103 protein-coding genes (1 of these 103 cut by a window edge) are annotated in these 113893 nt (G+C 69.8%); 43 read left to right on the top strand and 60 right to left on the bottom strand.

What is annotated here, in order from left to right; genetic code table 11:
• The 3 genes from CMO28_RS05295 to CMO28_RS05285 all read right to left on the bottom strand — a co-directional run.
• Nucleotides 1–1961 carry the 5' portion of an AAA family ATPase gene (locus CMO28_RS05295; protein WP_296710730.1) on the bottom strand. Its footprint begins 1825 nt before the window's first position, so 1961 of the gene's 3786 nt are visible here — the first part of the coding sequence; it begins with the start codon at nt 1959–1961; its stop codon lies off the left edge, out of view.
• Nucleotides 1961–3208 (bottom strand): exonuclease SbcCD subunit D, encoded by a 1248-nt coding sequence (locus CMO28_RS05290; RefSeq protein ID WP_296710728.1) that lies wholly within the window; start codon nt 3206–3208, stop codon nt 1961–1963. The genes CMO28_RS05295 and CMO28_RS05290 overlap by 1 nt, the downstream gene beginning before the upstream one ends.
• 108 nt (nt 3209–3316) lie before the next feature.
• Nucleotides 3317–3910 carry a DedA family protein gene (locus tag CMO28_RS05285; protein ID WP_296710725.1) on the bottom strand — a complete coding sequence of 198 codons (594 nt, stop codon included), beginning with the start codon at nt 3908–3910 and terminating at the stop codon, nt 3317–3319.
• Nucleotides 3911–4170: 260 nt separating this feature from the next.
• Between CMO28_RS05285 and CMO28_RS05280 the strand changes: the two genes are divergently transcribed.
• From CMO28_RS05280 to CMO28_RS05250, 7 genes are all read left to right on the top strand, one after another.
• On the top strand, nt 4171–5388 hold the full coding sequence (locus CMO28_RS05280) for an ABC transporter substrate-binding protein (protein ID WP_197465177.1): 1218 nt from the start codon (nt 4171–4173) through the stop codon (nt 5386–5388).
• A gap of 110 nt (nt 5389–5498) precedes the next feature.
• Nucleotides 5499–7343, top strand: a complete 1845-nt coding sequence (locus CMO28_RS05275; protein WP_296710720.1) for an ABC transporter permease — start codon at nt 5499–5501, stop codon at nt 7341–7343.
• Complete coding sequence (locus CMO28_RS05270; protein ID WP_296710717.1) at nt 7340–8113, top strand: ABC transporter ATP-binding protein; 774 nt, start codon at nt 7340–7342, stop codon at nt 8111–8113. The genes CMO28_RS05275 and CMO28_RS05270 overlap by 4 nt, the downstream gene beginning before the upstream one ends.
• Entirely contained in the window at nt 8110–8832 is a 723-nt protein-coding gene (locus CMO28_RS05265) for an ABC transporter ATP-binding protein (protein WP_296710714.1), read from the top strand. The genes CMO28_RS05270 and CMO28_RS05265 overlap by 4 nt, the downstream gene beginning before the upstream one ends.
• A gap of 206 nt (nt 8833–9038) precedes the next feature.
• Nucleotides 9039–10223: an acetyl-CoA C-acyltransferase gene (locus CMO28_RS05260; protein WP_014748028.1), complete on the top strand. Its 1185-nt coding sequence runs from the start codon at nt 9039–9041 to the stop codon at nt 10221–10223.
• A 143-nt stretch (nt 10224–10366) separates the two neighbouring features.
• A complete protein-coding gene (locus CMO28_RS05255; RefSeq protein ID WP_231889381.1) occupies nt 10367–10942 on the top strand; it encodes a hypothetical protein in 576 nt (191 codons plus the stop codon).
• A gap of 71 nt (nt 10943–11013) precedes the next feature.
• The gene (locus CMO28_RS05250; RefSeq protein WP_296710707.1) at nt 11014–12726 is read left to right on the top strand and encodes a Na/Pi cotransporter family protein; all 1713 of its coding nucleotides are present in this window, start codon (nt 11014–11016) and stop codon (nt 12724–12726) included.
• Between the two features lie 9 nt (nt 12727–12735).
• Here the strand turns inward: CMO28_RS05250 and msrA are convergent, their stop codons facing one another.
• Nucleotides 12736–13374 carry a peptide-methionine (S)-S-oxide reductase MsrA gene (gene msrA, locus CMO28_RS05245; protein ID WP_296710704.1) on the bottom strand — a complete coding sequence of 213 codons (639 nt, stop codon included), beginning with the start codon at nt 13372–13374 and terminating at the stop codon, nt 12736–12738.
• 208 nt (nt 13375–13582) lie between these two features.
• On the opposite strand from msrA, the gene CMO28_RS05240 reads away from it, so the two are divergent.
• Complete coding sequence (locus CMO28_RS05240; RefSeq protein ID WP_296710701.1) at nt 13583–14434, top strand: tellurite resistance TerB family protein; 852 nt, start codon at nt 13583–13585, stop codon at nt 14432–14434.
• Here the strand turns inward: CMO28_RS05240 and CMO28_RS05235 are convergent.
• Nucleotides 14394–15347 (bottom strand): LysR family transcriptional regulator, encoded by a 954-nt coding sequence (locus CMO28_RS05235; protein WP_296710699.1) that lies wholly within the window; start codon nt 15345–15347, stop codon nt 14394–14396. The genes CMO28_RS05240 and CMO28_RS05235 overlap by 41 nt on opposite strands.
• Before the next feature lie 98 nt (nt 15348–15445).
• On the opposite strand from CMO28_RS05235, the gene CMO28_RS05230 reads away from it, so the two are divergent.
• Both CMO28_RS05230 and CMO28_RS05225 read left to right on the top strand, forming a co-directional pair.
• Nucleotides 15446–16111 (top strand): NAD(P)H-dependent oxidoreductase, encoded by a 666-nt coding sequence (locus tag CMO28_RS05230; protein ID WP_296710696.1) that lies wholly within the window; start codon nt 15446–15448, stop codon nt 16109–16111.
• Between the two features lie 45 nt (nt 16112–16156).
• Nucleotides 16157–16612, top strand: coding sequence for an EamA family transporter (locus tag CMO28_RS05225; RefSeq protein WP_296710694.1), 456 nt, complete (start codon nt 16157–16159; stop codon nt 16610–16612).
• A gap of 7 nt (nt 16613–16619) precedes the next feature.
• On the opposite strand, the gene CMO28_RS05220 is transcribed toward CMO28_RS05225, so the two are convergent.
• The gene (locus CMO28_RS05220) at nt 16620–18140 is read right to left on the bottom strand and encodes an MFS transporter (RefSeq protein ID WP_296710691.1); all 1521 of its coding nucleotides are present in this window, start codon (nt 18138–18140) and stop codon (nt 16620–16622) included.
• 132 nt (nt 18141–18272) lie between these two features.
• Here CMO28_RS05220 and CMO28_RS05215 point away from each other — a divergent pair, with 132 nt between their 5' ends.
• The gene (locus CMO28_RS05215) at nt 18273–19169 is read left to right on the top strand and encodes a LysR substrate-binding domain-containing protein (RefSeq protein WP_296710688.1); all 897 of its coding nucleotides are present in this window, start codon (nt 18273–18275) and stop codon (nt 19167–19169) included.
• Nucleotides 19170–19191: 22 nt separating this feature from the next.
• On the opposite strand, the gene CMO28_RS05210 is transcribed toward CMO28_RS05215, so the two are convergent.
• From CMO28_RS05210 to CMO28_RS05125, 18 genes are all read right to left on the bottom strand, one after another.
• A complete protein-coding gene (locus CMO28_RS05210) occupies nt 19192–20202 on the bottom strand; it encodes a class I SAM-dependent methyltransferase (protein WP_296710684.1) in 1011 nt (336 codons plus the stop codon).
• Entirely contained in the window at nt 20202–22322 is a 2121-nt protein-coding gene (locus CMO28_RS05205; protein WP_296710681.1) for a TonB-dependent receptor, read from the bottom strand. The genes CMO28_RS05210 and CMO28_RS05205 overlap by 1 nt, the downstream gene beginning before the upstream one ends.
• An 85-nt stretch (nt 22323–22407) precedes the next feature.
• Entirely contained in the window at nt 22408–23601 is a 1194-nt protein-coding gene (locus CMO28_RS05200) for an MFS transporter (RefSeq protein ID WP_296710678.1), read from the bottom strand.
• Between the two features lie 90 nt (nt 23602–23691).
• Nucleotides 23692–24699 carry a helix-turn-helix transcriptional regulator gene (locus tag CMO28_RS05195; protein ID WP_296710677.1) on the bottom strand — a complete coding sequence of 336 codons (1008 nt, stop codon included), beginning with the start codon at nt 24697–24699 and terminating at the stop codon, nt 23692–23694.
• A 98-nt stretch (nt 24700–24797) separates the two neighbouring features.
• Nucleotides 24798–25394, bottom strand: a complete 597-nt coding sequence (locus tag CMO28_RS05190) for a TetR/AcrR family transcriptional regulator (RefSeq protein ID WP_296710672.1) — start codon at nt 25392–25394, stop codon at nt 24798–24800.
• A gap of 27 nt (nt 25395–25421) precedes the next feature.
• On the bottom strand, nt 25422–26396 hold the full coding sequence (locus CMO28_RS05185; protein ID WP_322111295.1) for an aldo/keto reductase: 975 nt from the start codon (nt 26394–26396) through the stop codon (nt 25422–25424).
• 163 nt (nt 26397–26559) lie between these two features.
• Nucleotides 26560–27519, bottom strand: a complete 960-nt coding sequence (locus CMO28_RS05180) for an alpha/beta fold hydrolase (protein WP_296710667.1) — start codon at nt 27517–27519, stop codon at nt 26560–26562.
• On the bottom strand, nt 27516–28802 hold the full coding sequence (locus CMO28_RS05175; RefSeq protein ID WP_296710664.1) for a bifunctional alpha/beta hydrolase/OsmC family protein: 1287 nt from the start codon (nt 28800–28802) through the stop codon (nt 27516–27518). Before CMO28_RS05175 ends, CMO28_RS05180 begins: the two co-directional genes overlap by 4 nt.
• Nucleotides 28803–28941: 139 nt before the next feature.
• Nucleotides 28942–29292: a type II toxin-antitoxin system HicB family antitoxin gene (locus CMO28_RS05170; protein ID WP_296710661.1), complete on the bottom strand. Its 351-nt coding sequence runs from the start codon at nt 29290–29292 to the stop codon at nt 28942–28944.
• Complete coding sequence (locus tag CMO28_RS05165) at nt 29289–29543, bottom strand: type II toxin-antitoxin system HicA family toxin (protein ID WP_296710658.1); 255 nt, start codon at nt 29541–29543, stop codon at nt 29289–29291. Before CMO28_RS05165 ends, CMO28_RS05170 begins: the two co-directional genes overlap by 4 nt.
• A 224-nt stretch (nt 29544–29767) precedes the next feature.
• Complete coding sequence (locus CMO28_RS05160; RefSeq protein ID WP_296710654.1) at nt 29768–30085, bottom strand: hypothetical protein; 318 nt, start codon at nt 30083–30085, stop codon at nt 29768–29770.
• Nucleotides 30086–30167: 82 nt separating this feature from the next.
• Entirely contained in the window at nt 30168–31700 is a 1533-nt protein-coding gene (locus CMO28_RS05155) for an AMP nucleosidase (RefSeq protein ID WP_416370958.1), read from the bottom strand.
• Between the two features lie 68 nt (nt 31701–31768).
• Nucleotides 31769–32701 (bottom strand): ABC transporter permease, encoded by a 933-nt coding sequence (locus CMO28_RS05150; protein ID WP_296710644.1) that lies wholly within the window; start codon nt 32699–32701, stop codon nt 31769–31771.
• On the bottom strand, nt 32698–33828 hold the full coding sequence (locus tag CMO28_RS05145) for an ABC transporter permease (protein WP_296710642.1): 1131 nt from the start codon (nt 33826–33828) through the stop codon (nt 32698–32700). The genes CMO28_RS05150 and CMO28_RS05145 overlap by 4 nt, the downstream gene beginning before the upstream one ends.
• Nucleotides 33821–35362 (bottom strand): ATP-binding cassette domain-containing protein, encoded by a 1542-nt coding sequence (locus CMO28_RS05140; RefSeq protein ID WP_322111294.1) that lies wholly within the window; start codon nt 35360–35362, stop codon nt 33821–33823. Before CMO28_RS05140 ends, CMO28_RS05145 begins: the two co-directional genes overlap by 8 nt.
• A gap of 41 nt (nt 35363–35403) precedes the next feature.
• The gene (locus CMO28_RS05135; RefSeq protein ID WP_296710636.1) at nt 35404–36498 is read right to left on the bottom strand and encodes a BMP family ABC transporter substrate-binding protein; all 1095 of its coding nucleotides are present in this window, start codon (nt 36496–36498) and stop codon (nt 35404–35406) included.
• Between the two features lie 75 nt (nt 36499–36573).
• Nucleotides 36574–36963, bottom strand: coding sequence for a VOC family protein (locus tag CMO28_RS05130; RefSeq protein WP_014748002.1), 390 nt, complete (start codon nt 36961–36963; stop codon nt 36574–36576).
• Nucleotides 36964–37009: 46 nt separating this feature from the next.
• Entirely contained in the window at nt 37010–38020 is a 1011-nt protein-coding gene (locus CMO28_RS05125; RefSeq protein ID WP_296710629.1) for an isopenicillin N synthase family dioxygenase, read from the bottom strand.
• Between the two features lie 486 nt (nt 38021–38506).
• On the opposite strand from CMO28_RS05125, the gene CMO28_RS05120 reads away from it, so the two are divergent.
• Nucleotides 38507–40039, top strand: coding sequence for a hypothetical protein (locus CMO28_RS05120; RefSeq protein WP_296710626.1), 1533 nt, complete (start codon nt 38507–38509; stop codon nt 40037–40039).
• A 19-nt stretch (nt 40040–40058) separates the two neighbouring features.
• Here the strand turns inward: CMO28_RS05120 and CMO28_RS05115 are convergent, their stop codons facing one another.
• Nucleotides 40059–41021, bottom strand: a complete 963-nt coding sequence (locus CMO28_RS05115; protein ID WP_296710625.1) for a D-2-hydroxyacid dehydrogenase — start codon at nt 41019–41021, stop codon at nt 40059–40061.
• A gap of 253 nt (nt 41022–41274) precedes the next feature.
• Here CMO28_RS05115 and CMO28_RS05110 point away from each other — a divergent pair, with 253 nt between their 5' ends.
• Complete coding sequence (locus tag CMO28_RS05110) at nt 41275–41808, top strand: DUF962 domain-containing protein (protein WP_041607850.1); 534 nt, start codon at nt 41275–41277, stop codon at nt 41806–41808.
• A gap of 67 nt (nt 41809–41875) precedes the next feature.
• On the opposite strand, the gene CMO28_RS05105 is transcribed toward CMO28_RS05110, so the two are convergent.
• On the bottom strand, nt 41876–42433 hold the full coding sequence (locus CMO28_RS05105; RefSeq protein WP_296710621.1) for a winged helix-turn-helix transcriptional regulator: 558 nt from the start codon (nt 42431–42433) through the stop codon (nt 41876–41878).
• A 201-nt stretch (nt 42434–42634) separates the two neighbouring features.
• Here CMO28_RS05105 and CMO28_RS05100 point away from each other — a divergent pair, with 201 nt between their 5' ends.
• Nucleotides 42635–43615 carry an NAD(P)H-dependent flavin oxidoreductase gene (locus CMO28_RS05100; protein ID WP_062767950.1) on the top strand — a complete coding sequence of 327 codons (981 nt, stop codon included), beginning with the start codon at nt 42635–42637 and terminating at the stop codon, nt 43613–43615.
• 156 nt (nt 43616–43771) lie between these two features.
• Here the strand turns inward: CMO28_RS05100 and CMO28_RS05095 are convergent, their stop codons facing one another.
• Nucleotides 43772–44407 carry an FMN-binding negative transcriptional regulator gene (locus CMO28_RS05095; RefSeq protein ID WP_296710617.1) on the bottom strand — a complete coding sequence of 212 codons (636 nt, stop codon included), beginning with the start codon at nt 44405–44407 and terminating at the stop codon, nt 43772–43774.
• Between the two features lie 77 nt (nt 44408–44484).
• On the opposite strand from CMO28_RS05095, the gene CMO28_RS05090 reads away from it, so the two are divergent.
• Complete coding sequence (locus CMO28_RS05090; protein WP_296710615.1) at nt 44485–45897, top strand: PLP-dependent aminotransferase family protein; 1413 nt, start codon at nt 44485–44487, stop codon at nt 45895–45897.
• Nucleotides 45898–45906: 9 nt separating this feature from the next.
• Here the strand turns inward: CMO28_RS05090 and CMO28_RS05085 are convergent, their stop codons facing one another.
• The gene (locus CMO28_RS05085) at nt 45907–47082 is read right to left on the bottom strand and encodes a trans-sulfuration enzyme family protein (protein ID WP_296710613.1); all 1176 of its coding nucleotides are present in this window, start codon (nt 47080–47082) and stop codon (nt 45907–45909) included.
• Between the two features lie 64 nt (nt 47083–47146).
• Between CMO28_RS05085 and CMO28_RS05080 the strand changes: the two genes are divergently transcribed.
• The 3 genes from CMO28_RS05080 (at nt 47147) to CMO28_RS05070 (ending at nt 49637) form a co-directional block, all read left to right on the top strand.
• Nucleotides 47147–48031, top strand: coding sequence for an AraC family transcriptional regulator (locus CMO28_RS05080; RefSeq protein WP_296710612.1), 885 nt, complete (start codon nt 47147–47149; stop codon nt 48029–48031).
• A gap of 116 nt (nt 48032–48147) precedes the next feature.
• Nucleotides 48148–49077: a pirin family protein gene (locus CMO28_RS05075; protein WP_296710609.1), complete on the top strand. Its 930-nt coding sequence runs from the start codon at nt 48148–48150 to the stop codon at nt 49075–49077.
• 119 nt (nt 49078–49196) lie between these two features.
• Nucleotides 49197–49637 carry a DUF4149 domain-containing protein gene (locus CMO28_RS05070; RefSeq protein ID WP_296710607.1) on the top strand — a complete coding sequence of 147 codons (441 nt, stop codon included), beginning with the start codon at nt 49197–49199 and terminating at the stop codon, nt 49635–49637.
• Here CMO28_RS05070 and CMO28_RS05065 read toward each other — a convergent pair.
• Entirely contained in the window at nt 49603–50025 is a 423-nt protein-coding gene (locus CMO28_RS05065) for a thiol-disulfide oxidoreductase DCC family protein (protein WP_296710606.1), read from the bottom strand. The genes CMO28_RS05070 and CMO28_RS05065 overlap by 35 nt on opposite strands.
• Nucleotides 50022–51308, bottom strand: a complete 1287-nt coding sequence (locus CMO28_RS05060; protein WP_296710604.1) for an FAD-binding domain-containing protein — start codon at nt 51306–51308, stop codon at nt 50022–50024. The genes CMO28_RS05065 and CMO28_RS05060 overlap by 4 nt, the downstream gene beginning before the upstream one ends.
• 203 nt (nt 51309–51511) lie before the next feature.
• On the opposite strand from CMO28_RS05060, the gene CMO28_RS05055 reads away from it, so the two are divergent.
• The 7 genes from CMO28_RS05055 (at nt 51512) to cas2 (ending at nt 59744) form a co-directional block, all read left to right on the top strand.
• A complete protein-coding gene (locus tag CMO28_RS05055; RefSeq protein ID WP_296710601.1) occupies nt 51512–53923 on the top strand; it encodes a CRISPR-associated endonuclease Cas3'' in 2412 nt (803 codons plus the stop codon).
• Nucleotides 53924–54124: 201 nt separating this feature from the next.
• Nucleotides 54125–54790 (top strand): type I-C CRISPR-associated protein Cas5c, encoded by a 666-nt coding sequence (gene cas5c, locus CMO28_RS05050; RefSeq protein ID WP_296710909.1) that lies wholly within the window; start codon nt 54125–54127, stop codon nt 54788–54790.
• Nucleotides 54787–56694, top strand: coding sequence for a type I-C CRISPR-associated protein Cas8c/Csd1 (cas8c, locus tag CMO28_RS05045; protein WP_296710596.1), 1908 nt, complete (start codon nt 54787–54789; stop codon nt 56692–56694). The genes cas5c and cas8c overlap by 4 nt, the downstream gene beginning before the upstream one ends.
• 58 nt (nt 56695–56752) lie before the next feature.
• The gene (gene cas7c, locus CMO28_RS05040; protein WP_296710593.1) at nt 56753–57625 is read left to right on the top strand and encodes a type I-C CRISPR-associated protein Cas7/Csd2; all 873 of its coding nucleotides are present in this window, start codon (nt 56753–56755) and stop codon (nt 57623–57625) included.
• Nucleotides 57626–57657: 32 nt separating this feature from the next.
• Nucleotides 57658–58320, top strand: coding sequence for a CRISPR-associated protein Cas4 (gene cas4 / locus CMO28_RS05035; protein WP_296710590.1), 663 nt, complete (start codon nt 57658–57660; stop codon nt 58318–58320).
• Nucleotides 58317–59408, top strand: coding sequence for a type I-C CRISPR-associated endonuclease Cas1c (cas1c, locus tag CMO28_RS05030; RefSeq protein ID WP_296710587.1), 1092 nt, complete (start codon nt 58317–58319; stop codon nt 59406–59408). Before cas4 ends, cas1c begins: the two co-directional genes overlap by 4 nt.
• Before the next feature lie 45 nt (nt 59409–59453).
• A complete protein-coding gene (gene cas2, locus CMO28_RS05025) occupies nt 59454–59744 on the top strand; it encodes a CRISPR-associated endonuclease Cas2 (protein WP_014747982.1) in 291 nt (96 codons plus the stop codon).
• Here the strand turns inward: cas2 and CMO28_RS05020 are convergent.
• Nucleotides 59737–59874, bottom strand: coding sequence for a hypothetical protein (locus CMO28_RS05020; protein WP_296710583.1), 138 nt, complete (start codon nt 59872–59874; stop codon nt 59737–59739). The two genes, cas2 and CMO28_RS05020, sit on opposite strands and share 8 nt — an antisense overlap.
• A complete protein-coding gene (locus CMO28_RS05015) occupies nt 59871–60578 on the bottom strand; it encodes a TetR/AcrR family transcriptional regulator (RefSeq protein WP_296710580.1) in 708 nt (235 codons plus the stop codon). Before CMO28_RS05015 ends, CMO28_RS05020 begins: the two co-directional genes overlap by 4 nt.
• A gap of 727 nt (nt 60579–61305) precedes the next feature.
• On the opposite strand from CMO28_RS05015, the gene CMO28_RS05010 reads away from it, so the two are divergent.
• From CMO28_RS05010 to CMO28_RS04980, 7 genes are all read left to right on the top strand, one after another.
• Nucleotides 61306–62805, top strand: a complete 1500-nt coding sequence (locus CMO28_RS05010; RefSeq protein WP_296710577.1) for a CoA-acylating methylmalonate-semialdehyde dehydrogenase — start codon at nt 61306–61308, stop codon at nt 62803–62805.
• A gap of 99 nt (nt 62806–62904) precedes the next feature.
• Entirely contained in the window at nt 62905–64161 is a 1257-nt protein-coding gene (locus CMO28_RS05005) for a Zn-dependent hydrolase (RefSeq protein ID WP_296710575.1), read from the top strand.
• Nucleotides 64162–64327: 166 nt separating this feature from the next.
• Nucleotides 64328–65701 carry an NAD(P)-dependent oxidoreductase gene (locus tag CMO28_RS05000; protein ID WP_296710572.1) on the top strand — a complete coding sequence of 458 codons (1374 nt, stop codon included), beginning with the start codon at nt 64328–64330 and terminating at the stop codon, nt 65699–65701.
• 27 nt (nt 65702–65728) lie between these two features.
• Entirely contained in the window at nt 65729–67030 is a 1302-nt protein-coding gene (gene preA / locus CMO28_RS04995) for an NAD-dependent dihydropyrimidine dehydrogenase subunit PreA (RefSeq protein ID WP_296710568.1), read from the top strand.
• Nucleotides 67031–67230: 200 nt separating this feature from the next.
• A complete protein-coding gene (locus CMO28_RS04990; protein ID WP_296710567.1) occupies nt 67231–68760 on the top strand; it encodes an NCS1 family nucleobase:cation symporter-1 in 1530 nt (509 codons plus the stop codon).
• Between the two features lie 59 nt (nt 68761–68819).
• Nucleotides 68820–70280: a dihydropyrimidinase gene (gene hydA, locus CMO28_RS04985; RefSeq protein WP_014747974.1), complete on the top strand. Its 1461-nt coding sequence runs from the start codon at nt 68820–68822 to the stop codon at nt 70278–70280.
• Nucleotides 70281–70450: 170 nt separating this feature from the next.
• A complete protein-coding gene (locus CMO28_RS04980) occupies nt 70451–72775 on the top strand; it encodes a sensor histidine kinase (protein ID WP_296710561.1) in 2325 nt (774 codons plus the stop codon).
• A gap of 8 nt (nt 72776–72783) precedes the next feature.
• Here the strand turns inward: CMO28_RS04980 and CMO28_RS04975 are convergent, their stop codons facing one another.
• Both CMO28_RS04975 and CMO28_RS04970 read right to left on the bottom strand, forming a co-directional pair.
• Nucleotides 72784–73824, bottom strand: a complete 1041-nt coding sequence (locus CMO28_RS04975; RefSeq protein ID WP_296710558.1) for an alpha/beta hydrolase family protein — start codon at nt 73822–73824, stop codon at nt 72784–72786.
• A 99-nt stretch (nt 73825–73923) separates the two neighbouring features.
• Nucleotides 73924–74736 carry a dienelactone hydrolase family protein gene (locus CMO28_RS04970; RefSeq protein ID WP_296710556.1) on the bottom strand — a complete coding sequence of 271 codons (813 nt, stop codon included), beginning with the start codon at nt 74734–74736 and terminating at the stop codon, nt 73924–73926.
• A 100-nt stretch (nt 74737–74836) separates the two neighbouring features.
• Here CMO28_RS04970 and CMO28_RS04965 point away from each other — a divergent pair, with 100 nt between their 5' ends.
• Nucleotides 74837–75778, top strand: coding sequence for a GlxA family transcriptional regulator (locus CMO28_RS04965; protein ID WP_296710553.1), 942 nt, complete (start codon nt 74837–74839; stop codon nt 75776–75778).
• Nucleotides 75779–75916: 138 nt separating this feature from the next.
• On the top strand, nt 75917–77122 hold the full coding sequence (locus tag CMO28_RS04960; RefSeq protein ID WP_296710551.1) for a Cmx/CmrA family chloramphenicol efflux MFS transporter: 1206 nt from the start codon (nt 75917–75919) through the stop codon (nt 77120–77122).
• A gap of 29 nt (nt 77123–77151) precedes the next feature.
• Here the strand turns inward: CMO28_RS04960 and CMO28_RS04955 are convergent, their stop codons facing one another.
• A complete protein-coding gene (locus tag CMO28_RS04955) occupies nt 77152–77811 on the bottom strand; it encodes an ArsR/SmtB family transcription factor (protein WP_296710549.1) in 660 nt (219 codons plus the stop codon).
• A 96-nt stretch (nt 77812–77907) separates the two neighbouring features.
• Between CMO28_RS04955 and CMO28_RS04950 the strand changes: the two genes are divergently transcribed.
• Entirely contained in the window at nt 77908–78408 is a 501-nt protein-coding gene (locus CMO28_RS04950; RefSeq protein ID WP_296710545.1) for a DUF2938 domain-containing protein, read from the top strand.
• A 58-nt stretch (nt 78409–78466) separates the two neighbouring features.
• Here the strand turns inward: CMO28_RS04950 and CMO28_RS04945 are convergent, their stop codons facing one another.
• Both CMO28_RS04945 and CMO28_RS04940 read right to left on the bottom strand, forming a co-directional pair.
• A complete protein-coding gene (locus CMO28_RS04945; RefSeq protein ID WP_296710544.1) occupies nt 78467–79243 on the bottom strand; it encodes a class I SAM-dependent methyltransferase in 777 nt (258 codons plus the stop codon).
• A 21-nt stretch (nt 79244–79264) separates the two neighbouring features.
• Complete coding sequence (locus CMO28_RS04940; protein ID WP_296710539.1) at nt 79265–80023, bottom strand: SDR family oxidoreductase; 759 nt, start codon at nt 80021–80023, stop codon at nt 79265–79267.
• A gap of 119 nt (nt 80024–80142) precedes the next feature.
• Here CMO28_RS04940 and CMO28_RS04935 point away from each other — a divergent pair, with 119 nt between their 5' ends.
• A complete protein-coding gene (locus CMO28_RS04935; protein ID WP_296710537.1) occupies nt 80143–81852 on the top strand; it encodes a long-chain-fatty-acid--CoA ligase in 1710 nt (569 codons plus the stop codon).
• Here CMO28_RS04935 and CMO28_RS04930 read toward each other — a convergent pair.
• From CMO28_RS04930 to CMO28_RS04880, 11 genes are all read right to left on the bottom strand, one after another.
• Nucleotides 81833–82030, bottom strand: a complete 198-nt coding sequence (locus tag CMO28_RS04930; protein WP_296710535.1) for a type II toxin-antitoxin system MqsA family antitoxin — start codon at nt 82028–82030, stop codon at nt 81833–81835. The two genes, CMO28_RS04935 and CMO28_RS04930, sit on opposite strands and share 20 nt — an antisense overlap.
• A gap of 43 nt (nt 82031–82073) precedes the next feature.
• A complete protein-coding gene (locus CMO28_RS04925; RefSeq protein ID WP_296710533.1) occupies nt 82074–83366 on the bottom strand; it encodes an MFS transporter in 1293 nt (430 codons plus the stop codon).
• 388 nt (nt 83367–83754) lie between these two features.
• Nucleotides 83755–85368, bottom strand: coding sequence for a hydantoinase B/oxoprolinase family protein (locus tag CMO28_RS04920; protein ID WP_296710531.1), 1614 nt, complete (start codon nt 85366–85368; stop codon nt 83755–83757).
• Nucleotides 85369–85372: 4 nt separating this feature from the next.
• Entirely contained in the window at nt 85373–87409 is a 2037-nt protein-coding gene (locus CMO28_RS04915) for a hydantoinase/oxoprolinase family protein (RefSeq protein ID WP_296710529.1), read from the bottom strand.
• Nucleotides 87410–87423: 14 nt separating this feature from the next.
• Nucleotides 87424–88779, bottom strand: coding sequence for an aspartate aminotransferase family protein (locus CMO28_RS04910; protein WP_296710526.1), 1356 nt, complete (start codon nt 88777–88779; stop codon nt 87424–87426).
• 155 nt (nt 88780–88934) lie between these two features.
• Nucleotides 88935–89663 (bottom strand): GntR family transcriptional regulator, encoded by a 729-nt coding sequence (locus tag CMO28_RS04905; protein WP_296710524.1) that lies wholly within the window; start codon nt 89661–89663, stop codon nt 88935–88937.
• Nucleotides 89664–89731: 68 nt separating this feature from the next.
• Complete coding sequence (locus tag CMO28_RS04900) at nt 89732–91426, bottom strand: dipeptide ABC transporter ATP-binding protein (protein WP_296710520.1); 1695 nt, start codon at nt 91424–91426, stop codon at nt 89732–89734.
• Nucleotides 91427–91443: 17 nt separating this feature from the next.
• Complete coding sequence (locus CMO28_RS04895; RefSeq protein WP_062768049.1) at nt 91444–92292, bottom strand: ABC transporter permease; 849 nt, start codon at nt 92290–92292, stop codon at nt 91444–91446.
• Nucleotides 92289–93311, bottom strand: a complete 1023-nt coding sequence (locus tag CMO28_RS04890) for an ABC transporter permease (protein ID WP_296710515.1) — start codon at nt 93309–93311, stop codon at nt 92289–92291. The genes CMO28_RS04895 and CMO28_RS04890 overlap by 4 nt, the downstream gene beginning before the upstream one ends.
• A 76-nt stretch (nt 93312–93387) precedes the next feature.
• The gene (locus tag CMO28_RS04885) at nt 93388–95013 is read right to left on the bottom strand and encodes an ABC transporter substrate-binding protein (RefSeq protein ID WP_296710512.1); all 1626 of its coding nucleotides are present in this window, start codon (nt 95011–95013) and stop codon (nt 93388–93390) included.
• Nucleotides 95014–95181: 168 nt separating this feature from the next.
• Nucleotides 95182–96159 carry a 3-keto-5-aminohexanoate cleavage protein gene (locus tag CMO28_RS04880; protein WP_296710510.1) on the bottom strand — a complete coding sequence of 326 codons (978 nt, stop codon included), beginning with the start codon at nt 96157–96159 and terminating at the stop codon, nt 95182–95184.
• A gap of 343 nt (nt 96160–96502) precedes the next feature.
• Between CMO28_RS04880 and CMO28_RS04875 the strand changes: the two genes are divergently transcribed.
• Together CMO28_RS04875 and CMO28_RS04870 are read left to right on the top strand one after the other, a co-directional pair.
• A complete protein-coding gene (locus tag CMO28_RS04875; protein WP_296710509.1) occupies nt 96503–96925 on the top strand; it encodes a Zn-ribbon domain-containing OB-fold protein in 423 nt (140 codons plus the stop codon).
• Nucleotides 96922–98070 carry a thiolase C-terminal domain-containing protein gene (locus tag CMO28_RS04870; RefSeq protein ID WP_296710505.1) on the top strand — a complete coding sequence of 383 codons (1149 nt, stop codon included), beginning with the start codon at nt 96922–96924 and terminating at the stop codon, nt 98068–98070. Before CMO28_RS04875 ends, CMO28_RS04870 begins: the two co-directional genes overlap by 4 nt.
• An 88-nt stretch (nt 98071–98158) precedes the next feature.
• Here the strand turns inward: CMO28_RS04870 and CMO28_RS04865 are convergent, their stop codons facing one another.
• From CMO28_RS04865 to CMO28_RS04825, 9 genes are all read right to left on the bottom strand, one after another.
• A complete protein-coding gene (locus CMO28_RS04865) occupies nt 98159–98317 on the bottom strand; it encodes a type II toxin-antitoxin system PrlF family antitoxin (protein ID WP_296710502.1) in 159 nt (52 codons plus the stop codon).
• 32 nt (nt 98318–98349) lie between these two features.
• A complete protein-coding gene (locus CMO28_RS04860; protein WP_296710499.1) occupies nt 98350–99417 on the bottom strand; it encodes an AraC family transcriptional regulator in 1068 nt (355 codons plus the stop codon).
• Nucleotides 99417–100304, bottom strand: coding sequence for an alpha/beta hydrolase (locus CMO28_RS04855; protein WP_322111293.1), 888 nt, complete (start codon nt 100302–100304; stop codon nt 99417–99419). Before CMO28_RS04855 ends, CMO28_RS04860 begins: the two co-directional genes overlap by 1 nt.
• 42 nt (nt 100305–100346) lie before the next feature.
• The gene (gene ggt, locus CMO28_RS04850) at nt 100347–102170 is read right to left on the bottom strand and encodes a gamma-glutamyltransferase (protein WP_416370960.1); all 1824 of its coding nucleotides are present in this window, start codon (nt 102168–102170) and stop codon (nt 100347–100349) included.
• A 97-nt stretch (nt 102171–102267) separates the two neighbouring features.
• A complete protein-coding gene (gene arsH, locus CMO28_RS04845) occupies nt 102268–103032 on the bottom strand; it encodes an arsenical resistance protein ArsH (protein WP_296710492.1) in 765 nt (254 codons plus the stop codon).
• Nucleotides 103029–104090 carry an ACR3 family arsenite efflux transporter gene (arsB, locus tag CMO28_RS04840; protein WP_296710490.1) on the bottom strand — a complete coding sequence of 354 codons (1062 nt, stop codon included), beginning with the start codon at nt 104088–104090 and terminating at the stop codon, nt 103029–103031. Before arsB ends, arsH begins: the two co-directional genes overlap by 4 nt.
• Before the next feature lie 8 nt (nt 104091–104098).
• Nucleotides 104099–104437, bottom strand: a complete 339-nt coding sequence (locus tag CMO28_RS04835) for an ArsR/SmtB family transcription factor (RefSeq protein ID WP_296710489.1) — start codon at nt 104435–104437, stop codon at nt 104099–104101.
• Between the two features lie 74 nt (nt 104438–104511).
• Nucleotides 104512–106224, bottom strand: a complete 1713-nt coding sequence (locus tag CMO28_RS04830) for an L-lactate permease (RefSeq protein WP_296710487.1) — start codon at nt 106222–106224, stop codon at nt 104512–104514.
• A 133-nt stretch (nt 106225–106357) separates the two neighbouring features.
• Entirely contained in the window at nt 106358–107839 is a 1482-nt protein-coding gene (locus CMO28_RS04825; protein WP_296710486.1) for an aminotransferase class I/II-fold pyridoxal phosphate-dependent enzyme, read from the bottom strand.
• A 168-nt stretch (nt 107840–108007) separates the two neighbouring features.
• On the opposite strand from CMO28_RS04825, the gene CMO28_RS04820 reads away from it, so the two are divergent.
• Nucleotides 108008–108988 carry a threonine dehydratase gene (locus CMO28_RS04820; protein WP_296710484.1) on the top strand — a complete coding sequence of 327 codons (981 nt, stop codon included), beginning with the start codon at nt 108008–108010 and terminating at the stop codon, nt 108986–108988.
• Nucleotides 108989–109052: 64 nt separating this feature from the next.
• On the opposite strand, the gene cqsA is transcribed toward CMO28_RS04820, so the two are convergent.
• Nucleotides 109053–110333 carry an alpha-hydroxyketone-type quorum-sensing autoinducer synthase gene (gene cqsA, locus CMO28_RS04815; RefSeq protein WP_296710474.1) on the bottom strand — a complete coding sequence of 427 codons (1281 nt, stop codon included), beginning with the start codon at nt 110331–110333 and terminating at the stop codon, nt 109053–109055.
• 497 nt (nt 110334–110830) lie between these two features.
• On the opposite strand from cqsA, the gene CMO28_RS04810 reads away from it, so the two are divergent.
• From CMO28_RS04810 to CMO28_RS04795, 4 genes are read left to right on the top strand one after another with little or no spacing between them, the layout of a single operon-like run.
• Nucleotides 110831–111118, top strand: coding sequence for a DUF2282 domain-containing protein (locus CMO28_RS04810; protein ID WP_062763671.1), 288 nt, complete (start codon nt 110831–110833; stop codon nt 111116–111118).
• 46 nt (nt 111119–111164) lie between these two features.
• Nucleotides 111165–112025: a DUF692 domain-containing protein gene (locus CMO28_RS04805; protein ID WP_296710469.1), complete on the top strand. Its 861-nt coding sequence runs from the start codon at nt 111165–111167 to the stop codon at nt 112023–112025.
• Complete coding sequence (locus tag CMO28_RS04800; RefSeq protein WP_296710467.1) at nt 112022–112789, top strand: putative DNA-binding domain-containing protein; 768 nt, start codon at nt 112022–112024, stop codon at nt 112787–112789. The genes CMO28_RS04805 and CMO28_RS04800 overlap by 4 nt, the downstream gene beginning before the upstream one ends.
• 18 nt (nt 112790–112807) lie before the next feature.
• Nucleotides 112808–113284 carry a DoxX family protein gene (locus CMO28_RS04795; protein WP_062763668.1) on the top strand — a complete coding sequence of 159 codons (477 nt, stop codon included), beginning with the start codon at nt 112808–112810 and terminating at the stop codon, nt 113282–113284.
• Here CMO28_RS04795 and CMO28_RS04790 read toward each other — a convergent pair.
• Together CMO28_RS04790 and CMO28_RS04785 are read right to left on the bottom strand one after the other, a co-directional pair.
• Entirely contained in the window at nt 113274–113618 is a 345-nt protein-coding gene (locus tag CMO28_RS04790; RefSeq protein ID WP_296710462.1) for a cupin domain-containing protein, read from the bottom strand. The two genes, CMO28_RS04795 and CMO28_RS04790, sit on opposite strands and share 11 nt — an antisense overlap.
• Before the next feature lie 130 nt (nt 113619–113748).
• Nucleotides 113749–113893: DUF2312 domain-containing protein (locus CMO28_RS04785; RefSeq protein ID WP_296710906.1), on the bottom strand; the 145-nt coding region annotated here is incomplete at its 5' end.

Here is a 113893-nt window from a genome sequence, read left to right as displayed (position 1 = left end):
TCCGCCCGGGCGAGGGCGGTGGTGAGGGCGGCAAGCCCGGCCTTGAGATCGGCCAGCCGGGTGCGGTCGGCCTCAAGCCTTCGGGCGAGCAGATCGTCGACCGCCCGGGTCGGATGATCGGTCGACCCGCAGACCGGGCAGGGCGCGCCCGGGATCAGCAGGGCGCGCAGCCGGCCGGCATGTTCTTCCGCCGCCGCTGCCGACAGATCGGCGGCCCGGCCGGCCTCGTCGAGCCGGGCTTCGACCACAGGCAGGGCGGTGCGGTGGCGGCTGGCCTCGGCGGTTGCGGCCGCGGCGGCCTGGGTTGCGTCTTCGGCCGTGGCGGCATGGGCGTCGCGGGCGCGGGCGGCCTCGAACGCCGCGACCATCACCTCGGAGAGGTCGTCGAGGTCATGATCGATCTGAACCAGCCGGTCGCGGCGGCGGCGCAGCGCCCGTGCTGCGGCCTGATCGGCCTCGGCCTCGGCGGCGGTGATCGCCCGGGTGAGTTCGGCCATGCGGGCGGCGGCGGCATCGCGGATGGCGGCGAGGCGGCCGGTCTCTGCGGCATCGGCCCGGTCGCGGGCCTGAAGATCGTCGAGGCCGGCGGTCAGCCGGCGCAACTCGTCATCGAGGGGCGCACGCTCCAGGAGGGTTTCGGCCGCGGCTTCGGGATCGGAGACCGGCGGGGCTGTGGCCTCCAGCGCGGCCAGCCGGGTGCGGGCTGCGGTTTCGCGGGCCTGGGCCTCGGCGATGGCGGCGGCCAGCCGGTCGGAAGCCGACTGATGGCCGGCGGCGGTCTCGGCTGCCGCTTCGGCGTCGCGCCGGGCCTGGGCGAGGGCCTCGGCGGCGGCGCCGACCTGCTCGTCCAGCCGCCGCGCCTCGGCCAGATGCGGGGCGCGGGCGGCGTCTGCATCCCGGCAGCGGCCGACGGCCGCCTCGGCCCCGGTCCGGGCGGTGCGGGCGGTTTCATGATCTGCCTCGGCCCGGGCAAGGGCAGTGGTGGCCGCGCCAAGCCGCTCGCGGGCCCGGGCCAGGCCCAGGGTGGCGGCATCCGCCGCCGCCAGTTCGGCGCGGGCGGCCAGGGCGGCCCGGTTGCGGGCCAGCCGGTCGCGGTCGGGGGACGCGGCGTCATTGGCCAGGCGGGCGGCCTTAAGCGCCTCGGCCGCGGCGGTTCGGGCGGCCTCCAGCGCCAGGCGGCGATCGACCCGACGCAGGGTCTCGGCGGCGACCTCCTGCCGCGCACGGGCGGTGGCGAGGGCCTGACGCGCCGCCTCTGCGGTGGCCTCGGCCTCGGTCCGGGCGGTCTCGTCGAGCGGCTGATGCTCGCCCAGCTGAAGGCGGATGCGGTCGATCTCGGCCTGCGCAGCCTTGTTGCGCTCGAAGGCGGCGATGGAGATGCGGCTGTAGATATTCGTGCCGGTTATCTTTTCCAGAACGTCCGCGCGCTCTTTCCCCGTGGCACGCAGGAAGGCATCGAAGTCGCCCTGGGCGAGCAGCACGGACCGGCGAAACTGGTCGAAGTCGAGCCCGATCCGGGCCGCGATTTCGATGCCGACCTCGCGCTTGCTATTGGCCACGACCTGATCTGCATCCAGATCGGTCAGCACCCGCTTTGCCGCCTGCAGCGTGCCGGTGGCCTTGCCCCGGGCGCGACGCACGCTCCAGTTGGCCCGGTAGCGACGACCGTCGCGGCCGATGAAGTCAATCTCGGCCTCGGCCTCGCCGGCGCCGTGGCTCAATACCCGCCGGCCGTCATGGAGGCCCACTTCCATCGGTTGATCCTTGCTCGCGGCAGGGCTCCTGGGCAGGGCATCGTAGAGCGCCAGGCAGACGGCATCGAGCAGGGTCGACTTGCCGGCGCCGGTCGGGCCGGTGATCGCGAGGATGCCGGCATGGGCGAGCGGCGGGGCCTCGAAATCGATCGTGAAATCGTCCTGAAGGCTGGCGAGGTTGCGGCCGCGGATCCGGAGCAGGCGCATCAGGCGGTCTCCTCCGCATCGGTATCGGGGCCGGCATGGGCATGGGCCAGGAGTTCGGCGAAGGCGCGGGCCAGCGCATCGGGCGGGTCGGTATCGAAACGCTGGCGGTGCAGCCGGGCGAAAACATCGGCCGGGCCGATCTCGTCCAGGGCGGGCGGCAGGCTGGCGCCGTCGGCGAGGCTGCCGCCGCTGCCGCGGCTGAGCGCCCGCACCCGGGCAAGGCGCAGCGGCGCATCGCCCAGCGCCTCGGCCACCCGGTGGCGGAGATCGGGAACGGGGGCGTCGATCGCGACCACGACCTCCAGATAGGGGCGGTGATCGGGGCTCTCGGGCGGGGCGACCTCAAGGCCGGCGACCGCGGCGAGGGCGGCCTCGGGGTCGAGCGCACCGGTCTCGGGCACGCGCAGGAAGGCGACCGGGCGCGGCACCGGGATCAAGCGATGGGCTGCGGGACCCTGGCCGTCGGTCTCGACCAGCACCACCGAATGGCGATAGCTGCGCTCCGCCATCGACATCGGAAAGGGCGCGCCGGCATAGCGCAGCGGCATGGCGGCTTTCAGCCCCTGGGCGCGGTGCAGATGGCCGAGGGCGACATAGGCATAGCCCTCGGGGAAGATGCCGGGCGACAGCGCCTCCTCGCCGCCGATCATCACCGGGCGCTCGCTTTCGGCCGAGACGTCGCCGCCGGTGACGTGGAGATGGCCGGTCGCGATCACCGGCAGGCCGGGGAAGCGGTCGCGGGCGGCGGTGAGGGCCTGGGCGTAGATGTCGGCAAGCGCCGCGGCGCCGCCGCCATCGACCGGCAGATCCCCCGGGCGGGGATAGGCGATGGCGGCGACCACCGCGGCGGTGCGGCCGGCGTCATCGGTAAGCGGCACCAGCGTGCGGGCGGGATCGGGCCGGCCGTCGCTGCGGGGCAGGGCGCCGAAGATCGAGATCCGCGACCGGTCGAGCAGCGGGGCCGGCAGTTCCAGCCGGCTGGGCCCGTCGTGATTGCCGCCGACGATCACGATGTCGAGCCCGGGCCGGCGGGCCAGCGCCGTGTTCAGGAAGCGGTAGAGCCGCTGCTGGGCGGCGACCGGCGGGTTGACCGTGTCGTAGACATCCCCCGCCACGACCAGCGCATCGACCGCCTCGTCATCCAGCGTGTCGAGCAGCCAGGCGAGAAAACGGTCGTGCTCAGCGCCGCGGTCGAAACCGTGCAGCTCCTGGCCCAGATGCCAGTCGGCGGTGTGAAGGATGCGCATGTCCGTTCCGGTCTGCGCCGGGGCGGTTTCGCCCGCGGCGGGAAGTGGAAGAGCGGACGATACACGCGGCGGACGGGGAAGCGGAAGAGGCTGCGGTCCGGATAAGGATCAGCCGGGGCGTCGCATCAGCCGCCAGACCAGGAAGGCGGTGACCTCCCCCGCCAGCACGGCGGCGGCGAACCACATCATCACCTGGGTGGTGTCCATCCGGCTTTCGGCCAGCACGTCGCCCAGCACCACCAGCGGCGTGTTCCAGAGCGCGGTGCCGACGATGGTGGCGGCCAGATAGGGCCGGAAGGGCAGGCGCATCACCCCCGCCGGCAGCCCGATGAAGATCCGGACCGTGGGAATGGTCTGGGCGATCAGCGTCACCAGAAAGGGCCGGCTGCCATAGGCTTCGCGCATCCGGCCATAAAGCTGGGGGGTGAGCAGGATATAGCGGCCGCGGCGGGCGACGAAACGCTCGGTGCGTTCCGACAGCACCCGGCCGACCCAGTACCAGCCGACGGCCCCCACCACCGATCCGATCGTGGCCGCCACGACGGTCGCGACGATGCCGCCTTCCATCCGATCGCCCAGCGCCCCGAAGGCGGCGAGCATCACATAGGAGGGGATGATCGGCACGTATTTCTCGGCGAAGGCCAGAAAGGCCACCCCCGCGAGCCCGGCGGACATCAGCAGATCGACGATGGATTGCGGCATGGATCGAGGGCGCGCGGCCCCTCCGGACGGTGGTTCACTGCCCGTTCATATCATGCCCTGCGGCCGGAGGGCAGTGACCAGATCGCGGCGGTTCTGGAATGCGGGGATTGGCCGCGGACGGCGGCATGCCGGCGGGACCGTGAGAGCAGGGTGGACTTTTGCTCCGGATAAGCATTACCTGTGCGGGACAGGATGGTCCGGCGCCCGTGGCGGGGGCTGCGGGGCCGTCGCGGAGAGCCCGTTGCGGAGAGAGTTTGCTCATGACCAGGATCCAGCTTTCCCGCGCCGTGCTGGCGGCGCTTGGTATCGTGGCCGGGATGGCGGCGGCGGGGGCGCCCGTGCGGGCCGCCGAGTCGATCCGGGTGGGCGAGGTCAACAGCTATTCGGCGCTGCCGGCCTTTACCGAGCCCTATCGCAAGGGCTGGCAGCTGGCGCTGGACGAGGTGAATGCGGCCGGCGGGGTGCTGGGGCGGCCGCTGGAATTCGTCTCGCGCGACGATGCCGGCAAGCCGGCCGATGCGCTGAACGCGGTGAACGAGCTGGTGACCCGCGAAGAGGTGGCGCTGGTCGCCGGTACCTTCTTCTCTCATGTGGGGCTGGCGGTCGCCGATTATGCCGCGCGGCGCGAGGTGTTCTTCCTGGCCGCCGAGCCGCTGACCGATGCGCTGGTCTGGTCGAAGGGCAATGACGTCACCTTCCGCCTGCGGCCCAGCAATCACATGCAGGCGGCGATGCTGGCCGAAGAGGCGGCGAAGCTGCCGGCGAAGCGCTGGGCGACCATCGCGCCCAATTACGAATACGGCCAGTCGGCCGTGGCCGAGTTTCGAAAGCTGCTGTCGGAAAAGCGGCCCGATATCGAATGGGTGGCGGAGCAGTGGCCGCCGCAGGGCAAGATCGATGCGGGCCCGGTGGTGCAGGCGATCGCGGCGGCCGGGCCCGAGGCGATCCTGAACGTCACCTTCGGCCCCGATCTGGTGAAGCTGGTCCGCGAGGGCACGACCCGCGGCCTGTTCAAGGACCGGTCGGTGGTCAGCTTCCTGACCGGCGAGCCGGAATATCTGGACCCGCTGGGCGCCGAGGCGCCGGAAGGCTGGATCGTGACCGGCTATCCCTGGTATGCGATCGACACGCCCGAGCACAAGGCGTTCCTGGAGGCCTATCAGGCGCGCTGGAACGATCATCCGCGGCTGGGATCGATCGTGGGCTATGTGACGGTGAAATCGATCGCGGCGATCATCGCCAGGGCGAAGTCGACCGACACCGCGGCGCTGGTCGAGGCGGCGAAGGGGGTGACGGTGGACACGCCCTTCGGCCCCATCACCTATCGCGCCGCCGATCATCAGTCGACGCTGGGCGCCTTCGTCGGCCGCACGGCGGTGGTCGACGGCAAGGGGCGGATGGTCGATGCGGTCTATCGCAACGGCGCCGATTATCTGCCGGCCGAGGCCGAGGCGGCGAAGCTCCGGCCGGGCGGATAACCGGCCCGTCGCCATGCTCGCACATGCGCGGGCATCCGGTGTAGACTGGTGCACCTGATCGCCCGCATACCCTGTCTGCTGCCCGGCCCCAGCTTCATCGGATCTTCTGCTTGGACCTGATCCTCGCCCAGTTCCTCACCGGCCTTGCCAGCGCGTCCTCGCTGTTTCTGGCGGCGTCGGGGCTGTCGATCATCTTCGGCGTGACCCGGATCGTGAACTTCGCCCATGGCGCCTTCTACATGCTGGGCGCCTATCTGGCCTGGACCTTCGCCGGGCTCTGGGCGGGCGGGCCGGGCTGGTGGGCGGCGATCCTGGCCGCGGCCGCGGTGACCGCGGTGCTGGGCGCCATCACCGAAATCGTTCTGCTGCGCCGGCTCTATCGCGTGCCGGAACTGTTCCAGCTGCTGGCGACCTTCGGGCTGACGCTGGCGGTGCAGGACGTCGTGGTGCTGATCTGGGGGCCCGAGGATCTGGTGGGCCCGCGCGCCCCCGGGCTCGACGGGGCGGTCATGATCCTGGGCCAGGCGCTGCCGACCTACGATCTGGTGCTGATCGCCGCCGGGCCGATCGTGCTGGCGGGGCTGTTCCTGATCTTCCGCCGCACCCGGTTCGGCATTCTGGTCCGCGCGGCGACCCAGGACCGCGACATGGTGGCGGCGCTGGGCGTGGACCAGCGGCTGCTGTTCACCGGCGTGTTCGCGCTGGGCGTGTTCCTGGCCGGGCTCGGCGGCGCGCTGCAACTGCCGCGGGCAGCCGTTTCTCACACCATGGATCTTGGGATCATCGTCGAGATCTTCGTGGTGGTGGTGATCGGCGGGCTGGGCAGCATCACCGGCGCCTTCCTGGCCGCGGTGATCGTGTCGGAGCTGAACGCCTTCGGCATTCTGGTCCTGCCCGAAATCTCTCTGGTGATCGCCTTCCTGGTGATGGCGGTGGTGCTGGTGGTGCGGCCGCAGGGCCTGCTGGGGCGGGCCGAGGCGCCGGCGCGCGGGGCCGCGGCCGGTTTCGTGCGCAAGCCCTGGGCCCCCTGGCCGGCGCCGCTGAAGGCCGCGGTGATCGCGGGGCTGGCGGTGCTGGTGGCGGGCCTGCCCGTCGTGACCGGCGGCTATGTGCTGGGGGTGGCGGCCGAGATCGCGATCTTCGCGCTCTTCGCCCAGAGCCTGCAATTCCTGATGAGCACGGCGGGCGTGGTGTCGTTCGGCCATGCCGCCTATTTCGGCCTGGGCGCCTATGGCACGGCGCTGGCCGCGACCGGTTTCGGCCTGGCGATGGGGCCGGCCGCGGCGGCGGGCGTGGCGCTGGCCGGCGCCGGGGCGGTGGTGTTCGGCTGGTTCTGCGTCAGGCTTTCGGGCGTCTATCTGGCCATGCTGACGCTCGCCTTCGCCCAGATCGCCTGGTCGATCGCCTTTCAATGGGTGTCGGTCACCGGCGGCGACAACGGCATTCTGGGGGTCTGGCCGCCCCGGGCCGTTTCCGACCCCGCCGCATTCTTCCGGCTGGCGGCGGTGGTGGCGATCGCGGGCGTGGCGCTGCTGCGCATGATCACCTTCGCGCCCTTCGGCCAGGCGCTGCGCGCCCTGGCCGATGCGCCGCGCCGGGCCGAGGCGATCGGGCTGGACCGGCGGCGGATGCAATGGGCGGCCTTCGTGGTCGCGGGCGTGATGGCGGGGCTTGCCGGCGTGCTCCACGCCTATCTGAAGGGCAGCGTGTTTCCGGACGTGCTGGCCATTCCGCTGTCGGTCGATGCGCTGGCGATGGTGCTGCTGGGCGGTGTGGAGACGGTATCGGGCGCCGTGCTGGGGGCGGGCGTGTTCCGCGGCCTGTCGATCTGGCTGACCGCCAGCACCGATCTTTCCAAACTGGTGCTGGGCCTGCTGATCGTGGTGGTGGCCGCCCTGGTGCCGCGCGGGCTGGGCGGTCTGCCCGCCCTGCTGCCGCGGAGGCATCGCCGGTGACGCCGGTGCTGGAGGCGGAGGGGCTGGTCAAGGCCTGGGGCGGGGTGCGCGCCGTCGACCAGGTGTCGATCCGGGTCGAGCCCGGGCGGATGCTGGCGCTGATCGGCCCCAACGGCGCCGGCAAATCGACCTGCTTCAACCTGCTGAACGGCGAGCTTGCCCCCGATGCCGGACGGGTGGTGATGCTGGGCACCGAGGTGACCGGCTGGCCGCCGCGGCGGATCCGGCGGCTGGGGGTGGGGCGCACCTTCCAGATCACCGAGGTTTTCGGCTCCATGACCGTGCGCGAGAACGTGCAGGCGGCGCTGATTGCGGCCCGGCGAGAGAGTTTCCGCTTGTTCGGCCGCGCCGACCGGCGGCATATGGACGATGCAAATGCCTTGCTGGATCGGATCGGCCTGGGGGAGCAGGCCGGGCGGGCGGCGGGCGAGCTGGCCTATGGCGACGTCAAGCGGCTGGAACTGGCGATCGCCATCGCCAACCGGCCGAAACTGCTGCTGATGGACGAGCCCACCGCCGGCATGGCGCCTGCGGAACGGGCCGGGCTGATGCAGCTGGTGTCGGCACTGGTGCGCGAGACCGGCATGGGCGTGCTGTTCACCGAGCACGACATGGATGCCGTTTTCGGCCATGCCGACCGGCTGATGGTGCTGCATCGCGGCCGGGTGCTGGCCGAGGGCCGGCCCGACGAGGTGAGGGCCGACCCGCGGGTGCGCGAGGTCTATCTTGGTGGCGCCACGCTGCCGGACGGGAGGGATAAGACGAGATGACCGACGGGCCCGCCGCTCTTCTGGCTGTGGAGGAGCTGAGCGCCTTCTATGGTTCGGCGCTGATTCTGGACGGGCTGTCGCTTTCGGTCGCACCGGGAGAGGTGGTGGCGCTGCTGGGCCGCAACGGCGCCGGCAAGTCGACCGTGCTGAAGGCGGTGCTGGGGCTGGTGCCCCGCCGGCTGGGCCGGGTGACCTTTGAAGGTGTCGACATCTCGCGGCTGCCGACCCATGAAATCGTCCGCCGCGGCATCGGCTGGGTGCCCGAGGACCGGCGGATCTTCACCGAACTGACCACGCTGGAGAATCTGGAGGTCGGCCGGCGCGACGCCCGCCCCGGCGCCCCGCACTGGACGGTGGAGGCGCTGATCCGGCTGTTCCCCAACCTGGCCGAACTGGCCGACCGGCCGGCGGGACGGATGAGCGGCGGCGAACAGCAGATGCTGACCATCGCCCGCACGCTGATGGGCAACCCGTCGCTGGTGCTGCTGGACGAGCCGTCCGAGGGGCTGGCGCCCCGGATCGTGGAAGAGATGACCCGGATGCTGGCGACGCTGAAGCGCGAGGGGCTGGCGCTGCTGCTGTCGGAACAGAACCTGGCGGTCGCCCGCGCACTGGCCGACCGGGTCTATGTGATGGAGAAGGGCCGCGTGCGCTTTACCGGCACGATGGCCGAGCTGGACGCGCGGCCGGATGTGAGGGATGCCTATCTCGCGGTCTAGGCCGCGGCGGGTGATCATCCCCACGGTTGAGGCCGATACCGCCCTGCGGAATGTTCGCCCGGGCCTGTTGACACAAACGTTCGTATGAAAGAGCCTTGTTTCCGAGAGAAGGTGCCGCGGCCGGGAGGGGGTCGCCGGCGCCCGCCTGCGTGCAGATCAGCCCCGCATGCCCGTGAACCGGGATGCCCGTCCGAGGAAGCGCTCCTATGACCGAAGCCGTCATCGTCTCCACCGCCCGCACGCCGATCGGCAAAGCCTATCGTGGTGCCTTCAACGACACCAGCGGCCAGCAGCTTGCCGCCCATGCCATCCGCCATGCGGTCGCCCGTGCCGGCATCGACCCGGCCGAGGTCGAGGACGTGGTGCTGGGCTCGGCGCTGCAGCAGGGTTCGACCGGCGGCAATGTGGCGCGTCAGGCGGCGATCCTGGCCGGCCTGCCGGTGACCACCTCGGGCACCACCATCGACCGTCAGTGCAGCTCGGGCCTGCAGTCGATGGCGCTGGCCGCCCGCGCGATCATGTACGACAAGGTGCCGGTCGCGGTGGCCGGTGGCGTCGAGTCGATCAGCCTGGTGCAGAACGACAAGATGAACACCTACCGCGCGGCGGATGAAGAGATCCTGCGCATGAAGCCGGAACTCTATCTGCCGATGATCGACACCGCCGAGGTGGTGGCCGCCCGCTACGGCATCAGCCGCGAGGCGCAGGACGAGTACGGGCTGGAAAGCCAGCGCCGCACCTTCGCCGCCTTCGAGGCCGGCCGCTTCAAGGACGAGATCGTGCCGATGACCACCACGATGCTGGTGGCCGACAAGCAGACCGGCGAGATTTCGAAGCGCGAAGTGACGCTGGACCGTGACGAGGGCATGCGCGGCGAGACCACGCTGGAAGGCCTGTCGTCGCTGAAGCCCGTGCGCGGCGAGGGTAAGACCGTCACCGCCGGCAATGCCAGCCAGCTGTCGGACGGCGCCTCGGCCCATGTGCTGATGAATGCGAAGCTGGCCGAGCAGAAGGGCCTGCAGCCGCTGGGCATCTTCCGCGGTTTCCAGGTCGCCGGCTGCGAGCCCGACGAGATGGGCATCGGCCCGGTCTTCGCGATCCCGCGCCTGCTGGAGCGCAACGGGCTGAAGATCGACGATATCGGCCTGTGGGAGCTGAACGAGGCCTTCGCGGTGCAGGTGCTGTATTGCCGCGACAAGCTGGGCATCGACCCCGCGAAGCTGAATGTCGACGGCGGCGCGATCTCGGTCGGCCACCCCTATGGCATGTCGGGCGCGCGCCTGGCCGGCCATGCGATGATCGAAGGCAAGCGCCGCGGCGTGAAGTATGTGGTCGTGACCATGTGCATCGGCGGCGGCATGGGCGGTGCCGGCCTGTTCGAGATCGTCTGATCCGGCAGACCCCGTCTTTGTCTGATGCGACCGCCCGGCGGATTTTCCGCCGGGCGGTCGTCGTTTTGATCTGAAGCATTGTGCATGGCCGGGCTTCGTGGAACTCTGCACGGGCACCCATCGCAACGGAGTTGCCGAAGCCCATGGAAGGCAGTCCACGTATGCTGCTGCCCTGCCCCCTGACCCCGCTGGCGGTCGAGGTGTGGGAGCTGCGTGACGATCTGCCGGACAATCCTTTCGATCAGTACGAAGTGCGCCAGCTGATCGCCCCCGACGAGCAGGAGGCGGAAGAGGTGGCGCTGGGCCTGCTGACCGTCTTCGCCGATATGAGCATCGACGAGGTGGAAAGCCTGCAGCTGGACTGGCTGGCATCGGGCATGTCGGGCATGGTGCCGACCGCCGGCGGTTTTCTGGGGCTGCGCGCGGTGATCTATGCCATGCAGGTGGCGGGGATCGGCCGCGAGGATCTGGCACCGGTGCGCGACTATATCCGCGCCTTCAACGAACTCTGCCTGCGTCGCTGGCGGGCGGACGGGCGCGAGGCCGATGCCACGACCCTGGCGGCCTGGCTGGAGCAGTTCGACCAGCATTGGGCGGTTTTCCTGGAGGCCTGGCAGGCCGCGCATGCGCCGGACGCCGCGGATGCCGAGGATGCCCCGGATCAGGCGGCAGCCGATGCGGACGGCATGGGGGAACCGGGAGACGACCCTGCCGGTTGATCCCTCGGGCCGCATACCGCGGCCTTCAGATCAGCCCCCGGAAGCCCTTTCCCCTGGAAGCCCGTCCCGTCATGACCGCCACCCTCATCGATTTCGCCGGTTTCGTCGCCCTGCTGCTGTGGGGGACGCATATGGTGCAGACGGGGGTGCAGCGGGCGGCGGGCGCCCGGCTGAAGCTGTGGCTGGGCCATGCGCTCCGCGGCCGGTTGAGCGCCTTTGCCGCCGGGATCGGCGTGACCGCCCTGCTGCAGAGCAGCACCGCCACCGGGCTGATGGTGACCGGTTTCGCGGCGACCGGCCTGCTGGCCCTGGTGCCGGCGCTGGCGGTGATGCTGGGCGCGAATGTCGGCACCACGCTGATCGTGCAGCTTCTGGCCTTCGATGTGCAGCTGGCGGCACCGCTGCTGGTGCTGATCGGGGTGGTGGTGTTCCGGCGGCTGGAACGTGGCCGGCTGCACGATCTGGGGCGGGTGGCGATCGGGCTGGGGCTGATGCTGCTGGCGCTGGACCATCTGAGCGGCAGCCTGGCGCCGCTGGCCGACAGCCAGACGGTGCGGACCCTGATCGGCCTGCTGCAGGCGGCACCGGTGGCGGCGGTGATGCTGGCCGCCGCACTGACCTGGATGGCGCATTCCAGCGTGGCGGTGGTGCTGCTGGTGATGTCGATGGCGGGCCAGGGCCTGGTGGCGGGGCCGATGGCGATCGCCCTGGTGCTGGGCGCCAATCTGGGCACCGCGATCAATCCGGTGCTGGAGGGGGCGGGCGGCGGCGACCCGCAGGCGCGGCGGCTGCCGCTCGGCAATCTGATCAACCGGGTCATCGGCGTGGTGGCGGCACTGATCCTGATCGAGCCGGTGGCGGGCGCCATGGGGCGGCTGGTCGACGACCCGGTGCGGATGGTCGCGGTCTTCCACACCCTGTTCAACCTGACGGTGGCGGCGGTGTTCCTGCCGGTGCTGCGCCATTATGCCGGGCTGCTCGCCCGGCTGCTGCCGGTGCGGGCGGTGCCGGCCGATCCGGCCCGCACGCTCTATCTGGACGAAGAGGCGCGGGAGACGCCGGAAGTCGCGCTGGGGCTCGCCACGCGTGAGGTGCTGCGCATGGCCGATGTGCTGGACGACATGCTGGCCGGTGCGCGCGCGGCGCTGCGCAGCGGCGAGCCGGGGCCGATCGCGGCGCTGAAAGGGCTGGACGATGTGCTCGACCACGTCAACCGCGCGCTCAAGACCTATCTCGCCGGCATCGAGCCCGCGCGGCTGAGCCCGGCCGACGAGCGCCGGCTGACCGATCTTCTGACCTTCGCCACAAGGCTGGAACAGGCGGGGGATGCCGTCGATCGCGGGCTGCTGCCGACGCTCGGCAAATGCCACAAGCGCGGGGTGCGGCTGTCGAAAGAGGGACAGGGGGAGCTGCTGCGCCTGCTGGACCGGCTGCGCGACAACCTGGCCCAGGCGGCGGCCCTGCTGATGACCCGCGACCTGCGCGCCGCCCGGCTGCTGGCGGCGGAAAAGGCGGTGTTCCGGCGGCTGGAGACCGAGGCGACGCTGGCCCATTTCCGCCGCCTGCGCAGCGGCCGGCCCGAGACGGCGCTGACCAGCGCGCAGCATCTGGACCTGTTGCGCGACATCAAGCTGATCAATTCCCAGATCGTCGCCGCCGCCGCCTATCCGGTGCTGAACCGTGCGGGTGAGCTGCTGGCGAGCCGGGTTGCCGGCGAAGAGACGGATGAAGACGAGAATGAAGACAAGACCGTAAGGGCAGAACCGTCACCGCCGCGGCGATGACGGCCGCCGTCAGCCGCGCGGCTTCAGCCTGTCGGGATAGGCCGCTTTGAGCCTGGCCACCTTGGGCGCCGAGACATGGGCGATATAGGGCTGGTTGGGGTTCCGCGCCGCATAGTCCTGGTGATAGGCCTCGGCCTCGTGGAAGAGGTCGAGGGGGACGAGTTCGGTGGCGACCGGGCGGTCGAAGACGCCGGCCTCGTCGATCGCCTTGATATAGGCCTCTGCCACCGCCTTCTGGCCGTCATCGGCATAGAAGATCGCCGAGCGGTACTGGCGGCCGACATCGTTGCCCTGGCGGTTCACCTGGGTCGGGTCGTGGGCGACCGAGAAGAAGATCTTCAGGATCTGCCCCAGATCGATCACCCGCGGGTCGTAGCGGATCCGCACCGCCTCGGCATGATCGGTGTCGCCGCCGCAGACCGCGGGATAATTGGCGGTGTCGGCCGTGCCGCCGCTATAGCCCGAGGTGACCTCGACCACCCCGGCCAGCTCGCGATAGACCGCCTCCACACACCAGAAGCAGCCGCCGGCCAGGATGATTTCCTGTTCGGTGGTGCCGGCTTCGAGCGGGGAGGCGGGCGGCGGCTCCGGGAAGGGGCCGGCGGAGGGACCGCGATTGTGGCCGAGGATGCCGTCGAGCAGGCTCATCTCGAACTCTCCTTCGGGGACGGTGTCCTGACCAGATGGGAGCGGCGGGTGCCCGGATCCAGGGGGCACCGTTTCCCGCCGCCGCCGCGCCCCCCCCCGTGTCCTTGCCATGCCATAGGAGATCCACGCCTTGAACCGTGTCTTCAGGCGGGCCATGTGCCGAAGACCACACGGCCGGTGCCGGATCTGTTCGCAGGGAGACACGACCATGGATGCCAGAAAGCTGCTCGACCAGGTGATGGGGGCGGCGTCGTCCCGCAGCGCGCAGGGCGGCAGGCTGCCCTCGGGCCATTCCTCCCGGGGCCATTCCTCCGGGGGACTCCCCTCCGGACTGGGCGACATGCTGGGCAAGGTGACCGGCGGTGCCAGGGGTGGCGGCGGTGCCGGTGGACTCGGGTCGATGATGGGCGGGTTCGGCGGCGGCGCCGTGACCGGCGGGCTGGTGGGGCTCTTGTTCGGCAACAAGAAGGCCCGCAAGACCATGAAGAAGTTCGGCGGCGGTGCGCTCGGCTATGGCGGCGCCGCGGTGCTGGGTGCGCTGGCCTATCGGGCCTGGGCCGACTGGCGGTCGGGCAAGGCGCCCGAGGCCGCGGTGCCGGCCCGGCCCGATGATGCGGCGGCGGCAGAGCCCGCTTTCCGGCCGCTCGACACCATCACCGACCCGGCCGAGGCCGAAGGCTTCGCGATGGCGGTGCTGAAGGCGATGATCGGCGCGGCCAAAGCCGATGGCCATATCGATGCCGACGAGCGCGGCCGGATCTTCGCCGAGGTGGAGCGCCGCGATTTCGACCCCGAGACCAAGGCGGCGATCTTTCAGGTGCTGGATGCGCCGGTCTCGATCCCCGACATCGCCGCCGCCGGTACCGACGAGGCCCGGGCGGCCGAGATCTGGCTGGCGGCGCGGCTGGCGGTGGATGTCGACCATCCGGCCGAACGGGTCTGGCTGGACGCGCTGGCCCATGGGCTGAAACTGCCGGCGCCGCTGGTGGAGCATCTGGACCGTCAGGCGGTGATCGGCCTCAATGATCCGGGTCAGGAGATGGATCCGGCGCGGAACTGATTGCGGCATCGATCCGGGCTTCGAGCCAGTCGAGGCCCGGATCGGGCGCGGAAGCGGCCCGGCGCATGATGCCGAGGTCATAGCCCGCCAGCGGCAGCGGCGGCGGGCAGAGGGCTACGCCGAAGCGCGCGGCATGGCGGCGGGCCACACGCTCGGGCAGGGTCGCGACCAGATCGCTGTCGGCGACGACGGCAAGCGCTCCCATGAAATGCGGCACGGCCGCCACCACCCGGCGCGACAGGCCGCGTTTCGCCAGCTCGTCGTCGATGGTGCCGGCGAGGTCGCCTGCGGCCGACACCAGGATATGGGCGAGGGCGGTATAGGTGGCGAGGTCGGGCGGGCCGTCGGCGAAGGCCGGATGGCCGTGGCGCGCGGCCAGCACATAGCCTTCGTGGAACAGTACCCGGCAGATCAGCCGGCCGGGATCGTGGCTGGCAAGCCCGATCATCAGATCCACCTCGCCCTCCAGCAGGGCGCGGACCGCCCGGGCGCGGCCGAAGCTGAGGAAGGCGAGGCCGAGGCCCGGCGCCTCGGCCGCAAGCCCCGCGACCAGCCGCGGGCCGATCACCGACACCGTGTTGTCGAAGGCGGCCACCCGGAACACCCGCTGCGCGGTCCGCGGATCGAAGCCGCGTGCCGTGCCGATGGTGGCGGCAAGCGCTTCGAGTGCGGCGCGCACCGGGCCGGCCAGGGCCAGGGCCACGGGGGTGGGCTCGATCCCGCCCGCGCGGCGCAGGAAGAGCGGGTCGCCATAGACGTCGCGCAGCCGCCCCAGCGCATGGCTGATGGCCGAGGGGGTGAGGCCCAGCCGCTCGGCCACAAGGGTCAACCGGCGGTGCTTCAGCGCCTCGTCGAGCACCAGCAGCAGGGTCGGATCCAGCCTGCGGAGTTGAACAGGATCGAAATCGGTCATGAAGCCATTTCGGTAGGGTTCATCTTTCTCCGGTTCTACACCTTGAAGGGACCGGCGGGCCAGCCGCCGGCAAACTGCCGCAACCGGAGACCCGCCCCATGCATGCCCTCATCGTCCTCTCCCATCCCGAACCGCAGAGCTTCAACGCCGCCATGGCGCGGCAGGCCGCCGCCGCGCTGACCCGGGCCGGCCATACGGTCGATCTGGCCGATCTGCATGCCGAAGGCTTCGATCCGGTCTCGGACCGGCGGAATTTCACCACCACCGCCGATCCCACCTATCTGAAGCTTCAGGCGGAAGAGATGCAAGCCACCGGCGCAGGCGGCTTCGCCCCCGATCTGGAGCGCCAGATCGCCAGGCTGGAGGCGGCGGACCTGCTGATCCTGCAGTTTCCGCTCTGGTGGTTCGGCCTGCCGGCGATGCTGAAGGGCTGGGTGGATCGCAGCTTCGCCATGGGCCGGATCTATGGCGACGGGCGGATGTACGACACCGGCCGGTTCCGCGGCCGGCGGGCGCTGCTGTCGCTGACCACTGGCGGGGCGCCGGCCGGCTATACGCCCGAGGGGCTGCATGGCGATATCGACGGCGTGCTCCGCCCCATCCGCCGCGGCATTCTGGAATTCGTGGGCTTCGACGTGCTCGCTTCGGAAATCGTCTGGCAGCCGGCACGGCTGACGGAGGCGGAGCGGATGGCGGCGGACGGCTGGGCGGCGCGGCTGGCAGCGATCGGGACGGAACGGCCGGAAGGGGCCGGCCGGTACTGACCGGACCACTTGCCTTGCGGCCCTGCCTGGTGATGATGCGCCGACATGTCACGACAGGCGGGGCGGGTGATGACCTGGCAGATCTGGGCGGTGCTCTCAGCGGTCTTTGCCGCAGCGACCGCGATCCTGGCGAAGATCGGCGTCGAGGGGATCGGCGCCGATCTCGCAACCTTCATCCGCACCCTGGTGGTGGTGGCGGCGCTGGGCCTGCTGCTGGCGGCGACCGGTCAGTTCCGGCCCTGGGCCGGGGATCTGGATCAGGTGCCGGCACGGAGCTGGGTGTTCCTGGGCCTGTCTGGACTGGCAACCGGGGCGTCGTGGCTATGCTATTTCCGCGCGCTCAAGCTTGGCGACGCGGCACGGGTGGCACCGGTCGACAAGCTGAGCGTGGTCTTCGTGGCGGTATTGGGGACCGTGTTCCTGGGTGAGCGGCTGTCGGCGGTGAACTGGGCCGGAGTGGCGCTGATCGCCGCCGGGGCGGTGCTGGTGGCGCTGCGCTGAGCCCGGCTCAGATGCCCGAAGCGCAGGCGGCGGCCCGTTTGCCGCCGCGGCCGAGCATCAGGAAGACGACCAGCGCGGTTGCGAGCGTGACCGCGGCCAGGATCAGCAGCAGCAGATCGAAGGCGGTATCGAAATGCGCGAGCAGGGCGGCGTGGTCGAGTGCAGGCAGGGCGGCGCCGGCGGCGGCGGCATCGCCCGCCACCAGCCGGCGGGCGGCGAGGCGGGTGGCGTCCATCGGTCCGGCGCCCGCCAGCTGCGCAAGGGTGAGGCCCGAGAGCAGGGCGCCGACCACCGCCAGCGCGATGCCTTCGCCCGCCACCCGGATGGTGGAGAAGATGCCGGTCGCCATGCCGGCCCTGTCGCTGGCGACCACGCTGACCGCCAGCCCGTCCATCAGCCCCCAGGGCAGGCCGATGCCGATGCCGATGGTGACCAGCGGGCCGATCAGGGCCTGCGGCGCGGCATCGGCCGGCAGCAGGGCGGCCCAGGCGAGGCCGGCGGCGTTGATCACCAGCCCGCCGCCGCAGAGCCGGGCGGGAGAGATCCACCGCGCCGCCCGGCCGGCGAGCAGCGGCACCACCAGCAACGGCGCCGACAGCGCGATCATCATGCCGCCGGCCTCGGTCGCGGTCATGCCGTCGAGGCCTGCGAAGCGCACCGGCAGCAGCACCAGCAGCACCACGAAACCATAGGCCGGGGCGGCGGCGAGCAGCTGCACGCCGGCAAAGCGCGGGTTGCGGAACAGCGACAGATCGAGCATCGGCCGCGCCTGCCGGCGCTCGATACGGATGAAGGCATGGAAACCGAGCAGGGCGCCTGCCAGCAGCAGGATCACCAGCGGATCGTCCCAGCCGCTTTCGGGCCCCTGGAGGGTCGCGAAGGTGAGCAGGGTGAGGGCGAGGGTGAAGGCGACGGCCCCCGGCCGGTCGAGCCCGGTGGCGGCGGGATCGCGGCTTTCGGTGAGCGCCCGGGCGCCGGCAAGACAGGCGGCGAGGCCGAGCGCCGCCACCAGCGCGAAGATCATCCGCCAGCCCGCGGCATCGATGATCGCGCCCGAGGCGATGGGGCCGAAGGCGAGACCGACGCCGAAGGCGGTGCCGACCAGGCTGAAGGCCCTGAGCCGCGCGGGCCCCTCGACCGTCTGGGCGAGGGCCGCCATGCCGCCCGAGAAGGCGGCGGCAGCCGCCAGCCCCTGGGCCGCACGGGCGAGATCGAGGGTGAGGATGTCGGGGGCAAGCCCGGCCGCGGCCGAGGCGAGCGTGAAGCCGCCGGTGCCGGCCAGGAAGACGCGCCGGCGGCCATGGGCATCGGCGAGCGCGCCCGCCGCCATCAGACAGGCGCCGAAGGTGAGCATGAAAGCATTGGTCACCCAGGCGAGGGCGACCGGCGAGCCGCTGAGATCGCGGGCGATCGCCGGTAGTGCCACGGCCGTGCCGGTGAAGGTGAGCGGCATGGCGGCCGCTGCAAGACAGACGGCGAGAAGGGCTGCCCCGGGATGGCGGCGCGGCGGGTTGATCATACGGCTCATTCCTGTCGGATCCCATGCGTGGAAGAAGGTGAGCGAGGGAAGAGGCAGGATGATCAGGATCGGGTGATGCTGGAAGCGGGCCTGGTTTCCGTCCAGACTGGACGAAAATTCCGGAATTGAAGGGTTGATGCCATGGACCGCTTGGGCAGCCTGACCGCTTTCGTGCGCACCGCCGATCTGGGCAGTTTCGCCGCCGCCGGCCGGGTGCTGGGCCTGTCGGCCTCTGCCGTCGGCAAGGCGGTGACACGGCTGGAGCAGGAGATGGGGGTGCGGCTGCTGGCCCGATCGACCCGCGCGCTCGCCCTGACCGACGAGGGGCGGGTCTTTCACGAGCGCTGCCGGCGGATCCTGGACGATCTGGACGATGCACGGGCGGTTCTGTCGCGGTCGCGGGAGGTGCCGCGCGGCCGGCTGAAGGTCAGCCTGCCGATCGTGACCTATCATCTGCTGATGCCGGTGCTGCCGGATTTCATGGCCGCCCATCCGGAGATCGAGCTGGAGCTGGATTTCAACGACCGGTTGGTCGACCTGATCGACGAGGGCGTCGATGTGGCGATCCGCAGCGGCGACCTGCCGGATTCCCGGCTGATGACCCGGGCGCTGCGCCCCTTTCAGCTGCTGCTGTGCGCGGCACCCGCCTATCTGGCGGCGGCAGGTGAGCCCGATTGCCCGCGCGACCTGGACGACGGCCACCGGGCGGTACGCTTCCGCTTCCCGAACAGCGGCAAACTACAGCCCTGGCCGCTGATGCTGGCCGAAGGGGCACCGGAACCCCGGCCACGGACGGTGATGGTCTGCAACAATATGGAGGCGCTGAAAGGGGCGGTGATCGGCGGCCTGGGCATCGGCTGCATGCCCGATTTCCTGGCAGCGGCCCCGATCGCAGACGGCCGGCTGGTGCCGGTGCTGACCGGGCATCTGGACCTGCCCGGCCAGTTCCGCCTGCTCTGGCCGTCAAGCCGGCATCTGTCGCCCAAGGTCAGGGTGTTCGTGGATTTCGTGGGGGAACGGCTGTTTGCGGCGGGGTGAGGGGGCTGGGTGCGGACGGGCATCACCTCCGCCCGCAATCCATCCTGAATGGGCCGAAGGCGGTCTCGACCAGCCGGCTGTCGATCCGGGTGAAGCCGGCCCTGGCCATGGCGGCGGCGATGGCGCCGTCGTCGAAAGAGCGGTCCTGGCCGCGGAGCGCCGGAACCAGGCGGCCGGTGACATGGGCTTCGGGGGCGGTGCGTTCGGCCGTCAGCGCCTCGTGCAGGGTGACGAAGACCCCGCCGGGGGCGAGGGCCCGGCGGATGCGGGCCAGCACGCCCGCCAGATCGCGGGCATAGTAGAGCGTCATCGCCGTCCAGATGACGTCGTAGCCTGTGCCGAAATCCGTCTCGTTCATGTCGCCGGCGATGACGGTGACCGGGCGGCCGTTCAGCCGGGCGCGGATGCGGTCCGCCATCGGCGGCAGGTCGAAGACGGTGATGTCGAGCTGCGGGTACCGGTCGGCCAGGCGGCAGGCCAGCACCTCGGACCCGGCCCCCAGATCGAGCAGCCGGCGCGCCGCCTTCCATTCGGGCAGAAGGCTGAGCAGATCGAGCGCGGTATCGGCGCCCATCGCCCGGTGGAAGGCCCTGAGGCTGTTGGCCGAGCCGTCCCAGAAGCCGGGCGATGCCATGTCGGGGGCGGGCGCCGGGCCCGGATCCTTGAGCAGGCCGGCGACGTCGCCATGGCGGAGCCGGGGCAGGGTGAGCAGCAGGTCGCGCATCGACCGTGTGCCATCGGCCCTGAGCAACGGTGCGGCCTCTGCCGTCAGGCCGTAGCGGCCATGGGTCTTGTCGAGCAGCCTCATGGCGGTGAGCGCGTCGAGCACGCGGCCGAGACGGGTGGCATCCAGGCCGAGGGAGCCTGCGAGATCCGCTGCGGTGGCCGGCGGGTCGAGCCGATCGAAGAGGCCGAGATCGAGCCCCGCGGCAAGCAGCTGCCAGCGCAGCGGTGCCTGGATCAGATCGAACAGCCGGCCGGCGAGGCCATCGCGGCCGGGGGTCTCGACGACGGGGAGCGTGCGATTGCGCATCACCAGCTGGCCTTTACCTGAAGGCTGACCTCGCGGCCGGTGCCGTCTTCGACCAGCTGGCCGAGCGGCACCCCGACGGCGCGGGCATAGACGTTGCGGTCGAAGATGTTGCTGGCCTGAAGCGACACCTCGATGGTGCCGAAACGGTAGCCGAGGGCGGCATCGGCCAGGGCGAAGGCGTCCTGCGACAGGCTGTTGGCGCCGTCGAAGTAATAGGGGCCGGAGCCGTTGGCGGCGATCAGGCCGAACCAGCCGTCGCCGCCGGCGGGGCCGCCCTCGTCGTAGCGGAGCCCGACCGACCAGGTGGCCTCTGCCGCCATCGGCAGGTGGTTGCCGGAATAGTCGACCGGGACCAGCGTGCCGCCGCGGTTGACGGTGGTGCGATAAGAGGTGGCCTCGGCTTTCTGGAGGCCGCCGGTGGCGAACCAGCCCCAGACCTCGTCGATCCGGCCGTCGAGGGCGAGTTCGGCGCCGTAGATGCGGGCCTCTGCGGCATTGCTGATGGTGGTGACGCCACCCGGTTCCAGATCGAGGATCTGGCGATCGGTCGAGGTGGTGTGGAAGAGGGTGAGATCGGCCAGAACCCGGCCGGCGAAGAGGGCGGTCTTGACCCCCGCCTCGGCCGTCCAGCTGTGTTCGGCGCCATAGGTCAGGCTGTCGGACCCGGTGGCGTTGCCGTAATTGTAGCCGCCGGGCAGATAGCCGCGGGCGTAAGAGGCGTGGAGCATCGTGTCCGGCGCCACATCCCAGGCGAGCGAGATTTTGGGCAGAAGCGTGGTGTCGGTGATGTCGGCATCGAAGCTGCTTTGGCCGGCAGCCCTGGTCAGCCGCATCCGGCCGCTCTGGTCGATCCTCTCCACTCGCGCACCCAGGGTGACGCGCAGATCCTGTGTCAGGCCGTATTCCGCCTGGCCGAAGCCGGCGATGCCGGTCTGGTCGATCGAGGTCTCGCGCGCCACCCGCGGCGTGCCGATGCGGAAATCGAGATCGGTGCGGCTGACATAGCCGTAAAGCCCGGCGAGCCAGCGCAGCCGCGCGCCATCATCGGGCGAGGCGATGCGCAGTTCCTGCGAGACGGTGTCGTCCTTGTGGGAAGAGAGCGTCGGCAGGGTGGGGAGCGGCGTGCCGTCCAGATCCATCCGGAAGTCGCGGGTGTAATGCGTCCAGCCGGTGATGGCGGTGACGTCGACCGGCCCGGCGCGATGGTCGATGCGCAGCGACTGGATGGCGGTCACCGTGTCGTCCCACGAGGCGGCGTCGTAATTGGTGACGTGGCGCGGCGTGGCATAGGGGCCGGTCAGGAAGCGCAGCCGCTGCTTGCCGAGATCGGCGCGCTCCACGACGCTTTTGAGCGAGATGTCGGTGTCGTCGTCGGGCAGCAGGGTCAGCCCGCCCGAGACGGTCAACCGGTCGGTCGAGGCACCGTCATCGGCGCCGTCGGCGAGGTTGAGGCCGGGACCGCGGGCCTGTTCTGCCCGAAGCGCCAGCGCCGCCGCCGCCTTGTCGGGCGCGATGGCGCCCGAGACCCGGCCGCTGATCGTCCAGGCCGGGCTCCAGCCGTCGGCGCCGTCTTCGAACCCCAGGATGGCGCGGGCTTCGGCCCCGCTCTGCCAGTCGGGATCGGCGGTGCCGGTGCGGATCAGCCCGGCCTCGGTGTTGCGGCCGTACAGGCTGCCCTGGGGGCCTTTCAGGATCTCCATGGTGCCGGGATCGGGCAGGCGCGGCGCCTGCACCGCGCCATGGGGCAGGGCCACGTCGTTGACCGTGAAGCCGAGCGGATCCTGCAGGGCGGTGTTGGCGACGGTCATGCCGCGCATCACCACCCGCGTCTGCACCGAGGACTGTTCGATCAGCACATTGGGCGTGTGCCGGGCGATGCCCGCCAGGCCGTTCGCAAGCGGGCCGGCCTGGTCCTCGGGCGTCAGCAGATCGACCGTGCCGGGGGTGCGGCGGACATCTTCGGTCCACTGGCGCGCCTCGACCATCACGGGGGCGAGGCGGGTGACGGTCTCGTCCTCGTCGGCCCGGGCCGCCCCCGTGACGAGCGTTGTGCCGCCGGCCAGCAGCATGGGGACGGCGGAGGCGAGCAGGCGGGTGCGGACCCTGCGATGCGTGGTCATGGGCGTCTCCGGAAGGCGCTGGATGAGATGGGGCGAGGCTAGCGCCCGAGAGCGCCGCGGGCGCCCTTATGGCGAACGCCCGCCGTCATCCGGCGAAAGCTTCGGTGCGGCGGCGGAAGGCGAGGCCGGCGATGGCCGCGAGCAGGGCCGCGCCCGCCCACCAGGGGGCGGTGGGGGAGAGCTGGTGCAGCGTGGCGCCGAGCATCGGCCCCGCCGCCATGGCGAGGCCCTGGGCCATGCCGTTGATGCCGGCGGCGCGGGCCTGGCCGCCCGCAGGGGTCGCGAGGCTGAGCCCGGCGAGGTTGCCGGGCAGCAGCAGGCCGAAACCGGCGCCGAGCAGCACCATGGCGAGCTGCAGCCAGAGGATGGTGGGGGCGGCGGCGGCAGCCGTCATGGCCAGGAGGCCGAGCAGCGCCCCCGTCTGCACCAGACGGCCGGGTGCCCAGGCCAGACGGCCGATCACCAGGCCTTGGGTTGCGACCATGGCGAGGGTGGTGAGGGCGAGGAGCGCGCCGCCGCGCTCGATCGAGGCGGCAGCGCCCAGGCCGAACTGATCCTGGAGGCGAAGCGCCGTCACCTGCTGAAGCTGGGCATAGGCGGCAAGCCCGGCGAAGGTGACGGCAAGAAAGGGCAGAAGCCGCCCGAGCGGCGGGCGCTGCGTGACGGTTGCGGTTGCAAGGGCAGGTGCCGGACGCGGCGCCGCCCGCAGCAGCAGCGCAACCAGAAGCGTGCCGGCGGCGATGGCAAGGCAGAGGATCAGCAGTGCCGCGACCGGCGAGGCGCCGCCCAGACGCCAGGCCGTCATGCCGCCCAGGATCGAGCCCAGCCCGAAGGCGGCGCCCATCATCCCCATGCCCCCGGCGCGCCGGTCGCGGGCGGTGACATCGGCCAGGAACCCCTGGGCTGCGGGCATGATCCCGGCCGACAGGGCGGCCTGAACCAGTCGGGCCGCGAGCAGCAGGACATAGGCGCGGCCGGCATCGAGCCGGCCGGCATCGAGGGCGTCGAGAACCGCGGCGAGCAGGGCGGGGAAGAGCGCCGCGGCGGCGAGCCCCGCCACCAGCACCGGCCGGCGCCCGATCCGGTCGGCGACGTGCCCCCAGACGGGGCCTGCCACCACCATCAGCAGGGCGGAGAGGCCGAGCAGCAGCCCGGTTTCGACATCGCCGAAACCGCGGGCGCGGCCAAGCGGCGGCAGGGTGATCAGCAGAAAGGCATGGCCGGCGCCGTTGGCGGTGAGGGCGGCAAGCAGGGCGGCGATCGCGGGACGGGTCGACATGGGGGCAGCGGGCTCCGGATGGGCGGTCTGCGGATGACCATGCCCGGTCCGGCGGCGGTGCGCCGTCATCTGGCGAAAGGGCGGGTGGCGCTATCCGCGCCGGAATGCCGCCGGGCTGGTGCCGTGGCGGGCGCGGAAGGCGGCGGCGAAATGGCTGGAACTGCTGAAGCCGCAGAGAAAGGCGATCTCGGTGACGCTGGCCTCGCCCCGTTCCAGCGCGCGACGGGCCTGATCCAGCCGGCGGTCGCGCAGCCAGGCGAAGACCGTTGCGCCATAGGCCTTGCGGAAACAGCGGTTGAGGCGGACATGGCTCATGCCGGCGAGCGTCGCCAGTTCGTCGAGCGAGGGCGGTTCGGCCATGTCGGCCAGCAGGCGGTCGGCGACCCGGGCGACGGCGCGGCGATCTTCGCGCGCGAGCAGGCCGGCGGCCGGCTCCGGCGCGGCGCCAGACCCGGGCCGGTCGGACGCCAGCCAGTCGGCCAGCAGGCCGAGGGCGGCGCTTTCCGCCCTGAGCCGGTCGAGCGCCGAGACGAGCGGGTTGCCGGTGAGGGCGGAGAGGTCGGCGCGGTCGCCGATCCGTCCCAGGCGCCGCGCCCCGGTGCCCTGGTGCGCGATCCCCGCCTCGGCCAGCGCCGTGGCGATGCGGTCGAGGTCGAACTTGACCGCGAGCATCGAAGCCTGGTTCTGGGCCGGGGTGAGACGGGTGATCGGCGCATCGTCCAGCCGGAACAGCCAGACATCGCCTTCCTGGACCTTGTGGGCAGGATCGGGGCGGCCGCAGCCGAACAGGCTCGTGCCCGACAGCCCGAAGGCGAGCACGCCGACCGCGCCGCCATGATCGATGCGGGACCGGTAATCCGCCGCCAGCCGGCAGCTGCTGGTGGTGAGCGTCAGACCGGGGCCGGGGCGTGCGGTCCGGAAGCGCACGGCGCCGACGCTTGTCCCGGGGCCCCGGCCCACCGCCAGCGCATGATCCTGCCAGCCGGGACGGCCGGTCGACAGCCGGTCGAGCAGGCGCGGCCCCACGCGGAATTCATGACGGTCGGGACCGGTGCGGGCGGTGCCGGCGGGGCGAAGCAGGGCGGAATGGTCGGTCATGGGCGGCGGGTCCGGCGGTGGCGCGATGGCCCCAGACTAGCAGATCATGATTTGATAATGATAGTTATTCGCAACAATATCCGGTTGCCCGTCAGGCCTCAGGCCTCAGGCCGGGTCAGGCCGCGGGTGATCAGGTCGAAGATGTCGTCGAAGGCGCGGTCGACATCGGCTTCGGGCAGCGACCAGTGGCCGACATGGGCGGGGTGATGGAAGACCATGGTGGTGCGCAGCACCGCCCAGGCCATGGCGCGCGGGTCGCTGAACCGCACCTCGCCCGTGACCATGCCGTCGCTCAACATGCGCGAGATCTGGTCGACCAGCTTGCCGACATGCTCCTGAACCACGGCATCGGCCTCGTCCGCCAGGGCGTGATAGACCGCGAACAGCTCGGGATCGTCGAGCACCTTGCCGCGCTTGATCCGGATCAGCCGTTCCAGCCAGCGGCGCAGGCGCGGCAGGGCCGGGCCGGTTTCGGCGGCAATCTCGCCCAGCGGTTCCGAGACCCGGGCGAGCCAGCGGCTGGCCACCGCCTCGCGCAGGGCGGTCTTGCTGGGGAAATGGCGGTAGATGCTGCCATGGCTGACGCCAAGCGCACGGGCCACGTCGACGACCGTGGTTTTCTGAAGCCCGAACCGGCGGAGGACATCCTCCGCCGTGTCCAGAATCTGTTCGGGCGTGAGCGCGCCGTCGGCCAATCCATCTCTCCCCGGGGGGCCGGGGCGTCAGACGGCCCCGGTCTCGCTGTCCAGCATCCGCATCTGCTCGGGCGCGTAGCGCGTCCCGGCCGGAGCATCGGCCGGGATGGCATTGCGGATCCGGGCAAGATCGCCGGATGAGAGCCGGATGTCGAGTGCGCCGATCGCTTCGGCCAGCTGGTGACGCCGGCGGGCACCGATCAGCGGCACGATATCAGGCCCCTGGGCCAGCACCCAGGCGATGGCGATCTGGGTGGCGGTCACCTCGTATTCGGCCGCGATGTCGTGCAGCTCGCCGGTGAGCGCCAGATTGCGTTCCAGATTGTCGCCCGAGAAGCGCGGCAGATGGGCGCGGTAGTCGCCCACCGCCAGCGCCTTGCGCGCCGCCCAGTCGGTGGAAAGCAGGCCCCGGCCGAGCACGCCATAGGCGCTGATCACGGTGCCGAGCCGGCGGGCGGCGGGCAGGATCGAGGCTTCGATGCCCCGGTCGAGCACCGAATATTCGATCTGCAGCCAGCGCACCGGATGGACCGCTGCGGCGCGCTCCAGCGTTTGGGCGCTGACTTCCGAGAGGCCCAGATGGCGGACATAGCCGGCCTGGATCATCTCGGCGACGGCGCCGACCGTGTCTTCGATCGGCACGGCGGGATCCAGCCGGGCCGGCTGATAGAGGTCGACATAATCGGTGCCGAGCCGCTTCAGGGTATAGGCGAGCGCGTTCTTGACGGCGGCCGGGCGGCTGTCGAAGCCCAGGAAACGGCCCTCGGGGTCGCGCAGCGCGCCGAACTTGACCGCGATGAACACATCCTCGCGCCGCCGGCTCCACAGCGCCTCGCGGATCAGCAGTTCATTGTGGCCCTGGCCGTAGAAATCGCCGGTATCGAGCAGGAAGATGCCGGCATCGAGGGCGGCATGAACGGTCGCGATGCTTTCGTCGCGATCGGCCGGGCCATAGGCATCGGACATGCCCATGCAGCCGAGGCCGAGCGCTGGCAGGGTCATCGGGTCGTCGAGCCGGCCGGCGGTGCCGGTGAAGGTCTGGGCGGGAACGGATACGGGCATGACACCATCCTCTCTTCATCGGGGTGTGAAGAGAGGATGCGCCTTGCAATGACAGATTTCAATATCTGTCAGTGAGATTCTTTAAACGGTCATCTCACGACTGTCAGGTGGCGCTTTCCTCCCGCGCCGGTTCGTCGAAAAAGGCGGTGGCTGCCGCGGCGATGAAGGCGGAGCGTTCCATCGGCAGCATATGGGTGATGTCGGCCAGCTGAAGCAGGTCGAAACCGCCGGCGCGGGCGGCCACCGGGGTGATGGCGGCGGTGAAGGGATCGGCGGTGATGCCTGCGGGGCGGCGGCCGGCGATCATCAGGCTGGGAGCGACCAGCCCCGGCGCGCGCTTCGCCCGGGCGAGCAGATCCCAGAGCCCTTCGGGGGTGTTGCCGCTGTAGAAGCCGCTTTCGACTGCGGGGGCGCAGGCGAGGCGGAAGCCGCCCTCTTCGGCCGGCACCAGCACGGCGGCGGCCAGATCATCGGGGGCGCCGGGCTCCATCCAGGCGAATTCCGGCCGCTCGCGGAAGATGCGGGCGAAATCCTCAAGGCTGGCGAAACGGTCGCGGCGGCGCTTCATCCGCTCGGCCATGAAATCGCGCCCGGCGGCGGCCTCCGTCGCCCCCTCCATCTCGCCGGCCGGGATCAGCGGCGGTTCCATGAACACCCGGCGATGATAGAGCCGGCCTTCGGCCTGTTCGGCATGCAGCGACAGCACGCCGGAATAGGAATGGAACAGGGCATCGGGCGGCGTGCCGGCCTCGGCCGCAAGATGGCGGGCGATGGCGGCCTGGTCGGCGGCAAGCCGGGCCTGGGGCGGGGTCGCCTCGATGCCGGCGGCGTTCAGGCCGTGGCCGCGCAGGTCCACCGCGACCACCTCGCGATCCTGCGACAGCGTCTGCCAGAGGCCGCGATAGGCCAGGGTGGCGAAGCCGACGCCATGGCCCAGGATCACCGGCCGGCGGCCGCTTTCGGCGTAACGCGGGCCGATCCGGGCGAGGGTGAGGGCGAAGCCGTCATCCATCACCAGACGCTCGACCGTGAAGCCGGCATCGGCGAAGGCGTCGGGGATCACGCCGTCACCGCGCGCGTCCGAACCAGTATCTCTGAATGCAGCGTCCGATGAACCGGGCATTTGTCGGCAATCTCCATCAGCTTTGCGCGCTGGTCGTCGTCGAGCGGACCGTCGAGGAGGATCTCCCGGTCGATCACGTCGATCTTGCCCTCGCGGGTTTCGCACTCGGCGCAGTCTCGGGCATGGACCTTGGCATGCGCAAGGGTGACGGTCACACGGGTGAGCGGCCAGCCCTTGCGATCGGCATACATGCGGATGGTCATCGAGGTGCAGGCGCCAAGTCCGGCCAGCAGATAGTCGTAAGGCGCGGGGCCGCCATCCTCACCACCCACCGCCGCCGGCTCGTCGGCGAGCTGGATATGGCGGCCGACCCGGACGGTGTTGCCGAGCCTGCCCCGGCCGTTTTCCGCCACCACCACCCGGCCTTCGGGCGGCGGTGCGCCGGCGGCGGTGGCGGCATCGACCGCCGCGGCATCGGGCGCGCCGGCCCGGGCGCCGTGGCGATGGCCGTCGTCGTCGCGGGTATAGCGCGCGGCCCAGGCGGCGATGACGCCGGCGGCATAGGACGCATCGGCGGCGCCGTTCAGCAGATGGTCGGCGGTGTCGAGCGACACGAAGCTTTTGGGATGGCGGGCGGAGACGAAGATCCGTGTCGCCTCGTCGATGCCGACGGTCTGGTCGAGGGGCGCATGCATCACCAGCAGCGCCTTGTGCAGCCGGCCAAGGCCGCGCAGCACATCGGTCTCGCGCACGCCCTGAATGAAATCGCGGGTGACGGTGATGGTGCCCGACCCCAGCGGCAGCACGGCGCGGCCGTCTTCGAGCGCGTCATCGGCGGCGCGGCCCAGATGGTGCAGGATGTGTTCGGGGGCGGACGGCGCGCCGATGGTGGCGACGGCGCGCACGGCGGCGAGCCTTGGGGCCGCCGCCAGCACCGCGGTACCGCCCAGGCTGTGGCCGATCAGCAGGACCGGCGCTGCATGGCTCCGCTCCAACCAGCCGGCGGCCAGGATGATGTCTTCGACATCGGCGGCGAAATCGGGTGCCGGCGGCTCGCAACCTTCACCGCTGCCGGTGAAATCCACCCGAAGCACGCCGAAGCCTTCCGCCGCCAGCCCCCGCGCGATGCGGGTGGCCGCTGTGCTGGCGGCAGAACAGGTGAAGCAATGGGCGAAAATCGCCCAGCCGGCCGTGACCGCCCCGCCCTCGGGCAGATCGACCAGAACCGGCAGCGGTCGGCCGTTGCGGCCGGCAATCTCGGGGCGGAGCGGCGGGGAGGCCATGGGCGCGCATCCTTGGGCCAGGTGGACGGGATGCCTGCCATGCTACCGCCCGATATGGGGGACCGCCAGTCATGCGACTTTGGGGCGCGGGCCTGCTATAGCTGCGACAGGCACGGCCAAAGGATCGGCGCTTGTGCGTTTATGCGCCATATTGCGGCTCTTCCGCCGCTTCCCGAATCGCACCGACGATCCATTCATTCAGGCTTTTACCCGCAGCAGCCGCAGCAATGACTGCCGCCGCATGATCCTTTGGGTCAAGGCGAACATTGAACTTGCCCGAGAATTTGCGGCGTGGCTCGATGCCTTTTTCTCGACACATATCGAGATAGACAGCAAGCGACTTTCGACCTTCCTCAATCAGCCCGTTGACGCTTTCCGCATAGAAATCGGCTCCACCGCTGAGGCCGACAAATTCACCGCGCAGCATCCGGATCTCGGGATCGAAGGCGATAATTGCCTTTTCGCCATTGATTTCAAGGACATTGTTCATGGCTTTACTCCATGCTCTTCCAGCCACTTACGGATGCTGGCAACAGCGCCTTTGTCAGTGTCAGGAGAAGGATGTGGCCGATGAAACACACGCACCTCGCCAAACAGAAACACACCCACCCTCGAACCTTCCCGCTCACTGATTTCTGCCCCAAGAGCCGTGAACAGCAACTCGATGTCGGCCCAGCGGATGGAGCCGCTGACCGGGCGGGCGAAGATCAGTTCCAGCGTGGCTCGATGGCGCTTTTTCATGCGAGAATAGTACTATAATTTAATACCAATTCAAGCCGAAACGGGAGCAGGGTGCAAAGGTGAAATCTCTCCACACTTAGTGATGGGGTCCGGTCCGCGGCGGCCGCGTATGGTGAACGGAGGTCTGGCGTTCCGCTCCCTGCCCAGTCTTATCGCCCAAAAGGGCGGGGACCCGCCGCCGCGGGGGCGGCGTGGTGGTCCCCGCCGGGGTGGGGCGGGTGGGGTCAGCGGGCCGGGTCCGGCGGCGGGGCCGGTTTGCGGTTGCGGGTTACGCCGGAATTGGGGTCCGAATGCGAGGGCGGGTCGCTGGCCGGGAAGGTCTCTTCCAGGGCTTCGTCGACCCGTTCCTCCTCGTGCTCTTCGGCTTCGGTCTCCGCATCTTCGGCGGGGTCGTCGTCGATGCGGGCGTTGCCGGGCTCGGTCTGGGACGGCGGGTCGCTGGCGGGGAAGCTCTCCTCAAGCGCCTCGTCCAGGCGCTCGTCGGTATGGGCCCGGGCGACGGTCTCGTCAGCCTCGTCGGCGGGGGATTTCCGGTTGGTCATAGGGTCCTCCTGTTCGGGGGCGCACCTCTCATATGTCGATGCATGCCCGGAGGTACAACCCGCGAGACCCCGATCTGGTGCCCTATTGAAATGCGGTTTCGGTGAAGCTGCGCAGCTTGCGGGAATGCAGACGTTCGCGTGGCATGGCGCGGAGCGCTTCCATCGCCCGGATGCCGATTTCCAGATGCTGGGCGACCTGGCGCTTGTAGAAATCGGTGGCCATGCCCGGCAGCTTCAGCTCGCCATGCAAGGGCTTGTCCGAAACGCAGAGCAGGGTGCCGTAGGGCACGCGGAAGCGGAAGCCGTTGGCGGCGATGGTGGCCGATTCCATGTCGAGGGCGATGGCGCGCGACTGCGAGAAGCGCTGGACCAGCGCGCTCTGGTTCCAGAGTTCCCAGTTGCGGTTGTCGATCGAGGCGACTGTGCCGGTGCGCATCACCTGCTTCAGATCATAGCCGTCCAGGCCGGTGACGTCGGCCACGGCGTGCTCCAGGGCCACCTGAACCTCGGCCAGCGGCGGGATCGGCACCCAGACCGGCAGGTCGTGGTCCAGAACATGATCGTCGCGGACATAGCCATGGGCGAGCACGTAATCGCCCAGACGCTGGCTGTTCCTGAGGCCGGCGCAATGGCCCAGCATCAGCCAGGCATGGGGGCGCAGCACCGCCACATGGTCTGTGATGGTTTTGGCGTTGGAGGGGCCGACGCCGATATTGACCAGGGTGATGCCCGACTGGTCGGCGCGGGTGAGGTGATAGGCCGGCATCTGCGGCAGTTTGCCGTCGGGCAGGGCCAGGCCGCGGCCGGTTTCGCCGGCACGGGTGACCAGGTTGCCGGGCGCCACGAAGCTTTCATAGCCGCTGTCGCCGTCGGCCAGCAGCTCCGAGGCCATGCGGCAGAATTCATCGACATAGAACTGGTAGTTGGTGAAGACGATGAAATTCTGAAAATGCTCGGCGGCGGTGGCGGAATAATGCTGCAGGCGGTGCAGCGAATAATCGATCCGGGGTGCCGTGAACGGGGCGAGCGGCAGCACGCCGTCGGGCGCCTCGTAGGTGCCGTTGGCGATGGCATCGTCCATCAGTTTCAGATCGGGCAGGTCGAAGATGTCGGCCAGCGGCCGGTCAATGCGCAGCGCCGCAGCCCCTTCGACATGGGTGCCGTCCCAGAAGGCGAAATGCAGCGGGATCGGCACCTCGGAATCGCCGATCAGCACCGGCACGTCGTGATTGCGGATCAGCAGCGAGATCTGCTCGGTGAGATAGCGGCGGAACAGGTCGGGGCGGGTGACGGTGGTGGCATGGATGCCAGGCCCCGAGACGAAGCCATAGGACAGCCGGCTGTCCACACGGGTGTGGCTGTCGGTGACCAGGCGGATCTGTGGGTAGAAGGCGCGCACCCGGATATCGGGCAGGCTGTCGTCCAGCAGACGGGCAAAGGCGTCGCGCAGCCAGCGGGTGTTGCGCTCGAACAGCTCCACCAGCCGGTCCACCGCCGCCACCGGATCGCGGAAGGGCTGGAGCGGCGCGGCTGGTGCCAGCTCCAGCGGGCGGCTGCCGGTTGCCCGGCCGGTGGTCTCAGGGTAGGGCACTGCGGTCGTCTCCGTTCTCGCCATATGATCACAGGCAAGATCGGGTGCGATCGCGCCGGTATCAAGGGAAGAGCCCGTGACGCCCCCTTGTGTCAGTGCCGGTCCTCGCGCGAATAGGGGCGGCCGAGGGCGGCCGGGCCCATGGCGCCGTCGCGGCGCAGGATGGCGGTGGCCACCAGCACCAGCAGGGCGGCGAGATAGGGCGCCATGAACAGGATGAAGGTGGGCACCGCCACGCCGGCGGCCTGCAACCGGGGCACCAGCGCATCGACCGCGCCGAACAGCAGCGCGCCGCCGATCGCCGCGACCGGGTTCCAGCGCGCCAGGATGACCACGGCGATCGCGATCCAGCCGCGGCCGTTGGTCATGCCCTCGATCCACATCCGGCTGCCGGCCAGTGCCAGATAGCCGCCGGCCAGGCCCGACAGCGCGCCACCGGCCAGAACCGCACCCATGCGGGTGGCGGTGACCGGCACACCCGCCGCATCGGCGGCATCCGGCGCCTCGCCCACCGCCCGCAGCTTCAGCCCGCCATCGGTGCGGGCGAGATACCACCAGACCAGGGCCGCCAGCGGCAGGCAGGCATAGAGCAGGGCGTCCTGGGCGAAGAGAACAGGGCCGATGCCGGGCAGATGGGCGAGGGCGTGGTCTTCCAGCCGCGGGAAGCCGGGCACGCCCTTCTGGGCGTAATCGCGACCAAGGAGCCCGGTGATGCCGGCACCCAGTGCTGCGAGGGTGAGGCCGGTCACCACCTGATCGGCCTTGAAGATCAGGCAGGCGATGCCGAAGACCAGGGCGAGGCCGGCCCCGGCCAGGATCGCGGCCGTGACACCGGCGACCGGGCTGCCGGTGGCGAGCGACGCGACGGCGCCGGCAAGCGCGCCGCACATCATCATGCCTTCGGTGCCGAGATTGAGCACGCCCGCCCGGCCGGCGAGGATGGTGCCGAGGGCCGCCAGCAGCAGCGGCATGGTCATCGGCAGCGCCGCTGCCGCCCAGTTGGTCAGGAAGATGGCGTCGGTCATGGCCGGTCCCCCCTTGCGGGATGGGGGCCTGCGCGGTGCAGGCGGATGCCATAGCGGGCGAGCATGTCGGCCGAGACCACCGAGACCAGGATCACGCCCTGGATCAGCAGCACCACCGCCCGCGGCAGCTGGTAGAAGACCTGGGCGGTATCGCCCGCGACATAGAGACCGGCGGTCAGGATCGCCACGATCACCACCGGGATGACGCCGAAGCGGGCGAGGAAGGCGATCACGATCGCCGAGAAGCCGGTGCCGGTGGCCAGCGCCTGGGTCAGGCGGTATTCCTGGCCGGCGGCGATCATGAAGCCGCCGAGGCCGGCAAGCGCGCCCGAGAGCAGCACGGCGCCCGCGATCACGCCCGCGACCGGCAGGCCGCAGGCGAAGGCGACCCGGGCATCGGCCCCGACCGCGGCCACCCAGGCGCCGATGCGCGAGCGTTCCGCCACCAGCCAGAGCAGGGCGGCAAGCGCCAGCGCCACGATCAGCCCGACATGAACCTTGCCCCAGCCCAGCCCGGCCAGACGCTCCACGCCCGGCTCGAAGCTTTCGGAATAGGGGAAGCTGGAGGCGGGATCCTTCCAGACCCCGAAGACCAGATGCTGCACGAACAGGGCCGCCACGTAATTCAGCAGCAGGGTGGTGATGATCTCGTTGACGCCCAGCCGGCGCTTCAGGATCAGCGGCGGCAGGGCCATCAGCGCCCCGCCGGCCATGGCGGCCAGGGCCATCAGCAGCAGCCGCGCGCCCGGGCTGCCGATATCGGCGACGGCGACCCAGGTTGCGCAGACGGCACCCATCCAGGCCTGGCCTTCGATGCCGATGTTCCAGAAGCCGATGCGCAGCGCTGCTGCGGCGGCGAGCCCGACCACGATCAGCGGCGTGGCGGCCACCATGGTCAGCGCCAGACCTTCGCTGCTGAAGAAGGTGTAGATCACGAATTCGTTCAACACGTCACGCGGCGGCACGCCGGCGGCGGCGAGCATGGCGACGGTCGCCCCAAGCCCCACCCCCAGCCCGACGGCGAGGGCGAGCAGGGTGTGGCGGGGCCGGACATCGCGGCGGGGCGTGGCGATCAGCCGGACGGGCAGGCGCGGCCGGCGGCCGGCGGGAACGGTCAGGTCAGCCATGGGCGTGCCCTTTCTGATCGCCGACCATCAGCGCGCCGATGGCGGTGCGATCGGCCCCGCCCGGCAGCTCGCCGACGATCCGGCCACGGTTGATCACCCCGATCCGGTCGGCCAGCGCCAGGATCTCGTCCAGGTCGTCGCTGATCAGCAGCACGGCGGCACCGGCATCGCGGGCGCGGACCAGGCTGGCGCGCACCGCCTGGGCGGCGCGGACGTCGAGCCCGCGGGTGGGCGAATGGGCCAGCACCACCGCGGTTGCCGGATCGCCCAGTTCGCGGGCCAGGACCAGTTTCTGGGCATTGCCACCCGACAGCAGCCGCGCCGTGGTCCAGGGGGTGGCGCCGGCAATGCCGTGGACCGCGATCAGCTTGCGGGCACGATCGGCCAGCGCCTTGCGGTCGAGCAGGAAACGGCCGCGGCGGAGCCCGGTGAGGGCCAGGTTGAGCGCCACCGGCAGATCGGCGGCCAGCGCCGCGGCGAAACGGTCGGCCGGCACGATGCGCAGCCCCCCCTGCCGGCGCGCGGCAGGGGGCTGGCGGTCGAAGGCGTGGCCGTCGATCACCACCTGGCCGGCATCGGCGCGGCGCAGACCGGCGATCATTTCGGCCAGCTCGGTCTGGCCGTTGCCGCCGACGCCGGCAAGGCCGTAGATCTCGCCGCCATGCACGGCCAGCTGCACGCCATGCAGCATGGGCGCGCCGTCGTCGCGCCGGCCGGCGAGGTCGTTGACATAGAGCCGGATCTGGCCCGGCCGGGCCGGGGCGGGCGTGACGGCGGGGCCCGGCTCCCCCACCATCAGCCGGGCAAGCTCGGCCGGGCCCAGCCCGTCGGCGGGCAGGTCGGCGGCGACGGTTTCGCCCGCGCGCATCACCGTCACCCGGTCGGCGACGGCGGCGATTTCGTGCAGCTTGTGGCTGATCAGCACGATCGCCCGGCCCTCGTCGGCCAGGCGGCGGAGCGTGGCGAGCAGGGCCGCCGCCTCGACATCGGCCAGAACCGCGGTCGGCTCGTCCAGGATCAGGATCCGGGCGCGGGTGATCAGCGCCTTCACGATCTCCACCCGCTGCATCTCGGCGACCGAGAGGTCGGCGACCCGCGCCTCGGGATCGAGGTCGAGCCCGGCCTCCGCCCCCGCTTCCGCGATCCGGCGGGCGATTTCGGTGCGGGTGAGACCGGTGAGCGCTTTCGCGCAGGCGAGGCGCAGGTTTTCGGCCACCGTGAACGGCTTCACCAGCTTGAAGTGCTGGTGGACCATGGCGATGCCCAGGCCGGCGGCGATATCGGGATCGAAGCCCGGCACCGGTACGCCCGCCACCGCCACGCGGCCCCGGTCGGGCGCATAGAGCCCCGTCGCCACCGTCATCAGGGTCGACTTGCCGGCGCCGTTCTCGCCCAGCAGGGCGTGGATCTGGCCGAACCGGGCGGTGAAGCCGGCGGCTTTCAGCGCCGGCTTGCCGTCGAAGGCCTTGTCGATGCCGCTGAGCGACAGTGCCTCTGCCCCCGCCGCAGCTGCGGCGGGGGAGGCGGCGACCATCGGGTGCGCGCGGGGTGATGGCGCGCGGGGCAGGGCAGCGGTCATTTCGGCAGCGTGCCCGAGGTGCCCTCGACCAGGAAATCCATGCCGAAGAGCTGGGCGGTATCGAGGGTGGCGCCGTCTGCGACCACGACCTTGCCGGTCTGGTCCTTGATCGGGCCCTTCCAGATGTCGAGTTTGCCCTCTGCGATGGCGGTTTTGGTCTCCAGGATCTTCGCCTTCTGGTCGTCGGTCAGCGCCGTGCCGGTGAAGGCGGAGATGTCGACCAGGCCGGTTTCCAGCCCCTCGAAATAATTGCCGCCCTCGAAGGTGCCGGCGATCGCCTTTTTGATCTGCGGCACCACGAAGGCGCCCCAGTTCCAGGTGGCGGCCATGATATGGGCGTTGGGGGCGGAGGAGGACATGTCGGCGTTGTAGCCGATCGACTTCACGCCGGCGCGTTCGGCCGCGATCTGCGGTCCGGGGGTGTCCTGGTGCTGGCCGATGACGTCGGCGCCCTGTTCGATCAGCGCCTTGGCGGCGGCTTCCTCCCGCACCGGATCATACCAGGTGTTGGTGAAGGAGACCGCGACCTCGGCGGCGGGGTTGACCGATCGCGCGCCCAGCGCGAAGGCATTGGCGTTCCACAGCACCAGGCCCAGCGGATAGGCGGCGACGAAGCCCAGCTTGTTGGATTTCGTGGCATAGCCCGCCGCCATGCCGGCCAGATAGAGCGACTCGTAGGACTTGCCGTAATAGGAGGCGAGGTTGGGCGCCGAGGTGTAGCCGGCGGCGTTCATGAACACCACCTCGGGATGGCGCGCGGCGGCTTCCTTGAAGGCGTCGGAATAGCCGAAGGCGGTGCCGACGATGATGTTGAAACCGCGCCCGACATAGCGGTCGATCACCTGCGACACCCGCTCGGTGACCTCGGGGATGCTCTCGGTATAGGCGGTCTGGACGCCGAGTTCCTTTTCGACCGCCTTGCGCGACTGGTCGTGGGCCCAGGTCCAGCCCAGATCGCCGACCGGGGCGATATAGATGAAGGCAACCTTGGGGTCGCCCTTGATGCCCATCGCCGCATCGGCCGGCGCCGGTACCGCCGACATCAGGCCGAGCGCCATCATCGCCGCCGTCAGGGCTGCGCGTATCCGCATGTGTCCGGATCCTCGGAAAGATCGTGGAAGAGGAAAAGATCGTGGAGGAGGGGGGATGGGAGAGAGGGCTGCCGGTCAGTCGAGCATCTTGTTGATCCGGAAGACATTGCCTTCGGGATCGAGCAGCACCGCCTGATACCAGTCGTAATAGGTGCGATAGGGCGCCTTGATCAGCGTGGCACCCTTTTCGACGGCCTTCGGGACCATGGCATCGACCTCGTCGACCGTGTCGACATCGATGTTGAGCAGGAATTTGACGCCCTTGGTCTCGGCGAAATCCTGCAGTTTCAGCAGCTCGTAGGCGTCGAGCGCATTGAAGCCGATCGCGGTGCCGCCGGCATCGATCCCCCTGAAGATCGGCGAGCGGATCGCCTCGATTTCGGGGAAGCCGAAGACCTCGGAATAGAAGCCCGACAACGCGACCACATCGCGGGCGAAGACGTTCACATAGCTCAGATGCGCCATCGGGCGTCGCTCCAACTCGGGACGAATGCGGGAGGGGCGGCGCCGCTCAGGCGGCGTCGCGGCCCTGGGCGGTCTGCTTGGTGAACTTCATGTAGAGATGATCGCCGGACGAGACCGGTGCGTATTTCGCCGGATTGCCGGGGCCTTCGCAGCTTTCCAGGCACGACACCATGGCGTCGTAATTCGGCTGGTGGAAGAAGACCAGCGAGATGCGCCGGCTGTCGAGCGCCCGGTCGCGCGGCGGATTGATCACCCGGTGCATGGTCGAAATCCAGGTGTCGTTGGTCCACTGCATCATCAGATCGCCGATATTGACGACGAAGGAGCCGGGGATGAAGGGCACGTCGACCCATTCGCCCAGCTTGTTGCGCACCTGCAGCCCGCCCGGCCGGTCTTCCTGACGCACGATCGTCAGGCTGCCATAGTCGGAATGGGCACCGGCGCGCATCTGGCCGGGCAGCGGCTCGTCTTTCTGATCGGGATAGTTCAGCACCCGGAACATGCTGATATGACGGTCGATCTTGTCGTCGAAGAAGGCCTCGGGAAGGTCGAGCGCCAGCGCGAACAGCCGCATCAGATCGGCGGCCAGCGTCTCCTGGCTCTTGAAATAGGCCTCCCAGATCGGGCGCAGCGCCGGCAGATCCTGATCGGGCCAGAGATTGGGCGCGAAATGCACCGCCGCCGATCCCTCGGTGAAATAGGGATCATCCCGGGGCACGTCGATCGGGCCGACCGAGAAACTCTCTTTCAGATCGGGCGGGGTGGGATCGTCCAGGCTGTAGGACAGCCCCTCTTCGCAGAGCCCGCTATAGCCGCGGACCTGATCGGGCGAGGGCTGGGCGACCTTGCGCTTCACCGGTTCGGGCAGGTCGAAGAACTGCCGCGAGATGTCGTAGGTCGACGCGACCAGATCCGCCGGCACCTGATGGCCGGTGACGACCATGAAGCCGATATCGCGGCAGGCGCGGCCGACCTCGGCGGCGACCTTCGCCTTGCCGTCGGGCGTGCCGTCGTAATAGCCCGCAAGATCGATGATGGGAACGTTCTCGAGTGGCATGACTGCCTCCACAACGCGGGGACCACCGTCCGGCATCGTTCGTCGCGCGCCGGCCCTGTCTTTGCTTGGCGGTTGCGGCGACGTCTCACCGGCCCCGGCTGGGCCCCGGGTCCGGATCGTCATCGCCGTGTGCGCATGCGGGGGCATTGCATCACCACCCCCGTCTCCCCGGGGGCACTGGCACCTGGCAAGGCTAGCAAAAGCCGTGCCATGGCACGGGCACGACCCTGCCATGGCATGGTGGCGGAAACCCTGACCAACTGGTCAGAAAATGCGGCCGGAACCGGGAATGACTGCATAAAAATTATGCTCTTGCCCGTTTCCTCGTCATTTTGCCTGTTTTTCGTTCAGATCCTGGTCATGAGGCTTCCGCGGCGGCGCTGCAACATGTTGCAACAGATGATCGCGTGCCGACGACAGAACCCGCGGGGCATTCTCGCTGCGTGGTTTCGGATGGATCGGCATCCGGAAAGATGGAGCGAAGACATGGCTGACATGATCGTGGTCGATACGCTGGCGGATCTTCTGGCGATTCCTGCAGGTTCGCGGGGGCCCGCGCAGATTCTGGGGCGCAATGTGGTGAATGACGGGGGCGGCGGTGTGTTTCAGTGGGATGCCGCCAGCACGGCGACGCCCGACCGTGGCACCGTCTTTCAGCCGACGGCGGGCGGGACCGGGCGCTGGATCCGGATCTGGTCGGCGATCGCCGACCTGCCCTGGTTCATCCGTGCGGCGGACGGCAGCGCCAGCCCCGGCCTTGCCGCGGCGCTGGAGGTGGCCGATGTGGTCCGCATCCCCGTGGGCAGCTGGAGCCTGGCCGACATGCATGTTCTGGAAGGCAAGCGCCTGATCGGCGACGGCATGGGGCTTTCGGTCCTGACGCTTGCGAATACGGCTGCCGGCGTGACGCTGTCGGGCCAGGTCGACGGCACCGGTATCTCGGGGCTGACGATCGACGGCGGCCAGCTGACCGATACCACCGGCGCCTCGGGTCTGGTCTTCCGCAATGCCCGCCACAGCCGGGTCGAGAATGTCGAGACCCGCGCGCTGCCCGCCGGCACCGGCTTCGACTTCGTCAATGTCGATGGCGGTTTCAACGAGAGCAACATCCTGATCGGCATCCGCGCGACCGATTGCGGCTGGGGTCTGCGCTTCCGCCGCGCGGCCGGCTCGACCGCCGACAGCTTCTACTACAACACCATCATCGGCACCGTGAGCCGGATGCCCGAAGGCGGCACCGGTCTTGCGGTGGAAAGCGTCACCGATGGTGGCACCACCCGCTTCAGCGTGCTGTCCGGGGCTTTCGTGCGCCTGAACGTCTACGGCAATGTCGCCGCCGGCTCGCGCATCGTGGACATCGGCGGGCGCGTGACCTCTTCGGCGCTGTTCGTGACCGGCGAGGCGGCGGGCGGATCGACCGCACATACCACGCTGCGGCTTGGCCCCACGGCCTGGTTCCGCGAGAACACCGGCCAGATCACCTATGTCAACGGCGGCTTCGACATCGATGCCGGGGCGACCATCGCCAACAACAAGATCCTGCTGCAGGCGGGGGAGGACATCCGGGTGTTCGAGACCGCCACGGGCGGCGCCGAGCGGCTCAGCGCGGCCTTCACCCTGTCGACCGGCAGCTGGATCGCGCTCGACACGGCAAGCTGGACGCGGATCTACGACCGGCCGAGCCCCTGGACCTCGGGCGAGCAGATGAATGGCGGCCGCTTCGTCACCGTGGTGACGGCGCGCTACCAGATCGCGGCCGCCCTGCTGCTGTCGGGCGTGTCGGCCGGCCAGACGGTGGAGCTGCAGGCGGTGCTCGACGACGGCACCCGGCTGATGATCGACACCCGCACGGCCGGCGCGGCCGGTGACCTCGCCATCGGCGGCATCGTCGCCACCACGCTCGCCGCCGGTGTCACGGCGACGCTGGACGTGCGGGTGACCGGCGGCAGTTCCGTGCAGATCGTGCCGGGGTCGGGCGTTCAGGCATCGACCTGGTCGGTCACCAGCATCGGCACCTGAACCGCCGTTCCGGCCTGCATCACCCCACCCGCGGCTGCACCGGATGCAGGATCGCCTCGCCCGCCTGAAGGCGGGCGAGGTTGGTCATGGTGACGGCGGCCAGGCGCTGGTCGATGGCGCCCGATCCGCCGCCCGCGACATGGGGGGTGATGATCAGGTTGGGTGCGCGCCAGAGGGGGGCATCGGCGGGCAGCGGCTCGGGGTCGGCGACGTCGATGCCGGCACCTGCGATCGAGCCCGAGAGCAGGGCTTCGAGCAGGGCGGTCTGGTCGATGACGGGGCCGCGGGCGACATTGATCACCAGGGCATGACGGGGCAGGGCGGCCAGCACCTGGCGCCCGATCAGCCCGCGGGTGGCATCGCCCAGCGGCAGGCAGGCATAGAGCACGTCGCTGCGGGGCAGAACCGTCGCCAGATCGTCGATCCGCACGGCTTCGTCGGCCAGATCATGCGGCCGGGCGCTGCGGGTGACCGCGATGATGCGGGCGCCGAACGGCTTCAGCCGCTTCGCCGTCTCTTCGCCGATCGAGCCGAAGCCGAGCATGGTGACGGTGCGGCCTTCGAGCGACCCCATCTCGCGCAGGATGCCCCGATCCCAGTTCTGATGCGCCTGGGCGATGCCGGCCTGCGGCAGGCGGCGGAGCAGGGCGAGCATCATGGCGACGGCATGTTCGGCGACGGTCGGCGAATACGAGCCGCCGGCATTGGCGACCATCAGCCCGGCGGGCACGCCATAGGCATCCAGCGGGTCGAAACCGGCCGTCAGCAGCTGAACCAGTTTCAGCCGCGGCATCGCCGCCGCGGCCAGATCGCGCACCTTGGGCGACCAGAATTGCGAGATCATCGCCACCATGTCGACGCCCTCGGCCAGGATGCGGGCGAAATCCTCGCCGTTCTGGGCCACCGCCGGCTCGTGCCCGGCCGCGGCGACGCGGTCGGCGATCAGGTCGCGGGCATTCGGGGTCCAGATGGCGATGCGCATGCGGGCCGTCTCCTCGGCGCGGTGTCGAACGGGTAGAGCGATCGGTCGCAGACTACCGCTGTGCGGGGGTTCCCGATACCCCCTTCGAGGGGGCGTCCGACGGGTGATGCTGCATGGAGATTTCCTCTGGCGACGCGGCGTCCTGGACGGCATATCCTTGACACTCAAAGAATGGCGACCGGCGGGACAACCGCAGGCGGCAGTGGAGGAGGCAGTTGCAATGTACAGCGTGGAGCCCGCAGCGCCGCGGGGTCTGGAACGGCTGGTCGACCGGCTGGCCGGCTATGGCGCCTATCACCGTGATGCCCGCAATCTGATCACCCATCTCATCGGCATTCCGATGATCGTGGTCGCGGTCGCGATTCTACTGTCGCGGCCGACGCTGGATCTGGGCGATGTCCATCTCAATCCGGCCATGGTGGTGGCGGGGCTGGCTGCGGCCTGGTATCTGGGCCTGGATCTGCGCTTCGGCGCGGTGATGACCGTGCTGCTGACGGCGGCCGTGGTCACCGGCGATGCGCTGGCTGATCGCAGCACCGGCGTCTGGCTGGGCTGGGGGCTGGGCCTGTTCGTCGTGGGCTGGATCTTCCAGGCGGTGGGCCATGTTTTCGAAGGCCGCAAGCCCGCCTTTCTGGACGACGTGGCCGGGCTGCTGATCGGCCCGCTCTTCGTGGTCTCGGAAACCGCCTTCATGATCGGCCTGCGCCGCGAGGTCGCGGCCGCGATCGAGGCCCGGGTCGGCCCGCTGCGGGTGCGCGAACGTCGTCGGCCGGTGAGGCCGCACTGACGTTACAGCATCCGGTGAGGCCGCACTGAGGTCGTGAATTTTCTGTGGTCGCCCGACGGGGCGGTGGTCAGTCCACCGCCCCGTCGTCGTTGGTGGGGGCGGGGTGCCGGGGGGCCGGCCCGGTGCCGGACGAGCCGTGGCGGCCGAAGGTGAAATAGCGCAGCGCCGCCTCGTCGGTGATGCCGGGGCCGGGTTCGGGAGAGACGCGGCGCGGATCCAGCGGCTCGCCGCATTCCGAGCACGAGACCACCGGGCGGAAGTGGTGGCCGCAGTCCAGATGGCGGTGCAGCACCGGCACGCCCTCGCTGTCGGTGCGCCAGCGATCGCCCCAGCTCAGGATCGACATCAGCACCGGATAGATGTCGAGCCCCTTTTCCGTCAGCCGGTATTCCTCGCGCAGCGGCCGTTCCTGATAGGGCACGCGCACCAGCAACCCCGCCTCGACCAGCTTGCGCAGCCGGTCGGCGAGGACATGGCGGGTGATGCCCAGCCGGTTCTGGAAATACTCGAACCGGCGCACGCGCATGAAGCACTCCCTCAGGATCAGCAGCGTCCAGCGATCGCCGATGATCGAGAGGGTGCGCGCGATCGAGCAATGCTCCTCGTCCAACTCGTTCCACCGCATCGGGCGGGCTCTCCCAGGGTCTTCGGGGGGGGCATCGGGGCCAGGCGATCCCGGCCTTGATGCGCTTGACAGGTTCCGATTTAGAACGCACTCTGTCAATACAGGGTTCCGATAAGGAACGGACTACCGGAACCGACAGGACGGGCGCCCGCATCGAACGACGGTCGCCCTTGGGGGACAACGCCTGGGAGACGCTTCGAGATGAGCCTGCCCGACAGCCTCGCACGCCGCCTGCAATTGCCGGTGATCGGCTCGCCGCTGTTCATCGTGTCGAACCCCGATCTGGTGATCGCCCAGTGCAAGGCGGGCATCGTCGGCTCGTTCCCGGCGCTCAACGCGCGGCCCGGCCCGGTGCTGGAAGACTGGCTGAAGCGGATCCGCGACGAACTCGGCCAGTGGGACGAGGAAAACCCCGACCGTCCCTCGGCCCCCTATGCGGTGAACCAGATCGTTCATCGCTCCAATGACCGCCTCAATCACGACATCGACATGTGCGTGAAATACGAGGTGCCGGTGGTGATCTCGTCGCTGGGCGCGCGGGAAGAACTGAACCAGGCGATCCATTCCTATGGCGGCGTGGTGCTGCACGACATCATCAACGACACCTTCGCCCGCAAGGCGATCGAGAAGGGCGCCGACGGGCTGATCGCGGTGTCGGCCGGCGCCGGCGGCCATGCCGGTACCTGGTCGCCCTTTGCGCTGATCCAGGAAATCCGCAAATGGTTCGACGGGCCGCTGGCGCTGTCGGGCTCGATCGCGAACGGCGCCTCGATCCTGGCGGCGCAGGCGATGGGCGCCGACCTCGCCTATATCGGCTCGGCCTTCATCGCCACGAAGGAAGCCAATGCGACCGAGGCCTATAAGCAGGCGATCGTCGACCATGGCGCGGGCGATATCGTCTACACCAACCTCTTCACCGGCGTGCACGGCAACTATCTGAAGCCCAGCATCGTCAATGCCGGTCTCGACCCCGACAATCTGCCGGTCAGCGACCCGTCCAAGATGAATTTCGGCTCGGGCGGCAACAGCAAGTCCAAGGCCTGGCGCGACATCTGGGGCTGCGGCCAGGGCATCGGCGCGATCGATGCCGTGCTGTCGGCGGGCGACCTGGTCGACCGCTTCAAGCGCGAATATGCCGCGGCCCGCGACAGCCTTGCCGCCCGGTCGGCGCCCTATGTCTGATTTCTGAAACCTGTGGGCCCGGGCGTTCCGCCCCGGCCCCGGATCCCGCACCCTCCCGGTGCAGACGCCTGGTTGCGGGCGCGGGCCGGCCGCCTTCCATCCCCTCCGGCCGCCCGTTCCGCACACCGCCCCCGGTCGCAAGACCGGGGGCTTTTTTCATGAGCGGCCGGCGGCAACCAGCGCCGCCATCTCGCGATCCGCCGGGCGGTCGCTTGCGGCCAGCCCGGCCGCAACGCCGTCACGATCGGCGGCGGGCCGGTTCTGGCTCGCCTTGCACTTGCCCTCGATCCGGCTGATCTGAAGCCGCAGCCCGACGATGCCGCGCAGCTGGGCGCGGATGAAATCCTCTGGCGCATCCGCCACCGACCAGGGCACCTCGCGGCCGGCCTCGTGGCGTTCGGTCAGGCGGCGGACCACCTCCAGCAGCCGGCCGGGATCGTCGAACACCTCCAGCGGTCCATAAGCGTGGACGGCGACATAATTCCAGGTGGGCACCACCCGGCCGGTCTCCTGCTTGGTGGCATAGAAGGCGGGTGTGACATAGGCGTCGGGGCCGGTGAACATCGCCAGCGCCTCACCGCCGATGGCGGGCAGCCGCCCTTGCGGATTTGCGCGGGCCAGATGGCCGTAGAGCGTGCCATGGGGCCCCTCGGTCTCGTCCAGCAACAGCGGCAGCGGGGTCGCCATCAACCCTTCGGCCGTGGCGGTGACCAGGGTCGCAAGACCGGCCTCACGGATGGTGGCGACAAGCCTCTGCCGGTCGTCGATGCGGAAGGCGGGTGGGGTGTACATGGTGAAACTCCCTTGCGTGCACCCCCAGAATGCCGCGAGTCTGGACCGGCAGGAATGTCCGGTTCCGGAGAAAACAGGTGGGCCAGTTTGACGAGGACGGCATCGCCCGCCGGATCGTGGCGGCGATCCGGGCGCGGATCGACGAGGGGGTCTGGCAGCCGGGGGAGCGCCTGCCGTCGACCCGCAGTTTTGCGGCTGAATGGGGGGCGTCGCGCACCACCGTGACCGCCGCCTACGGCCAGCTGGTGGCCGAGGGCTACATCACCACCCGGCCGGGGGCGCGGGCCGAAGTGGCCGCGGGGCTGGGCCGGGACGTGGTGCCGGCGGCGCCCGAACCGGCCCCGCCGCGGCGGCTGTCGGCCTTTGCCCGGCGGCTTGCCGACATGCCGCCCCCGGCACCGGTACCGGCGTTCCGGATTGCGGATTTCCGCTATGGCGATCTGGCGGGGCGCGATTTTCCGGTGCTGGCCTGGCGGCGGGCGATGACCGCGGTGCTGCTGCGCCGCCCCGACCGGCTGGCCTATGGCGACCCGCAAGGGTCGCCGGCGCTCCGTCGGGTGCTGGCCGGGTATCTGTGGCGGGCCCGCGGCATTCGCTGCGGCCCCGACCGGATCATCGTGGTCAACGGTTCGCAACAGGCGCTGGATCTTGCGGCGCGGCTGCTGCTGGACCCGGGCGACCGCGTCGTGATCGAAAACCCGGGCTATCTGCTCGCCCGCCGCGCCTTTGCGGCGGCCGGCGGATTGGCAGTGCCGGTGCCGGTGGATGCCGAGGGGCTGAACACCGACCATCTGCCGCCCGCGCGTCTCGCCTATGTCACGCCCTCGCATCAGTTCCCTTTAGGGGGCGTGCTGTCGGTGGCACGGCGGCGGGCGCTGCTGGCCTGGGCCCGGGCGCAGACGGCGCTGATCATCGAGGACGACTATGACGGCGAATACCGCCACGACGTCGCGCCCGTGCCCGCCCTGCAGACGGCCGATCCGGCGCGGGTGATCTATGTCGGCACCCTGTCGAAAACGCTCTCGCCCACCCTGCGCCTGGGCTATCTGGTCGTGCCGGCCGATCTTGCCCCGGCCTTTGCCGAGGCCAAGCGGGTGACCGACCGGCACACCGCCCTGATCGAGCAGGAGGCCCTGGCCCAGCTGATGGAAAGCGGCGCCTACGAGGCCCATGTCCGGGCGATCCGCCGCCGCAATGCCGCCCGGCGCGCCGTGCTGCTGGATGCGCTGGCGGGGCTGCCGGTGCGGGTGGTGGGCGCCGCCACCGGCCTGCATCTGGTGGCCTGGCTGGACGGCGTGCCGGCCGGCCGCGAAGCCGCCGTGATTGCGGCCGCGGCGGCGGCCAGGGTGGGGCTCTATCCGGTCTCGGCCCTGTATGATCCGGCAGCCCCCCGGCCGGAGACGGCCGGGCTGATCCTCGGCTATGCCGGGCTCGACCCGGCGGCGATCCGGCGCGGGGTGGCGGTGCTGGCCCGGGTGCTGGGGTGCTGAAGGCGGCCCTCAGCCGAGGGCGGCATCCAGATCGGCGATGATCGCCGCCGGATCCTCGAAGCCCAGGCCCAGGCGGATCAACCCGTCGGGCAGGCCCGTCAGGGTCAGTTGGTCCGGCGTCATCATCGCCGACCACATCGCCGCCGGATGGACCGCGACCGTCATCGGCGTGCCGAAACTGGCCGAGCGGCGGATCAGCCGCAGCCGGGACATCATGGCCTCTGCGGCATTGAGCCCGCCGGCCACCTCGAAGGAGAGCAGGCCGCCGGCGCCGTCGGGCATCTGCCGGCGGGCCAGATCGCGCTGCGGGTGGCCGTCGAGGCCCGGGTAAAGAACGGCGGTGATCCGGGGATGCGCCGCCAGATGGCGGGCGACCGCAAGCGCCGTGGCGGTCTGGCGGGCGACCCGCATCGGCAGGGTGCGCAGGCCCCGGAGCACCAGCCAGGCGGCGAAGGGATCGGGCGTCGCCCCCAGCAGATGCGCCTCGTGCCAGACCCGTTCGACCAGCTCGGCGCGGCCGGTGACGATGCCGGCCGAGACGTCGCCATGGCCCGACAGATATTTGGTGGCGCTGTGCATCACCAGATCGATGCCGAAGCCGAGCGGCCGCTGGTTGAGCGGGGTGGCGATGGTGTTGTCGATCATGGTCAGGATGCCGCGGTCGCGCGCGAAGGCCGCCACACCGGCCAGATCGGTCAGCCGGAGCAGGGGGTTGGAGGGGCTTTCCAGCAGGATCAGCTTCGTGTTCGGACGAGCCGCCCGGGCGAAGGCGGCGGTGTCGTCCTGATCGACCAGATCGACGGTGATGCCCAGCCGCGGCGCCAGCCGGGTGAGCAGGCCAGTGGTGCCGCCATAGAGCAGACGCTGCGCCACGATGTGATCGCCCGCGCCTGCGAAGGCGAGCAGCACGGCCGTGATCGCCCCCATGCCCGAGGCGGTGGCGACCGCGGCCGTGCCGCCTTCGAGGGCGGCCACCGCCTGTTCCAGGGCGCGGGTGGTGGGGTTGCCGTAGCGGGTGTAGAAGCCCTCATGCATCGGCGTCGTCGCCATTCGGGTGAAACCCCAGGCATCCTCGGCAGAGAAGGCCGCCGTCTGATAGAGTGGCGGGGCGATCGGCACCGAGCCCTCGGGCAGGGTGACGGCGGCCTGCGACAGCAGGGTCCAGGGATCGGAATGCGGGAACATGGGCCAGAACCTCGATCGACAGCGGAAGACCTCTGCCGAGCCTAGCGATCCGGCGGGCCGGGTCTTGTCCGATCCTGCGCAGGGTTATGCCGGGCTGACCGACGGCGTGCGGCTGGTCGCCGCCGGGACGACCGGGGTGGAGGCCACCTTCGCCCGCCTGCGCCGACACCGCTTTCGCCCCCATACCCATGACACGCTGATGCTGGGGCTGATCGAGGCCGGGGTGAAGGAATTCCGCCGCGAACGGACCACCCATGCCGCCGCCCCCGGGCGGATCTCGGTGGTCGATCCGGGCGATCTGCACACCGGCAGCCGGGTGGTGGGCGACGAATTGCGCTATCGCGCACTCTATCTGCCCATGGCGCTGCTGACCGAGGCGGCGGCCGCGGCCGGCTTCGGCCCCGGCGGCGGCGTTGCCGGCGGCGATGCGCCCGAGGTGGGGTTCCGCTCTGCGGTGATCGAGGATGCCGGGCTGCATGCCCGGCTGATCGCCACCCATCAGGCGCTGTGCCGGCCCGAAACCCGGCTCGCCCGCGACGTGCTGCTGCGCGAGGCGGCGGTGATGCTGGTCGCCCGCCATGGCAGCGGCCGTGCGGCAAGGCGGGTGGCCACGGCCGCCACGCCCGAAATCGCCCGCGCACGGGCGCTGATCGAGGCCCGCTTCGCCGAAGACCTGCCGGTGACCGAGATCGCCGCCGCGGCCGGCCTCAGCCCCTGGCATCTGATGCGACAGTTCCGCCGGCTGGTGGGCCTGCCGATCCATGCCTATCAGATTCAGCTCAGGGTCGAGGCGGCGAAGCGCCTGCTGGCGGCGGGCTGCCCCACGGTTCAGGCGGCGCTGGAGACCGGCTTTGCCGACCAGGCCCATTTCAGCCGCCGTTTCAAGGATCTGGTCGGCGTGTCGCCGGCCGCCTGGGCCCGCGACCGGCGGGGGGTCATCGGTGCCTGAGCATTGGCGTTTGGTGCCCGCGCGTTGACACTGCGTCACCGCCGCCGGGACTATCGCGGCCGGGAGCTGCGGGCTAGCCTCAAGCCGATAACAGGCTTTGCGCGAGGACGGATCCCATGAGCAGGTTCGAGGACGAGATCGCAGCCGAGGCCGCCCCCGGCGGCTGCCCGGCGGTGGAGATGGTGATCCGCGGGCGGGTGCGGGATATCGGCGGGCTGAACGTCGCCCGGCTGCTGCCCTATGCGAAGCGGCGCGCGATCGGCCCCTTCGTGTTCTTCGACCGGATGGGGCCGGTCGGCTTTGCGCCCGGCACCGGGCTCGACGTGCCGCCGCATCCCCATATCGGCCTCGCGACGCTCACCTATCTGTTTCAGGGCGCCATCGTTCATCGCGACAGCCTGGGCACGGTCGCGACCATCCGGCCCGGGGCGGTGAACCTGATGACCGCCGGCCACGGCGTCGCCCATTCGGAACGCACCGCGCCCGAAGACCGGCCCGGGGGATCGGTGCTCGACGGGGTGCAGATCTGGCTGGCCCAGCCGAAACCCGAAGAGCAGGGCGCGCCCGGTTTCGCCCATCATGCCGCGGAAGACCTGCCCGAGCTGCGCATCGGCACCGGCATCACCCTGCGTGTGGTGACGGGAGAGGCCTATGGTGCGCGCTCGCCGGTCGCGGCGCCGGGCGGCGCGCTCTGCCTGGATCTGGCGCTGGAAGACGGCGCGGCACTTGAGGTACCGGATGCCGCACCGGAACGCGGGCTGGTGGTGATCGACGGCGCGGTTCTGATCGACGGCGAACCCCATGAGGCGGGCATGCTGGCGGTGCTGCGCGCGGGCAGCCGGCCGCGGCTTCAGGCCGCGGACGGCGCGGCGCGGGTGATGCTGATCGGCGGCCCGCCGCTGGATGGGCCGCGGTCGATGTGGTGGAACTTCGTCGCCAGCGATCCGGCGCTGATCGAGGATGCCAAACGCGATTGGGCCTCGGGCGATCCGCGCTTCCCGGCGGTGGCAGAGGAAAGCGATCGGCTGCCCCTGCCGCAGTACTGACCCTGCGATCGACCGATGGTGACACCGGCTTGTTCCCGGATGCTCGCAGAGGATCCGGGCCGTGCGGACCATATCTGAACAGGAGATCCCGACCCGCCGCAGCAGGAGAGAGCCCGCCCATGACCGATGTTTCCGGACTGATCGATGCACCAGGACTTGTGGCGCTCTATCTCTCGGCCGTCATGCTGGGGGCGATGGTGTTCTTCTCAGGCATCGTGGCGCCGACCGTGTTCACCACGCTGGAGCCGCAGCCGGCGGCCCGGCTGATCCGGCGGATCTTTCCGCGCTATTACCTGCTGATCATCCTGACCGGTTTCGTCACGGCACTTGCCGCGGCCTTCGCCGCACGCTGGCTGCCGGCGCTGCTCTTCACCCTGGTGGCGGCGCTTGGGCTGATCGCCCGCCACGGCATTCTGCCCGCAGTGCACCGCGCCCGCGATGCGGAGCTTGCCGGCGACCTTGCCGCCGGCCGCCGCTTCGCGCGGCTGCACCGGGCAAGCGTGATCCTGAACGTCGTCCAGCTGGTCATCGCGGCGGTGGGGTTCGGGCAGCTGGCCTGATGCCGCCCCTGGCCAGCCACTGCAGCTGCGGCCGGACCACCAGGAAGCCGCGATAGCCGATCTCCAGCAGCCAGGGCAGCGGCGGGATCCGCAGCAGCCGCGCCAGCCTGCGAAACCCCGGCAGCTGCTGCCAGAGGGTGAGCATGGCCCGGGCGCCCGTTTCCACCCGGCCGTCGGCGGTGATCAGATGCAGCCGCGCCATCGCCCGGCGCCGGTCGATGCCGGCGGGCAAAGGGCGGCCGTCTTCCGCCGAGACGTCCAGGAAGCCGACCTGGCCGTCTGATGCGAGGCGCCGGTAGAGCGCCACCTCGCGCGCGCAAAGCGGGCAGCTGCCGTCATGCAGCAGGGTGCAGGCGGGGGAAGGGGAAGGGACAGGGCGTTCCGTCATCGGCGGCTCTCGTTGGTGAGGCAGAGCTCTTCCGCCCCGCCTGAGAGGGCCAGCTCTACCAGCGGCGGCAGGCCCTTGCGGAAGCGGAAATAGCCATGGGATGCGCCGGCCGCGGTCGCGGCATCCCAGCGGCGCAGGCGGGTGGCGAGGTGCAGACCCGCCGCCTGCAGCCGCGGGATCAGCCGATCCACCACCATGGCGGCATGGCCGGCGGCCGGGTGCGGCAGCACGATCTGGCGGGCGCCGGCGGCGCGGGCGTCGTCGATCAGCGTCGCGGCCAGCGCCTCGGCCGTGGGCGCGCCGACCGGCAGCGCCGCGGGCCCGCCGGCCGCCACCAGCCGGGCAGCGGCATCGGCCAGCGCATCCCGGGCGAAAGCCGCGGCCGGCTCTGCGACCGGGCCGGCGACGGCGCGGAAGGGGGTGAGATCCAGCGCCACCGCGCCGCACATCTCCAGCCCGTCGAACAGGGTTTCGGGGCGGCCGTCATCCTCGGTCAGCACCAGCAGGGCGGGCAGGCGCGGATCGGCCGGGTATGGCCGCGGCACCGGACCGGCCGGCGGCGGCGGCGCCTCGTCCAGCGGCTCGGGGGGTTCGTTCAGTTGGCCGGCGGGGTTGAACCGCCCGTCGGTGAAGCCGTGAATGTTGGCGGCGCGGGCGGCATAGGCCTTGCCCCGGCTGTGCAGCCCGGCGACCTGGCGCCAGGACAGCGTGTTGGAGGCCGGATCGGCATCGATCAGCCGGCGCATGAACAGATCCGCCCCCAGCCGCCAGGGCAGGTTCAGCGTGAAGATCCAGATGCTGGCGAACCACATCCGGGCGTGATTGTGCAGATAGCCGGTCCGGGCCAGTTCCTGCGCCCAATGGTCGAAGCCGTCGATGCCGGTCCGCCCGGCTTCGGCCGCCTCCACCGCCGCCGCAAGCGCCGGATTGCGCACCAGCCCGGCCAGATCCTGCGCCACCCCCTGCCGCCAGGCCGCCCAGACCCCCGGCCGGCGGGCCAGCCAGCCCTTCCAGTAGCTGCGCCAGCCCACCTCCTCGACGAACTTCCCCGCCGCCGCCCCGTGCCGCCCGACCGCGGCGGCGATCACCTCGGCCTCGCTGACCAGGCGGTGGCGCAGAAAGGGCGAGAGCATCGACACATTGCCCCGCACCACCGCCGCCCCGCGATCATGATTGCGATCGCGGGCATAGGCGGTGCCGGCGCGCGGCAGAAACCCGTCCAGCCGCTGCAACCCGGCCGCCCGGCTGGCCTCGGGGAAAAGCGGCAACAGGGGAAGATCCATCCATCCGGCCTCGACATGTGGTCCCGGCGGTTCTACGTGGCCGGCGGCCGGTCGGATCCCCCGCCACAGGCGGCCGGGGTCTGTGCGAGCCCTCATTCTCCACGGGAATCGAGGCGCGACCATCCGCCCCACATCTCCGCCTTGCACGTGTGGTGATCGCATCGTAACCTGATGCCGTCCCATTCCCCGCATGCGGTCGTGACATGCCGTTTTATGCCCATTCGCTGAAGGACCAGCCCGAGACCGCGTGGCATCTGCTGGCCGATCATCTGCGGGCGGTGGGGGCTGGGGCGGGGGTGAGCGCGGCGCGGTTCGGGCAGGAGAGCATTGCCCGGGCGGCCGGGCTGCTGCATGACAGCGGCAAGTATTCCCCGGAATTTCAGGCGCGGCTGCGCGGGGATGTGTCCAAGGTCGATCATGCGACCTGGGGCGCACGGGTGATGTCCGAGATGATCCGCGACCGCGCCGGCGGGCTGGCCGGGCGTCTGCCCGGGGCGCAGGCGGTGCTCTATGCCGTGGCGGGGCATCATGCCGGGCTGGCGGATTTCGAGGATCAGGGCGTTGGCGACCGCGGCAGCCTGCGGGAGCGGGTCGAGAAGAAGTCGCTCGACGATGCCTCGGCCTGGAAAGACGAGATCACGCCGCCCGAACCGGATGAGAGCTGGCGCCACCTGCCGCCGCCGCGGCCGGGGGAGGCGCCCGACGACCGCGCCGGGTTCCGCTTCGCGGTGATGACCCGGATGGTGTTCTCGTGCCTGGTGGATGCCGATTACGCCGACACCGCCGCCTTCCATGCCGCCGCCGAGGGCCGGGAAGATCCGGAGGCGGGGTTCGAGGCTGCGCCGATGGCGGTGCTGCGGGGGCGGGTGGACGGGTTCATCGACGGTCTTGCCGCCGATGCTGCGGCCAGGGCCGCCGGGCAGGCGGGGGCGGAGCGGGTGGTGGCCGCCCGCGCGGAGGTGCTGGCCGATTGTCGGGCGGCGGCATCGACGGGGCAGGGCGTGTTCTCGCTCTCGGTGCCGACCGGCGGCGGCAAGACTTTGGCCTCGCTCGCCTTCGCGCTGGCCCATGCCGAGGCGCACGGGCTCGACCGGGTGATCATCGTCATCCCCTATACCTCGATCATCGAGCAGACCGCCGGGGTGATCCGCAAGGCGCTGGGGGCCGATCTGGCCGATCAGGTGCTGGAACATCACAGTGCCTTCGACACCGAAGCCGATCTGGACCGCCGCAACATCCCGCCGGACGCACGGGAACGCTGGCAGGGCCGCGACAAGCTGCGCCGGGCGATGGAGCGCTGGAACCGGCCGATCATCGTCACCACCGCGGTGCAGTTCCTGGAAAGCCTGTTCTCCGACCGCCCGGCGCGCTGCCGCAAATTGCAGGCGATCCCGCGATCGGTGGTGATCCTGGACGAGGCGCATATGATGCCCCGCGGCCTGCTGCGCCCGACGGTCGCGATGCTCGACGAACTGGCGGCGAATTACCGGGTGACGGTGGTGCTGGCGACGGCGACGCAGCCGGTGCTGGTGGCGCCCGACGACACTGCGGAGGTCGTGGACGAATACGCCCAGGTGTTCGGGCTGAAGGGCGGATTTCGGGCGGTGCGCGAGATCGTCTCCGATCCCTCGGCCCTGCATGACCGGCTGGCGCGGGTGCGCGTGCAGGAGGCGGGCGTTCTGGACGATGCCGGGGTGATCGCGCGGCTGACGACCGGCCCCCGGGCGCTGGCCGTGGTCGATCCCCGCCTCCATGCCCGGCGGCTCTACGAGAGGCTGGCGGCCGCGGCGCCCGAGGGGGCGTTCCACCTCTCCGCCCTGATGACCGCCGCCCATCGCAGCCGGCGGCTGGACGAGATCCGCGCCCGGCTGGCGGCGGGCGACACCTGCCGGATCGTCTCCACCACCGTCATCGAATGCGGGGTGGATATCGACCTGCCGATGGTGCTGCGCGCCGCCGCCGGCTTCGATTCGATCGCCCAGGCCGCGGGGCGCTGCAACCGCGAGGGCCGGCTGGGCCGGGAGGGGGTGGTCGAGGTTTTCACCCCTGCCGACCCGGCCGACCAGCCCAGACGACTGGCCCAGGCCCTGGCGGCGGCGGCCGTGGCGCGCGGGCGGATGGTCGAGGATCGGATCGACGACCCGCTCTCGCCCGAGGCCATGCGGCTGTATTTCGATGCGCTGTTCTGGCAGGCGCTCGACATGCTGGATGCCGAAAACATCATGGCGCTGCACGACAGCCCGCGCCGCCTCGCCATCCCCTTCACCACCGTCGCCGAACGATACCGGATCATCGAAGACGGCATGCTGCCGCTGATCATCCCGACCACGCCCGAGGCTGAAGCCTGCGTGGCGGCGCTGGATGCCGCCGACCCGTCCGCCCTCGACCGCTTCGGTGGTGCTGGCGGGGCCGCACGGCTGCTGCAACGTCATGTCGTGACCCTGCCGCCGTGGATCCGGAAGATGCTGGTGGAGGCAAGTGCGGCGCATGTGGTGGGTGGGGAGCGGTATGGGGAGCAGTTCATGGTTCTGACCAACCCCAGCCTGTACCGCGAGGATGTCGGGCTTGTTTGGGAGGAGCCGGCGTTCGTCGCGGTGGAGAGATTGGTTTTCTGATAGTTTCAAGATTGCCAGAAATAGCGCTTGACGATCATCAGGCGGATAAGAAAAATTGTGAACACAAAATGATTGTGTCGACCGGTGCGGCTATTCCGGTCGCGGATTGAAACTGGCAATCTTGGAAGACGGTCACCCGGGGGCCGGCCGTGTCGGCCCCCAACGACCCGTCATGTCTTCTCCCTGGGAAAGGTGAGGATGATGGCTTTCGGCGTTCGGCTCCACGTCACCGGGCCGCGTGCACTCTACACACGCCCGGAGATGAAGGTGGAGCGCGTGTCATATGATGTTATGACACCTTCTGCCGCACGTGGGATCATCGAGGCGATCCACTGGAAGCCGGCAGTCCGCTGGCAGATCGACCGGATCATCGTGCTCAACCCGATCCGTTTCGAGACGATCCGGCGCAACGAGGTCGGCTCGAAGATCGCGGCCGGGGTGGTCAAGCGGGCGCGGGCGGCCGGGAGTACCGCGGGTGTCTATACCATCGTCGAGGAAGACCGCCAGCAGCGCGCCTCGGTGGTGCTGCGCGATGTGGCCTATATCATCGAGGCCCATTTCGAGCTGACGGCAGCGGCGGGGCCGTCGGACAATGAGGGCAAGCATCTCGACATCTTCAACCGGCGGCTGGCGCGCGGGCAGTGCTATCAGCAGCCCTGCCTCGGCACCCGTGAATTCGCCGCCGATTTCGGGCCGGTGGAGGGGGAACCGGTGCCGCATGCGGATCTGGCCGGCACGCGGGATCTGGGCTGGATGCTTTATGACATCGACTATGCCCATGGCATGCAGCCGCGTTTCTTCCGGGCGCGGATGGTCGACGGCGTGATCACGGTGCCGCCGCCGCAGTCGGATGAGGTGGTGTCGTGATCCTGCAGCAGCTGGCCGAGTATTACGACCGCCGGATCGAGGGCGGGGATACCGATCTTCCCGAAGAGGGGATGTCGGAACAGGCGATCGATGCCGCGGTCGATCTGGAGCGGTTCCAGCCGGGCGGTGTGCCGCCGGTGCTGCTGCTGGGCGACCGCAGCGGCAAAAAACCGAAACCGCTGCGTATGACCGTGCCGGCGGCGATCAAACGTACCTCGGGCGTGGCGGCCAATTTCCTCTGGGATAAATCCGCCTATGTGCTGGGCGTGAAGCGCGCCGGTAAGACGCCGGATGCCGGTGTGGTGGCGGCCGAGAAGGAGTTCGAGGCCTTCCGGCAGCTGCATACCGAGGCGCTGGCAGGGACCGAGGACCGCGCCCTGCTCAAGCTGCTGGAATTTCTGGAGGACTGGACGCCGGAACGGGCGGTGGCGGCGGTCGAGACCGGCGAAATTCCGATCGAAGCTGTGGACGGCAATCTCATTTTCCGCTTCGGCCGCGGCACCGTGCGCGATCTGCACCGCTTCCGGGCGGCCCGGGCTGCCTGGGCAGCACGACGCGAAGCGGTGGCGGGGGCAGCCGGGCGTTGCCTGGTCAGCGGCATCGTGGCCCCGATCGCCAAGCTGCACCCCTCGATCAAGGGCGTGCGGGGCGCGCAGATCGGTGGTGCCTCCCTGGTCTCGTTCAATCTGAGTGCCTTCACCTCCTTCGGCAAGGAACAGGGGGCGAATGCGCCGATCTCGGAACGGGTCGCCTTCGCCTATGGCGCGGTGCTGAACAAGCTGCTGGCGCCGGATGGCGCGCATCGGGTGCAGATCGGCGATGCGACCACGGTGTTCTGGACCGACGCCCCCAACCCCGCCGACGACACCGCAAGCCGCGTGCTCGCCAATGCCGTCTCCCCGGCCTATGGGCTGATGGACCAGGACGCGGGTGCGGAGGCCGACGAGGCGGGCGAGGACGGCACCGCGAAGAAGCCCAAGATCGACCTGAAGATGAGCGACGAGGAGGCGAAGCGGGTCCGCACCGCGCTCTCGGCGCTCGCCCGCGGGCGGACGATGGGTGAGGCGATCTCGGCGGATCTCCACCCCGATACCCGTCTCTGGGTGCTGGGGCTGGCGCCCAACGCCGCCCGGCTGGCACTGCGCTTCTGGTACGAAGACCGGCTGGGCGATGCGGTCGACCATGTCCGCCAGCACTGGCACGACCTCCGCCTCGACCCCGGCATCGATCCGGGGCGGCCGGTGTCGGTCTATGCGCTGCTGAAGGCCCTGGCGCCGCAGGGCAAGCTCGACAACCTGCCGCCGAAGCTGGGCGGCGACATCATGCGGGCGGTGCTGAGCGGCCGCCCGTACCCCGCGAACATGGCGGCGCTGGCGCTGATGCGCATCCGCGCCGACGGAGAGATTTCCGCCCTGAGGGTCGCCATGCTCAAGGCCTGGCTGCTCCGGCGGTCGGGCAAGGAACCTCTGGAGAGGGAGGGCGATCTCGTGAGTCTGGATCCTGCCGAAACCAATACCGGCTACCGGCTGGGGCGGCTGTTTGCCGTGCTGGAGAACCTTCAGCGGGCGGCGCTGCCGGGGCTGAACGCCACCATCCGCGACCGGTTCTATGGCGCGGCCTCGGCAACGCCCGGGTCGATCTTCCCGGTGCTGATGCGGGGCAGTACCCATCACGCGGCGAAGCTGCGCAAGGATCGCGGCGGTCTCGCCCACTGGTACGACACCACCATCGCCGAGGTCGTGGACGGCCTGCCCTCGAACCTGCCGCGCCATCTGGGGGTGGAGGATCAGGGCCGGTTTGCGATCGGCTATTTCCACCAGCGTCAGGCGATGATGACCCGTGCCCCGGCCGAGGTGAAGGCCGCGGAGGCCGGCGAACCGGCCGTGATCGGCGACGACGCCTGATCGCCGCATCGCCCTGTTTTCAGGATATGAGCCCCGTCTTCGAAAGCGCCCGTTTCCCATGACCGCGATCAGCAACCGCTATGATTTCGTCTATCTCTTCGACGTCACCAACGGCAACCCCAATGGCGACCCGGATGCCGGCAACCTGCCGCGGCTCGACCCCGAGACCAATCAGGGGCTGGTGACCGATGTCAGCCTGAAGCGCAAGGTGCGCAATTTCGTCGACATGGTCGCCGGCAACACGCCCGGCCACGAGATTTACATGCGGGAGCGCTCGTATCTGAACGAGCAGCACGAGAGGGCCTACAAGGCGCTCGACATCAAATCCGAGCCGAAGAAGCTGCCGAAGAAAGAGGAGGAGGAACGCGCGGTGACCGCCTGGATGTGCGCCAATTTCTTCGACATCCGCACCTTCGGCGCGGTGATGACCACCGAGACGAACACCGGCCAGGTTCGCGGCCCGGTGCAGCTGACCTTCGCGACCTCCATCGACCCGATCATGCCGCTCGAAATCTCGATCACCCGCATGGCCGCGACCAAGGAAGAGCCGGGCAAGAACGACATCCGCACCATGGGCCGCAAGCATATCGTGCCCTATGGCCTCTATCGCGCCCATGGCTTCATCAGTGCCCATCTGGCGGGACGGACCGGCTTTTCGGACGACGACCTCGCCTTGTTCTGGGCGGCGCTGCAGAACATGTTCGACCACGACCGCTCGGCCGCACGCGGGGAGATGACCGCGCGCGAACTGGTGGTGTTCCGGCATGACAGCGCCATCGGCAACGCCCCGGCGCACAAGCTGTTCAAGCGCGTGACCGTCACCCGCGCCACCCCCGACGAGGCCCGCCCGCCGCGCAGCTTCGACGACTACCGCGTGGAGGTGGACACCGCCGGGCTGCCCGAGGGGATTACGGTGGAGCGGATGATCTGATCCGCCGACATAATCCGGGGGGGGGCGCAGCGATGACGGACGAGGCCGACGCCCCCTCCCTGCCGATCTCGGGGCTGCAGCACTGGATGGTCTGCCCGCGCCAGTTCGCCCTCATCCATGTCGAGCGGATCTGGGCCGAGAATGCCCTCACCGCCGAGGGCCGGGTGGCGCATGAGGCGGTGGACCGGGGCACGGCCGAGGCGCGCAAGGGCGTGAAGCGGGTGACGTCGCTGGCGCTGGTCTGTCGCGATCCGCCGCTGCACGGTGTGGCCGATGTGGTCGAGTTGACCATCGAGCGGCGCCGGGTGGTGGCGGCCCTGCCGGTGGAGCACAAGCTCGGCCGGCCCAAGGCCCATCGGGCCGACGAGGTCCAGCTCTGCGCCCAGGCGCTGGCGCTGGAAGAGATGTTCGGACTGACGGTGCCCGAAGGGGCGCTGTTCTATGGCCGGACCCGCCGGCGGCTGGCGGTGATGTTCGACGACGACTTGCGCGCGCTGACCCGCCGCATCGCCGCCGAGGCCGCCACCTGCCTGGCCGCGGGGCAGACACCGCCCGCGGTCTATGACCGCAAGCGCTGTGATGCCTGCTCGCTGATCGACACCTGCCGGCCGAAGGCGCTCGCCCGTGGCCGGGCGGTCGCCGGCTGGATCGACGCCCGGCTCGGCAGCGATGCCGATGGGGAGGGGGAGCCGTGAAGCGTTATCTCAACACGCTCTATGTCACCACCCAGGATGCCTGGGTGGTGAAGGACGGCGCCAATCTCGTGGTCCGGCTCGATCAGGCGGAAATCGGCCGGGTGCCGATGCATCTGCTGGGGGCCGTGGTCGGGATCGGCCTGGTCAGCTTCACCGCGCCGCTGCTCGCCGCCTGCGCCGAAGCCGGGATCACGGTCAGCATGCTTGACCGCAACGGCCGGTTTCAGGCGCGGGTGGAAGGGCCGGTTTCGGGCAATGTGCTGCTGCGCCGCGCCCAGTATCGCGCGGCCGACGACCCCGACCGCGCGGCGGATCTGGCCGCCTCTCTGCTCACCGCCAAGCTCGACGGTCAGCGGGCGGTGCTGAGGCGCGGCCTGCGCGACCATGGCGAGACCATGGACGCGGCTGCCCGCGACCGGCTGACGGCGGGCGAGGCGGCGATCGGCGATGCGCTGCGCCGGGTGCGGGCGCTGGCTGCCCCCACCTCCGATCCCGATGCCGCGCGGGATGATCCCCCTGCCATGATCCGGCTCGACCGGCTGCGCGGCATCGAGGGCGAGGCGGCGGCGCGCTATTTCGAGGCTTTCGGCGCCCTGATCCGCAGCGACGAGCCGGCCATGCAGTTCGCCGGGCGAAACCGCCGGCCGCCGCGCGACCCGGTGAATGCGCTGCTCTCCTTCCTCTATGTCCTGCTGACCCATGATTGCCGTTCGGCGCTGGAAAGCGTGGGGCTGGATCCGGCGGTGGGCTTCCTGCACCGCGACCGGCCCGGACGGCCGGGTCTGGCGCTGGATCTGATGGAGGAATTCCGCCCGCGCCTGGCCGATCGGCTGGCGCTCACCCTGATCAACCGGCGGGAACTCGGGGCGAAGGATTTTGTACGCGATGCGGCCGGCGGTGTCACCATCCGCGACGAGGCCCGCAAGCGCGTGCTGGTCGCCTGGGCCGAGCGCAAGCGCGAGACCGCCACCCATCCCTATCTGGGCGAAAGCGCCGCCCTGGGGCTGATGCCGCATCTTCAGTCCCTGCTGCTGGCCCGCACCCTGCGCGGCGACCTGGATGCCTACCCGCCCTGGCTGCCGCGCTGACCGTCTCCCCCGCTCCACGCCGCCCGCATCAGGGAGATCCCGCCGATGATGGTCCTGGTCAGCTACGACGTCCGCACCGACACGGCCGCCGGCCGCCGCCGCCTGCGCCGCGTGGCCCGGGCGGTGAAGGATTTCGGCCAGCGCGTTCAGTATTCGGTGTTCGAATGCGACGTCGACCCGGCCCAGTGGACCCTGCTCCGCGCCCGCCTGATCGCCGAAATCGACCCCGACCAGGACAGCCTGCGCTTCTATCGCCTGGGCGCCAACTGGCGCCCCAAGGTCGAACATGTCGGCGCCAAACCCGCCACCGATTTCGACGCGCCGCTGATCATCTGAACGGCCCGGTCAAGATTGCGGGCAAGCCGGCCGCGTAGCGGCTGCGGCCCTCGGTTCCGGCGATCATAACGGCCTGGAAGCGGGGCATGATCTCATCCGCGGCGATGCAGGCGACGATCCCGCCGCTCATGCCGCCGTCCCCTTCGAGGTGCCGGCATCCGCCGCATCCCGCCGGTCCAGTGCGCCGATGCCCTTGACGATGATCCGGGTGATCTGTTCGGCCGCGCGGTCGAATTCGGCGCGGGGCAGGCGGTCGCGGTCGAGCACCGCCTGGATCTGGCACGAGAAATCGGCGTAATGCTGGGTGACCGCCCAGATCATGAACAGCAGGTGGTAGGGGTCGACCGGGTCGATGCGGCCCTGGGCGACCCAGCGGTCGATATCGGCGGCGCGCGTGGCGGCCCAGTTGCGCAGCGTCGTGCGCAAATAGACCATCAGCTGCGGCGCGCCGTGGATGATCTCGTTCGCGAACACTTTCGAGGCGGCAGGCCGGGTGCGCGACAGCTCCATCTTGGCGCGGACGTAATGGTCGATCGCCTCCACCGGGTCATCGCTGATGCCGAAGCGGTCGGCGGCTTCGAACCACTCGGTGACGATGCTCTCCAGCACGCGGGCGTAGAGCTGGTTCTTGGTGCGGAAATAGTAGTGCAGATTGGCCTTGGGCACGCCGGCGCGTTCGGCGATCGCCGCCGTGCTGGCGCCGCGGAAGCCCATCTCGGCAAAAACCTCTTCCGCCGCCGCCAGGATGGCGACGGTGTTCTCCTCGCGGATCTGGGCCTTGCGCGGCAGGGGCTGCCGGGGGGATTCAGGGGCAGGTCCGGCGGGGTCGGGCATCGATCGGGGGCGTCCTTGGGCAGAAGATGGAGGTGGGGCGGGGCGCAGAGGCATGGGAGGCGGGCACGGGAGGCCGGGTTGGCATGGGAGGTAATGGCACACCGGTCGCGCGATGCGGACCGATCTGTCGAAACCCGTTCAGGACATCTTGACCGCTTGGTCAGGATACGTCTAACCTGTTCTTCAGGCGATGAAGATCGAGAACGATCACATCGCTCCCGGGACCGGTGAAGCGCCCCCCGCGCTCATCGTTCCAGGATCAGGAAGACAGAGGCCGCGTCAAGCGGCCCGGTGAGGGCGAGCACCGGTGGGAGAGACCCGGCGCCGTCTGACAGTGGAGCAGTATGGCCGAGCCGAGCGGGCGTGTGGACACCCTCCACCCGTTTCGACCGATATGCCGGGAGGCCCTTTGAGAATGACCAGCTTCGACTGACCCATCTTCGGATGCCCCATGCCGGGTGATCCGCCTGCGGGATGATCGTCACCCCTGACCCGTCCGGGCCGGGCCGTGTCGTCGTTTCCGGCGGTTGCCATCCGCCGCATGGCCCCTATGCCCCGACGCCCGCTTTCCGTCTGCGGCCTGCCCGCGACGCGACGGGAGAGTCGTGCCCTGAGCCCCGAGAGCGGCCCGTGCCGGCCGGCCCGTCTTACGACAGCCCCCCCGCAAACCTTCCGCCCGGCAGCGTTCAGCCGCCCGGGCGGCCCCGAGAGGACGAAAGACCATCCCATGTCCCGGACCATCGAGCATCTGATCGGCGGCGCGCGCGTCGCCCCCGAAGGCCCCCGCCGCAGCCCGGTCTTCAACCCCGCGACCGGCGAGCAGACGGCCGGGCTTGGCCTTGCGACCCGGGCCGAGGTGGAACGCGCGATCGGCGTGGCGGCAGAGGCCTTCCCGGCCTGGGCGGCGACCCCGCCGGCCAAGCGTGGCCGGATCATGTTCCGCTTCAAGGAACTGCTCGATGCCCGTGCCGACGAGATCGCCCGCGCGATCAGCGCCGAACACGGCAAGACCCATGCCGATGCGCTGGGCGAGGTGGCCCGCGGGATCGAGGTGGTGGAATTCGCCTGCGGCATCCCGCAGCTGCTGAAGGGCGAATACAGCCGCAATGTCGGCCCGGCGATCGACAGTTTCGATGTCCGCGAGCCGCTGGGCGTGGTCGCCGGCATCACGCCGTTCAACTTCCCGGCCATGGTGCCGCTGTGGATGTTCCCGCTGGCGATCGCCGCCGGCAACACCTTCATCCTGAAGCCGTCGGAGAAAGACCCGAGTGCGGCGCTGCTGGTGGCCGAAATCGCGCATGAGGCCGGCCTGCCGGCGGGCGTGCTGAACGTCGTCCATGGCGACAAGGAAGCCGTCGACGTGCTGCTGACCGATCCGCGGATCGAGGCGGTGAGCTTCGTGGGCTCCACCCCCATCGCCGAATATGTCTATGCGACCGGCACCGCGGCCGGCAAGCGGGTCCAGGCGCTGGGCGGCGCCAAGAACCACATGGTCATCCTGCCCGATGCCGATCTGGACCAGGCGGTGGATGCGCTGATGGGGGCCGGCTACGGCTCGGCGGGTGAGCGCTGCATGGCGATTTCAGTGGCCGTGCCGGTGGGCGAAGAGACCGCCGACCGGCTGGTCGAAAAGCTGATCCCGCGGGTGGAAGCGCTGAAGGTCGGCCCCGCCACCGACAGCGCCGCCGAAATGGGGCCGCTGATTTCCGACATCCATGCCCGCAAGGTGCGCGGCTATATCGACAGGGGCGTGGAAGAGGGCGCGAAGCTGCTGGTCGACGGCCGCAATTTCCGCCTGCAGGGCTATGAGAACGGCTATTTCGTCGGCGGCACCCTGTTCGACCGGGTGACGACCGACATGACCATCTACCGCGAAGAGATCTTCGGCCCGGTGCTGTCGGTGGTGCGCAGCGGGTCTTACGAAGACGCGGTGGGCATGATCAACGCTCATGAATACGGCAACGGCACCGCGCTCTTCACCCGCGACGGCGATGCGGCCCGCGACTTCGTGAGCCGGGTCCGGATCGGCATGGTCGGTGTCAACGTGCCGCTGCCGGTGCCGGTCGCCTATCACAGCTTCGGCGGCTGGAAGCGCTCGCTCTTCGGCGCCCATCACATCTACGGGCCGGAAGGGGTGAAGTTCTACACCCGCCTCAAGACCGTCACCCAGCGCTGGCCGACCGGCATCCGCGCCGGTGCGCAGTTCAACTTTCCGACGATGGGATGAGCGGGCACGGCAGATCCGATGCCGCCGCCCATGCGGCACGGGTGTAGACTCATCTCATCGCATCGTATTCGAGACACAGGATCAGGGGACGATCACACCATGTCGAACATCCGGATCAACGGCGAGCGGCTCTGGGACAGCCTGATGGAGATGGCCAGGATCGGTGCCACCGAAAAGGGCGGCGTCTGCCGTCTGGCGCTGACCGATCTGGACCGCCAGGGCCGCGATCTGTTCGTGAAATGGGCGAAGGAGGCGGGCTGCACCATCTCGGTGGACAGGATGGGCAACATCTTCGCCCGCCGCGAAGGCCGCAACCCGTCGCTGCCGCCGGTGATGACCGGCAGCCATCTGGACAGCCAGCCGACCGGCGGCCGTTTCGACGGCGTCTATGGCGTGCTGGCGGGTCTTGAGGTGCTGCGCACGCTCAACGACCTCAATTACGAGACCGAGGCGCCGGTCGAGGTGGCGGTCTGGACCAATGAGGAAGGCTCGCGCTTCGCGCCGGCCATGGTGGCGTCGGGTGTGTTCGCGGGCGTGTTCGACCTGGATTACGGCCTCAGCCGCGCCGACCTGGACGGCAAGACCATGGGCCAGGAGCTGGAGCGGATCGGCTATGCCGGCGATCAGCCGGTGGGCAAGCCGGTCGGCGCCTATTTCGAGGCCCATATCGAACAGGGCCCGATCCTGGAGGCCGAGGGCAAGACCATCGGCATCGTCACCCACGCCCAGGGCCAGCGCTGGTACGAGGTGGTGCTGACCGGCCAGGAGGCCCATGCCGGCCCGACCCCGATGCCGATCCGCCGCGACGCCCTGCTGGGGGCGGCGAAGATCGTTCAGGCGGTCAACCGGATCGGTCTCGACAATGCACCGGTCGCCTGCGCGACGGTGGGGCTGATGCAGGTTCATCCCAACAGCCGCAACGTCATCCCGGGCCGGGTGTTCTTCACCATCGACCTGCGCCACCCCGATGACGAGGTGCTCTCGAAGATGGATCGCGAGCTGCGCGCCGCCATCGACGAGGTGGTGGCCGACGGCAGGCTGGAGGCGAAGGTCGAGCAGATCTTCTACTACGCGCCGGTGCCGTTCGAAGAGGGCTGCGTCAACGCCGTGCGCGCCGCCACCGCGGCCGCGGGCTTCAGCAACCGCGACATCGTCTCGGGCGCCGGCCACGACGCCTGCTATCTGGCGAAGGTCGCCCCCACGGGCATGATCTTCATCCCCTGCATCGACGGCATCAGCCACAACGAGATCGAGGACGCCAAGCCCGAATGGGTCGCGGCCGGCGCCGAAGTGCTGCTGGGCGCAATGCTGGAACGGGCCAATGCCGGATCGGGGGCCGCCGCCGACGCGGCCTGATGCGGCGCTTCTTCCCAGGACGTGACGACCCCCTGCGGCGCCCGTATGTGCCGCAGGGGCAACGGACCGGCGGACCTGCGAAGGGCGGGGGTGGTTCCACCATCTCCATCCTTGGTTGAGAGAGCCCCGGCCGACAACCAATGACAGACGAAGGACGAGCTTCATCATGGACGAGACGGGTGACATCCGGGCCGGCCGTCTGCCGGCGGAAGACCTCGGCCGGAACTTCCTCGATGCCCATCCGCCGCTGCATGGGCGGGCGGCACTGGTCGAGGCGAGCCGCTGCCATTTCTGCTGGGACGCGCCCTGCGTGAAGGCGTGCCCCACCTCCATCGACATCCCGAGTTTCATTCGCAAGATCGCGACCGACAACATGAAGGGGGCCGCGACCGATATCCTGTCGGCCAACATCATGGGCGGCATGTGCGCCCGGGTCTGCCCGACCGAAATCCTGTGCGAACAGGCCTGCGTGCGCCACGACCAGGACGACAAGCCGGTCGAGATCGGCCTGCTGCAGCGCCACGCCACCGAATGGGTCTATGGCAGCGACACCACGCCGGCAACCCAGCTGTTCCGGCGGGCCGCCCCCAGCGGCCGGCGGGTGGCTGTCGTGGGCGGCGGCCCGGCGGGGCTGTCCTGCGCCCATCGGCTGGCCATGCTGGGCCATGACGTCACGGTGTTCGAGGCGCGCGAGAAGCTGGGCGGGCTCAATGAATACGGCATCGCCGCCTATAAGACGGTCGATGATTTCGCCGCCCGCGAGGTCGCCTGGATCCTGTCGATCGGCGGCATCGAGGTGAAGACCGGCCAGATGCTGGGCCGTGACATCACCCTGGATCAGCTGCGTGCCGACTATGATGCGGTGTTCCTGGGCCTCGGCCTCGGCGCGGTGCGCGCCCTGGGCGCCGAGGGCGAGAGGCTGGCGGGGGTGGAGCCCGCGGTCGATTTCATCGCCCGGCTGCGCCAGGCCGACGATCTGTCCACCCTGCCGGTCGGCCGTCAGGTGGTGGTGATCGGTGGCGGCAACACCGCGGTCGATGCGGCGGTGCAGTCGAAGAAGCTGGGCGCCGAAGACGTGACCATGGTCTATCGCCGCGGCACCGAACAGATGAGCGCCACGCCGGTGGAGCAGGATTTCGCCCGGTCGAACGGCGTGGTGCTGCGCACCTGGATGCGGCCGGTGAAGGTTCATGGGGCCGATGGCCGGGTGACGGGGGTGGAATTCGCCTATACCCGCGCCGGCGATGACGGCCGGGCGGTGGATACCGGCGAGACCCGGCTGATCGCCGCCGATCAGGTGCTGCTGGCGATCGGTCAGGTGCTGCTGCCCGACGGCTTCGGCGGCGCGGCGGTGCTGGAGATGACCGGCGATCGCATCGCCGTCGATGCCGGCTTCGCCACTTCGCTTGCCGGCGTCTGGGCCGGTGGCGACTGCGTCGCCGACGGCATCGACCTGACCGTTCAGGCGGTGGAGCACGGCAAGCAGGCGGCACTGTCGATCGATGCCGCCTTCGCCGCCGCCCAGGGCCGCGCGGCCTGACCCCGAATTTCGGAAGGATATCCCGTCATGGCCGACCTTTCCTGCGACATCGCCGGCATCCGCTCTCCCAATCCGTTCTGGCTGGCCTCGGCCCCACCGACCGACAAGGAATACAACGTCGTCCGCGCCTTCGAGGCCGGCTGGGGCGGCGTGGTCTGGAAGACGCTGGGCATCGACCCGCCGGTGGTGAACGTGTCCTCGCGCTATGGCGCGGTGTCGTATAACGGCCAGCGCATCGCCGGCCTGAACAATATCGAGCTGATCACCGACCGGCCGCTGGCGGTGAACCTGGAAGAGATTGCGCGGGTGAAGCGCAACTGGCCCGACCGCGCGGTCGTGGTCTCGCTGATGGTGCCGTGCAACGAGGCCGACTGGGCGTATATCCTGCCGATGGTCGAAGAGACCGGCTGCGACGGGCTGGAGCTGAATTTCGGCTGCCCCCACGGCATGTCGGAACGCGGCATGGGCGCGGCGGTCGGCCAGGTGCCGGAATATGTCGAGATGGTCACCCGCTGGGTGAAGAAGCATTCGCGCCTGCCGACCATCGTGAAGCTGACCCCCAACATCACCGATGTCCGCCAGTCGGCGCGGGCGGCGAAGAATGGCGGCGCCGATGCGGTGTCGCTGATCAACACCATCAATTCGATCGTCTCGGTCGATCTGGACGTGATGGCGCCGACGCCGACGGTGGACGGCAAGGGCACCCATGGCGGCTATTGCGGCCCGGCGGTGAAGCCGATCGCGCTCAACATGGTGGCCGAAATCGCCCGCGATGCCGCGACCCGCGGCCTGCCGATTTCGGGCATCGGCGGCGTGCAGTCCTGGCGGGATGCGGCGGAATTCATCGCACTCGGCTGCGGCGGGGTGCAGGTCTGCACCGCCGCGATGCATTACGGCTTTCGCATCGTCCGCGACATGATCGACGGGCTGAACAACTGGATGGACGAGAAGGGCTATGCCCGGATCGACGACTTCCGCGGCATGGCGGTGCCGAACGTCACCGACTGGCAGTTCCTGAACCTGAAATACGACATCAAGGCGCGGATCGACCAGGACAAGTGCATCAAATGCGGCCTCTGCCACATCGCCTGCGAGGATACCTCGCACCAGGCGATCACGGCGGAGAAGGACGGCGCGCGCTATTTCGACGTGGTCGACAGCGAATGCGTCGGCTGCAATCTGTGCATGCTGGCCTGCCCGGTGGACAACTGCATCACCATGGAACGGGTGGATGCCGGCACCGAATACCTGAACTGGACCCAGCACCCCAACAACCCGATGGCGAAGCCCGCCGCCGGCACGCCCGAGACGGTCGACGCAGCCGAGTGAGGGCCGGGGGCGAGTGACGGCCGACGAAGGGGGCAAGCTTCCCCGAAACCGGTGCAGATTATAAGAACAGGCAGGACGAACACGGGACCACCGGCAGCCATGCCCCCGCATCCCCGTCACACCCCCGCGTCCGCGCGCGACGGAGGATGGCAAGGGGGCGGGCTGCCGGCGATCCCATGCCCGGGAGGATGAGAGATCCCATGTCGGATCGCATGGAGTACGGTGCTGCCGCGCGCGGTGCGGCCCCGAAATCGAGCGCGGCGCAGTCTGCCGCATCACGGCGTGCCGTCGCGCACGATCCCGCCCTCTGGAACGAGGATCTGGCGCCGACCACGGCCGATCAGCGCAGCTGGGACTGGCCGTCGATCGCAGCCCTCTGGGTCGGCATGGTGGTCTGCGTGCCGACCTATATGATCGCCGCCGGCCTGGTGTCGGAAGGCATGAGCTGGTGGCAGGCGGTCACCACCGTGCTGGTCGGCAATCTGATCGTGCTGGCGCCGATGATGGCGGTGGGCCATGCCGGCGCGAAGCACGGCATCCCCTTCCCGGTGCTGCTCAGGGCATCCTTCGGCACCCGCGGCGCCCGGCTGCCGGCGCTGATGCGCGGCCTGGTCGCCTGTGGCTGGTTCGGCATCAACACCTGGGTCGGCGGCCAGGCGATCTATGTCATCCTGAATGCCGTCACCGGCGGCGGCGTCACCGGCGCGCCCCTGCCGGGGCTGGGCATCGATATCGCCCAGCTGCTGTGCTTCCTGGCCTTCTGGGGCCTGCATCTCTGGTTCGTGGCCAAGGGCACCGAATCCATCCGCTGGCTGGAAAAGGCCGCGGCTCCGGTGCTGCTGGCCATGGGGCTGGCGCTGCTGGGCTGGGCCTATGTCAATGCGGGCGGTTTCGGCGCCATGTTCTCGCAGCCCTCGGCCTTCGGCCCCGGCGGTGCCAAAGAAGGGCAGTTCTGGTCGGTCTTCTGGCCCGGCCTCACCGCCATGGTCGGCTTCTGGGCGACGATGGCGCTGAACATCCCCGATTTCACCCGCTTCGCCCGCAGCCAGCGTGACCAGTTCCTGGGCCAGGCGATCGGCCTGCCGCTGCCGATGGCGCTGTTCGCCTTCATCGGCGTCGCCGTCACCTCGGCCACCGTGGTGATCTATGGCGAGGCGGTCTGGGACCCCGTGGCGCTGGCCGGCCGCATGGGCGGCATGGGCGTGGTGCTGGCGCTGTTCGCCCTGCTGGTGGCGACGCTGACCACCAACATCGCCGCCAATATGGTGGCGCCCGCCAACGGCTTTTCCAATCTGGCGCCGGCGAAGATTTCGTTCAGGATGGGTGGCTACATCACCGCCGCCATCGGCATCGCGATGTTTCCCTGGAAGCTGATGGAGAGCGCGGGCGATTATCTGTTCGTCTGGCTGGTGGGCTATTCGGCGCTGTTGGGCCCCATCGCCGGGCTGCTGATCGCGGACTATTTCTTCCTGCGCCGCACGCGGCTGGACATCGACGGGCTGTTCTCGTCCGACGGCCCCTATACCTATAAGAGTGGCTGGAACCCGGCCGCCATCATCGCGCTGGTGCTGGGCATCCTGCCCAACCTGCCGGGCTTTCTGTCCAAGGCCGGCATCATCGGCGCGGTGGCCCCGTTCTGGACCGATCTTTACGGCTATGCCTGGTTCGTCGGGCTTGCCGTCTCGGCCGCGGTCTATCTGGTGCTGATGCGCGGCCGCACCGCAGACTGACCCGTCCCTTCCGGCCCCCGCCTGGAACCCCGTCCGAACCGTCACCAAGGAGCAGATATATGTCGTTGCTGATCAAGGGAGGCACGGTCGTCACCGCCGACGCGACGACGCGGGCCGACGTCTACTGTGCCGATGGCCGCATCGTCGCGGTGGGCGAAAACCTGGACGTGCCCGCAGGCGCCGAGGTGGTCGATGCCGGCGGTGCGCTGGTGATGCCGGGCGGCATCGACCCGCACACCCATATGCAGCTGCCCTTCATGGGCACGGTCGCGAGCGAGGATTTCGAGACCGGCACCGCGGCGGGGCTGGCCGGGGGCACCACCTCGATCATCGATTTCGTGATCCCCGATCCGCAGCAGCCGCTGATGGAGGCCTATCGCACCTGGCGTGGCTGGGCCGAGAAGGCGGTGGCCGATTACGGCTTCCATGTCGCCGTCACCTGGTGGGACGACAGCGTCCATGCCGATATGGGCACGCTGGTTCGCGAGGAAGGCGTCAACAGCTTCAAGCACTTCATGGCCTATAAGGGCGCGATCATGGCGCCCGACGAGGTGCTGGTCCGCAGCTTCCAGCGCTCGCTGGAACTGGGCGCCATGCCGACCGTCCATGCCGAGAACGGCGAACTGGTCTGGACGCTGCAGCAGAAGATCAAGGAAATGGGCATCACCGGCCCCGAGGGTCACCCGCTGTCGCGGCCGCCCGAGGTGGAAGGCGAGGCCGCCAACCGCGCGATCCGCATCGCCCAGGTGCTGGGCGTGCCGATCTATGTGGTGCATGTCAGCTGCAAGGAGGCGCTGGAAGCCATCACCCGCGCCCGGCTGGAAGGCCAGCGGGTGTTCGGCGAGGTGCTGGCCGGCCATCTGGTGGTCGACGACAGCGTCTATCGCCATCCCGACTGGGATACGGCGGCCGCCTATGTCATGAGCCCGCCCTTCCGGTCGAAGGAGCATCAGGAGGCGCTGTGGCGCGGCCTGCAGTCGGGCAATCTGCAGACCACCGCCACCGATCACTGCTGCTTCTGCGCCGATCAGAAGCGGATGGGCGTGGGTGACTTCACGAAGATCCCGAACGGCACCGCCGGTGTCGAAGACCGCATGGCGGTGCTGTGGCATCACGGCGTCAATGCCGGCCGGATGACGCCCAACGAATTCGTCGCCGCGACCTCGGCCAATGCCGCCAAGATCTTCAACATCTATCCGCGCAAGGGCGCGATCACGCCCGGCGCCGATGCTGATCTGGTGGTCTGGGACCCCAAGGCCACGAAGACCATCTCGGCCAGGACCCATCATCAGCGCATCGACTTCAACATCTTCGAGGGCATGACCGTCGAGGGTGTGGCCGCGGTGACCGTCTCGGCCGGCGAGGTGGTGTATCGCAACGGTGCGCTGGACGTGAAGACCGGCCGCGGCCGCTATGTGAAGCGGCCGAACTTCGCGCCGATGTTCGACGCGCTGGGCAAGATTGCGACCGCAAAGGCGCCGGTGCCGGTGGAGCGCAAGCTGCCTGACGCGGCAGAATAATCAGCGCGCCGTAACGAATCCGGCCCATCTTCGGCCCCGGCAGGGATGCACGCCCTGCCGGGGCCTTTTCATCTGACGGTCCTGCATGACGCGGGTGACCGGCCGGTGTATCGTTGCCACAAGAGGACGAGGGTCAAGCGCGGCCAGCGGCTGCGGGGCGGGAGTTTGGGATGGCGATCGATCCGGTCGCGCTCAACCGAAGACTGTTGCATGCGGCTGCCGATGCGGGAGGGCCGGCGGCGGCCTTGGTGGCGTGGACAGCTGCCCTGGGGGACGCCACCGGGGCGGTGAGGGTGACCCTCTGGCAGGCCGGCCGGAATGCGGCGGCCATTCGGATCCTTGTCGACTGGAAAGCGCCTGGCATCGATGCCGGGGCCGACGGGCCACGCTGCGAGCAGGTGATCCGTCTGCTGATCCATCCGCGCCAGGTGCTGGCGACCCTGGTCCTGCCGGCCGCCATGATGCCCGGCGGTGCGGGCGAGGTGGTGCCGGCCGATCTGGTCCGGGATCTGGGCGCCCAGTTGAAGATCCTGCTGCAGGGCCTGGCCGCCGAGGAACGCGCCGCCACGCTGGCGGCGGCGCTGGATGCCGGCCGCGACGGCGTGGTGGTGGTGGAGGCGCGGCCGGTGGACGGCCCGCCGGGCCGTCTGGTCCATGTCAGCCGTCATTTCGACCCGGCCGCGGCACCGGCCGTGCTGCCGCCGCCGCTGGACCGGCCCGGCATGGCGCGGCCGCTGCGCGAGGCGGCGGCACGGGCCGCCGCCCAGGGGGAGGCGCAGGCGCTGGAGATGCTGCATCCCGGCGATGGCACGCCCCGGGTTCTGAAGATGAGCATCCAGGCCCTGCCGCCGGCGCGGCTGTTCGAGGGCGGCTGGCTGGGCGTGCTGCGCGATCCGGCGGCACCGCCGGGCGAGGCCGAGGTCATCGCCAGCCAGCGGAAGATGATCCAGGCGCTCTACGACGCCAACCCGCTGCCGATGTGGATCTATGACGAGCAGGATTTCCGCCTGCTGTCGGTCAACGAGGCGATGGTCGGAAAATACGGCTATGACCGCGAGACCCTGCTGGGCATGACCCTGCTGGCCCTGCGCCCGGCCGAGGACGTGCCGGCGCTGATGACCCGGCTGACCACCCGGGCCAGCGGCCACGAGGTGAGCGGCCCCTGGCGGCACCGGGCGGCCGATGGCCGGACCTTCTATGTCGAGATCGCCACCCATCGGCTGGACTGGGAGGGGCGGCCGGCGATCCTGACGGCTGCGATCGACATCACCGACCGCGAACTCGCCAACCGCGTGCTGCGCAGCCGCCAGGGGGAGACCGACCGGCTGCTGCGCATGCAGACCGCGATCATCGACACCATCCCCGCCCAGGTCTGGCTGCTGGATGTGGCCGGCAATGTGATGGCGGTGAACCGCGCCTGGAGCCGCTTCGCCGAAGAGATGGGCGAGACGGCACCGGATGTTCAGGTCGGCCGCGACTTCCGCGGCGCGGCCGGCGGCTATGGCGGCGCCGAACCCGCCGGCCCGGCCCGCATGGCGCCGCCGATCCAGGCCGATGCGGTGGCGGCGATCCTGTCGGTGGTGACCGGCCGGCTGCCCGAGATCAGCCATGAATACCGGCTGAAGGTACGCGACCAGACCCGCTGGTTCCGGATGACGGCGGTGGGGGTGACCGACGAGGCCGGGCTGCCGAACGGTGCGGTGGTGATGTCGGTGGAGATCACCGACATGAAGCGGGCCCAGTTCGAAATCATGGCGGCGCAGAACCGGGCCATCGCCGCCAGCGCCGCCAAATCGCTGTTCCTGGCCCATATGAGCCACGAGCTGCGCACGCCGCTGAATGCAGTGATCGGCTTTGCCGACGTGATCGAGGGCCAGATGCTGGGCCCCGTGGGGGTCGGCACCTATCGCGACTATGCCGGCCATATCGCGGTGGCCGGGCGGCATCTGCTGCAGATCATCGACGGGCTTCTGGACCTGGCCAATATCGAAAGCGGCCAGCTGTCGCCGGAACGGCGGGCGGCCGGGCTGGATGCGCTGGTGCGCGAGGCGGCGACATCCTGCGCCGCCGTGCTGCGCCGCTATGGTGCGACGCTCGATATCGGGGCCCGCGGCAACACCACCGCCGATGTCGATGCCCGCCTGACCCGGCGCATGATCGGCTTCCTGATCGACAATGCCATCCGCTATGGCCATCGCGGCGGCCATGTCCAGATCCGCATCGACGGCAGCGCCGATGATCGCGTGTCGATCGACATCACCGACGACGGGCCGGGGGTTCCGGCCGAGCGGCTGCAAACCGTGACCGAGCCGTTCTCGATGCCGTCGGGGTCGGTGCGGCCCGAACGCGCCGGGGTGGGGCTGGGCCTGCCGCTTGCCCGCCATTATGCCGAGCTGCATGGCGGGCGGCTGGAACTGACCGACCGGCATGCGGCGGGGGAGGCATCAAGCGGGCTGCGGGTCCGGATCACCCTGCCGCGGCATCCCGAGGCCTGACCGCCCGATCATCGCGGCCAGACCGTCGTCAGCGCCTCCAGAACCAGGGTCGTCGTCTCCGCATGCAGGGCCGGCCGGTCGCGGCCGTCGCCATCCCGGCAGAGGATGCCGTCGCCCGGCTGCTCCCGCTCAAGGATCGCCGCGGCCCCGGGCTTGCAGAGGCCGATGAAGCTGAAATGGGCGGCATCGGGGAGTTCGTGGAAGTCGGCCGACCGGTCCGGCAGCAGCCCGGCCAGGCGCCGGGCTTCGGTTTCGGCCGGCAGATGGATCCGGTCGATACCGGCGGCGATCACCAGCACCGGGATCGTGATGCCCTTGAGGCTGGCTTGTGTGAAGCCGCCGATGCCGCCCGGATCCAGGGCGATGACCGCGCTCACGCGCGGATCCGCCAGATCCGCCGCCATCTGCGACCGCCAGTCGGGATCGGACAGCCGGCCGATCCGGGCCAGGATGGTGCAGGCGATGCTGGTGGTCTCGGCGCAGTTTCGGGTAAAGGCGTCGGCATCGAACCGGCCGCCGGCAATTTCGACCGCCGTCCAGCCGCCGAGCGAATGGCCGATGACGGCGATGCGGGCCGGATCGACCATGGCGGAGAGATCGGCTGCGCCGGTCAGGTGATCGATCACCCGGCTGAGATCGACCGGGCGCCGCCACAGCGCGTCCGCCTGATCGGGATCGCGGTCGAAGGTGGAGGTGCCGGGATGATCGGTCGCGGCAACGACATAGCCTGCGTCTGCAAGTTGTACGGCAAGCCAGGACTGGTTGAAGCGGTTGCCGCCGAAGCCGTGGGAGAGCACGACCAGCGGGTGGCGGCCGGACAGGGGGGTGGCGGCCTCGCGGACCGCGACGCCCTGGAAGACCGGGTTGTCGCCTACCACCCGGGGCGTGCCGTCATCGGCCGCCGGGTACCAGATCGCGAGGGTGAGAGGGTGCGGCCGCTCCGGCGTCTCGATCGTGGCGGTCCGGAAACCGGGCGTCGCCGACGCGCCGGTGATGCCCAGCAGCAACCAGGCGAGGGCGAGCAGGAGGCGGGAGCGCAAACGGGGCATGCAGAGAGCCTTCAGGTGATGGGAACCACCCGGCCGTCATGCCCGATCTGTCGCCGCGCGGCGTCCTCGATCACGATCGAGGACGTCCGGGATTGCGATTCAGGTCAGCCGATCCGCGAAAAAGGCCAGAATCTCGTCCCGCGCGGCCAGGGTCGGCTGGCCGGCCTCGTCGATCAGATGGGCGGTGACCACGCTGTGGGGGGTGGGGACATGGCGGGCGAAGAAGGGGGAAAGCCCCTCGCGCCGGGCAGCCGTGTCGGGCAGGGTGCGCGGCTGGAAGCGGTCGCCCAGCGCGCGTTCATAGGCGGCGAAGCGCTCGGCCCGGCAGACGGCATCGCCGGCGAAGCGATAGGCCAGCACCGTGAGGTTCTCGCGCTCCAGCCGGGCGCGGACCGCGGCCAGTTCCTCGGGCGGGCTCTCGATCGCCGCGGGTGCATCCAGCGGCAGAGAGGGCTGGCAGAGCACCGGGGCGAGCACGGCCGGCTCCAGCATCATCGACAGCGCATAATTGCCGGTGAAGCACATGCCGATCGCCCCCACCCCCGGCCCGCCGCAGGCCTGGTGCGCGATCCGGGCCAGGCCGCGCAGCCAGTCGGTGACGGCACCGGGGCCGCCGGTCGCCACGGCGCGGAAGGTGGCGGCGATGCAGGTGCGGCGGAAGATCGCGGCCCCCTCGTCCGCCCCCGGCACCGCGCCGTCGCGGCCGAAGAGCGACGGCATCCAGACGGTGAAGCCGGCATCGCGCACCCAGCGGGCGAAGCGGGCGACCTCGGGGCTGATGCCCGGCATTTCGGTCATCACGATGACTGCGGGCCCCCGGCCCGCGACCCAGACCCGGCGGGTGACGTCGTCGATGGTGATCTCGCGCGGCTCGAAATCCGCCAGATCGTCGTCCTGATCCAGTGCGTGCATGGGGGCGTCTCCTGGTGGGCTGGTCTTGCCCCCAGGATGGCGGGCGGGCATGCTGGTCGCCAGTGGCCGGATTGACATGTTTCGGGGATTTTTTGCCAGGATGATCATCGAGCTGATCGCCCTCGACGGCATGATGGCCTCGGGGCTCGCCATCACCGCCGATCTGGTCGAAACCGCCAACCGGCTGCGCGGGCAGGCGGGGCGGACGCGGCTTTTCAGCCTGCGCCTGTCCGGCGCCGGTGCCGGGGCGGCCGGTGTCTTTCTGAATCTGGCAGTCGCCGAGGCAGATGCGCCGCCGGCCGATCTGGTGGTGGTGCCGGGGCTGGGGTTCGCGACGCCGGACGCGCTGGCGGCGGGGCTGGCCCGTCCGGATGTGCAGGCGGCGGGGGCGCGGCTGGCGGCGGCGGTGGGCGGCGGGGCCGAGGTGGCTGCGGCCTGTTCCTCGGTCTTTCTGCTGGCGGCGGCGGGCCTGCTCGACGGGCGGCGGGCGACGACCAGCTGGTGGCTGGCCCCGGTTTTCGCCCGGATGCATCCGCAGGTCCGGCTCGATCCGGATGCGCTGGTGGTGCGCGACGGGCCGGTGACCACCGCCGGCGCGGCGATGGCGCAGATGGATCTGATGCTGCAGGTGGTGGCGCGCCATGGCGGGCCGGGCCTGGCGCAGGATTGCGCGCGGCTGCTGCTGCTGGACCAGCGGTCATCCCAGGCACGCTATATGGCGCCGGGTTTCATGGCCGCGGCCGATGACCGCATCGCCCGTGCCGAGGCCTGGGCGCGGGCACGGCTGGACCAGCCCTTCACCGCCGCGGAGATGGCGGCGGCGGCAGGGCTCGCGCCCCGAACCTTCGCCCGGCGCATGGCCCGCGCCACCGGCCTGTCGCCGGTGGGCTTCATCCAGCGCCTCAGGCTGGAGCGGGCGACGGAGCTGCGCGAGACGACCAGGCTGTCGATGGAAGAGATCGCAGCCCGGGTCGGCTATGCCGATGCCTCGACGCTCCGCCGGCTGATGCGGCGGGTGGGCGCCGCCGGCCGGCGGGGGTGACCACGCCGGATCAGCCGGGGCAGATGGGTTATCCGGTCGGGCCGATCGAGTCTCAAACATTCAATTATTCTATTGAATGATATTTTTAAATATGCCACTGAATAATTCGATCCTGCCAACCCACCGCCGGAGCATTCCATGCCGGACACGATCGAAAACCCCGCCCTCCCCGGGGAGACCGGGACCGCGGCTCCAATCCCCTTCGCCGTTTATCTGCTTGGCCTCAGCCTGTTCGCCATGGGCAGCGCGGAATTCCTGATGGGCGGCATCCTTCCGATGATCGCCAAAGACCTCGGGATCTCGCTGCCGGCTGCGGGGACATTGATTTCGGCCTTCGCTGTCGGTGCGCTGATCGGTGCGCCGCCGCTTGCCATCCTGACCCTGCGCTGGCCGCGGCGAACGGCACTGTTCGCCAGCCAGGCGATCTTCGTCATTGCCACCATGTTCAGCCTGCTGATCGATGACTATCGCTCGATCCTCGTTGCCCGCTTCGTTATGGGGCTGGCCTATGCCTGTTTTTGGGCGGTCGCCGCTTCCACGGCCGTCCAGCTCGTGCCTGCCGACCGCAGGGCAAAGGCGCTGTCCATCGTGGTCAGTGGCCTGACGGTTGCGATGGTCGTTGGCGGCCCCGCGGGTACTTTCATCAGCGAGGCGACGGGCTGGAGAGGCGGCTTCTGGGCCGTCGTACTCGGCAGCACCATCGCGGCTCTCGCCGTGCTGCTGGTCTTGCCGAAGACGCGAGCGGGTGATGGGCCGCGGCCGGACGTGCCTACGGAGTTGCGCGCGATGAAGCGACCGGCCCTCTGGGTCGCCTATGCAATCACCGCGACGACGACGGCTGCCTATATGGGGACGTTCGGCTATCTCGGCGCATTGCTCGCTGACGTCAGCCGCCTGCCCGTCGCCTGGCTTCCTGCGGTTCTGGCGTTGTTCGGCATGGGCGCGTTTATCGGATTGGCCATCGGTGGTCGCACGGCTGATCGCTACCCCTTCGCCACTCTCGTAACCGGGATCGTCGGCCTGATCTTTCTGTCCGCCGCGATTGCGGTGTTTGCCTCAAGCCTGTCCGTAGTGGTCGCCCTGATTTTCCTGCTGGGGGTTGCGGGCTTCCTGCTCAATCCTGCCGTCTGGGGGCGGGTCTATGTCATCGCGCCCGAAGCTCCGACACTGGTCGGCGCGACCAATTCCTCGGCATTCCAGCTTGGGCTGACGCTCGCTCCGCTAGCTGCCGGGCTTCCGCTCTCGGCCGGCCAGGGCCTCGCATCCATCGGCTGGGTCGGTTCGGCGGTTGCCGTTCTTGCCCTATGCCTTGCCGTCCTTGATGCACGATTGAGCAGGGCGTGAGCGAAGCGGAGGACCGGCGGGCATCGCGGTCACATCTCGATATCGAGGCCCGCCGCCTTCCAGTCCGGGAACCCCGCAGCAAGGCGGCGCACCCGAAATCCCTTGCGTTCCAGCAGAGCCGCTGCCGTCGTCGAAAGAACGCAATACGGCCCGCGGCAATAGGCGACGATGTCACGCCCCGGTGGCAATTCGGAAAGTCGGGCTTCCAGTTCATCGGTTGGAATGTTGAGCGCTCCCGGCAGATGTCCGAGGGCGTATTCTTCGGCTGAGCGCACGTCAATCAGCGTGACCGCACCCGCCCCAAGCCGTTCCAGCAGATCGTCGCGAGAGATGGAGTCATGTCGGCCGTCCGTATTGGCCGGATCTGTCGCCAGTTCGCGGATCTCGGCGCGCATGTGATCCGCATAGCCGCGAAGCGAGACGAGAAGGGGTTCGATCGGCCCCTTGCTCAACCGATAGAGAACGCGCTTGCCGTCGCGGCGTGTCTCCACAAAGCCCGCACGCCGCAGGTGCTGGAGGTGCTGCGAGGTATTGGCGACGGTCAGCCCCGTAAGCTCGGCAAGCCGCTCCACCGGCCGTTCGCCCTGCGCGACATGTTCAAGCAGCATCAGGCGGTGGGCATGGCCAAGTGTCTTCGCAATCTCGGCCAGCTCGGTGAACAGCAAGATGGTGCCTTCGGTTTTGGTCATTGACAGCAGCCCGTTATCGAACAATCATTCAATCAATTTATTGAATGAAAATTGAGATACAAGAGCCACGCTACCACACCTGCAAGGGGATTGTTGATGGAGACCGAGTTGGCGACGAACATCCTGGGGGCGATCATCGTCGGCATCGGCGCGACCGCGGTGATGGACGGTTGGGCGATCATACAGAAACGATTGTTTGGCGCGCCATCGCTCGACTATCGGCTCGTCGGACGGTGGATCGGTCATTTCCCCAAAGGCCGCTTCCGTCACGACGGAATCGGTAAAGCGGCCCCCGTGCGTGGTGAGGCCGTCATCGGCTGGTCGGCGCACTATGCCGTCGGGGTGGCCTTCGCCGCCCTGCTGCTGATCATCTGGCCGGACTGGCTGCGCCATCCCGCACTTCTGCCGGCCCTCGTCATCGGGATCGGCAGCGTGGTCGCGCCGTTCTTCATCATGCAGCCCGGCCTTGGTGCCGGCTTTGCCGCATCCCGAACACCCAAGCCCTGGGTCTCGCGGTTCCGCAGCCTGGTGGCCCATCTGTCTTTTGCCGTGGGCCTGTTCGTCGCGGGCGTCGTCTTTTCCCTCTCGGGTGCCTAGAGAACGGTCCATCGCCTGCATATCGGACGTGACGCGGCGCGTTCGACGGCCCTGGTGATCAGCTCCGTCCGGTGTCGGCTTCTCTGCTCGTGCAGGTTCCAGACAATTCGGACGCCGGCTTCTGCCACGCCATGACCACGAAATAAGGGACACGGGTATAGCGTGCGGCCTGTTCCGCCGGGCCGCCGATGGGGGCCGGTTCGTCGAACCAGGTGAGGCGGAGGCCGGCCTTCAGGAACAGCTGCATATAGGTCGACAGCGGCCGGTGCCAGTTCACGATCCGGATGCCGCGCCAGCCGACCTGCATCGGCCGGGTTTCCAGATAGCGGTCGAGGGCGAAGTGATCGGGGCGGCCATCGGCATCATACTGCCAGCCACGATCGGCCGAGGCACTGGTGAAACCGGTCAGGTTGGCAACCAGCAGGCTGCCGCCCGGCTTCAGCACCCGCGCCATTTCGGGGATTGCGGCTTCGATGTCGGGGATGTCGATCAGGGTCAGATAGCTAACCACCAGATCGAAGCTGGCCTCGGGGAAGTCGAGCGCTTCGGCGCGGCCCGGGCGGTAATCGCCGTCGGGATCGCGCGCGCGGGCGACGGCGAGCAGTTCCGGCGTGGGGTCGATGCCGGTCGCCCGGATGCCTTCCCGGGCGAGGATCCGGCAGAAGCGGCCCTCGCCGCAGCCGACATCAAGCGCGGTGCGGAAGCCCCGGCCACGAAGCCAGGGGATCAGGACCGGATCGAGCACATGGGCGCGGCCGTAATCGCCGTGCTCACCCTGCTCGCGCACCCAGGCGTCGGCGGAAGCCCGCCAGCCGTCGTCGTCCTTGCCGGTCATGATCCCGTCTCCCGCAGGCAGTCAGCGTCCGCCGGCCACCCTGACGATGGTGCCCGACACGTAAGAGGAGGCGTCGGATAGCAGGAACAGGATCGTCTGCGCAACCTCTTCCGGGCTGCCGGCGCGGGCGAGGGGGATGTTGGGCGCCATGCGTTCCACCCGGTCGGGCATGCCGGCATCGGCATGAATGCCGGTCTCGATCAGCCCTGGCGCCACCGCATTCACCCGGATGCCGTCGGCGGCGAGTTCGCGCGACAGGCCGATGGTCAGGCTGTCGATCGCGCCCTTGGAGGCGGCATACCAGACGAACTCTCCCGGGCTGCCCAGGGTGGCGGCTGCGGAGGAGACATTGACCATCACGCCGCCACGGCCGCCGCGGCTGGTCGCCATGGCCTGCGCCGCCGCCCGGGCGACCATGATCGCGCCGGTGACGTTCAGATCGATCACCCGGGTGATCATGGCCGGATCGGCATCGGCAAGCCGCGCACCGGTGCCGGTGATGCCGGCATTGTTGACCAGATGGGTCAGGCCGCCGAAGCGTTCGACCACCGCCGCCACCAGCGCATCGGCGGCACCCGGCTCTGCCATGTCGCCGCGAAAGGCCGCCGCCCGGGTGCCGGCCGCTTCCAGCCCGGCGACCAGCGCGGTTGCCGCGGCCTCGTCGCGGGCATAGTTGACCGCCACGCAATAGCCGGCGGCCGCCGCCAGCCGGCAGGTCGCGGCGCCGATGCCGCGCCCGCCACCGGTCACCAGCAGGATCTTCTCCGCATCCCGGGTCATCCCGTCTCTCCCTTGCCCATGGATATCGCCTCACGACCGCACATCCGCGCATTGACCGCAAGGCCCGGAGGCGAGGATACTTGATGATCTTTGATCAAACAATGCGGGCCGAGCGAGCGATGTCCACCGAGAGCATTCCTGCCACCGATCCTGCTCCCGTGACCGACCCCTGGCCGGTGGACGAGCCGCGCTCGCTCACCCTCGCCAACCGGACGATGGTCGAGGCGCTGGCGGCGACCGCGGCGCGCCTGCCCGACCGGACGGCGCTGTTCTATTACGGCGCCACGCTCGACTATGCCGGGCTCGCGGCGGCGGTGGAGCGGCTGGCGGCGGTGCTGGTCGGCCGTTTCGGGGTGCGGCGGGGCGACCGGGTGCTGATCGCGCTGCAGAACTCGCCGCAGTATGTGATCGCCTATCATGCCGTGCTGAGGGCCGATGCGGTCGGCGTGCCGGTGAACCCGATGTATCGAAGTGCGGAACTCTCTCACATCCTCGCCGACAGCGGCGCCCGGGTCGCGATCCTGGGCGACGAGCTGGTGGAGAGTTTTGCGCCGCTATCGGGTGCGGATGGCCCGCTGGAGACGGTGATCGCCGCGCATTACGACGACATGGCGGGCCGGGATCCGCGCTTTCCGAAACCGGCGGTCATGACCGCCGGCCGGGCGGCGCTGCCCGAGGGCTGGCTTGACTGGCGGCAGGTGATGGCGCAGGAGACGACGCCGCTGCCGCCGGCCGCGGGCGGGCCGGAGGATCTCTGCCTGATGCCCTATACCTCGGGCTCGACCGGGCGGCCCAAGGCCTGCATGCATACCCATTTGTCGGTGCTGTTCACGGCGGAGGCGCAGCAGCGGCTTTACCGGATGACCGCCGAAGACGTCGTCACCGCCTTCCTGACCCTGTTCCATGTCGCGGGCATGCAGGCCTCGATGAACGCGGCACTGGTTTCGGGATGCGAAATCGTGCTGATGACCCGCTGGGACCGCGATCTGGTGCCGGTGTTGCTGGCCGGGCGGCGGGTGAGCTTCTGGAACGCGGCGCCTGCGATGGTGGTCGACGTGCTGGGATCGGACAATTTCGACCCGGCCTGTCTGGATCGGGTGCGGGTGCTGACCGGTGGCGGCGCCGCCATGCCCGAGGCGGTGGCGGCGGAGTTGAAGCAGCGCTACGGCCTGACCTTCATCGAAGGCTATGGCATGACCGAGACCATGTCGCCCACCCATATGAACCCGATGCATGCACCCCGGCCGCAATGCCTGGGCATCCCGATCCACGACACCGATGCCCGCATCGTCGACCCCGACACCCTGGCTGAGCTGCCGGTGGGGGAGACGGGCGAAATCGTGGTGGCCGGGCCGCAGATCCTGAAGGGCTACTGGCGACGCCCCGAGGCCGATGCCGAGGCTTTTTTCGAGCGCGACGGCAAGCGTTTCCTGCGCACCGGCGATCTGGGCCGGCGCGATGCGGCGGGCTATTTCTACGCCGTCGACCGGCTGAAGCGGATGATCAATGTCGGCGGCTTCAAGGCCTGGCCGGCGGAGATCGAGACCACATTGTTCCGCCATCCCGCCATCCGCGACGCCTGCATCATCTCGGTGCCCGACGACCGCCGGGGCGAGGCGGTGAAGGCGGTGATCGTGCTGAAACCCGAGGCGAAGGGCCGGGGGACGGCAGAGGACATCATCACCTGGGCCCGCGGCGAGCTTGCCGCCTACAAGGTGCCCCGCTTCATCAGCTTCGCCGACGACCTGCCGCGCACCGCCACCAACAAGGTCGACTGGCGTGGCCTGCAGGAGGCGGAGCGGGGGCGGCTCAGGCAGACCGGGCCATGACCTGCCGCATCTCGTGCATCACCCGGTCGGTTTCGTCCGAGGCGGTCAGGGATTCGCCGCAGGCCGGGCAGTAATCTGCACGCACCTGCCGTATGACCGTCGTGGTGCCGTTGCAGGTGAACGTCTGATCGCGCGTGTCGGGCACAAGCTCCGCTGCACCACAAACCGGGCATTTCATCTGGAGACCTCCTTGAACCAGGAGGGCAAGAGCGGGCAATTCTTCACCCCCGCCGCCCGCCCATCAACCGCACGCCGATCACGGCGGCGGCGGCGCCGAAGCAGAGATACCAGGCCGGGGCATGCGGGTCGCCGGTGACGCCGATCGCCCAGGTGGCGATGAAGGGGGCGAAGCCGCCGAACAGGGTGACGGCGAAATTATAGGCGATGGACATGCCGGTGGCGCGGGTCTCAGGGGGAAACAGGCCAGCCATGGCGCCGCCGGCCGGGCCGGTGAACGCGGCGATCGGGATGGCCAGCGCCGCCTGGACCAGGATCAGCGTCGGCAGTTGCGGGAAGCTGGTGAGGGTGGCGAGCGCGGGCCAGCTGGCGGCGAGCAGCACCAGCGCCGCCGCGGTCATCACCGGCTTCGGGCCCCGGCGGTCGGCCAGGATGGCGAAGCCCGGCACGAAGAGGACGGCAACCGCCAGCGCCAGGGCGTTGGAGATCAGCGCCCCGTCGGCGGCGATGCCCAGTTCGCGGATGGCATAGGTCGGCATGTAGACCAGAAAGAAATAGGTGCAGATCGTCCAGAGGATGGTGATGCAGAACCCGGCGAGCGCCGCGCGCGGATGGGTGCGGATGACATGGCCCGGAGAGATCCGGGGGGCCTGAGGATGGCGCGCGGCCTGGCGGGCGGCGAATTCCGGCGGCTCTTCGGTATGGCGGCGGATGTACCAGCCGATCGGCCCGATGACCAGGCCGACCATGAACGGCACCCGCCAGCCCCAGGCCTCGACCTCGGCGGGGGAGAGCAGGCCGGTGACCAGCGCGCCGGTCAGCGAGCCGGCGAGCAGCGCCGTCAGCTGGGTCATCTGCTGGAAACTGGCCTGGAGCATGCGGCGGCCGGGCCCGGCATATTCCACCAGCCAGGCGGTGGCGACCCCCATTTCACCCCCTGCCGAGAAACCCTGGATCAGGCGGCCGATCACGATCAGCACCGGCGCCCAGAGGCCGATCTGGGCATGGGTGGGGGCGAAGGCGATGAGGGCGGTGCCGAAGACCATGGTGGTGATCGTCAGGCTGAGCGCCGCCTTGCGGCCGGGCCGGTCGGCCAGCGTGCCCAGCACCAGCGCACCCACCGGCCGCATGGCGAAGCCCACCCCGAAGGTCGCGACCGCCAGCAGCAGCGAGGTCCAGTCCGAGCCGGTCGGGAAGAACAGTTTCGCGATCACCACGGCGAAATAGCCGTAGACCGCGAAATCATACCATTCCAGCAGGCAGCCCACCGTCGCTGCGATGATCGGCCTGAGGCGCCGCCACCGTGTGGTGGCGACCGGAAGCGGTATCGTGGACATGGGCGCGCCCTCTCCGCTGGTGCCCGTTATCAACCTATGATTATGTGAGGGGGCGGGAGAGGCAAGCCCCTTCGGCGGCGGGGCGCTGATCCGGTCGATCCCGGTCCTGTTCCTGAAAGTACCGCTGCTGCGCCGACGGGCGGCGCCTGTCACCAGCCGGAGGCTGATCTTTGCAGTCTTCCCTGAGGTGCGAAGCCGGCTGGTCGGCGGTCTGCCTGACAGGGGCGGGCATCAGCGCCGCCGGCCTGATCTTTCATGTCGCGACCTGCCGTGGCCGGTCATAGCCGAAGGGTCGCATCCGCGGGAGACGGGAGGGGAGGAGACGCTGTCTCCCGCGGATGCAGGGGCGGTGGAGATCGGATCGGGAGCTACCGGGGAGGAGCCGTCCTCATTCCGCCGCCGCAATCCCGGCGGCGGTGCCATAGCCGCCACCGCCGGGGGTTTCGAAGATGACCTTGTCGCCGCGCTTCAGCGCGATATTGGCCTTGCCGGGCAGGTCGGTCCGGCTACCGTCGGGGCGCACCAGCGTCGCCCGGGCCGGGGCGCCGGGCTGGCCGCCTTTCAGGCCATAGGGCGGCACGATCCGGCGTTCGAACATGGTGGTCAGCGACATGCCGTCGGTCAGCACCTCGTAGATGCGGATCTGGCCTTCGCCACCCTTGTGCGCACCACCGCCGCCCGAGCCGCGGCGGAGGGTCTGGCGTTCCAGGCGGAGCAGGTATTCCGCCTCGATCACCTCGACCGGCGTGTTCATGACATTGGTCAGGTGGACGCGGACCACGCTCATGCCGTCGCGGTCGATGCGCGCACCCTCGCCGCCGCCATGGGGTTCGTAAAAGGTCGCCCAGCGGCCATGGGGGCCGGGGCCGCTGAAGATCAGCAGCCCGGCCGAGGTGTTGCCGCCGGCGGTCATCCGCTCGCCCAGCACCGGCTCGAAGGCCATGAACAGGGCGTCGACCGCACGCTGCGAGGTCTCGTGATTGCCGCCGACCACCGGCTTGTCGGGACCGGGATCGAGCACCGAGCCCGGGCGGGTGATGATTTCGAGCGGCCGGTAGCAGCCGCCATTGGGCTGGATGGCCGCACCCGCCAGCGATTTCACCACGTAGAAGACCGCGGCGCCCGCGATCGAGGGCGTGGTGTTGAGCGGGCCTGCGATCGCATCATCGGTGCCCGACCAGTCGAAGCGGGCCCGATCGCCCGAAATCTCGACCCGCACCCGGATCGCCACCGGCCGGTCGCCCGGCCCGCCATCGTCCAGATAGTCGACGCCTTCATAGACCCCGTCGGGCAGGGCCCGGATCGCGGCGCGCATCTGGGCTTCCGAGATGTCCTGAAGGGCGGCCATGGCGGCGGCGACCGTGTCGGCGCCATGGCGTTCGACGATTTCCAGGATCCGGCGCTCGGCGACACGGGTGGCCGCCACCTGGGCCAGCAGGTCGCCCTCGCGTTCGGCGGCGCCGCGGACATTGGCCAGGATCAGGCCGATCTTCTCGTGGTCCGGCCGGTCGCCGGCGAAGATCCGGGTCGGCGGGATCCGCATGCCTTCCATCCAGGCATCGGTGGCGGCGGCGTAATAGCTGCCCGGCGCCGCCCCGCCGATATCCGCCCAATGGGCAAGCTGAACCGAGAAGGCGAGCAGACGATCGCCGGCGAAGACCGGGCGGATCACCTTGACGTCGGGCAGATGGTTGCCGCCGACATCGGGCAGGTTGAGGATCCAGACATCGCCGGGCGCCAGACGTTCGGCCGGCACCCTGTCCAGGAAGGCGCGGATGGTGAAGGCCATCACGCCCAGATGCACCGGCACGTCATGGCCCTGGGCGATCAGCCCGCCTTCATGGTCGGTCAGGGCCGAGGACAGGTCCCCCGCCTCGCGCAGCAGCGGCGACCGGGCCGAGCGCATCACCACCAGCGACATCTCCTCGGCGGCCGAGGTGAGGGCGTTGCGGATGATCTCGACGACGAAGGGATCGACGGTGGTGGGGAGATCGGTGCTCATGGGCTCAGCTCCCGGTCGCAAGGCGGATGTGCAGATGGCCGAACCGGTCGGTCCAGGCGGTGGCACCGGGTTCGACCACCACGGTCGAGACCGCATCCTCGATGATCGCCGGGCCTTGGACCTTCAGATCGACGGGCAGGCGGTCGCGATCGATGCGCGGCGTGTCGACCGGGCCGGTGCCGTCGAACCAGCAGGTGTTGCGGGAATTGACCGGCAGGTCTGCCCCGGCCCCGGCGGCGGTCACCGGGGCGGCGGCGATGCGGGTTGCCGGCACAGAGGCGCGCACGCGGATCGATTCGACCTCCCAGGGCTCGTCGGTGGCATAGCCATAGAGCCGGACATGCGCTTCGTGGAAGGCGCGGGTGATGTCCTCTGCCGCCCGCATGCCGGCGACCGGCCCCTCGACCGCATCGGACTGGCCGACATAGCGCAGCAGGGCGGTTTCGGCGGCGGTGATCAGCCCGGCGTCGATCCCCGCCTCGACCAGCGGCTCTGCCGCCTGGGCACGAAGTTCGGCGAGGGCGGCATCGAAACGGTCTTCCGACCAGTCGCGGCACTTCAGGCGCACGGTGCGCTGAAGCGTGAAAGAGGGCTCGGCCGAAATGCAGCCATAGGCCGAGAACCCGCCCGAGACACCCGGGACCAGAATATGGTCGATGCCGACCTCGCGGGCGAGGCCGCAGGCATGCATCGGGCCGGCGCCGCCGAAGGCGATCAGCGTGCAGCCGCGGATGTCGACACCGCGTTCGACCGTCACCCGGCGGAGCGCCCGGGCCATGACCGCATTGGCGACCTGGACCACGCCGAGGGCCGTGCCGTGGGTGTCGCGGCCCAGCGCCTCGCCGATCGGCGCCAGCACCTTCGCCGCCGCGTCGAGATCGAGCCGGATGGAGCCGCCCAGGATCCGCTCGGGATCCAGATAGCCCAGGATGGCATTGGCATCGGTGATGGTGGGCCGGGCACCGCCGCGGGCATAGACCGCGGGGCCCGGATCGGCACCGGCGCTGTCGGGGCCGATGGTCAGCCCGCCATGGGCGGCGCGCACGATCGAGCCGCCGCCGGCACCGATCGATTCGATCGCGACCATCGGCTGGCGCACCGGCCGGCCGGCGAGCCGGCGGTTGCTCGCGATCTCGACCACGCCGTCGACGATCAGCGAAACGTCGGTGGTGGTGCCGCCCATGTCGAAGGCGAGGGCATGGGAGATGCCGGCCTCGGCCGCGGCCCCCGCGGCAGCGGCCGCCCCCGCTGCGGGACCCGACATCGCGAGCGAGAGCGGCCGTGCCCGCGCGGCGGCCAGAGAGGTCATGCCGCCCGCGGAGTGGAAGAGATGGACATGGGTGCCCGCCGGCACATGGCCGGCCAGCCGCTCGACATAGGTGGAGGCGAGCGGCATGACGCCCGCATTCAGCACCGTGGTCAGCGTGCGTTCATATTCGCGCGCTTCGGGGCTGACTTCGTGCGACAGCGAGACATGGGGTATGGCCTCGCGCAGCTTCGCGCCCAGCCTCGCCTCGTGGGCGGGCTCGGCATAGGCATGGAGCAGGGCCACCGCCACGGCGCCGGCGCCGCTGGCCCGGACTTTGGCGACCAGGCGCTCGATCTCGGCATCGGTGGGCTCGATCACCACCCGGCCCTGGGCATCGACCCGCTCGTCGAAGCCGAAGCAGCAATCCTGGGGCACGTCGGGGGCGAGCCGCGGCGGGGTGGCGAGGTCGTAGAGGGTCTGGCGGCTCTGCCGGGCGATCGCCAGCACGTCCTCGAAGCCGCGGGTGGTGACGAGTGCCACGGGCGCGGTCTTGCCCTCGACCAGGGCGTTGGTGACCATGGTCGTGCCGTGGACGAGTTCCGACACGTCCGCCCAGCCGAGGCCCACGGCGTCCAGCGCCGCGACCAGGCCGCTCAACGGGGCGGAGGGGACGGTCGGGACCTTGGCCAGGCGGCGCTCGCCGCTGGCGGTGTCGATGGCGACGACATCGGTGAAGGTCCCACCGATATCGATGCCGACCCGCCAGCGGCGCGGGTTTGCGGAGTTGGTCATGATCGTTCCCGAAGTCATGCGGCGCGGGCCTGGGCGAGGACGGTGTCGAGGGTCCGGGCAAGCTTGTCCACGATCTCGGCCAGTTCCTCGCGGCTGGCGGTGAAGGGCGGCGCCAGCAGCACGTGATCGCCACGGATGCCGTCGGCGGTGCCGGGCGAGGGGTAGCAGATCAGGCCGTTCTCGAAAGCGGTTTCGGCCACCCGGGCGGCAAGGCCCAGTTCGGGGGCGAAGGGGGTTTTGCTCTCGCGATCGGCGACCAGCTCAATGGCACGGAAAAAGCCGCGGCCGCGGATGTCGCCGACGAAGGGGTTCTGGCCGAAGCTCGCCGTCAGCATGTCGTGGAGGGCGAGACCGTCCACCCGGCACTTCTCGACCAGATCGTCGCGGCGGATCACGGTCTGCACGGCGAGCGAGGCGGCGCAGGCGAGCGTGTGGCCGGAATAGGTGTGGACGCTGGCGACACGGCCGTCGGCGGCGATGATGTCCTGATAGACCTGCTCGGAATAGATCGCGGCACCGATCGGCATGTAGCCGCCGCCCAGCCCCTTGGCGATGGTCATGATGTCGGGCTCGACCCCGTCCACCGCCAGCGCCCGCCAGGCCTCGCAGCGGCCGACGCCGCACATCACCTCGTCCGAGACCATCAGCACGCCATAGCGGTCGCAGACCTCGCGCATCCGCCGTGCATAGCCGGCAGGGGCGGGCACGGCGCCACCGGCGGCCCCCACCACCGGCTCGAAGAAGAAGGCGGCGACGGTCTCGGGCCCCGCGGCGAGCAGCGCCTGTTCGAATTCGGCGGCCAGCGCCTCGGCCAGCGCTTCCGGGCCGGTGCCAGTGGTGGCGATCGGCCGGTAGTCGTTGGCGGCAGAGACGTGGATCACGTCGAGCAGCGCCTTTTCGTAAGGCGCGCGGCGGGCGGGATGGCCCGACAGCGACAGCGTGCCGATGGTGTAGCCGTGCCAGGACTGGTTGCGAGCGACGAAGCGCGTGCGGTTGGCGAAGCCGCGGGCGCGCTGAACCTGCAACGCCAGCTTCATCGCGGTCTCGTTGGCTTCCGACCCGCCCGAGACATAGGAGACGCGGGTCAGGTTGCCGCCCGCCTGTTCCACCAGCAGCTCCGACAGCGCGTCGATCGCATCGGTGGTGAAGGTGGTGGTGTAGCCGAATTCCAGCGCCTCCAGCTGGCCGCGCATCGCTGCCAGAACCTCGGGATGCGAATGGCCCAGGCAGAACAGCGCCGGCCCGCCCGAACCGTCGATATAGCGACGGCCGGCGGCATCGTAGAGATACACGCCCTCGCCTTTCAGCGCCTTGGGCAGGATCTGGGTCGGGGCATGCTGGTTGACCCAGCGATGGGGGCGTCCGGACATCAGGCCACCTCATATCTTCGATCTTTGATCAAACTTTACGCGCATGCCGACGCCTGTCAAGCGGTGCCGGCCGGAGGGGGAGTCGGCGCCCCGTCAGAGGGCACCGGGGCCGGATGGCGCAGCAGCGCCCGCCCGGCGAGGGGCAGACGAACCGGCTATTCGTCGTCGACAGGATCAAGCGCCGGTTCAGGCTCGACATCGGTGAAGGCTGCGGGATTGACCTCCTGGATGACCTCGGCGGCCTCCATCAGGTCCATGCGGATGGCGTTGGCCGCGGCGACCGGATCGTGGGCGCGCAGCGCCGCGATTGCCTCGCCATGATTGACCTCGGTCGCCTTCACGCCGCTCTGGTTGTAGCTCAGCCGGATGAACGGCCCCATCTTCAGCCACAGCATGCGGATGTGCTGCATCAGCACGTCCGAGTTCGAGGCCTTGTAGATGGTGAAGTGAAAATCCTGGTTGAGCGCGAAGTAGGTCTCGGCGTCGTTCTCCGCCAGCGCCGCCGCCATGCCGCCGGACAGCTCCTGCAGCCGGTCGCACTGGGCATCGGTGAAATGGGGTGTGGCCAGTTCGGTCGCATGGCCTTCCAGCAGCAGGCGGATGCCCAGGATCTGCCGGAAGCGTTCATGGGTCATGACCGGCACCTTGACCATGCGGTTGGGCAGCATTTCCAGCGCACCTTCCGCGACCAGCTGGCGCAGCGCCTCGCGCACCGGCATGGCGCTGACATTCAGGGCTTCGGCGAGCGCGATGATGCCCAGATGCTGGCCCGGCAGGAAGCGTCCGGCCATGATCGCCGCGCGCAGCCGCGTGTAGATCTGGTCGCGCAGGGTCGTCTTCATGGGCCGGTCGATGCCTGCCAGATCCAGCAGATTTTGCGTCACGTGCGTCTCCTTGGCCCTGGTCGTCAACGTCTTCTGATCGGTCGGCCCGTCGCGGGCCGCCGGCGACCTCAGGCCGCGTCGGGTTCGAAATGCGGGATCGCCGCGATCAGCTCGGCCGTGTACGGGTGGGCCGGGCGGTCGAAGACGGCGGTACTTGCGCCCGCTTCCACCACCTGGCCGCGCCGGAGCACGACCACCGTCTCACACAACATCCGCACCACATTCAGATCGTGGCTGACGAAGAGATAGGTCAAGCCGGTTTCGCGTCGAAGGCGATCCAGCAAACCCAATACCACCGCCTGAACCGACACGTCGAGTGCGGCTGTCGGCTCGTCCAGGATCAGCAGCCGTGGTTCAACCGCGATCGCGCGGGCGATGCCGACCCGCGCCTTCTGGCCGCCCGACAGCTGATGGGGGAAGCGGTCGAGCAGCTCGCGCGGCAGGCCGACCCGGTCGGCCAGATCCTCCGCCCGCGCTCTCAGGCTGCGGGCGCCCTGCGGGCCGCCCAGTCGGCGCAGCGGGTCGACGATGCTGTCGAAGGCGGTGAAGCGCGGGTTCAGGCTCTCGGTCGGGTCCTGAAACACGATCTGGATGTCGCGCCGCAGGCGGTGGCGGTGAAACACCGCGGCCGGCACCCGGGAGATGTCCTCGCCATCGAACAGGATCTCGCCCGCGGTGGCATCGACCAGCCGGCAGACCATGCGCGAGATGGTGGTCTTGCCCGATCCGCTCTCGCCCACCAGCCCCAGCGCCTGACCGGCATTCAGGCGGAAGGCGACGTCGTCGACGGCGTTCACGTCGCCGAACCGCTTGATCAGGCCGCGCAGTTCCAGAAGCGGTGTCGCGGGGCTGGCGGTTGCCGGTGCCCGGTGCAGTTTCGCATCCGGCCGGGCGGCGAGGGCTGCGGCTTCGGGGGCGGCCGCCACCAGATCGTCGAGTGTGGACTCACGCCGTGGCGTCGCGGCGACCAGACGGCGGGTATAGGGGTGCTGCGGCCGGGCGAACAGCTCCGCCGCGGGGGCCGCCTCGACCAGAAGGCCGCGTTCCATCACCGCGATCCGGTCGCAATAGGCGGCGGCGAGGCCCAGATCATGGGTGATCAGCATCATCGACATGCCGCGCTCGCGGGTCAGCGTCGCCACCAGATCCATAACGGTCTTCTGGGTGGTGACGTCGAGCCCGGTGGTCGGCTCGTCGGCGATCAGAAGGTCCGGGTGGCAGGCCAATGCCAGTGCGATCATCACCCGCTGGCACATGCCGCCCGACAACTCGTGCGGATAGGCCTCCAGCCGTTTCGCCGGATCGTTGATCCGCACCTGATCGAGCAGTTCCACCGCCTTGGCCCGCGCCCGCCGGCCGGTCAGCCCTTCATGCGCCATCAGCACATCGGCCAGCTGGTCGCCCACCTTGCGGATCGGGTTGAGCGCCGCGCGCGGGTTCTGGAAAATCATCGAGATCGCGCCGCCGCGCAGCCGCTTCATCGTGGCGCGCGAGGCGGTGGCGAGATCGCGCCCGCGATAGAGGATGCGGCCGCCATCGATCCGGCCCGCCCGGTCGAGCAGGCCGGTGATCGCATAGGCCGTGACCGATTTGCCTGATCCGCTTTCGCCCACCACGCCGAGCGCCTGGCCGGGGGCGATGTCGAAGGAGATGCCGCGGATCGCCTCCCCCCGGCCGCGGCGGGTGGAGAAGCCGACCTTCAGATCCCGGATGGAGAGCAGCGGCTCTGCGGTGCCGGTATCGCGGCCAGGGGTCCGGGTCATCGTTGCGTGATCCACCATCATGTCCGCATCCTGGGGTCGAGCATGTCGCGCAGGCCATCGCCGAGCAGGTTGAAGCACAGCACGGTCGCGACCAGGGCGAGGCCGGGGAAGGCCACGGTCCACCAATAGCCGGTGGTGATGAAGCGGGCGCCTTCGGCGACCATGATCCCCCATTCCGGGGTCGGCGGCTGGACGCCCAGGCCGATGAAAGAGAGGCCGGCGGCGTTCAGGATCGACCAGCCCAGATTGAGCGAGATCTGCACCATCATCGCCGGCATCACATTGGGCAGCAGGAAGCGGAACAGCACCGCCGCCTTGCCGTTGCCCGAGGCGCGCGCGGCCTCCACCCAGCCCAGATCGCGGCGGACATTCACCTCGGCCCGGGCGAAACGGATGTAGAAGGGCAGGTTGATGATCGCGGTCGCATAGACCACGTTTTCGACCCGGTTGCCCAGGGCCGCGACCAGCGCCATGGCCAGCACGAAAAGCGGGAAGGCCATGACCACGTCGACCGCCCGGCCGGTGACCTTGTCGAAGCGGCCGCCCAGATAGCCGGCCGCCCCGCCGATGGCGGTGCCGATGGCGAAGGACAGGATCACGGCTGCGACCGCGATGCCCAGATCGAGCCGGGTCGCCACCAGCACGCGGCTGAAGATGTCGCGGCCGAGGCGGTCGGTGCCGAACCAGTGCTCCGCCGAGGGGGGCGTCAGGGCGTTGGCGACGTTGGAGGTGAGCGGATCATGCGGCGCGATCGCAGGCCCCAGAATCGCGATCACCACCAGCAGCAGGGTGACCAGGGCGGCGCCGGCGGTGACGGCATTGCCGCGCAGCACCCAGCCCACATGTTTCAGCGTTGCCGTGCTCATTCGATCACCACCCGCGGATCGGCGATCCCGTAGGCGAGATCGACCATCAGATTGACCACCACGAAGATGCCGGCCATCAGCAGAACGAAGCCCTGCACCGGGGCATAATCCGAGGCGAGCAGCGCATCCAGCGTGTAGGAACCGACGCCCGGCCATGAGAAGACCTTCTCCACCAGCACATTGGCGCCGAGCATGGTGGAGAACATGATGCCGGTGGTTGTCAGCACCGGCAGAATGGCGTTGCGGAGCGCATAGACATTGACCACTTTCCAGCCCGGCAGGCCGAGCGAGCGGGCGGTGCGGACGAAATCGCCGCCGAGGGCCGCCAGCATCGAGGCGCGGGTCATACGGGCCAGGGGCGCCAGCACGAACAGGGCCATGGTGATCGCCGGCAGCATCAGCTGGCCGAGGGCGGCCTGGAAGACCTCCAGGTCGCCGGCGAGCAGCGCGTCGATCAGCAGGAAACCGGTCACCGGCGGCGGCACGATCAGGAAGACGTCGATCCGGCCGGTGGGATCGGGCGCCCAGCCCAGCAGATAGTAGAAGACGAAGATCAGCAGCAGGCCCGAGACGAAGGTCGGCATCGCCACACCGGCGGTGCAGACCACGCGGACCACATGGTCCAGCACCGAGCCGGGCATCAGCGCCGCCAGGATGCCGAGCGGCAAAGCGGTCGCGAGCGCCAGCACAAGGGCGACCACGGTGAGTTCGAGCGAGGCGGGCAGGCGTTCGGCCAGATCGTCCATCACCGGCCGGCCGGTGGTCATCGAGGCGCCGAGATCGCCGGTGGCGACATCGCCCAGATAGAGGATCAGCTGTTCGGGCAGCGAGCGGTCGAGGCCCAGCTTCTCGCGCATCGCCTGGATTTCGGCCTCGCCGGAATTCGGACCAGAGGCGAAGAAGACGGCCGGATCGCCGGGCAGAAGCCGCATCAGCACGAAGGTGAAGACCAGCACGCCCAGCAGAACCGGCAGGGCGGCGGCCAACCGTCGGGCGGACCGGTATGCGATCGAGCGCATGGGGGTCGTCCTTTCCCTGAGGCGGGTGGCTGCCCCGTGGCCCGGGCTATGGCCCGGGCCACGGGGCGGGGCGGCGTCACTTGGTCCGGGTCAGGCTGCGATAGTCGGTCTGACGGTGGAACCAGTAGGTGAAGCCGTCGATGTTCTTCGCCATCACCGCATCGAGCGCGGGCTGCCAGAGCATCACGACCGGCACCTCGTCGGCGGCGATCTTGACCATGCGCTTCGCGGCCGCTTCATAGGCCGCGGGGTCGCGCTCGTAGCGCGCCTTGGCGGTCAGCTCGGCCAGTTCCTGGTTCACGAACGAGCCGTAATTCCACCGGGTCTCGCCCTGGAAGAACACCCGGAAGAAATAGTCGGCCGAGGGCAGCCAGGCGATGGCGCTTTCGGTGAAGAAGGGCAGCTTCTTTTCCGAGATCAGGGTGCCCATCTGCGCATCCGGCACCTTCTCGACGGTGACGTCGATGCCGATCTTGCCGAGAGATTCCTTGATCAGCGCCGCGATCGGCTCGCTGGTCGCGGCCGAGCCGACATTGAACGAGAAGGTGGTCTTGAAGCCGTCGGGGAAGCCGGCCTCGGCCAGCAGGCCCTTGGCCTTGTCGAGGTTGGTGGAATAGGGCAGGCGCTGCGGGAATTTGCCGGTGTCGGGCAGATCCTTCCAGGTCGCCCCCCAGAGCGGCGCACCGCGGCGGTAGAGGGCGGCGGTGAACATGTCGTCGAAGGGCAGCGCATGGGCGATCGCCTGGCGGACCTTGACGTTGTCGAACGGCGCCATCCGGGTGTTGAAGGCGATCATCTGGAAGGCGTTGACCTGGGGGATCGACACCACCTTCACGGCGCCGCGATCCTTCAGCGCCAGCACGTCGCTGGCCTGAAGATCGATCGAGAGATCGGCGTCACCGCGCTCGATCAGGCTGGCGCGGGTCGAGGCTTCCGGCACGGTCTGGACGATGATCCGCTTGAAATAGGGCAGCGGGCCGCTTTTCCAGTCGTCGAACCGCTCCAGCACCACCTGCTGGCCGGCCTTGAAGGTCGAGACCTTGTAGGCGCCGCCCGAGGCCTGGTTTTCCTTCAGCCACTCGGTCGCCCAGGGATCCTCGGCGGTGGCGTGTTCCCGGGCGAGTTTCGAATTCAGGATGACCGGGAAGACCACGGCCAGGTTCGGCACCGCCAGCCGGTCGGGCTTGTCCAGCGTCACCTGAATGGTGTGGGCGTCGATGATCTTGAACTGGTCGGGCGATTTCAGCGAGCCGGTCGCCATCTGTGCGCCCGGGCCCTTCAGCGACACCGCGCGGTCCAGCGACCACTTCACGTCCTCGGCGGTCACCGGCGATCCGTCGTGGAAGGTGGCGTCGGGGCGGAGCTTGAAGGTGACGGTCAGGCCGTCATCGCTGATCGTGAAGCTCTCGGCCAGCTCCCCCTTCATATGGTCGAAGTCGTAGATATAGCCGTCGCCGAATTTCTTCCGGTCCCAGCTGACCAGCCGGTCGTAGATGTTCCAGTTCAGGCCGAAGCCGTCGCGGGTGATGCCCTGCATGCCGGCGTCCAGGGTGTTCACCTGGCCGCCGGTCACCACGCGCAGCGTCTCTTCCCGGCTCTGGGCCTGGGCGGCGCCGGCAATGGCCGTCAGGGTCAGCGCCGCCGAGGCGGCGGCGGCAATGAGGCGGGCGCAGAGGCGCCTCCTCGGCCGTGTGTGCAGCATTCCTGCCTCCTGTCGATGGTCCCGTGCGGTTCTTGTCTGTCCGTCTCGGTCTGGGTCGTATCGGGGGCTTCAGACGGGTGGTCTGCCGCTCGCCGTCCGGTGCTCTTGCGCTCCCCGCAAGGGCACCGGACGGGAGGGGGATGGTGCGGAAGGTCGGCGTGTCGGCAATCAGGCCGCGGCGGCCCTCGACGGCACGCCCAGCATGGCACGCGCTTCTTCGGGGCTCGCGATCGGGCGGCCGAGTTCCTCGACGATCCGGCGGATCTTGGCGACCTGCTCGGCATTGCTTTCGGCCATCTTGCCCGGGCCGGCATAGAGGCTGTCCTCAAGCCCGACGCGGACATGGCCGCCCATGGCAGCCGCCATGGTCGCGAAATTGATCTGATGGCGGCCGGCAGCCAGCACCGACCATTCGAAGGCGTCGCCGAACAGCCGGTCGGCGATGGTCTTCATGTGCATCAGATTGTCGGGGTCGGCGCCGATGCCGCCCAGGATGCCGAAGACCATCTGCACGAAGAGCGGCGGGGTCGCGAGCTTGCGGTCCAGGAAATGCGCCAGCGTATAGAGATGGCCGACGTCGTAGCACTCGTATTCGAAGCGCGCCCCCCGGCGTTCGCCCATCTCGCGCAGAATGGTTTCGATATCGCCGAAGGTGTTGCGGAAGATGACGTCCTTCGTCGCCTCGACATAGGGCTTTTCCCAGGGGAAGCGCCAGTTCTGATAGCGCTGCCCCAGATCGGAATAGACGAAGTTCATCGAGCCCATATTGAGCGAGCAGATCTCGGGCGAGAGGCCGAGCGGGCCTTCCAGCCGCTGTTCCATGGTCATGGCGGTGGAGCCGCCGGTGGTGATGTTGATCACCGCATCGCATTGCTGGCGGATGCGCGGCACGAAGCCCTCGTAATGGGCAAGCTTCGGGCTCGGCCGGCCGTCTTCGGGATCGCGCGCATGCAGATGCAGGATCGCGGCGCCGGCCTTCGCGGCATCCACCGCCTGGGTGGCGATGTCGTTGGGCGTATAGGGCAGATGCGGCGACATGGTCGGCGTGTGCACGGCGCCGGTCACCGCACAGCTGATGATCAGCTTCTTGCCGCGGCTGCGGGGCTTTGCGGCCGCATCGGCCGCGGTCTCGGGCGCGTCTGCCATGGGGGAGGGTCCTCGTCCTCGGGGGAATGACATCAGGGGCATGCCCGTCCGGCCGCGATCGATCGCATGCCATCGTATTCATTCGACGGCAGTGGAAGGCCGCGCCCGCCAGGTGGGGAAGACGCCCGGTGAGAGGCCGCCGGGGACGGCGACCTGCCGGGCAGGCATGCGGGGGGGAAGGAGGTGGTGAGCGATTGATGCTCGATCTTTGATCAAAGATTTGATCATCTGGCCCCCGCTTGTCAAACTCCTTTCTGCCCCGGCCGTCGTCGAAGACGGCCCCGGCGCATGAGCCCTGACACATGAGCCCTGGGGCATGACACACCACAGACGAGGGTAACCGATGCTGAGAGGCAGCCTGCCCGAACCGACGCCGTCGACGGCCTGGTTCTGGGACGCGACCCGCAGGGGAGAGCTTTACGTTCAGGAATGCACCGCCTGCGGCGGCCGCCATTTTCCGCCCCGGCCCTTCTGTCCGGCCTGCGGCGGCCGGGAGGTGACGGCGCTGAAATGCAGCGGCCGGGCGACGCTCTGGAGCTATGTGATCAACCACATGGTGCCCAGGGGCGGCGATGGCCCCTATGCGGTGGCGGTGGTGCGGCTGGATGAGGGGCCGTTGATGATGACCAATATCGTGGATTGCCCTCAGACGCCCGAGGCGTTGCCGCTCGACATGGCGCTGGAGGTGGTGTTCGAGCCGGTCTCCGAGACGATCACCCTGCCCAAATTCCGGCCGGTGGCCACGAGCGACGGAGCCGGCGCATGAGCCTGACCCACCCCCTGGCCTCGATCGTGGGGGCTGCCGAAACCACCCGGCTCGGCGTGCTGCCCGACATGTCGGAACTGGATCTGCATGCCGATGCGGCGCTGAATGCGCTGGCCGATTGCGGCCTTGCCCCTGGCGATATCGACGGCATCGCCACGGCGGGCGAGAACCCGGCGATGCTGGCCCAGTATCTGGGCATCACGCCCACATGGGTGGATGCGACCAATATCGGCGGCTGTTCCTTCATGACCCATGTCGCCCATGCGGCGGCGGCGATCCGGGCCGGGCTCTGCCGCACGGTGCTGATCACCCATGGCGAAAGCGGCCGGTCGCGGGTGGGCCATGTGCCCTGGACGGTGCCCGCGCATTCGCTGATGGGCCAGTTCGAACTGGGCTACACCCCGACCATGGCGGCGACACTGTTCACCCTGCCGGCGCTGCGCTACATGAAGGCCTTCGGGGTGACCGAGGAAGATCTCGCCCGGGTGACGGTGGTGCAGCGGCAATGGGCCGGTTTCCACCCGCGCGCCTTCCGCCGCGATCCGGTGACGGTCGACGAGGTGCTGGCCTCGCGCATGATCGCCTGGCCGTTCCGCATCCTGATGTGCTGCCTGGTGACCGATGGCGGCGGCGCCCTGGTCCTGACCGCCCCCGACCGCGCGGCCGATTTCCCGACCCGCCCCGTCGACGTGATCGGCACGGGCGAGAGCGTCGAGCATCTGATGATCACCGAGATGAAGGACTACACCAGCTCTCGCGCCTTCCGCGTGGCCGGAGACCAGGCCTTCGCCGCCGCGGGCATCGACCGCGCCGATGTCGACCATCTGATGATCTACGACGCCTTCGCCCATGTGCCGCTCTATGGGCTGGAGGCGCTGGGCTTCGTGAAACCGGGCGAGGCGGCCGGCTTCATCGCCGACGGCCACACCGCCCCCGGCGGCCGGCTGCCGATGAACACCAATGGCGGCGGCATCAACTATATGCATTCCGGCATGTACGGCATGTACGCGCTTCAGGAAGCCGTCCGCCAGATGCGCGGCACGGCGCCCGAAGGGGCACAGGTCAGGGACGCCCGCATTTCGGTCGTCCAGGGCGTGGGCGGCATGTTCGGCACCGCCGGCACGGTGATCCTGGCCCGCCGCTGACGGGGGCGCAGGTGGGCCGGAGGAGGGGGGGGCGCGAATGAACCCATTTTGGTGTGTGTAGATCGTCAGGACGGCGAGTGCGCCGCCCTTACTCATCTTCATCCGACAGCGGGGCGTCGAGATCGATCTCGACCCCGGCAGTCAGCGCCAGGGCATACTGTATAAGGGCGGGATCGAGGGGGACCAGGCGCTCCGGATGCGCGTCGATGTCGGCGGCAAGCAGGTCGAGGAAGAGGGTGGTGGACATCGGGTCCTCTCTTTCGGCAGACATGGTGACGATCACGGCGTGCGCGCCCCCGCCCCCCGCCGATCCCGCCGCCAGCCGCTGGGGGTGGTGCCGGTGACCCGGCGGAATTCGCGGTTGAAGTTGGATTTGGTCTGGAAGCCGGCGTCGAACATGATCCGGGTGATCGGATCGTCGGTGGTGGAGAGCAGGCGGCAGGCCTCGGCCACGCGGTGGTCGTTGACCAGCTGCGAGACGTTGCGGTCCAGGCGGCGGTTGACCGCGGCCGACAGGCGGCGGGCCGGCAGGCCCAGCCGGCGGGCCAGGCGGTCGAGGGTGAGGTCGGGGTCGCGATAGGGCGCGCGGTCCCGCATCAGGGCGTCGAGGCGGTCGATGATCGCCTGATCCTCGGCGAGGTCGTCGTCGTCAGCCGTGGGCTCGTCATCCTGTGCCGTCTTCGCTTGTGGCGCTTCCATTGGCGCCGCCGGCTGTTGCGGCGGGGCGAGACCGGTGGTGGCGATCGCCCAGGCGCCGGCCGGCAGGGCGATCAGATTGGCCGCGGCCACGATCAGCACCGCATGGCGGCCGGCCGAGAGCGCAACGTCGAGGGCGATGGCGAGGTCGACCAGGGCGAAACCCGCCAGCAGCAGACCGACCAGCCGCATCGACCGGATGGATTTGGGGGCGTCGTCCAGCCGCGCCGCCGCCAGCGCATCGGGGCCGCGGGCGGCGAGGCGCAGCAGGGCCGCCGCATAGCCGAGGAAGATGGCCGCCAGCACCCCATCGATCGGCGCCTTCCACAGCGTCCAGACCGCCGACAGCAGGGCGACGAGGGCCACGGGCAGCAGATGTGGCCAGAGGGCACGGCGTCGCGGCCGGGTGAGGCGGGCGAAGCACAGCCAGGCGAGCGGCGGCAGGGTGGCGGCGACCACCGGCTGAAGGGCGCGGATGGCCGCGAGATCGGTGCTCCAGCGCAGCCCGACCACGACGAGATCCAGCGTGCAGGCGGCAACGAACACCAGCGGCGGCGTGATCCGCCGGCCGGGCTCGCTGCCTGCGACCAGCCGCGCGCAGAGAATGGCGAGCAGCAGCGCGCCGACGAAGGGCAGAGGCAGGGACGGCATCAGCGGCGGGCAAGCTCTGCCACCGCGCGGGCAAAGGCCGCGGGTGCTTCCTGGGGAATGTTGTGGCCGATGCCCGGCAGCACCTCGTAAGACCAGGGACCCTGAAACTGCCGGCGGTCGCCATCGCGGCCTTCGGGCGGATCGACCCCGTCGCTGCCGCCCTGGAGCACGATCGCGGGCACCGTGATCGGCGGCTGGGCCGCAAGCCGCTGCTCGATCGCCGCATGGGCCGGGTCGCCCGCTACCAGCCCATAGCGGTGGCGATAGGAATGGATGACGACCTCGACGAAATCGGGATTGTCGAAGGCAGGGGCGGTTCGGGCAAAGGTCGCGTCGTCGAAATCCCAGTCCGGCGACCAGAGGTTCCACAGCAGCCGGCAGAGATCGCGGCGGTTCCGGGTGAGACCGGCCCGACCGCGCTCGCCGTGGAAATAATACTGATACCACCAGCGATGCTCGGCCTCGGGCGCTGCCGGTGCAGACGTGGCGGCGATGTTCTGGATGTTGTAACCCGATCCGCCGCTCACCAGCCCGCGCACCCGGTCGGGCCAGAGGGCGGCCACGATGCAGGCGGCGCGCCCGCCCCAGTCATAGCCGGCGAGCACGGCGGGCGGCAGGTCGAGCGCCTCCAGGAAGGCCAGAAGATCGGCCCCGAGCGCCGCCTGTTCGCCCGATCGCGGCGTCGCGTCGTCGAGGAAGCGGGTCGGGCCGTAGCCGCGCAGCCAGGGGATCAGGACCCGGTGGCCCGATGCGGCGAGGATCTGCCCCGCCTCGGTCATGGCGTACACGTCGTAGGGAAAGCCATGGAGCAGAACCACCGGCGGGCCGTCCGCGGCGCCGGCCTCCAGATAGGCGATCTCCAGCTGCCCGGCCCGGATGCGCTTCATGTCCATGCCCGTGGTCTTCCTTCCTGTCACTGATCCACGACGTCACTGGCCCGCGGCAATGCCTTCGCGCCTGGGATCGGAGCCGCCTTGCAGCGTGCCGTCGGGGCGGATCCGGATCAGGTTCAGCCCGCTGGTCATCTCTGCGGTGGCGGTCTGATCACCCAGCAGGCCGAGCCCGGTGATCAGCGCTTCGGCCCCGGTGCCGGCCTCGATCTCGGTCGGGCCGTTGCGGTTCAGCACATGGGGCAGTTCCGCCGCCGCCTGCGGGTCGAGGTCGAAATCGATCATCGCGGTCAGCGCCTGGGCGACATAGCCGATGATCCGGCTGCCGCCGGGCGAGCCGGCGACGATCGCCGGCCGGTCGTCCGGGCCATAGACGATGGTGGGCGCCATGGAACTGCGCGGCCGCTTGCCCGGCTCCACCCGGTTGATCACCGGCCGGCCGTCGATCTCGGGCCGGAAGGAGAAATCGGTCAGCTGGTTGTTGAGCAGGAATCCGCGCACGAACACGCCCGAGCCGAAGGCGCCCTCGACGCTGGTGGTCATGGAGACGACATTGCCCGCGGCATCGACGATCGACAGATGCGAGGTGCCGTTCTCGTGCCGGCCGGGATCGGCGGCCAGCGCCAGGGTCTGGGCCCCCGGCGGCAGGCCGGCCGGGGCCGGCACCGGCAGGGCCTTGCCCGGCTCTATGGTGCGCGCCCGGGTGTCGAGATAGACCGGGTTGGTCAGCCCGGCCACGGGCACCGGCACATGGTCGGGATCGGCCACCCAGCGGTCGCGATCGGCGAAGGCGAGCTTCGACGCCTCGGCCAGCAGATGGATGTTGGGCAGGCCGAGGGGGCCCTGTTTCGGGTCGAGGGGATGGCGGTCCAGCAGCCCCATGATCTGGCCGACCGCCAGTCCGCCCGACGAGGGCGGGCCCATGCCGCAGACGTCGTGGGCATGATAGGGCACGCAGACCGGCGGCCGCTCCACCACCCGATAGGCGGCAAGATCGGCCTCGGCGATCCGGCCGGGATTGTCGGCGCGCGCGGCGGCGACCGCGACCAGATCGGCCCCGATCGGCCCGGCATAGAAGGCGGCGGCGCCGTCCGTCAGCAGGGCGCGCAGCGTGTCGGCATAATCGGGGTTGGGCAGCAGCGTGCCCGGGACGGGCGGCTGGCCCCCCGGCATGAAATGCGCCAGCGCCCGCGGATCCTTGCGGAGCGAGGCCGAGGCGCGGGGATCGGCGAGCAGCCCGGCCAGGCGCGGCGAGACCGGCACGCCGGCCTCTGCCAGCGCAATCGCCGGCTGGAACAGCCGGGGGAGCGGCAGCCGGCCCCAGCGCTCGTGCAGCGCGAAGAGCAGCGCCGGCACCCCCGGCACCCCCACCGACCGGCCACCGGGTACGGCGTCGCGGAAGCCCATCGGGCTGCCGTCGGGGGTGAGGAAGAGGTCGGGGCCCGCCGCGGCGGGGGCGGTCTCGCGCGCATCCAGCGTGGTCAGCCGGCCGGCGGCGGCATCGTGGTAGAGCACGAAGGCGCCGCCGCCGATCCCGCTCGATTGCGGCTCCAGCAGGCCCAGCATCAGCTGCACGGTGATTGCGGCATCGGCGGCGCTGCCGCCGTCTTCCAGCACCGCGCGCCCGGCATCGACCGCAAGCGGATGGGCTGCGACCACCATCATCTGCCGGGTGGCGACCGGGCCACGGCTCGCGGCCCGGCCGGTGGCGGCTTCGGGCGCCGCGCGACCATCGGTCATCGACGGGCCGGCCGTGGTCTGGGCCAGCGCGGGCCCGGTCAGAACCGAGGCGAGCAGGGCCGCCGCAATCCCGGCGGCGGCGGATCGGCAGAGGCGGGCGAGCATGGCGGGTCCGGCTTTCATGGCCATCGGCGGCAACCGCCGTCGGCGGAGAGAGTGCAGGCCCGCCATCATGCCAGCTTGGGCCGAAGGCGTCAGCCCCGGTGCGCGTGTGCCGCGATCAACGGCCGGTCCCGATCGACTTCGCCACCAGTTCGGCCGTGGCGCCGGCCTGCTGCCCGGCCTCGCGCCGTTCGGAATAGCGATCGACCAGCTGGCCCGCATGGGGGCGGAGCAGGATGGTGAAGCGGACCAGTTCCTCCATCACGTCGACGATCCGGTCGTAATACGCCGAGGGGCGCATGCGGCCGGCCGCGTCGAATTCCTGCCAGGCTTTCGCGACGCTCGACTGATTGGGGATGGTGAACATCCGCATCCAGCGGCCGAGCAGGCGCAGCGTGTTGACCGCATTGAAGCTCTGAGATCCGCCCGAGACCTGCATGACCGCCAGCGTCCGCCCCTGGGTGGGGCGCAGGCCCTTCATCTGCAGGGGCAGGTGGTCGATCTGCGCCTTCATGATGCCGGTGATCTGGCCATGGCGTTCCGGGCTGCACCAGACCTGCCCCTCGGACCAGAGCGACAGGGCGCGAAGGTCATGCACGGCGGGATGATCGTCCCCCGGCACCTGGTCGGGCAAGGGCAGATCGCGCGGATCGAAGATCCGGGTTTCGGCCCCGAAGGCTTCGAGCAGCCGGGCCGCCTCTTCGACCGCAAGCCGTGAAAAGGAGCGGTCGCGCAGCGAGCCGTAGAGCAGCAGTATCCTCGGCTTATGGTCCGGCCCGCCCGGCGCCAGCCCGGCGGCGGGATCGGGGATCATATAGCGCGGATCCAGCGCCGGCAGGTGATCGGGATCCGGGAGCGGACGCAGGCGGGTGATGGCGGTCATCGGCGGGCGGGCCCTGGGGTTGGGGTGGTCCGGAACCGCGCGGCGCGGCGGGCGGCCTGGACCAGCAGGATCAGCACCGGCACTTCGACCAGCGGCCCGATCACGGCGGCGAAGGCGGCGGGGGAGGCCAGGCCGAAAGCGGCGATCGCAACCGCGATCGCCAGCTCGAAATTGTTGCCGGCGGCGGTGAAGGCGATGGCGGTGGTGCGCGGATGGTCGGCCCCGATCCGGCGGCCCATGACGAACGAGACCGCGAACATCACCACGAAATAGATCACCAGCGGCAGGGCGATGCGCAGGGCATCGAGCGGCAGCCGGACCACATCGCCGCCTTTCAGCGCAAACATGGCGATGATGGTGAAGAGCAGGGCGGCCAGCGTCACCGGGCCGATCCGGGGCAGAAAGCGGGTCTCGTACCAGTCGGGGCCGCGGGTTGCGACCAGGATCCGCCGGGTGAGGAAGCCGGCCAGGAACGGAATGCCCAGATAGATTGCGACCGCTTCGGCGACCGTGGTGAAACCCACCTCGATCACGACACCGTCGAGCCCGACGAGCGGCGGCAGCACGGTCAGGAAGAGCCAGGCATAGAGGCCGAAGAACAGCAGCTGGAAGATGGCGTTGAAGGCGACCAGCCCGGCCACGTACTGGCCGTCGCCGCCGGCCAGCCGGTTCCAGACCAGGACCATGGCGATGCAGCGGGCAAGGCCGATCAGGATCACCCCGGTCATGTAGCCCGGCTGGTCGTGCAGGAAGATCACGGCCAGCGCGAACATCAGCACGGGGCCGATCAGCCAGTTCTGGACCAGCGACAGCAGCAGGACCGGCCGGTCGGCAAACACCTTGGGCAGATCTTCGTAGCGCACCCGGGCGAGCGGCGGGTACATCATCAGCACCAGCCCGATCGCGATCGGCAGATTGGTGGTGCCGATGGTCAACCGGTCGAGCGCGGCCGGCAGGCCGGGCAGCAGATGGCCGAGGGCGATGCCCGCGGCCATGGCCGCGAAGATCCAGAGGGTGAGCCAGCGGTCGAGAAAGGAGAGGCGGCCGGTTTCAGGCATGCAGTGCCTCAGGCATGTGGGGGCGTCTCCGTCCCCGGGTGCGGCAGGCCGCAGGCGGCCGGGTTGCCGCCGCAGCAGTTTTCGGTGAGGAAGCCGACCAGCCCGGCCATCCGGTCGAAGGCGGCGGTGTAGATCAGCGAGCGGCTTTCCCGCCGGCAGGCGACCAGCCCCGCCTGTTTCAGCTGGGCCAGATGAAACGAGGCGGTGGGGGCGGCAAGACCGATCGCCTGGGCGATCTGCCCCGCAGGCAGCCCCTCCGGCCCCGCTTGAACCAGCAGGCGGAAGATGTCGAGCCGCGTCTCGTGGGCAAGGGCCGCCAGGGCGGTGATGACCTCTGTCTTTTTCATATTTCTAGAATATTAGAAATATGAAAGCCGTCAAGCCGTGTGGCGGGGGGGCGCCATGCCCCCCGCCCCGGCGATCAGGCCGGGGTGAGCGGATCACCGAGGCCGAGCAGGTGGAAGCCTACCAGCAGCAATGCGCCGGCGAGCAGCACGTAATAGATCGTCGGCAGGATGGTGATGCGCAGCGTCGACCCCTCGCGGCCGAGCAGGCCGACGGTGGCCGAGGCGGCGACGACGTTGTGGATGGCGATCATGTTGCCGGCGGCGGCGCCCACCGACTGGCCTGCGACCATCAGCGCGCCCGAGAGGCCCAGCAGCTCCGCCACGCTGAACTGGAACTGGCTGAGCATCAGATTGGAGACGGTGTTCGATCCGGCGAGGAAGGCGCCGAGCGCGCCGACCGTGGGGGCGAAGAGGGGATAGACATGGCCGACGCCGTCTGCCACGGCGCGGGCCATCATCACCGGCATGCTGGCCAGCCCTTCGGCATTGACGCCGGAATTGATCATCACCCGCACCATCGGCACGGTGAAGATCAGCACGAAACCGGCACCGAGCAGGGTGCCGGCGCTTTCCCCGACCGCCCGGCCGAAGGCGGCCGGCTTCATGCGGTGGAGCAGCAGCGTGACCAGGCAGACGATGACCAGAATGCCGCCCGGCAGATAGAGCAGGGCGAAATCGCCGCCGATGCCGGTTTCACCCAGGATGTTGGTGGCACGGAAGGTGACGGATTTGAGCGCATCGCCGACGGCCGGCACCGTGCGGCTGACCACCAGGATGACGGCGAGCAGCACATAGGGCGCCCAGGCCAGCGCCACCGGGATGCGGCGGGCGGCAAGCTGGTCGAGCCGGATTTCCACCCGGCCCATCCAGCCGGCCGGCCATTCCGACGGCGGGGCGAAATCCCAGCGGTCGCGGGGGACCAGAAAGCCGGCGCGGGCGGCGGCGGTCACGATGGCGAGCCCGATCAACCCGCCCAGCAGGGACGGGAATTCGGCGCCGAGGAACACGCCGGCTGCGACATAGGGAATGGTGAAGGCGAAGGCTGCGAAGATTGCGAAGGGCAGGATCGACAGCCCTTCGGTCCAGGACCGGTTGCGGCCGAAGAAGCGGGTCATGACCATGATCAGGAACAGCGGCATCAGCGTGCCGCAGATCGCATGGATGATGGCCACCTCCGAGGTGATCAGGCCGAAAAACGCGTCCCAGGACGAACCCTGGGCGGTGAGCGTCGCCGACAGCGCCGCCCGGTCGAGCCCGGTCTGTACGCCGACGATCAGCGGCGTGCCGACGGCGCCGAACGACACCGGCGTCGACTGGATCATCATGCCGAAGACGACCGCCGCAGCCGCCGGAAAGCCCACAGCGACCATCAGGGGTGCGGCGACCGCGGCCGGGGTGCCGAAGCCCGAGGCACCTTCGATGAACGAGCCGAACAGCCAGGCGATCAGGATCACCTGCACCCGGCGGTCGGGGCTGATCGCGGTGAAGCCCGATCGGATGGCAGCGATGCCGCCCGAATGCTTCAGCGTGTTGAGCAGCAGGATGGCGCCGAAGATGATCCAGAGCAGGCCGGCGGTCTGGATCAACCCCTGAAGCGTGGAGGCGAGCACGCGGTTGCCGCTCATCCCCCAGATGCCCAGGGCGATGGCGACGGTGAGCAGATACACGATCGGCATGGCACGCGCCGCCGGCCAGCGCAGGCCGATCAGCAGAATGCCGGCGACGAGGATCGGCAGGAAGGCCAGCAGGGCCATCAGCCCGGAGGTTTCGGTGGGCACGGGGGTCATACCTCCTGGAACGGGCGCCCGGCCCGGTGGCGGCGGGCGGTGGTTGCTTCCGGCGGGGTACTGTGCAAGAAGTATGACTAATCAATAACAGGATTAACAGACGAGATTTACAACCTTTAATTTATAGCGTGTTTTACGCGATCGGGCGGAGCGACGACGGCGTCACCAGCGGGTCGAGCAGCCGGGCCAGGCGGTCCAGCGCCTTCAGGAACACGGCGTCGTCGGGGGCGGCGGCCAGCGACAGGCGGGCGGCGGCGGGGACGGGAACCGGCGGCACGGTGAAGGCCCGGGCCGGAGCGACGCGCACACCGGCCGCTTCGGCGGCTTCGGCGAAGCGGTCCGGATCCCAGACACGATCATGGCCGCGGTCGGGCCCGAGACCGATCCAGGCATGGGCGCAGGCCGGGGCGAGCGTCAGGTCCAGCCCGGGCAGGCGTTGGTCGAGCAGGGCGCGGCGGCGCAGATTGGCCGCGCGCGCCGCGGCGGCGAGGGTTTCGGCCGTGCCGTCGTCGATCCAGCGGGTGACGATTTCCGCGCCGAGCGGCGGCGCCATCCAGGCCGAGGCCCAGAGAGCGGCGGCGATGCGATCATCGAGGGCGGCCGGTGCCGCCAGCCAGCCGACCCTGAGCCCCGGCCCCAGCACCTTGGACGGGCTGCCGACCAGCAGCACCTGATCGGGGCAGAGCGCCGCGACCGGCGCCGGCAGGGCGGCCGGGGGGGCAAGGGGGGCGTGAACATCGTCCTCGATCAGGAACAGGCCGCGACGCGCGATCACATGGGCGAGATCGGCCCGGCGGGCGGGGCCCATGCTGGCGCCGGTCGGGTTGTGCAGCGACGGAGAGAGAATGGCGCCGCGAAGCCGGCCATCCTCGGCGGCCAGCCGGTCGAGGGCCGCGGGGTCGGCGCCCTCGGCGTCGATCGGCAGGGGCTTCAGGCGGATGCCGCGGAAGCGGGCCGCGGCCAGGATCGACGGGTTGGCGAGGCCTTCGACCGCCACCGCCTCTCCCGTTGCGGCGATGGCGGCCAGCGCCACCACCAGCGCATGCTGGGCGCCGGCGGTGACCGTCACCCGCGCCGGATCGGGCGACCAGCCGGCCCGGCCGAGCCAGGCCGCCCCGGCGGCACGGTGGCGGGCGGCGCCGCGTGCCGGCTGATAGGCCAGCAGCTCCGCGGCCTGGGGGGCGGCCGCCAGGGCGGCAAGCGTGCGGGAGAGGGCGGCCGCCGCTGCCGGATCGGCAGGCTGGGCGAGGGAAAGGTCGATCAGCGCCGTCTCGTCCTCGGCCTCGGCGGATGTCTCGCGCCGCCGTCGCGGGCGGGCGGCCTCCCGCGGGGCGATCACCCCGTCGTCGGCGCGGCGACGCCGGCCGACCCGGGTGCCGCGGCCGACCTCTGCCGTCACCAGCCCGCGCGCCGACAGCTCGTCATAGGCACGGGTGACCGTGGCGATGGCGACGCCGAGCCCCCAGGCCAGGCGGCGCTGCGGCGGCAGGGCGGCCCCGGGGGCAAGGCGGCCGGCGGCGATATCGGCCACGATCGCATCGGCGAGTGCCCGGTAGACCGCGCCGCCGCGCGCGGCCTCCACCGCCTGCCGCCAGCCCTCGTGCAGCGCGTCCATGATTGCACGTCCCCTTGCCGTGAAATTTGCCCTCAGGACAATCGCGCCGTTGACCGGCGGCCGGTGAAGGCGTGTCCTGAAGATGACGTCAGAACGATACAACCATCTGACCTGACGAAGTGAATTCAAAGATTGTCCTTAGGACGATCGTGCAGGGGAGACGCCGGGATGACGATCGATGCCGCATTGGAGGATGCCCGCCGGATCGTGGGGGAGGCGATGGCGCCCACGCCACAGATCGCCTGGCCGCTGCTGTCCCGGCGGCTGGGGGTCGAGACCTGGATGAAGCACGACAACCACACCCCGATCGGCGCCTTCAAGCTGCGCGGCGGCATCGTCCACGTCACCCGCCTGCTGCGGGCGCGGCCCGAGGTCCGGCATCTGATCGCCGCCACCCGCGGCAATCACGGCCAGGCGGTCGCCTTCGCCGCCCGGCGTCACGGCATCGCCGCGACCATCGTGGTGCCGCGCGGCAACAGCACCGGGAAGAATGCCGCCATGCGCGCGCTGGGCGCCGAGGTGGTGGAGGGCGGCGCCGACTATCAGGCGGCGCGCGACCATGCCGCGGCGATGGTCGAGGCCGCGGGCGGACGGGCGGTGATGGTGCCGGCGATCTCTCCTGACATCGCCGACGGCACCGCCACCCAGTCGCTGGAATTCCTGACCGCCGCGCCGGCGCTGGACCGGCTGTATGTGGCGGTGGGCATGGGCTCGGGCATCTGCGGCGCGGTGCGGGCGCGCGATGCGCTGGGGCTTGAAACCGAAATCGTGGGCGTGGTGGCCGAAGGCGCACCGGCCTATGCCCTGTCCTTTGCCGCCGGCCGGCGGATCGAGACCGCCGAGGCCACGACCTTTGCCGACGGCATCGCCTGCCGGTCGCCCGACCCCTGGGCGCTGGAGGTGATCGGCCGCGGCGTGTCGCGTTTCGTGACCGTGTCTGAAGCCGGGCTTGCCGAGGCGGTCCGGGCCTGTCACGCCGATACCCACAACCTGGCCGAAGGGGCGGGGGCGGCCGCCCTGGCCGGTGCCATGGCCGATGCCGCCGCCGGCCGGCTGGCAGGCTGCCGGCGCATCGGCGTGGTGCTGTCGGGCGGCAATATCGATGCCGCCCTCTATGCCGGGCTGATCGCGGCACCGGAAGCGGCCTGAACGCCGCCCGCGGCCCGCATCGGGGCGGCCCCGAAGGGCCGCCCGCCGGGTCGGGATCCGCAGATCAGGCGGCATCGCGATCGATGCGCAGGTCGCTGACCAGCAGATCCCGGCAATCCGCCGCCGCCCGGATCACCCGGTCCAGATCGTCCTGGGTGAGACCGGAATTGACCGTCAGCCGCACCAGCGACCGACCCTTGGGCGTTGCCGGGGCGCAGAACACCGCGCCGAAGATGCCGTGATCTTCCAGCCGGTCGCGCAGCTGCGCGGTTTTCGCCTCGGCCCCGCCGATCAGCGAGATGATCGGCGCCGGGCTGGAGCCCACATCGATGCCCACCTCGGCCAAGCCCGCCCGCAGATAGGCGGTGTTGGCGAAGAGCCGCGACCGCCGGTGCTCGTCGGCCTGGATCACGTCGAGCGTGGCGCGGAAGCCGGCGATCTCGTGCGGCAGAACCGTGGAGCTGAAGATCGCCGGCCGCGAGGTGTAGCGGAAGTATTCCAGCGTCTTCTTCGTGCCGGCGACGATGCCGCCGCGGCCGACCATGGCCTTGGACAGGCTGAAGGTGCGGAAATGCACCCGGTGCTCCAGCCCCATGGCGGTCACCAGGCCCGAGCCCTGGGGCCCGAACACGCCGACGCCGTGGCTTTCATCCACCACCAGCATGCAGCCGGTCTCTTCCGCCAGATCGCAGAGCTGGTCGAGCGGGCAGAGATCGCCGCTGGTGCTGTAGACCGAATCGACCAGGATCACGCCCGGGCCGTTCTTGGCGATCACGCTGCGCAGATGGGTCATGTTGTTGTGGCGGAAGGGCCGCGGCTTCGCGCCGGCGCTGTGGATGCCCTGCCAGAGCGAGGCATGGCCGTAGAGATCGACATAGACCGGGGTGTCGGCATCGGCGATCGCCTGGATCAGCCCGTCATTGGCGGCCCAGCCCGACTGGCAGAGGGCGACACCTTCCGAGCCCAGGAACCGGGCCATCTCGCGCTCATAGGCGCCCTGCGCGTCGAGGAACTGCACGAACACGCCCGACATGAAGGTCTCGGTCTTCACGTCGTCGAGGGCGGCGCGGAGCGCGCCGATGATCCGGCCGTCATCGGCGAGCGAGAGATAATCGTTATTGGCCAGCATGATGGATCCGGACTGCGGCGCGCGGCCAACCGTGACATGATGCTCGGGGTACTCGGCCTTCCATTCCGCCATGCGGCGCTGCAGGCCCGGCAGTTCGGGGGCGAGCCCGCCCTGGCTGCGGGGCTGCGCCGCCGCGAAGGGCCGGGGCCCCGACAGGGTGCGGTGCAGGCTGTCGATGGCGGCGGTGCGCACGGCGGCGATGTCGTTGGTGAGCATGTGTCTTCTCCTGAGGGATGGGTCCGGTATCCGGACGATTTGGGGGGCGCGTTTGTGGCGCAACCGGGCGCTCATCGGCGCATTCGCGCCGATGGTTACAATCCGGAGCTGCGTCCATGGACGCAGGCTCGCTCTAAGCTACATGGGGCGAGGGGGGGATCGAATCATGAACTGAAACTTAACGACGATATTGCATCACATGTCATTCGTCTTCAGGCCATGAATGACACACGTATGAGGCGTGTCGTGGCCAGAAAAGCCTCACCGGTGTTCTTTTTTATTCACACAACCTGTAGATGCATATGATTTCATACGGCTTGCCCCTCGCGCCATGGCAGACGTCACGCCGGACACACGAAATCGTGATGGCGCGGCGCCTCAGGGTGATTGGCGGACCGGGCCCGAGGCTGGCTATGCTCATGTCAAGGACGGCAGGGATGCGGACGGGTTCCAGGGGGAGCCGGCATTGCCGCCCGACCGAGAGGGAGCAGGATCCGATGACCATGCGTATCGACAACGTCACCGCCGCCATCGCCGCCGCCATGTCGCTGGCCGCCGTGACGCTCGCCACCGTTCCGGCCACGGCCGCCGAGACCGAGAAGTGCTATGGCATTTCGAAGGCCGGCCAGAACGACTGCGCCAATGCCGCGGGCACCCATTCCTGCGCCGGCATGTCCAAGGCCGATTACGACGGCGCCGACTGGAAGGCCGTCGCCAAGGGCAGCTGCGTCGGCATGGGCGGGATGCTGGAGCCCTTCAAGGGTATGAACCCGAAGAAGGGTTGAGCGTTCCACAAGACGAAATCGTCCATCCGGCAGGAGGTGCGGTGATATGGCAGGCACCAATGCGATCGCAGGGATCGGCCTGCGCCCGCCGCACCTCCCCGGCCTTCTGTCGGGAACCGCCGCCCGGCCCGGCTGGGTGGAGATCCATGCCGAGACCTTCATGCCTGCGCACCCGGGCGCCGGGTCGCATCCGCGGCTGCGGGATCTTGAACGGCTGCGGGCGGATCTGCCGGTCTCGATCCACGGCGTCGGCCTGTCGCCCGGCAGCGCCGGCGGTATCGATGCCGATCATCTGGCGCGGCTGGTCGATCTGGCCCGCCGGCTGGACCCGGTGCTGGTATCGGAACACGCCGCCTGGTGCCGGACACCGGCCGGCTGGATCGACGACCTGCTGCCGCTGCCGATGACGGCCGGGGCCTTGCGCAGTCTGGCAGACAATGTCTGCCGCATTCAGGATGCGCTGAAGCGGCCGCTGCTGATCGAGAACCCCTCCACCTACCTGCCGCTGGCCGGCGAGATGGACGAGCCGGCCTTCCTGACCGCCCTGGTCCGGCAGACCGGCTGCGGCCTGCTGCTCGACGTCAACAACATCGCGGTCAGCGCCCATAATCTGGGGGGCGATGTGCGTGCCTGGCTGGCGGCGATGCCGCTTGCGGCGGTGGCCGAGATCCACATCGCCGGTCATGCGGTGGAGCCGGATCCCGAGGATCCCGCGGCCCCGGCGCTGCTGATCGACGATCACGGCCACCCGGTGGCCGATCCGGTCTGGGATCTGCTCGATCAGGCCCTGGCGGCGACCGGGCCGGTGCCGGTTCTGCTGGAGCGCGACACCGATCTGCCGCCCTGGGCGGTGCTGATCGCCGAGGCGGCGCGCGCCGACCTCGCCATCGATCGGGTGCGGCCATGAGCCTCGGCGATTTTCAGGACCGGATGGCGGCGATGGCATTTGGCCGGGCGCCGGTCGACCCGGCGGCCATTGCCGGCTGGGCCGATCCCCGCTGGTCCGCCGCCGCTCTGCAGCGCCGGCTGGTGGTGCATCGCCGCAATGCCGCGGGTGCGGCGATCGAGGCGCTGGCCGCGGCCTTTCCGGTCACCCGTATGATGATCGGTGACGCAGCATTCGCAATCTTCGCACGCACACATCTGCGTGATCACCCCCCGGCCCTGCCGCAGCTGTCGGCCTGGGGGGCGGACTTTCCCGACCAGCTGGCGGCAGAGGCCGATCTCTGGCCGGCGGTCGCCTGGGTGGCGCGGCTGGAATGGGCGCGGGTGGCGATCTGGTTCGCGCCTGAGACCCCGGTTTTTCACCCCGGTGAGGCCCCGCCGACCCGCCTGATGCTCAGGCCGTCGGCCCGGGTGGTCGATGCGCCCTGGCCGGTTCAGGCGATCTGGGCGGCCCATCAACCCGATGCCGTCCTGAACCTGGCCGAAGCGGTAGAGCGCGGTCCGGACTGTGTGCTGGTGGTGCGCGGTGCCTCGGGCCTGCCGGTTCATCACCCCATGCCCGCCGGGACCGGCATCCTGGCCGGGCTGTTCTGTCCGAACGACCGGGGCGAGGTGCCGGCGCTTACCGCCGTGGTCGCGCTGGCACTGGAACGCCGCCCCGATCTGGACCTGCCGGCGGCGCTGGGTGGGCTGATATCCGCGGGCGCGCTCTGCCCTGCTGCCTGATCATCGAAGGATTTTCCCATGCGACGTATCCTGCAGGGCTATTACCGCCTGCCCGGGGCCGGCGACGGCTGGATCGCGGCCGGCCTGCTGGCGGCGCTCCGGCTCTGGCTCGCCTGGCCGTTTTTCCACACCGGCATGCTCAGGGTGGAGCGATGGTCGACCCAGACCTTCCTGTTCGGCGACATCCACCCGCTGCCGGGTGTCGATCCGTGGATCGCGGCGCTGCTGACCACCACGGCCGAACTCACCCTGCCGGTCTTGCTGGCCGTGGGGCTCGCCGGCCGGCTTGCCGGCCTCGGCCTCGCGGTCATGGCCGCCACCATCCTGCTGGTGGTGGGCCAGACGCCCCAGGGGCTGGAGAACGGCATCTCTCAGCCGGCCGAACAGATCCCCTGGATCCTGGCCGGGCTGGTCATCGCCCTGGCGGGGCCGGGGCGGCTGGCGCTGGATCGGGTGATCGCGACCCGTCTGTTGCCGGCGCGGGTCAGGTCTTGACCACATAGTCCTTGAGCGTGGTCTCCACCACTTCCCAGGTGCCGGTGAAGCCCTCCTGAAGGATGACGGCATCGCCGGGGCCGACCCGGCGGGCGGCGCCGCCATCCTCGGTGATGATCGAAAGCCCCGAGCGGATGCGGCAGTATTCCCAGCAGTCGCTGACGAAGCGCCATTTGCCGGGCGTCGCCTCCCAGAGCCCGGCGGCGAGGCCGTCGGGCCGCTCTTCCACGCTCCAGGTGCGGAAGACCGGCGCGCCCTCCAGCACATTGGCGGGGTTGGGGGTGGAGCGTTCCGGCTCTATGCCGTCGATCTCGAGCATGGTGAGCAGGGCCATGGCGTCGTCTCCCTCTGATCCGGGGACCGTGTCGCCCCCGGGGTGAGAGCATAGCCTGCCGCCTGTGGAACGAAAACGGGCGCCGCCTCGATGAAGAGGCGGCGCCCGTTCGAATGCCGTCGCCGGGGGCTCAGCCGATCGGCATGCCCAGGGCGCGCTTGTAGAGTTCGAGCAGTTCGTCCTGCTCCGCCACGTCGTGCGGCTCCATCTTGCGGAGCTTGAGCACCTGGCGCATCACCTTGGTGTCGAAGCCGTTGCCCTTGGCTTCGGCGAAG

The organism is Tistrella sp., from assembly GCF_002684955.1.
GTDB lineage: Bacteria > Pseudomonadota > Alphaproteobacteria > Tistrellales > Tistrellaceae > Tistrella > Tistrella mobilis.
This window is presented reverse-complemented; position numbering and strand designations above follow the sequence as displayed.

Bases quoted from the DNA above. Each gene is read 5' to 3' on its own strand.
- CMO28_RS05290 (WP_296710728.1), bottom strand. From the start codon at position 3,208: ATGCGCATCCTTCACACCGCCGACTGGCATCTGGGCCAGGAGCTGCAC.
- CMO28_RS05285 (WP_296710725.1), bottom strand. From the start codon at position 3,910: ATGCCGCAATCCATCGTCGATCTGCTGATGTCCGCCGGGCTCGCGGGG.
- CMO28_RS05280 (WP_197465177.1), top strand. From the start codon at position 4,171: ATGACCAGGATCCAGCTTTCCCGCGCCGTGCTGGCGGCGCTTGGTATC.
- CMO28_RS05265 (WP_296710714.1), top strand. From the start codon at position 8,110: ATGACCGACGGGCCCGCCGCTCTTCTGGCTGTGGAGGAGCTGAGCGCC.
- CMO28_RS05260 (WP_014748028.1), top strand. From the start codon at position 9,039: ATGACCGAAGCCGTCATCGTCTCCACCGCCCGCACGCCGATCGGCAAA.
- CMO28_RS05255 (WP_231889381.1), top strand. From the start codon at position 10,367: ATGGAAGGCAGTCCACGTATGCTGCTGCCCTGCCCCCTGACCCCGCTG.
- CMO28_RS05250 (WP_296710707.1), top strand. From the start codon at position 11,014: ATGACCGCCACCCTCATCGATTTCGCCGGTTTCGTCGCCCTGCTGCTG.
- msrA (WP_296710704.1), bottom strand. From the start codon at position 13,374: ATGAGCCTGCTCGACGGCATCCTCGGCCACAATCGCGGTCCCTCCGCC.
- CMO28_RS05240 (WP_296710701.1), top strand. From the start codon at position 13,583: ATGGATGCCAGAAAGCTGCTCGACCAGGTGATGGGGGCGGCGTCGTCC.
- CMO28_RS05235 (WP_296710699.1), bottom strand. From the start codon at position 15,347: ATGACCGATTTCGATCCTGTTCAACTCCGCAGGCTGGATCCGACCCTG.
- CMO28_RS05230 (WP_296710696.1), top strand. From the start codon at position 15,446: ATGCATGCCCTCATCGTCCTCTCCCATCCCGAACCGCAGAGCTTCAAC.
- CMO28_RS05225 (WP_296710694.1), top strand. From the start codon at position 16,157: ATGTCACGACAGGCGGGGCGGGTGATGACCTGGCAGATCTGGGCGGTG.
- CMO28_RS05220 (WP_296710691.1), bottom strand. From the start codon at position 18,140: ATGAGCCGTATGATCAACCCGCCGCGCCGCCATCCCGGGGCAGCCCTT.
- CMO28_RS05215 (WP_296710688.1), top strand. From the start codon at position 18,273: ATGGACCGCTTGGGCAGCCTGACCGCTTTCGTGCGCACCGCCGATCTG.
- CMO28_RS05210 (WP_296710684.1), bottom strand. From the start codon at position 20,202: ATGCGCAATCGCACGCTCCCCGTCGTCGAGACCCCCGGCCGCGATGGC.
- CMO28_RS05205 (WP_296710681.1), bottom strand. From the start codon at position 22,322: ATGACCACGCATCGCAGGGTCCGCACCCGCCTGCTCGCCTCCGCCGTC.
- CMO28_RS05200 (WP_296710678.1), bottom strand. From the start codon at position 23,601: ATGTCGACCCGTCCCGCGATCGCCGCCCTGCTTGCCGCCCTCACCGCC.
- CMO28_RS05195 (WP_296710677.1), bottom strand. From the start codon at position 24,699: ATGACCGACCATTCCGCCCTGCTTCGCCCCGCCGGCACCGCCCGCACC.
- CMO28_RS05185 (WP_322111295.1), bottom strand. From the start codon at position 26,396: ATGACCCTGCCAGCGCTCGGCCTCGGCTGCATGGGCATGTCCGATGCC.
- CMO28_RS05175 (WP_296710664.1), bottom strand. From the start codon at position 28,802: ATGGCCTCCCCGCCGCTCCGCCCCGAGATTGCCGGCCGCAACGGCCGA.
- CMO28_RS05170 (WP_296710661.1), bottom strand. From the start codon at position 29,292: ATGAACAATGTCCTTGAAATCAATGGCGAAAAGGCAATTATCGCCTTC.
- CMO28_RS05165 (WP_296710658.1), bottom strand. From the start codon at position 29,543: ATGAAAAAGCGCCATCGAGCCACGCTGGAACTGATCTTCGCCCGCCCG.
- CMO28_RS05160 (WP_296710654.1), bottom strand. From the start codon at position 30,085: ATGACCAACCGGAAATCCCCCGCCGACGAGGCTGACGAGACCGTCGCC.
- CMO28_RS05155 (WP_416370958.1), bottom strand. From the start codon at position 31,700: ATGGCGAGAACGGAGACGACCGCAGTGCCCTACCCTGAGACCACCGGC.
- CMO28_RS05150 (WP_296710644.1), bottom strand. From the start codon at position 32,701: ATGACCGACGCCATCTTCCTGACCAACTGGGCGGCAGCGGCGCTGCCG.
- CMO28_RS05145 (WP_296710642.1), bottom strand. From the start codon at position 33,828: ATGGCTGACCTGACCGTTCCCGCCGGCCGCCGGCCGCGCCTGCCCGTC.
- CMO28_RS05140 (WP_322111294.1), bottom strand. From the start codon at position 35,362: ATGGTCGCCGCCTCCCCCGCCGCAGCTGCGGCGGGGGCAGAGGCACTG.
- CMO28_RS05135 (WP_296710636.1), bottom strand. From the start codon at position 36,498: ATGCGGATACGCGCAGCCCTGACGGCGGCGATGATGGCGCTCGGCCTG.
- CMO28_RS05130 (WP_014748002.1), bottom strand. From the start codon at position 36,963: ATGGCGCATCTGAGCTATGTGAACGTCTTCGCCCGCGATGTGGTCGCG.
- CMO28_RS05125 (WP_296710629.1), bottom strand. From the start codon at position 38,020: ATGCCACTCGAGAACGTTCCCATCATCGATCTTGCGGGCTATTACGAC.
- CMO28_RS05120 (WP_296710626.1), top strand. From the start codon at position 38,507: ATGGCTGACATGATCGTGGTCGATACGCTGGCGGATCTTCTGGCGATT.
- CMO28_RS05115 (WP_296710625.1), bottom strand. From the start codon at position 41,021: ATGCGCATCGCCATCTGGACCCCGAATGCCCGCGACCTGATCGCCGAC.
- CMO28_RS05105 (WP_296710621.1), bottom strand. From the start codon at position 42,433: ATGCGGTGGAACGAGTTGGACGAGGAGCATTGCTCGATCGCGCGCACC.
- CMO28_RS05100 (WP_062767950.1), top strand. From the start codon at position 42,635: ATGAGCCTGCCCGACAGCCTCGCACGCCGCCTGCAATTGCCGGTGATC.
- CMO28_RS05095 (WP_296710617.1), bottom strand. From the start codon at position 44,407: ATGTACACCCCACCCGCCTTCCGCATCGACGACCGGCAGAGGCTTGTC.
- CMO28_RS05085 (WP_296710613.1), bottom strand. From the start codon at position 47,082: ATGTTCCCGCATTCCGATCCCTGGACCCTGCTGTCGCAGGCCGCCGTC.
- CMO28_RS05075 (WP_296710609.1), top strand. From the start codon at position 48,148: ATGAGCAGGTTCGAGGACGAGATCGCAGCCGAGGCCGCCCCCGGCGGC.
- CMO28_RS05070 (WP_296710607.1), top strand. From the start codon at position 49,197: ATGACCGATGTTTCCGGACTGATCGATGCACCAGGACTTGTGGCGCTC.
- CMO28_RS05065 (WP_296710606.1), bottom strand. From the start codon at position 50,025: ATGACGGAACGCCCTGTCCCTTCCCCTTCCCCCGCCTGCACCCTGCTG.
- CMO28_RS05060 (WP_296710604.1), bottom strand. From the start codon at position 51,308: ATGGATCTTCCCCTGTTGCCGCTTTTCCCCGAGGCCAGCCGGGCGGCC.
- CMO28_RS05055 (WP_296710601.1), top strand. From the start codon at position 51,512: ATGCCGTTTTATGCCCATTCGCTGAAGGACCAGCCCGAGACCGCGTGG.
- cas5c (WP_296710909.1), top strand. From the start codon at position 54,125: ATGGCTTTCGGCGTTCGGCTCCACGTCACCGGGCCGCGTGCACTCTAC.
- cas7c (WP_296710593.1), top strand. From the start codon at position 56,753: ATGACCGCGATCAGCAACCGCTATGATTTCGTCTATCTCTTCGACGTC.
- cas4 (WP_296710590.1), top strand. From the start codon at position 57,658: ATGACGGACGAGGCCGACGCCCCCTCCCTGCCGATCTCGGGGCTGCAG.
- cas2 (WP_014747982.1), top strand. From the start codon at position 59,454: ATGATGGTCCTGGTCAGCTACGACGTCCGCACCGACACGGCCGCCGGC.
- CMO28_RS05020 (WP_296710583.1), bottom strand. From the start codon at position 59,874: ATGAGCGGCGGGATCGTCGCCTGCATCGCCGCGGATGAGATCATGCCC.
- CMO28_RS05015 (WP_296710580.1), bottom strand. From the start codon at position 60,578: ATGCCCGACCCCGCCGGACCTGCCCCTGAATCCCCCCGGCAGCCCCTG.
- CMO28_RS05010 (WP_296710577.1), top strand. From the start codon at position 61,306: ATGTCCCGGACCATCGAGCATCTGATCGGCGGCGCGCGCGTCGCCCCC.
- CMO28_RS05005 (WP_296710575.1), top strand. From the start codon at position 62,905: ATGTCGAACATCCGGATCAACGGCGAGCGGCTCTGGGACAGCCTGATG.
- CMO28_RS05000 (WP_296710572.1), top strand. From the start codon at position 64,328: ATGGACGAGACGGGTGACATCCGGGCCGGCCGTCTGCCGGCGGAAGAC.
- preA (WP_296710568.1), top strand. From the start codon at position 65,729: ATGGCCGACCTTTCCTGCGACATCGCCGGCATCCGCTCTCCCAATCCG.
- CMO28_RS04990 (WP_296710567.1), top strand. From the start codon at position 67,231: ATGTCGGATCGCATGGAGTACGGTGCTGCCGCGCGCGGTGCGGCCCCG.
- hydA (WP_014747974.1), top strand. From the start codon at position 68,820: ATGTCGTTGCTGATCAAGGGAGGCACGGTCGTCACCGCCGACGCGACG.
- CMO28_RS04980 (WP_296710561.1), top strand. From the start codon at position 70,451: ATGGCGATCGATCCGGTCGCGCTCAACCGAAGACTGTTGCATGCGGCT.
- CMO28_RS04975 (WP_296710558.1), bottom strand. From the start codon at position 73,824: ATGCCCCGTTTGCGCTCCCGCCTCCTGCTCGCCCTCGCCTGGTTGCTG.
- CMO28_RS04970 (WP_296710556.1), bottom strand. From the start codon at position 74,736: ATGCACGCACTGGATCAGGACGACGATCTGGCGGATTTCGAGCCGCGC.
- CMO28_RS04965 (WP_296710553.1), top strand. From the start codon at position 74,837: ATGATCATCGAGCTGATCGCCCTCGACGGCATGATGGCCTCGGGGCTC.
- CMO28_RS04960 (WP_296710551.1), top strand. From the start codon at position 75,917: ATGCCGGACACGATCGAAAACCCCGCCCTCCCCGGGGAGACCGGGACC.
- CMO28_RS04955 (WP_296710549.1), bottom strand. From the start codon at position 77,811: ATGACCAAAACCGAAGGCACCATCTTGCTGTTCACCGAGCTGGCCGAG.
- CMO28_RS04950 (WP_296710545.1), top strand. From the start codon at position 77,908: ATGGAGACCGAGTTGGCGACGAACATCCTGGGGGCGATCATCGTCGGC.
- CMO28_RS04945 (WP_296710544.1), bottom strand. From the start codon at position 79,243: ATGACCGGCAAGGACGACGACGGCTGGCGGGCTTCCGCCGACGCCTGG.
- CMO28_RS04940 (WP_296710539.1), bottom strand. From the start codon at position 80,023: ATGACCCGGGATGCGGAGAAGATCCTGCTGGTGACCGGTGGCGGGCGC.
- CMO28_RS04935 (WP_296710537.1), top strand. From the start codon at position 80,143: ATGTCCACCGAGAGCATTCCTGCCACCGATCCTGCTCCCGTGACCGAC.
- CMO28_RS04930 (WP_296710535.1), bottom strand. From the start codon at position 82,030: ATGAAATGCCCGGTTTGTGGTGCAGCGGAGCTTGTGCCCGACACGCGC.
- CMO28_RS04925 (WP_296710533.1), bottom strand. From the start codon at position 83,366: ATGTCCACGATACCGCTTCCGGTCGCCACCACACGGTGGCGGCGCCTC.
- CMO28_RS04920 (WP_296710531.1), bottom strand. From the start codon at position 85,368: ATGAGCACCGATCTCCCCACCACCGTCGATCCCTTCGTCGTCGAGATC.
- CMO28_RS04915 (WP_296710529.1), bottom strand. From the start codon at position 87,409: ATGACCAACTCCGCAAACCCGCGCCGCTGGCGGGTCGGCATCGATATC.
- CMO28_RS04910 (WP_296710526.1), bottom strand. From the start codon at position 88,779: ATGTCCGGACGCCCCCATCGCTGGGTCAACCAGCATGCCCCGACCCAG.
- CMO28_RS04900 (WP_296710520.1), bottom strand. From the start codon at position 91,426: ATGACCCGGACCCCTGGCCGCGATACCGGCACCGCAGAGCCGCTGCTC.
- CMO28_RS04895 (WP_062768049.1), bottom strand. From the start codon at position 92,292: ATGAGCACGGCAACGCTGAAACATGTGGGCTGGGTGCTGCGCGGCAAT.
- CMO28_RS04890 (WP_296710515.1), bottom strand. From the start codon at position 93,311: ATGCGCTCGATCGCATACCGGTCCGCCCGACGGTTGGCCGCCGCCCTG.
- CMO28_RS04885 (WP_296710512.1), bottom strand. From the start codon at position 95,013: ATGCTGCACACACGGCCGAGGAGGCGCCTCTGCGCCCGCCTCATTGCC.
- CMO28_RS04880 (WP_296710510.1), bottom strand. From the start codon at position 96,159: ATGGCAGACGCGCCCGAGACCGCGGCCGATGCGGCCGCAAAGCCCCGC.
- CMO28_RS04875 (WP_296710509.1), top strand. From the start codon at position 96,503: ATGCTGAGAGGCAGCCTGCCCGAACCGACGCCGTCGACGGCCTGGTTC.
- CMO28_RS04870 (WP_296710505.1), top strand. From the start codon at position 96,922: ATGAGCCTGACCCACCCCCTGGCCTCGATCGTGGGGGCTGCCGAAACC.
- CMO28_RS04865 (WP_296710502.1), bottom strand. From the start codon at position 98,317: ATGTCCACCACCCTCTTCCTCGACCTGCTTGCCGCCGACATCGACGCG.
- CMO28_RS04860 (WP_296710499.1), bottom strand. From the start codon at position 99,417: ATGCCGTCCCTGCCTCTGCCCTTCGTCGGCGCGCTGCTGCTCGCCATT.
- CMO28_RS04855 (WP_322111293.1), bottom strand. From the start codon at position 100,304: ATGAAGCGCATCCGGGCCGGGCAGCTGGAGATCGCCTATCTGGAGGCC.
- ggt (WP_416370960.1), bottom strand. From the start codon at position 102,170: ATGAAAGCCGGACCCGCCATGCTCGCCCGCCTCTGCCGATCCGCCGCC.
- arsH (WP_296710492.1), bottom strand. From the start codon at position 103,032: ATGACCGCCATCACCCGCCTGCGTCCGCTCCCGGATCCCGATCACCTG.
- arsB (WP_296710490.1), bottom strand. From the start codon at position 104,090: ATGCCTGAAACCGGCCGCCTCTCCTTTCTCGACCGCTGGCTCACCCTC.
- CMO28_RS04835 (WP_296710489.1), bottom strand. From the start codon at position 104,437: ATGAAAAAGACAGAGGTCATCACCGCCCTGGCGGCCCTTGCCCACGAG.
- CMO28_RS04830 (WP_296710487.1), bottom strand. From the start codon at position 106,224: ATGACCCCCGTGCCCACCGAAACCTCCGGGCTGATGGCCCTGCTGGCC.
- CMO28_RS04825 (WP_296710486.1), bottom strand. From the start codon at position 107,839: ATGGACGCGCTGCACGAGGGCTGGCGGCAGGCGGTGGAGGCCGCGCGC.
- CMO28_RS04820 (WP_296710484.1), top strand. From the start codon at position 108,008: ATGACGATCGATGCCGCATTGGAGGATGCCCGCCGGATCGTGGGGGAG.
- cqsA (WP_296710474.1), bottom strand. From the start codon at position 110,333: ATGCTCACCAACGACATCGCCGCCGTGCGCACCGCCGCCATCGACAGC.
- CMO28_RS04810 (WP_062763671.1), top strand. From the start codon at position 110,831: ATGACCATGCGTATCGACAACGTCACCGCCGCCATCGCCGCCGCCATG.
- CMO28_RS04805 (WP_296710469.1), top strand. From the start codon at position 111,165: ATGGCAGGCACCAATGCGATCGCAGGGATCGGCCTGCGCCCGCCGCAC.
- CMO28_RS04800 (WP_296710467.1), top strand. From the start codon at position 112,022: ATGAGCCTCGGCGATTTTCAGGACCGGATGGCGGCGATGGCATTTGGC.
- CMO28_RS04795 (WP_062763668.1), top strand. From the start codon at position 112,808: ATGCGACGTATCCTGCAGGGCTATTACCGCCTGCCCGGGGCCGGCGAC.
- CMO28_RS04790 (WP_296710462.1), bottom strand. From the start codon at position 113,618: ATGGCCCTGCTCACCATGCTCGAGATCGACGGCATAGAGCCGGAACGC.